Annotated in this window: 109 protein-coding genes, 1 tRNA gene and 3 pseudogenes; 76 read left to right on the plus strand and 37 right to left on the minus strand. The window is 56.5% G+C overall.

Annotated elements, in window-relative coordinates:
• The 14 genes and pseudogenes from tuf to J7380_RS04150 all read left to right on the plus strand — a co-directional run.
• Nucleotides 1-416 (plus strand): annotated as a pseudogene (gene tuf, locus J7380_RS04085) (elongation factor Tu); the annotation flags it as partial.
• A gap of 1,261 nt (nucleotides 417-1,677) precedes the next feature.
• On the plus strand, nucleotides 1,678-1,992 hold the full coding sequence (rpsJ, locus tag J7380_RS04090) for a 30S ribosomal protein S10 (protein WP_008756422.1): 315 nt from the start codon (nucleotides 1,678-1,680) through the stop codon (nucleotides 1,990-1,992).
• A 15-nt stretch (nucleotides 1,993-2,007) separates the two neighbouring features.
• Nucleotides 2,008-2,733, plus strand: coding sequence for a 50S ribosomal protein L3 (gene rplC, locus J7380_RS04095; protein WP_170328778.1), 726 nt, complete (start codon nucleotides 2,008-2,010; stop codon nucleotides 2,731-2,733).
• Nucleotides 2,730-3,347, plus strand: a complete 618-nt coding sequence (gene rplD / locus J7380_RS04100) for a 50S ribosomal protein L4 (RefSeq protein ID WP_170484467.1) — start codon at nucleotides 2,730-2,732, stop codon at nucleotides 3,345-3,347. The genes rplC and rplD overlap by 4 nt, the downstream gene beginning before the upstream one ends.
• Nucleotides 3,344-3,640 (plus strand): 50S ribosomal protein L23, encoded by a 297-nt coding sequence (locus J7380_RS04105; RefSeq protein WP_008757532.1) that lies wholly within the window; start codon nucleotides 3,344-3,346, stop codon nucleotides 3,638-3,640. Before rplD ends, J7380_RS04105 begins: the two co-directional genes overlap by 4 nt.
• A gap of 163 nt (nucleotides 3,641-3,803) precedes the next feature.
• Complete coding sequence (locus J7380_RS04110; RefSeq protein ID WP_209194625.1) at nucleotides 3,804-4,838, plus strand: fatty acid desaturase; 1,035 nt, start codon at nucleotides 3,804-3,806, stop codon at nucleotides 4,836-4,838.
• Nucleotides 4,839-5,146: 308 nt separating this feature from the next.
• Nucleotides 5,147-5,815, plus strand: a complete 669-nt coding sequence (locus tag J7380_RS04115) for a hypothetical protein (RefSeq protein ID WP_209194626.1) — start codon at nucleotides 5,147-5,149, stop codon at nucleotides 5,813-5,815.
• Nucleotides 5,816-6,052: 237 nt separating this feature from the next.
• Complete coding sequence (rplB, locus tag J7380_RS04120; protein WP_008757664.1) at nucleotides 6,053-6,895, plus strand: 50S ribosomal protein L2; 843 nt, start codon at nucleotides 6,053-6,055, stop codon at nucleotides 6,893-6,895.
• A 3-nt stretch (nucleotides 6,896-6,898) separates the two neighbouring features.
• Entirely contained in the window at nucleotides 6,899-7,177 is a 279-nt protein-coding gene (gene rpsS, locus J7380_RS04125; protein ID WP_005980699.1) for a 30S ribosomal protein S19, read from the plus strand.
• A 3-nt stretch (nucleotides 7,178-7,180) separates the two neighbouring features.
• Nucleotides 7,181-7,561 carry a 50S ribosomal protein L22 gene (gene rplV, locus J7380_RS04130; RefSeq protein WP_039538267.1) on the plus strand — a complete coding sequence of 127 codons (381 nt, stop codon included), beginning with the start codon at nucleotides 7,181-7,183 and terminating at the stop codon, nucleotides 7,559-7,561.
• Nucleotides 7,561-8,271 carry a 30S ribosomal protein S3 gene (gene rpsC, locus J7380_RS04135; protein ID WP_008758042.1) on the plus strand — a complete coding sequence of 237 codons (711 nt, stop codon included), beginning with the start codon at nucleotides 7,561-7,563 and terminating at the stop codon, nucleotides 8,269-8,271. Before rplV ends, rpsC begins: the two co-directional genes overlap by 1 nt.
• Nucleotides 8,272-8,283: 12 nt before the next feature.
• Complete coding sequence (gene rplP / locus J7380_RS04140) at nucleotides 8,284-8,697, plus strand: 50S ribosomal protein L16 (protein WP_058283513.1); 414 nt, start codon at nucleotides 8,284-8,286, stop codon at nucleotides 8,695-8,697.
• A gap of 152 nt (nucleotides 8,698-8,849) precedes the next feature.
• Nucleotides 8,850-9,398, plus strand: a complete 549-nt coding sequence (locus J7380_RS04145; protein WP_209194627.1) for an amino acid synthesis family protein — start codon at nucleotides 8,850-8,852, stop codon at nucleotides 9,396-9,398.
• A 40-nt stretch (nucleotides 9,399-9,438) separates the two neighbouring features.
• Nucleotides 9,439-10,059 carry a 2OG-Fe(II) oxygenase family protein gene (locus J7380_RS04150; protein WP_209194628.1) on the plus strand — a complete coding sequence of 207 codons (621 nt, stop codon included), beginning with the start codon at nucleotides 9,439-9,441 and terminating at the stop codon, nucleotides 10,057-10,059.
• A 24-nt stretch (nucleotides 10,060-10,083) separates the two neighbouring features.
• Here J7380_RS04150 and J7380_RS04155 read toward each other — a convergent pair whose 3' ends face one another.
• Both J7380_RS04155 and J7380_RS04160 read right to left on the minus strand, forming a co-directional pair.
• A complete protein-coding gene (locus J7380_RS04155; RefSeq protein WP_209194629.1) occupies nucleotides 10,084-11,007 on the minus strand; it encodes a response regulator in 924 nt (307 codons plus the stop codon).
• A 419-nt stretch (nucleotides 11,008-11,426) separates the two neighbouring features.
• Nucleotides 11,427-12,476, minus strand: a complete 1,050-nt coding sequence (locus J7380_RS04160) for a cytochrome-c peroxidase (RefSeq protein ID WP_209194630.1) — start codon at nucleotides 12,474-12,476, stop codon at nucleotides 11,427-11,429.
• 395 nt (nucleotides 12,477-12,871) lie between these two features.
• On the opposite strand from J7380_RS04160, the gene rpmC reads away from it, so the two are divergent.
• The 32 genes from rpmC (at nucleotide 12,872) to J7380_RS04320 (ending at nucleotide 36,635) form a co-directional block, all read left to right on the plus strand.
• Nucleotides 12,872-13,078, plus strand: coding sequence for a 50S ribosomal protein L29 (gene rpmC / locus J7380_RS04165; protein ID WP_010437082.1), 207 nt, complete (start codon nucleotides 12,872-12,874; stop codon nucleotides 13,076-13,078).
• Nucleotides 13,079-13,082: 4 nt separating this feature from the next.
• Nucleotides 13,083-13,313: a 30S ribosomal protein S17 gene (gene rpsQ / locus J7380_RS04170; RefSeq protein WP_170356682.1), complete on the plus strand. Its 231-nt coding sequence runs from the start codon at nucleotides 13,083-13,085 to the stop codon at nucleotides 13,311-13,313.
• Nucleotides 13,314-13,389: 76 nt separating this feature from the next.
• Nucleotides 13,390-13,758, plus strand: a complete 369-nt coding sequence (gene rplN / locus J7380_RS04175; RefSeq protein WP_008757934.1) for a 50S ribosomal protein L14 — start codon at nucleotides 13,390-13,392, stop codon at nucleotides 13,756-13,758.
• Between the two features lie 2 nt (nucleotides 13,759-13,760).
• Nucleotides 13,761-14,072, plus strand: a complete 312-nt coding sequence (gene rplX / locus J7380_RS04180; protein ID WP_209194631.1) for a 50S ribosomal protein L24 — start codon at nucleotides 13,761-13,763, stop codon at nucleotides 14,070-14,072.
• On the plus strand, nucleotides 14,065-14,625 hold the full coding sequence (gene rplE, locus J7380_RS04185; protein WP_209194632.1) for a 50S ribosomal protein L5: 561 nt from the start codon (nucleotides 14,065-14,067) through the stop codon (nucleotides 14,623-14,625). Before rplX ends, rplE begins: the two co-directional genes overlap by 8 nt.
• Before the next feature lie 19 nt (nucleotides 14,626-14,644).
• A complete protein-coding gene (rpsN, locus tag J7380_RS04190) occupies nucleotides 14,645-14,950 on the plus strand; it encodes a 30S ribosomal protein S14 (protein ID WP_068340744.1) in 306 nt (101 codons plus the stop codon).
• Between the two features lie 13 nt (nucleotides 14,951-14,963).
• On the plus strand, nucleotides 14,964-15,356 hold the full coding sequence (gene rpsH, locus J7380_RS04195; RefSeq protein ID WP_170373360.1) for a 30S ribosomal protein S8: 393 nt from the start codon (nucleotides 14,964-14,966) through the stop codon (nucleotides 15,354-15,356).
• Between the two features lie 11 nt (nucleotides 15,357-15,367).
• Nucleotides 15,368-15,901 carry a 50S ribosomal protein L6 gene (gene rplF, locus J7380_RS04200; RefSeq protein WP_170456135.1) on the plus strand — a complete coding sequence of 178 codons (534 nt, stop codon included), beginning with the start codon at nucleotides 15,368-15,370 and terminating at the stop codon, nucleotides 15,899-15,901.
• A gap of 11 nt (nucleotides 15,902-15,912) precedes the next feature.
• Nucleotides 15,913-16,272 (plus strand): 50S ribosomal protein L18, encoded by a 360-nt coding sequence (gene rplR / locus J7380_RS04205; RefSeq protein WP_209194633.1) that lies wholly within the window; start codon nucleotides 15,913-15,915, stop codon nucleotides 16,270-16,272.
• A 116-nt stretch (nucleotides 16,273-16,388) separates the two neighbouring features.
• Nucleotides 16,389-16,952 (plus strand): 30S ribosomal protein S5, encoded by a 564-nt coding sequence (gene rpsE / locus J7380_RS04210; RefSeq protein WP_209194634.1) that lies wholly within the window; start codon nucleotides 16,389-16,391, stop codon nucleotides 16,950-16,952.
• A 13-nt stretch (nucleotides 16,953-16,965) separates the two neighbouring features.
• A complete protein-coding gene (gene rpmD / locus J7380_RS04215) occupies nucleotides 16,966-17,154 on the plus strand; it encodes a 50S ribosomal protein L30 (RefSeq protein WP_008757946.1) in 189 nt (62 codons plus the stop codon).
• Between the two features lie 178 nt (nucleotides 17,155-17,332).
• A complete protein-coding gene (locus tag J7380_RS04220) occupies nucleotides 17,333-18,214 on the plus strand; it encodes an endonuclease/exonuclease/phosphatase family protein (RefSeq protein ID WP_209194635.1) in 882 nt (293 codons plus the stop codon).
• Between the two features lie 226 nt (nucleotides 18,215-18,440).
• Nucleotides 18,441-18,656, plus strand: coding sequence for a DUF1127 domain-containing protein (locus tag J7380_RS04225; RefSeq protein WP_209194636.1), 216 nt, complete (start codon nucleotides 18,441-18,443; stop codon nucleotides 18,654-18,656).
• A gap of 120 nt (nucleotides 18,657-18,776) precedes the next feature.
• On the plus strand, nucleotides 18,777-19,649 hold the full coding sequence (locus tag J7380_RS04230; protein ID WP_247742410.1) for a hypothetical protein: 873 nt from the start codon (nucleotides 18,777-18,779) through the stop codon (nucleotides 19,647-19,649).
• A gap of 150 nt (nucleotides 19,650-19,799) precedes the next feature.
• Nucleotides 19,800-20,273 (plus strand): 50S ribosomal protein L15, encoded by a 474-nt coding sequence (gene rplO / locus J7380_RS04235; RefSeq protein WP_209194637.1) that lies wholly within the window; start codon nucleotides 19,800-19,802, stop codon nucleotides 20,271-20,273.
• A 109-nt stretch (nucleotides 20,274-20,382) separates the two neighbouring features.
• On the plus strand, nucleotides 20,383-21,747 hold the full coding sequence (secY, locus tag J7380_RS04240) for a preprotein translocase subunit SecY (RefSeq protein ID WP_170356673.1): 1,365 nt from the start codon (nucleotides 20,383-20,385) through the stop codon (nucleotides 21,745-21,747).
• On the plus strand, nucleotides 21,744-22,391 hold the full coding sequence (locus J7380_RS04245; protein ID WP_170755581.1) for an adenylate kinase: 648 nt from the start codon (nucleotides 21,744-21,746) through the stop codon (nucleotides 22,389-22,391). Before secY ends, J7380_RS04245 begins: the two co-directional genes overlap by 4 nt.
• Before the next feature lie 211 nt (nucleotides 22,392-22,602).
• On the plus strand, nucleotides 22,603-22,971 hold the full coding sequence (gene rpsM, locus J7380_RS04250; protein WP_170332212.1) for a 30S ribosomal protein S13: 369 nt from the start codon (nucleotides 22,603-22,605) through the stop codon (nucleotides 22,969-22,971).
• 15 nt (nucleotides 22,972-22,986) lie between these two features.
• Entirely contained in the window at nucleotides 22,987-23,376 is a 390-nt protein-coding gene (gene rpsK, locus J7380_RS04255; RefSeq protein ID WP_209194638.1) for a 30S ribosomal protein S11, read from the plus strand.
• 114 nt (nucleotides 23,377-23,490) lie between these two features.
• Nucleotides 23,491-24,507 (plus strand): DNA-directed RNA polymerase subunit alpha, encoded by a 1,017-nt coding sequence (locus J7380_RS04260; protein ID WP_209194639.1) that lies wholly within the window; start codon nucleotides 23,491-23,493, stop codon nucleotides 24,505-24,507.
• A 118-nt stretch (nucleotides 24,508-24,625) separates the two neighbouring features.
• On the plus strand, nucleotides 24,626-25,048 hold the full coding sequence (rplQ, locus tag J7380_RS04265; RefSeq protein WP_170356670.1) for a 50S ribosomal protein L17: 423 nt from the start codon (nucleotides 24,626-24,628) through the stop codon (nucleotides 25,046-25,048).
• Nucleotides 25,049-25,158: 110 nt separating this feature from the next.
• Complete coding sequence (locus tag J7380_RS04270; protein ID WP_348539069.1) at nucleotides 25,159-25,782, plus strand: YitT family protein; 624 nt, start codon at nucleotides 25,159-25,161, stop codon at nucleotides 25,780-25,782.
• 60 nt (nucleotides 25,783-25,842) lie between these two features.
• Entirely contained in the window at nucleotides 25,843-27,231 is a 1,389-nt protein-coding gene (locus tag J7380_RS04275) for a trypsin-like peptidase domain-containing protein (RefSeq protein ID WP_209194640.1), read from the plus strand.
• Nucleotides 27,228-28,538, plus strand: coding sequence for a replication-associated recombination protein A (locus tag J7380_RS04280; protein ID WP_209194641.1), 1,311 nt, complete (start codon nucleotides 27,228-27,230; stop codon nucleotides 28,536-28,538). Before J7380_RS04275 ends, J7380_RS04280 begins: the two co-directional genes overlap by 4 nt.
• A gap of 74 nt (nucleotides 28,539-28,612) precedes the next feature.
• A complete protein-coding gene (locus tag J7380_RS04285) occupies nucleotides 28,613-29,419 on the plus strand; it encodes a crotonase/enoyl-CoA hydratase family protein (RefSeq protein ID WP_209194642.1) in 807 nt (268 codons plus the stop codon).
• Between the two features lie 104 nt (nucleotides 29,420-29,523).
• Complete coding sequence (locus tag J7380_RS04290) at nucleotides 29,524-30,567, plus strand: RluA family pseudouridine synthase (RefSeq protein WP_209194643.1); 1,044 nt, start codon at nucleotides 29,524-29,526, stop codon at nucleotides 30,565-30,567.
• Complete coding sequence (locus tag J7380_RS04295) at nucleotides 30,564-31,235, plus strand: HAD-IA family hydrolase (RefSeq protein WP_209194644.1); 672 nt, start codon at nucleotides 30,564-30,566, stop codon at nucleotides 31,233-31,235. Before J7380_RS04290 ends, J7380_RS04295 begins: the two co-directional genes overlap by 4 nt.
• Nucleotides 31,236-31,239: 4 nt before the next feature.
• Entirely contained in the window at nucleotides 31,240-31,947 is a 708-nt protein-coding gene (locus tag J7380_RS04300) for an ATP12 family protein (RefSeq protein ID WP_209194645.1), read from the plus strand.
• Nucleotides 31,948-32,154: 207 nt separating this feature from the next.
• Nucleotides 32,155-33,171, plus strand: a complete 1,017-nt coding sequence (locus J7380_RS04305; RefSeq protein WP_170356663.1) for an amino acid ABC transporter substrate-binding protein — start codon at nucleotides 32,155-32,157, stop codon at nucleotides 33,169-33,171.
• A gap of 126 nt (nucleotides 33,172-33,297) precedes the next feature.
• A complete protein-coding gene (locus J7380_RS04310; RefSeq protein WP_209194646.1) occupies nucleotides 33,298-34,530 on the plus strand; it encodes an ABC transporter permease subunit in 1,233 nt (410 codons plus the stop codon).
• Nucleotides 34,531-34,532: 2 nt separating this feature from the next.
• Nucleotides 34,533-35,831, plus strand: coding sequence for an amino acid ABC transporter permease (locus tag J7380_RS04315; RefSeq protein WP_209194647.1), 1,299 nt, complete (start codon nucleotides 34,533-34,535; stop codon nucleotides 35,829-35,831).
• A 12-nt stretch (nucleotides 35,832-35,843) separates the two neighbouring features.
• Nucleotides 35,844-36,635 (plus strand): amino acid ABC transporter ATP-binding protein, encoded by a 792-nt coding sequence (locus J7380_RS04320; protein WP_280635726.1) that lies wholly within the window; start codon nucleotides 35,844-35,846, stop codon nucleotides 36,633-36,635.
• Between the two features lie 46 nt (nucleotides 36,636-36,681).
• Here the strand turns inward: J7380_RS04320 and J7380_RS04325 are convergent, their stop codons facing one another.
• From J7380_RS04325 to rpmH, 12 genes are all read right to left on the minus strand, one after another.
• Nucleotides 36,682-37,179: a histidine phosphatase family protein gene (locus J7380_RS04325; RefSeq protein WP_209194648.1), complete on the minus strand. Its 498-nt coding sequence runs from the start codon at nucleotides 37,177-37,179 to the stop codon at nucleotides 36,682-36,684.
• Nucleotides 37,176-37,862 (minus strand): ferredoxin, encoded by a 687-nt coding sequence (locus tag J7380_RS04330; protein ID WP_209194649.1) that lies wholly within the window; start codon nucleotides 37,860-37,862, stop codon nucleotides 37,176-37,178. Before J7380_RS04330 ends, J7380_RS04325 begins: the two co-directional genes overlap by 4 nt.
• A 20-nt stretch (nucleotides 37,863-37,882) precedes the next feature.
• Nucleotides 37,883-38,746 (minus strand): acetylglutamate kinase, encoded by an 864-nt coding sequence (gene argB, locus J7380_RS04335; RefSeq protein WP_209194650.1) that lies wholly within the window; start codon nucleotides 38,744-38,746, stop codon nucleotides 37,883-37,885.
• Between the two features lie 60 nt (nucleotides 38,747-38,806).
• Entirely contained in the window at nucleotides 38,807-39,460 is a 654-nt protein-coding gene (gene yihA, locus J7380_RS04340) for a ribosome biogenesis GTP-binding protein YihA/YsxC (RefSeq protein ID WP_209194651.1), read from the minus strand.
• On the minus strand, nucleotides 39,457-40,194 hold the full coding sequence (locus tag J7380_RS04345) for an MOSC N-terminal beta barrel domain-containing protein (RefSeq protein ID WP_209194652.1): 738 nt from the start codon (nucleotides 40,192-40,194) through the stop codon (nucleotides 39,457-39,459). Before J7380_RS04345 ends, yihA begins: the two co-directional genes overlap by 4 nt.
• The gene (yidC, locus tag J7380_RS04350; protein WP_170356655.1) at nucleotides 40,191-42,020 is read right to left on the minus strand and encodes a membrane protein insertase YidC; all 1,830 of its coding nucleotides are present in this window, start codon (nucleotides 42,018-42,020) and stop codon (nucleotides 40,191-40,193) included. Before yidC ends, J7380_RS04345 begins: the two co-directional genes overlap by 4 nt.
• A 123-nt stretch (nucleotides 42,021-42,143) precedes the next feature.
• Nucleotides 42,144-43,685: a bifunctional diguanylate cyclase/phosphodiesterase gene (locus J7380_RS04355; protein WP_209194653.1), complete on the minus strand. Its 1,542-nt coding sequence runs from the start codon at nucleotides 43,683-43,685 to the stop codon at nucleotides 42,144-42,146.
• 70 nt (nucleotides 43,686-43,755) lie between these two features.
• Nucleotides 43,756-44,649, minus strand: coding sequence for a tRNA 2-thiocytidine(32) synthetase TtcA (gene ttcA, locus J7380_RS04360; RefSeq protein WP_209194654.1), 894 nt, complete (start codon nucleotides 44,647-44,649; stop codon nucleotides 43,756-43,758).
• 44 nt (nucleotides 44,650-44,693) lie between these two features.
• Nucleotides 44,694-46,310: an acyl-CoA dehydrogenase family protein gene (locus tag J7380_RS04365; protein ID WP_209194655.1), complete on the minus strand. Its 1,617-nt coding sequence runs from the start codon at nucleotides 46,308-46,310 to the stop codon at nucleotides 44,694-44,696.
• A gap of 31 nt (nucleotides 46,311-46,341) precedes the next feature.
• Nucleotides 46,342-46,578, minus strand: coding sequence for a membrane protein insertion efficiency factor YidD (yidD, locus tag J7380_RS04370; protein ID WP_170356651.1), 237 nt, complete (start codon nucleotides 46,576-46,578; stop codon nucleotides 46,342-46,344).
• Nucleotides 46,575-46,997, minus strand: coding sequence for a ribonuclease P protein component (gene rnpA / locus J7380_RS04375; RefSeq protein WP_209194656.1), 423 nt, complete (start codon nucleotides 46,995-46,997; stop codon nucleotides 46,575-46,577). Before rnpA ends, yidD begins: the two co-directional genes overlap by 4 nt.
• 26 nt (nucleotides 46,998-47,023) lie before the next feature.
• Nucleotides 47,024-47,158 carry a 50S ribosomal protein L34 gene (rpmH, locus tag J7380_RS04380; protein WP_005980833.1) on the minus strand — a complete coding sequence of 45 codons (135 nt, stop codon included), beginning with the start codon at nucleotides 47,156-47,158 and terminating at the stop codon, nucleotides 47,024-47,026.
• Nucleotides 47,159-47,454: 296 nt separating this feature from the next.
• On the opposite strand from rpmH, the gene J7380_RS04385 reads away from it, so the two are divergent.
• From J7380_RS04385 to J7380_RS04400, 4 genes are all read left to right on the plus strand, one after another.
• Nucleotides 47,455-48,186, plus strand: a complete 732-nt coding sequence (locus J7380_RS04385; protein WP_170356702.1) for a TVP38/TMEM64 family protein — start codon at nucleotides 47,455-47,457, stop codon at nucleotides 48,184-48,186.
• Nucleotides 48,187-48,190: 4 nt separating this feature from the next.
• Nucleotides 48,191-49,609, plus strand: coding sequence for an FAD-dependent oxidoreductase (locus J7380_RS04390; protein ID WP_209194657.1), 1,419 nt, complete (start codon nucleotides 48,191-48,193; stop codon nucleotides 49,607-49,609).
• An 18-nt stretch (nucleotides 49,610-49,627) separates the two neighbouring features.
• Entirely contained in the window at nucleotides 49,628-51,010 is a 1,383-nt protein-coding gene (locus J7380_RS04395; protein WP_348539070.1) for a HAMP domain-containing sensor histidine kinase, read from the plus strand.
• Between the two features lie 64 nt (nucleotides 51,011-51,074).
• Nucleotides 51,075-51,151 (plus strand) — tRNA-Arg (locus J7380_RS04400).
• Nucleotides 51,152-51,544: 393 nt separating this feature from the next.
• On the opposite strand, the gene J7380_RS04405 is transcribed toward J7380_RS04400, so the two are convergent.
• The 3 genes from J7380_RS04405 to J7380_RS04415 all read right to left on the minus strand — a co-directional run bounded on the left by J7380_RS04405 (nucleotide 51,545) and on the right by J7380_RS04415 (nucleotide 59,235).
• Nucleotides 51,545-52,225, minus strand: a complete 681-nt coding sequence (locus J7380_RS04405) for a hypothetical protein (protein WP_209194658.1) — start codon at nucleotides 52,223-52,225, stop codon at nucleotides 51,545-51,547.
• Complete coding sequence (locus J7380_RS04410; RefSeq protein WP_209194659.1) at nucleotides 52,203-58,463, minus strand: ATP-binding protein; 6,261 nt, start codon at nucleotides 58,461-58,463, stop codon at nucleotides 52,203-52,205. Before J7380_RS04410 ends, J7380_RS04405 begins: the two co-directional genes overlap by 23 nt.
• A 178-nt stretch (nucleotides 58,464-58,641) precedes the next feature.
• On the minus strand, nucleotides 58,642-59,235 hold the full coding sequence (locus J7380_RS04415; RefSeq protein WP_209194660.1) for a helix-turn-helix transcriptional regulator: 594 nt from the start codon (nucleotides 59,233-59,235) through the stop codon (nucleotides 58,642-58,644).
• Nucleotides 59,236-59,528: 293 nt separating this feature from the next.
• Between J7380_RS04415 and J7380_RS04420 the strand changes: the two genes are divergently transcribed.
• The 7 genes from J7380_RS04420 (at nucleotide 59,529) to J7380_RS04450 (ending at nucleotide 67,863) form a co-directional block, all read left to right on the plus strand.
• Entirely contained in the window at nucleotides 59,529-59,768 is a 240-nt protein-coding gene (locus J7380_RS04420; RefSeq protein ID WP_209194661.1) for a helix-turn-helix domain-containing protein, read from the plus strand.
• Between the two features lie 205 nt (nucleotides 59,769-59,973).
• Nucleotides 59,974-60,672, plus strand: coding sequence for a hypothetical protein (locus J7380_RS04425; protein WP_209194662.1), 699 nt, complete (start codon nucleotides 59,974-59,976; stop codon nucleotides 60,670-60,672).
• Nucleotides 60,669-62,864: a DDE-type integrase/transposase/recombinase gene (locus J7380_RS04430; RefSeq protein ID WP_209194663.1), complete on the plus strand. Its 2,196-nt coding sequence runs from the start codon at nucleotides 60,669-60,671 to the stop codon at nucleotides 62,862-62,864. Before J7380_RS04425 ends, J7380_RS04430 begins: the two co-directional genes overlap by 4 nt.
• Complete coding sequence (locus J7380_RS04435) at nucleotides 62,857-63,852, plus strand: TniB family NTP-binding protein (protein WP_209194664.1); 996 nt, start codon at nucleotides 62,857-62,859, stop codon at nucleotides 63,850-63,852. Before J7380_RS04430 ends, J7380_RS04435 begins: the two co-directional genes overlap by 8 nt.
• Nucleotides 63,853-64,259: 407 nt before the next feature.
• Nucleotides 64,260-65,693, plus strand: a complete 1,434-nt coding sequence (locus J7380_RS04440) for a hypothetical protein (RefSeq protein ID WP_247742411.1) — start codon at nucleotides 64,260-64,262, stop codon at nucleotides 65,691-65,693.
• The gene (locus J7380_RS04445) at nucleotides 65,690-67,408 is read left to right on the plus strand and encodes a TniQ family protein (protein ID WP_209194666.1); all 1,719 of its coding nucleotides are present in this window, start codon (nucleotides 65,690-65,692) and stop codon (nucleotides 67,406-67,408) included. The genes J7380_RS04440 and J7380_RS04445 overlap by 4 nt, the downstream gene beginning before the upstream one ends.
• Before the next feature lie 101 nt (nucleotides 67,409-67,509).
• Nucleotides 67,510-67,863, plus strand: a complete 354-nt coding sequence (locus J7380_RS04450; RefSeq protein ID WP_209194667.1) for a hypothetical protein — start codon at nucleotides 67,510-67,512, stop codon at nucleotides 67,861-67,863.
• A 356-nt stretch (nucleotides 67,864-68,219) separates the two neighbouring features.
• Here the strand turns inward: J7380_RS04450 and J7380_RS04455 are convergent, their stop codons facing one another.
• The 6 genes from J7380_RS04455 to J7380_RS04480 all read right to left on the minus strand — a co-directional run bounded on the left by J7380_RS04455 (nucleotide 68,220) and on the right by J7380_RS04480 (nucleotide 75,821).
• Complete coding sequence (locus tag J7380_RS04455) at nucleotides 68,220-69,815, minus strand: tetratricopeptide repeat protein (RefSeq protein WP_209194668.1); 1,596 nt, start codon at nucleotides 69,813-69,815, stop codon at nucleotides 68,220-68,222.
• Between the two features lie 65 nt (nucleotides 69,816-69,880).
• Nucleotides 69,881-70,921, minus strand: coding sequence for a tetratricopeptide repeat protein (locus tag J7380_RS04460; protein WP_209194669.1), 1,041 nt, complete (start codon nucleotides 70,919-70,921; stop codon nucleotides 69,881-69,883).
• 114 nt (nucleotides 70,922-71,035) lie between these two features.
• Nucleotides 71,036-71,998 (minus strand): hypothetical protein, encoded by a 963-nt coding sequence (locus J7380_RS04465; protein WP_209194670.1) that lies wholly within the window; start codon nucleotides 71,996-71,998, stop codon nucleotides 71,036-71,038.
• A 307-nt stretch (nucleotides 71,999-72,305) separates the two neighbouring features.
• Nucleotides 72,306-73,610 carry an O-antigen ligase domain-containing protein gene (locus J7380_RS04470; protein WP_209194671.1) on the minus strand — a complete coding sequence of 435 codons (1,305 nt, stop codon included), beginning with the start codon at nucleotides 73,608-73,610 and terminating at the stop codon, nucleotides 72,306-72,308.
• The gene (locus J7380_RS04475; protein ID WP_247742412.1) at nucleotides 73,610-74,932 is read right to left on the minus strand and encodes a hypothetical protein; all 1,323 of its coding nucleotides are present in this window, start codon (nucleotides 74,930-74,932) and stop codon (nucleotides 73,610-73,612) included. Before J7380_RS04475 ends, J7380_RS04470 begins: the two co-directional genes overlap by 1 nt.
• Nucleotides 74,933-75,206: 274 nt before the next feature.
• Nucleotides 75,207-75,821 (minus strand): response regulator transcription factor, encoded by a 615-nt coding sequence (locus J7380_RS04480; RefSeq protein WP_209194673.1) that lies wholly within the window; start codon nucleotides 75,819-75,821, stop codon nucleotides 75,207-75,209.
• A gap of 252 nt (nucleotides 75,822-76,073) precedes the next feature.
• Between J7380_RS04480 and J7380_RS04485 the strand changes: the two genes are divergently transcribed.
• The 4 genes from J7380_RS04485 to J7380_RS04500 all read left to right on the plus strand — a co-directional run bounded on the left by J7380_RS04485 (nucleotide 76,074) and on the right by J7380_RS04500 (nucleotide 81,540).
• Complete coding sequence (locus tag J7380_RS04485; protein ID WP_247742413.1) at nucleotides 76,074-77,447, plus strand: WecB/TagA/CpsF family glycosyltransferase; 1,374 nt, start codon at nucleotides 76,074-76,076, stop codon at nucleotides 77,445-77,447.
• 20 nt (nucleotides 77,448-77,467) lie between these two features.
• The gene (locus J7380_RS04490) at nucleotides 77,468-78,349 is read left to right on the plus strand and encodes a UTP--glucose-1-phosphate uridylyltransferase (RefSeq protein ID WP_209194674.1); all 882 of its coding nucleotides are present in this window, start codon (nucleotides 77,468-77,470) and stop codon (nucleotides 78,347-78,349) included.
• A gap of 101 nt (nucleotides 78,350-78,450) precedes the next feature.
• On the plus strand, nucleotides 78,451-78,957 hold the full coding sequence (locus J7380_RS04495) for a molybdopterin-dependent oxidoreductase (RefSeq protein WP_209194675.1): 507 nt from the start codon (nucleotides 78,451-78,453) through the stop codon (nucleotides 78,955-78,957).
• Nucleotides 78,958-79,089: 132 nt separating this feature from the next.
• Nucleotides 79,090-81,540, plus strand: a complete 2,451-nt coding sequence (locus J7380_RS04500; RefSeq protein WP_348539084.1) for an ATP-binding protein — start codon at nucleotides 79,090-79,092, stop codon at nucleotides 81,538-81,540.
• A gap of 1 nt (nucleotide 81,541) precedes the next feature.
• Here J7380_RS04500 and J7380_RS04505 read toward each other — a convergent pair whose 3' ends face one another.
• Entirely contained in the window at nucleotides 81,542-82,771 is a 1,230-nt protein-coding gene (locus tag J7380_RS04505; protein WP_209194677.1) for a polysaccharide biosynthesis/export family protein, read from the minus strand.
• A gap of 194 nt (nucleotides 82,772-82,965) precedes the next feature.
• Here J7380_RS04505 and J7380_RS04510 point away from each other — a divergent pair, with 194 nt between their 5' ends.
• From J7380_RS04510 to J7380_RS04525, 4 genes are read left to right on the plus strand one after another with little or no spacing between them, the layout of a single operon-like run.
• Nucleotides 82,966-84,204 carry an oligosaccharide flippase family protein gene (locus J7380_RS04510; RefSeq protein WP_209194678.1) on the plus strand — a complete coding sequence of 413 codons (1,239 nt, stop codon included), beginning with the start codon at nucleotides 82,966-82,968 and terminating at the stop codon, nucleotides 84,202-84,204.
• Complete coding sequence (locus tag J7380_RS04515; RefSeq protein ID WP_209194679.1) at nucleotides 84,201-85,115, plus strand: glycosyltransferase family 2 protein; 915 nt, start codon at nucleotides 84,201-84,203, stop codon at nucleotides 85,113-85,115. The genes J7380_RS04510 and J7380_RS04515 overlap by 4 nt, the downstream gene beginning before the upstream one ends.
• A gap of 20 nt (nucleotides 85,116-85,135) precedes the next feature.
• Nucleotides 85,136-86,122: a glycosyltransferase family A protein gene (locus J7380_RS04520; protein ID WP_209194680.1), complete on the plus strand. Its 987-nt coding sequence runs from the start codon at nucleotides 85,136-85,138 to the stop codon at nucleotides 86,120-86,122.
• Nucleotides 86,123-86,135: 13 nt separating this feature from the next.
• Complete coding sequence (locus tag J7380_RS04525) at nucleotides 86,136-87,047, plus strand: glycosyltransferase family 4 protein (protein WP_209194681.1); 912 nt, start codon at nucleotides 86,136-86,138, stop codon at nucleotides 87,045-87,047.
• 809 nt (nucleotides 87,048-87,856) lie between these two features.
• On the opposite strand, the gene J7380_RS04530 is transcribed toward J7380_RS04525, so the two are convergent.
• The 3 genes from J7380_RS04530 to J7380_RS04540 all read right to left on the minus strand — a co-directional run bounded on the left by J7380_RS04530 (nucleotide 87,857) and on the right by J7380_RS04540 (nucleotide 90,540).
• Nucleotides 87,857-88,657 carry an endonuclease/exonuclease/phosphatase family protein gene (locus J7380_RS04530; protein ID WP_209194682.1) on the minus strand — a complete coding sequence of 267 codons (801 nt, stop codon included), beginning with the start codon at nucleotides 88,655-88,657 and terminating at the stop codon, nucleotides 87,857-87,859.
• Between the two features lie 119 nt (nucleotides 88,658-88,776).
• Nucleotides 88,777-89,274, minus strand: a complete 498-nt coding sequence (locus J7380_RS04535; protein ID WP_209194683.1) for a DinB family protein — start codon at nucleotides 89,272-89,274, stop codon at nucleotides 88,777-88,779.
• Between the two features lie 189 nt (nucleotides 89,275-89,463).
• On the minus strand, nucleotides 89,464-90,540 hold the full coding sequence (locus J7380_RS04540) for an aldo/keto reductase (RefSeq protein ID WP_247742414.1): 1,077 nt from the start codon (nucleotides 90,538-90,540) through the stop codon (nucleotides 89,464-89,466).
• Nucleotides 90,541-90,543: 3 nt separating this feature from the next.
• On the opposite strand from J7380_RS04540, the gene J7380_RS04545 reads away from it, so the two are divergent.
• From J7380_RS04545 to J7380_RS04560, 4 genes are all read left to right on the plus strand, one after another.
• Entirely contained in the window at nucleotides 90,544-91,371 is an 828-nt protein-coding gene (locus J7380_RS04545) for a LysR family transcriptional regulator (RefSeq protein ID WP_209194684.1), read from the plus strand.
• A gap of 487 nt (nucleotides 91,372-91,858) precedes the next feature.
• Entirely contained in the window at nucleotides 91,859-92,572 is a 714-nt protein-coding gene (locus J7380_RS04550; protein WP_209194685.1) for a hypothetical protein, read from the plus strand.
• A gap of 345 nt (nucleotides 92,573-92,917) precedes the next feature.
• Nucleotides 92,918-94,081 (plus strand): TIGR03032 family protein, encoded by a 1,164-nt coding sequence (locus tag J7380_RS04555; protein ID WP_348539071.1) that lies wholly within the window; start codon nucleotides 92,918-92,920, stop codon nucleotides 94,079-94,081.
• A gap of 5 nt (nucleotides 94,082-94,086) precedes the next feature.
• Nucleotides 94,087-97,734 carry an autotransporter outer membrane beta-barrel domain-containing protein gene (locus J7380_RS04560; RefSeq protein WP_209194686.1) on the plus strand — a complete coding sequence of 1,216 codons (3,648 nt, stop codon included), beginning with the start codon at nucleotides 94,087-94,089 and terminating at the stop codon, nucleotides 97,732-97,734.
• A 474-nt stretch (nucleotides 97,735-98,208) separates the two neighbouring features.
• Here J7380_RS04560 and J7380_RS04565 read toward each other — a convergent pair whose 3' ends face one another.
• The gene (locus tag J7380_RS04565; RefSeq protein ID WP_209194687.1) at nucleotides 98,209-99,102 is read right to left on the minus strand and encodes a LysR family transcriptional regulator; all 894 of its coding nucleotides are present in this window, start codon (nucleotides 99,100-99,102) and stop codon (nucleotides 98,209-98,211) included.
• Between the two features lie 94 nt (nucleotides 99,103-99,196).
• Here J7380_RS04565 and J7380_RS04570 point away from each other — a divergent pair, with 94 nt between their 5' ends.
• The 4 genes from J7380_RS04570 (at nucleotide 99,197) to J7380_RS04585 (ending at nucleotide 101,834) form a co-directional block, all read left to right on the plus strand.
• Complete coding sequence (locus tag J7380_RS04570; protein ID WP_209194688.1) at nucleotides 99,197-99,625, plus strand: nuclear transport factor 2 family protein; 429 nt, start codon at nucleotides 99,197-99,199, stop codon at nucleotides 99,623-99,625.
• A 28-nt stretch (nucleotides 99,626-99,653) separates the two neighbouring features.
• Nucleotides 99,654-100,367 (plus strand): NAD(P)-binding domain-containing protein, encoded by a 714-nt coding sequence (locus tag J7380_RS04575; RefSeq protein ID WP_209194689.1) that lies wholly within the window; start codon nucleotides 99,654-99,656, stop codon nucleotides 100,365-100,367.
• Nucleotides 100,368-100,429: 62 nt separating this feature from the next.
• Entirely contained in the window at nucleotides 100,430-101,317 is an 888-nt protein-coding gene (locus J7380_RS04580) for an SDR family oxidoreductase (protein WP_209194690.1), read from the plus strand.
• Nucleotides 101,318-101,381: 64 nt separating this feature from the next.
• Complete coding sequence (locus tag J7380_RS04585; RefSeq protein WP_209194691.1) at nucleotides 101,382-101,834, plus strand: DMT family transporter; 453 nt, start codon at nucleotides 101,382-101,384, stop codon at nucleotides 101,832-101,834.
• 171 nt (nucleotides 101,835-102,005) lie between these two features.
• Here the strand turns inward: J7380_RS04585 and J7380_RS04590 are convergent, their stop codons facing one another.
• From J7380_RS04590 to J7380_RS04600, 3 genes are all read right to left on the minus strand, one after another.
• On the minus strand, nucleotides 102,006-103,304 hold the full coding sequence (locus tag J7380_RS04590; protein WP_209194692.1) for an epoxide hydrolase: 1,299 nt from the start codon (nucleotides 103,302-103,304) through the stop codon (nucleotides 102,006-102,008).
• A 212-nt stretch (nucleotides 103,305-103,516) separates the two neighbouring features.
• The gene (locus tag J7380_RS04595; RefSeq protein ID WP_209194693.1) at nucleotides 103,517-104,386 is read right to left on the minus strand and encodes an SDR family oxidoreductase; all 870 of its coding nucleotides are present in this window, start codon (nucleotides 104,384-104,386) and stop codon (nucleotides 103,517-103,519) included.
• 96 nt (nucleotides 104,387-104,482) lie between these two features.
• On the minus strand, nucleotides 104,483-105,217 hold the full coding sequence (locus J7380_RS04600; RefSeq protein ID WP_348539072.1) for an NAD(P)-binding domain-containing protein: 735 nt from the start codon (nucleotides 105,215-105,217) through the stop codon (nucleotides 104,483-104,485).
• An 8-nt stretch (nucleotides 105,218-105,225) separates the two neighbouring features.
• On the opposite strand from J7380_RS04600, the gene J7380_RS04605 reads away from it, so the two are divergent.
• Nucleotides 105,226-106,137, plus strand: a complete 912-nt coding sequence (locus tag J7380_RS04605) for a LysR family transcriptional regulator (protein WP_209194695.1) — start codon at nucleotides 105,226-105,228, stop codon at nucleotides 106,135-106,137.
• Nucleotides 106,138-106,456: 319 nt separating this feature from the next.
• Nucleotides 106,457-107,089, plus strand: coding sequence for a tyrosine-type recombinase/integrase (locus J7380_RS04610; protein WP_209194696.1), 633 nt, complete (start codon nucleotides 106,457-106,459; stop codon nucleotides 107,087-107,089).
• 653 nt (nucleotides 107,090-107,742) lie between these two features.
• Here J7380_RS04610 and J7380_RS04615 read toward each other — a convergent pair.
• Nucleotides 107,743-108,195, minus strand: coding sequence for a DUF2799 domain-containing protein (locus J7380_RS04615; protein ID WP_209194697.1), 453 nt, complete (start codon nucleotides 108,193-108,195; stop codon nucleotides 107,743-107,745).
• Between the two features lie 96 nt (nucleotides 108,196-108,291).
• Complete coding sequence (locus J7380_RS04620; protein WP_209194698.1) at nucleotides 108,292-109,185, minus strand: lipid A-modifier LpxR family protein; 894 nt, start codon at nucleotides 109,183-109,185, stop codon at nucleotides 108,292-108,294.
• Nucleotides 109,186-109,449: 264 nt separating this feature from the next.
• Between J7380_RS04620 and J7380_RS04625 the strand changes: the two genes are divergently transcribed.
• Nucleotides 109,450-109,917: a hypothetical protein gene (locus J7380_RS04625; RefSeq protein ID WP_209194699.1), complete on the plus strand. Its 468-nt coding sequence runs from the start codon at nucleotides 109,450-109,452 to the stop codon at nucleotides 109,915-109,917.
• Nucleotides 109,918-109,990: 73 nt separating this feature from the next.
• Here J7380_RS04625 and J7380_RS04630 read toward each other — a convergent pair.
• The 4 genes and pseudogenes from J7380_RS04630 to J7380_RS04645 all read right to left on the minus strand — a co-directional run bounded on the left by J7380_RS04630 (nucleotide 109,991) and on the right by J7380_RS04645 (nucleotide 113,224).
• A pseudogene (locus J7380_RS04630) lies at nucleotides 109,991-110,736 on the minus strand (IS5 family transposase).
• Nucleotides 110,737-110,798: 62 nt separating this feature from the next.
• A complete protein-coding gene (locus J7380_RS04635; protein WP_209194700.1) occupies nucleotides 110,799-110,999 on the minus strand; it encodes a hypothetical protein in 201 nt (66 codons plus the stop codon).
• Nucleotides 111,000-111,712: 713 nt separating this feature from the next.
• Nucleotides 111,713-112,039, minus strand: coding sequence for a hypothetical protein (locus J7380_RS04640; protein ID WP_209194701.1), 327 nt, complete (start codon nucleotides 112,037-112,039; stop codon nucleotides 111,713-111,715).
• Nucleotides 112,040-112,064: 25 nt separating this feature from the next.
• Nucleotides 112,065-113,224: pseudogene (locus J7380_RS04645) on the minus strand (IS3 family transposase).
• Between the last annotated feature and the right edge of the window lie 421 nt (nucleotides 113,225-113,645).

Here is a 113,645-nt window from a genome sequence, read left to right on the forward strand (position 1 = left end):
CCGGCGTTGAAATGTTCCGCAAGCTGCTGGACCGCGGTGAAGCGGGCGACAACATCGGCGCGCTGCTGCGTGGTGTTGACCGTGACGGCGTTGAGCGTGGCCAGGTTCTGTGTAAGCCGGGTTCGGTGACCCCGCACACCAAGTTCGAGGCCGAAGCCTACATCCTGACCAAGGAAGAGGGTGGTCGTCACACCCCGTTCTTCGCGAACTACCGTCCTCAGTTCTACTTCCGTACGACTGACGTGACCGGCACCGTGACTCTGGCGGAAGGCACCGAGATGGTCATGCCCGGCGACAACGTGTCGTTCGGCGTTGAGCTGATCGCGCCGATCGCGATGGAGCAGGGCCTGCGTTTCGCGATCCGCGAAGGCGGCCGCACCGTCGGCGCCGGCGTTGTGTCGAAAATCACTGAATAATCACGGTAGGCCGGGCTTCAGCCCGGCACATCGTTGAACGAGAGAAGGCCGTCCCAAAAAGGGGCGGCCTTTATTGTTTGATCGGATAATGTGAAAAGGAGAACTTAACGAGAAGCTTTGTTTGGAAAGCAAAAAATGGGTTTGATAAATGTTCCTTCATATGAGGGTCTCAACGAAGCCGCGCTTCGCGGATACTTCGATATTTGGTCCCGAACGCTGAACATGTACCACGACTTTGCGGCTTGTTATCCCGTTGAACCTCACGAGTTGGATGGGGAACATGACTATTTGATCGAGTGGAGAGAGTACACGCACGAAGCGCAACCAGAAATTAGCTATTTGATATCGATGCTGCTTCAATCCGCCGAGCTACGAATGAAAGCGCTGATATGTAAAGTAAGCCCATACTTGCTTCTCATAAACGGCTCCGTGCCTCTATCGGGCTCAGGCCGCGACCTTGATTTCACCGGATTGAGAACGTTGGATGCGGTCGATCTACCTAAGGCTGTAAACACATTCACGAGTTTCCAATTGCAACCTGAGTACGAAACACTTTTCCAACGCTTGCGGCAGGTTCGGAACAAAGTAATGCATCTTGGAGTTCATTCTACCGATGTTTCGCTGAGTTACCTAGTTTCATCGTCTTGTTGTCAATATAGATCGCTGTGGCCGGAAGGGCGATGGCTTTCAAATCGAGTCAAATATGACGGACGAAGTGCCAATAGATACTTCTACGACTACAGATGGACATCTCCGGTAACTGACGCAATGGATGAGTTGCCATTGACAATGTCATTGGTTTCCAATGAGGATTTCACAGCATGTGTCGGAGCAAAGAAATCTTCGCTAAAAGTTTACTGCCCAAATTGTATGGACGCGTGTGCTAGCAAATTAAGTGATGGAAGGCAAGCTACAGCTACTACAACAAGTGGAAATACGGCAACTTGCTTGATGTGCGACTCAGCATTTGAACTGGTAGCCAATGAAGAAAGCTGTGTCGAATGCGAGACCAGTATCGTTAGTATAGCAAAAGTTGGTAGAAGCCAGAATGTGTGCTGTTCGCAGTGCGGGCACTGTTAAGTTTCTTTAGAACGTAGTCGCTTTATTAAACCCCTTGCTAAACCCCTCCAACCCAACTAATACGCGCGAGTTCTCGATAAGAACGTCAAGGCGGGGTGATTCCCGCCTTTTGGGTTCGATGAGGGTTGGCGATGCGCGTCTGTCCTCCTCTCAACCTCAACGCCTAAAAAAGGCTGTTAATATGCAAAGCCAAAATATCCGTATTCGGCTGAAGGCATTTGACTATCGCGTCCTGGATGCCAGCACGCAAGAGATCGTCAACACTGCCAAGCGGACCGGCGCGAACGTGCGCGGCCCGATCCCGCTGCCGAACAAGATTGAGAAGTTCACGGTTCTCCGTGGTCCTCACGTTGACAAGAAATCCCGCGACCAGTTCGAGATCCGTACGCACAAGCGTCTGCTCGACATCGTTGATCCGACCCCCCAGACCGTTGACGCGCTGATGAAGCTCGACCTCGCTGCTGGTGTGGACGTCGAGATCAAGCTGCAGTCGTAATCGGAGGGTATGAGAATGCGCTCTGGTATTATCGCAAAAAAAGTTGGCATGACCCGCCTGTTCATGGAAGACGGCAAGCAGATCCCTGTGACCGTTCTTCACCTGGACAACCTGCAGGTTGTTGCACAGCGTACCGCTGACAAAGACGGCTACACCGCCGTTCAGCTGGGCGCCGGTGCCGCGAAGGCAAAACGCACCTCGAAAGCCATGCGCGGTCACTATGCCGCTGCCAAGGTTGAGCCCAAGCGTAAGCTGGCCGAGTTCCGTGTGTCCGAAGATGGCCTGATTGATGTGGGCGCCGAGATTTCGGCAGAACACTTCCTGGAAGGTCAGAAGGTTGACGTTTCGGGTACCTCGATCGGTAAAGGCTTTGCCGGTGCGATGAAGCGCCACAACTTCGGTGGTCTGCGCGCCTCGCACGGTGTTTCGATCAGCCACCGTTCGCACGGCTCAACGGGTCAGTGTCAGGATCCGGGCAAGGTTTTCAAAGGCAAGAAGATGGCCGGTCACATGGGTGCTGCCCGTGTTACCACCCAGAACCTGGAAGTCGTCAAAACCGACGCCGACCGGAACCTGGTCTTCATCAAAGGCGCCGTTCCCGGACCGAAATCGGGCTGGGTCACCGTCAAGGACGCCGTGAAGAAGAAAGCACCGGAAGGCCTGCCTTTCCCGGCTGCTGTGAAATCGGCTGCAACCGAAGCACCTGCGGAAGAAGCTCCCGCGGAAGGTGGTGAAGCATGAAACTTGATGTAATCAAACTGGACGGCGGTAAAGCCGGCGACATCGAGCTGAACGCCGATCTGTTCGGTCTCGAGCCGCGCGCGGACATTCTACACCGTGTGGTCCGTTGGCAGCGCAACAACGCGCAGGCCGGCACCCACAAGGTGAAGACCCGCTCGGAAACCAGCTACTCGACCAAGAAGATCTATCGCCAGAAGGGCACCGGTGGCGCACGCCATGGTGACCGTAACGCGCCGATCTTCCGTGGTGGTGGTATCTACAAAGGCCCCGTCGTGCGTTCGCACGGCCACGACCTGCCCAAGAAGTTCCGCAAGCTGGGCCTGCGCCACGCTCTGTCGGCCAAAGCCAAGGCAGGTGAACTGGTTGTGATCGAGAGTGCCGAAGCCGAAGGCAAGACCGCTGCTCTGGCCAAACAGGTTGCAAACCTGGGTTGGAAACGTGCTCTGGTCATCGACGGCGCGACCGTGAACGAAGGGTTCCTGAAAGCGTCCAAAAACATCGAAGGTCTGGATATCCTGCCGACGATGGGCGCAAACGTCTATGACATCCTCAAGCGTGACACTCTGGTGCTCACCAAAGCGGCTGTCGAAGCACTGGAGGCTCGTCTGAAATGAGCGCGAAGGCAGAACACTACGACGTGATCCGCAAGCCGATCATCACCGAAAAGTCGACCATGGCGTCCGAAAACGGCGCGGTTGTCTTTGAAGTGGCGATCGACAGCAACAAGCCGCAGATCAAAGAGGCCGTTGAGGCGCTGTTTGGTGTGAAGGTCAAAGCGGTGAACACCACCGTGACCAAAGGCAAGGTCAAGCGGTTCCGCGGCCAGCTGGGTCGTCGGAAAGACGTCAAAAAAGCATATGTGACCCTTGAAGAGGGTAACACCATCGACGTATCTACCGGTCTCTGATCGGAACGGTCTATGGAAAGAACGGAAGACCCCCGCGAAAGCGGGGGTTTTTTACTATGGCGGTGACACAAATTTGACCTCGGATTAAAAGGCCAATTGCATAAATCGCTTGCGACGCCGGGTCAGAAGGTGATCCGGTGAAGATAGAAAACACGGCAGGCGCATGACACATTCCATCCAACCGAACTCGGGCAATCCGCAAGTGACCGCAGCGCGGGATTGGGTGTCGACACTGGCCAAATACCGAGAGCCGAACCAGTTGCGTAGCGCGTTCGAGCTTGGCGTCAGCATCGTGCCATTTATTGCCTTATGGGCGCTGTCGTGGATGTCACTGTCGGTCAGCTACTGGCTGGCTTTTGCCATTGCAGTTCTCAACGCAGCCTTTCTGCTGCGTCTGTTTGCGATTCAGCATGATTGTGGGCACGGGGCGTTCTTCAGCAACCGGATGCTCAGCGACTGGACCGGTCGGGTGATCGGCGTGCTGACCCTGACGCCTTATGATGTCTGGCGTCGTACGCATTCTACCCATCACAACAGCGCCGGTAATCTGGACAAGCGCGGGATGGGCGATATCCACACTCTGACCGTGGCAGAGTATCTGGCTTTGACGCCTCTGAACCGGTTTTGGTATCGGGTCTACCGCCACCCAGTCACCTTGTTTGGCTTAGGGCCCGGCTATCTGTTTCTGCTGCAGAACCGCCTGCCGCTTGGCCTAACGGGTCTCTTGAAATTCTGGATCAGCGCCATGGCCACCAATCTGGCAATACTTCTGGCTCTGCTGGCCATATACTATTTCGGCGGTGTGATGCCGTTGCTGCTGATCTTCCTGCCATCGACCCTGCTGGCCGCGACGGCGGGTGTCTGGCTGTTTTACGTGCAGCACCAGTTCGAAGAGACGCAATGGGATCCCGATAAGGACTGGCAATTGCACGAGGCCGCCCTGCACGGCAGTTCGCACTATATTCTGCCATCTGTATTGCAGTGGTTCAGCGCCAATATCGGCATTCACCATGTGCACCACCTATACAGTCGCATTCCATTCTACCGCTTGACCGAAGTGCTGCGTGACCATGACGAGCTGGCAAACAGCAACCGGATGACCATCCGTGAGAGCCTTGCCAATGCGCGGTTGCATTTGTGGGACGAAAAGAGCCGCCGCCTGTTATCCTTCGCCGAAGCCCGCGCGCTTTATGGGTGAAGGCAACCTGACCTTGATCCTGACCGTTCAGCAGAGTGATGAGTCGCGCCAGCGACTGCCCGTGGGATGGCGCTGTCACGCCTGATCAGTGCACTTTATGGTGCCAAATACATCCGAGTTCATAGCGAGGCGCAAACGCCCCCAAAGCGCCAGCCCGCCGGGACGGGCAGTCGCTGGCGCGGCGGCCTTCGGCCTTGTTCCGCGCTTGGTTTTGAAATCGTTTACGTTCTAGACCAAGGAAACTCAGGTCTGGAACGTTTTGGGTTGTTGGAGTAGTGGTTTGCTAAATTGTACAGTGGAATTCTTTTATGCAGGCACCAGATATTAGCCCATTTTCTTACGGAATATTGTCCCTAACCAACCCGAACGATTGGCCGAACCAAGATGAATGTGACGAGTTCTCGCGCTTGGTCACTGGCAAGTCAGTCTATGTGTGGCCATTGGTTTTCGCAGCATATGCTTGGCACTTGGAAAGTCGCAAGGGGCTGACCTTCCCGAGTGAGATTAAGAGAATAGATGAGTACATTGGCCGCCACTTCGAAGAGTTTCTCAAAGCTAATCCCGTGGATTTCTCAAATGCTGGCAGCCAATATGTGCGATCGAAACCGGGTTCGTTCCAAGCTTTGAGGAAGAATTTCGGCTCTCCGGTTAAGAAGTTGCAGATTTCGGATGCAGAAAAGCGTTTGTCGTCTGAATTGCGAGATTTGGAAGCAAATGGCCTAATTGTTGATCCGTTTTCGATTAGCGTTGCCGGAGTTTCTATGGCGGTGCTCGGGTCTGTTCCGTATTCGTTTACTCGACGGACTAAGGCAGGTGATGAGAAATACCTGAAGATCAAGGCAATGCTCTGGGAGTTTGAAAGCTCCACCAAAGACGAACAGAGAGAGATGCGCTTTCACTTCTTTATGGAAAAAGCTATCGGACAGCTCAAAAAACACGTGAAGCTCCTCATATCCGAAGAGGATGAGGGGGATTAGATGAGCGGGGCTTGTCTCACCCGGAGGATTAATAATGCTGAGTCAGGATACTTATTTCCCCTATAGACACCCACCCCCAACACTGCTAAACGCTCCCAATCTTGCGGCCTCGGATTCGTTCCGGGGCCTCTGATATTTGTAACCGGGGACCTTCGGGGCCCTATACCCTTGGCACCTACGGGGGCCTATCACATAGCAGGGAAACCCCCTGCACTTGCTAAACGGAAGACAGAAAGCATGGCACTCAAGTCGTACAAGCCGACGACGCCGGGCCAGCGCGGGCTGGTGCTGATCGACCGTTCGGAGCTTTGGAAAGGACGTCCGGTCAAGTCTCTCACTGAGGGTTTGACCAAATCGGGCGGCCGGAACAACACCGGACGGATCACTTCACGCCGCCGCGGCGGTGGCGCAAAGCGTCTCTACCGGATCGTTGACTTCAAACGGAACAAATTTGATGTCGCGGCAACCGTCGAGCGGATCGAATATGACCCGAACCGGACCGCATTCATCGCACTGGTAAAATACGAAGACGGCGAGCAGGCATATATCCTGGCTCCGCAGCGTCTGGCTGTTGGTGACAAGGTTGTGGCATCCGCCAAGGCCGACATCAAGCCGGGCAATGCAATGCCGTTCTCGGGCATGCCCATCGGTACCATCGTCCACAACATCGAGATGAAGCCTGGCAAAGGCGGTCAGATCGCACGTGCGGCCGGTACTTACGCGCAATTCGTTGGTCGCGATGGCGGCTACGCTCAGATCCGTCTGAGCTCGGGCGAGCTGCGCATGGTCCGTCAGGAATGCATGGCCACCGTCGGTGCCGTGTCCAACCCCGACAACAGCAACCAAAACCTCGGTAAAGCCGGTCGTATGCGCCACAAAGGCGTTCGTCCGTCGGTTCGTGGTGTTGCAATGAACCCGATCGATCACCCGCACGGTGGTGGTGAAGGTCGTACCTCGGGTGGCCGTACACCGGTTACGCCTTGGGGTAAGGACACCAAGGGTAAGCGTACCCGCAACAAGAACAAAGCGTCCCAGAAGCTGATCATCCGCTCGCGGCACGCCAAGAAGAAGGGACGTTAATCTATGTCTCGCTCTGTTTGGAAGGGTCCTTTCGTCGATGCTTACGTGCTGAAAAAAGCCGAAGCAGCGCGCGAGTCGGGCCGCAATGAAGTCATCAAAATCTGGTCGCGTCGTTCCACCATTCTGCCCCAGTTCGTGGGTCTGACCTTTGGTGTGTACAACGGCCAGAAACATATCCCCGTAAACGTCTCGGAAGACATGATCGGTCAGAAGTTCGGTGAATACTCGCCGACCCGCACCTATTATGGCCACGCCGCAGACAAAAAAGCGAAGCGGAAGTAAGTCATGGGCAAGGAAAAGAACCCCCGCCGCGTGGCTGAAAACGAAGCAATGGCGAAAACCCGTATGCTTCGCACCAGCCCGCAGAAACTGAACCTGGTTGCGCAAATGATCCGCGGCAAGAAAGTTGAGAAGGCTCTGACCGACCTGACTTTCAGCAACAAGCGTGTCGCGCAGGACGTCAAGAAGTGCCTGCAATCCGCAATCGCGAATGCCGAAAACAACCATAACCTGGACGTTGACGAGCTGATCGTCGCCGAAGCATGGGTTGGCAAGAACCTGGTCATGAAGCGCGGTCGCCCGCGTGCCCGTGGCCGTTTCGGCAAGATCATGAAGCCGTTCTCGGAGATCACCATCAAGGTGCGTCAAGTTGAGGAGCAAGCCTAATGGGTCATAAAGTAAATCCGATCGGCATGCGCCTGCAGGTCAACCGCACCTGGGACAGCCGCTGGTACGCCGACACCAAGGACTACGGTGATCTTCTGCTGGAAGACCTCAAGATCCGTGAGTTCATCAACAAAGAGTGCAAGCAGGCCGGTGTTGCCCGTGTGATCATCGAACGTCCGCACAAAAAGTGCCGCGTCACGATCCACACGGCACGTCCCGGTGTCATCATCGGCAAGAAAGGTGCAGACATCGAAGTTCTGCGCAAAAAGCTTGCGCGTATGACCGACAGCGAACTGCACCTGAACATCGTCGAAGTGCGCAAGCCCGAGCTTGACGCGCAGCTGGTTGCCGAGTCCATCGCTCAGCAGCTGGAACGTCGTGTTTCGTTCCGTCGCGCCATGAAGCGCTCGGTTCAGAACGCCATGCGCATGGGCGCCCTGGGTATCCGGGTGAACGTCGCTGGTCGTCTGGGCGGCGCCGAAATCGCACGGACCGAGTGGTACCGCGAAGGCCGCGTGCCTCTGCACACTCTGCGTGCCGACATCGATTACGCACATGCCGAAGCGATGACCCCCTACGGGATCATCGGGATCAAGGTCTGGATCTTCAAAGGTGAGATCATGGAGCACGATCCGCAGGCACGTGACCGTAAAGCACAGGAACTCCAGGACGGCCCTGCACCTCGTGGTGCTGGTGGCGGTCGTCGCTAAGGAGGGAAAGATATGCTTCAACCAAAGCGTACTAAATTCCGCAAGATGCACAAAGGCCGGATCAAGGGTCTCGCCAAGGGCGGCTCTGATCTGAACTTTGGCACCTACGGCCTGAAAGCTCTTGAGCCTGAGCGTGTAACCGCACGCCAGATCGAAGCTGCACGTCGTGCCATGACGCGTCACATGAAGCGTCAGGGTCGTGTTTGGATCCGCATCTTCCCCGATACTCCGGTCACGGCCAAGCCGATCGAAGTTCGTATGGGTAAAGGTAAAGGTTCGGTCGACCGCTGGGCATGCAAAGTCAAGCCTGGTCGCGTGATGTTCGAGATCGACGGCGTCAATGACGACATCGCCCGCGAGGCCCTGCGCCTGGCTGCGATGAAGCTGCCGATCAAGACCCGCGTCGTGGTTCGCGAAGACTGGTAAGCGATCCGGGGGCAACCCCGTTCGTGACAAGATTGACCCCCGTCGGGAAACCGGCGGGGGTTTTCTGTTGCGCTTGTGAATTAAGGGCCGCAAAAACCGTCGACCACGTCTCACTGCGCCCCTAGGCTGCCCGGTAGGAATGGGAGGGCCCTATGGTTCAACTGCGCAAAAAAATGTTCGTTAAGGAAATCATAACCACCGATCAGTTGGGCCAGCCCTGCGATCCGATCAGCCGAGTTGCTGCGCTGGCGGTGTTCGCGAACCCTCTGGCTGGGCGGTTCTCGGACGACCTTTCCGAGTTGTTCGAGATTGGTGCGCTTCTTGGCCCGGACCTCGCATCCGAAGCGATCTCCCAACTGGACGGTGCGCCGGTATCCTACGGTAAGGCGGCGATCATCGGAATGAACGGCGATCTTGAGCACGGCGGGGCGGTGATCCATCCCAAGCTTGGCGCGCCCATGCGCGCGGCGGCGGGCGGAGGCGAGGCCGTGATCCCTTCGAACGCCAAGCTTGGCGCGCCGGGTTGCGCGATTGATCTGCCACTGGGGCACAAGGACAACCCTTGGTCGTTCGACCATTTCGACACGATGACGTTGAACATCCCGGACGCACCTAAACCGGATGAGATCGTTCTGTGCCTTGCCTATGCCGATGGCGGTCGCCCGATCCCACGCTGTGGCAAAGGGCCCGTCAGAGGCTAATCGACTGGCCTTGCCGAAAACACTGCGGTATGCCCGGCCCATGGCACAGATTGAATCACTCTTCGTAACCCGTCTCTACCGCGCGTCCCTCTCCGAGTTCGATCCCAAGATTGACGCTCAGGAATTGGAAAGCTCATGCCTTGTCATCGCCGAGGATGATGAGGCCGGGCAGGACTGGTGCGAAGAGAACGGCTATCCCGGCTATACCAGTTACGCTTCGCTGACCGATTTGCCCTGGCGGTTTCCGATCTTTGCCGATCTGGTCGCGGCGCTGGACCAACACGTCGCGGCCTTCGCCAAAGATCTGGAGTTCGATCTGGGCGAGGGCGCGCTGAAGCTGGAAGACCTGTGGATCAACATCCTGCCCGAGGGCGGAATGCACTCCAGCCACCTGCACCCGCACAGCGTGATCTCGGGCACGACCTATGTTTCCATGCCCGAAGGCGCGAGTGCGCTGAAGCTGGAAGACCCTCGCTCGGGCCGCATGATGGCCGCACCGACGCGGGTCAAAGGCGGGCGGCGGGATTTGCAGCCGTTCATATACATGAAGCCGCAGGTGGGCGACGTGCTGCTTTGGGAAAGCTGGCTGCGCCACGAAGTGCCAATGAACATGGCCGAAGAAGAACGCATCAGCGTCAGCTTCAACTACAAGTGGGATTAACGTCGAAAGCGTGACATCCCACGCTTATTGAAACAGGGGCTCGTCTGACTGCGCGGCTGTTTTCAGTTCTCCGATCATACGGTCGACGAAGGCGACTTGGGTATGGGGTGACAAAAAGGTTTTGCGGCCAATTCCGATGACGTCAAATTCAACGTGCACGGGGCTACCGTCCCGGAACACCAACCCGGTCTCCAAAATCTGACGGCGGATGTTGTCTGAAACGTTGACGATGGAATCAACGTAATGACCATGAGTGGCGATGCCAAAGATTCCTCGTCCGAAATAGGTGATCATCGGCGCATGGTCGCAAAGTGCGTCTGAGATGCACTCAGCGATATCGGTCACTTCGTCAATAAATTCCTGAGATGTGCATCTTTCGTAGATGGACGCGATATTTGTAACTGTCAGGATTTGCAGCTTGGTCGCCCGGAACTTCAGCCTGCCAAGATGCGTCAGGTAGTTTTCAAAAGAATGTACTTTTAGAACCCCATCTACATCGTCGATTGTTATTGCGTCGCTGAGGGCAACGGCTTTGGCCATGTATTGCGAAGTCGTGTCAAGTCGTTCAACACGCGCCGATGACTGCAATGCGTGCTTGATGCGTAGTTGCAGGTCATCGAAGTCCACCGGCTTGTTTACATAATCTGTCGCCCCTGCGGCAAAGGCATCGTCAACATGTTTCTTGTCGGACATCGCAGTGACCATGATGATCGGCGCATAGCGATAGTCAGGCAAAGATCGAATCCGGCGGCATAGCTCGACCCCGGTCATTTTGGGCATTTGAATGTCCAGAAGGAACAAATCAAACGGACGGTCAGCGTGAGCGATTTTTTCCAAGCCCTGAATCGCGGACGATGCCGTCTCTACAGTGAAACTTCCATTCGAGGCCAGCCCAAGCGAAAGCACCTTCAAGATGTCCATATCGTCGTCGACTAAAAGAACTCTCATTGCAAGCCTCCTGTATGGTTGGCGGTCTTTGGCTGAACTCAAATTTTGTTAGTTCTATGTGGTCACAAATGGATGCGACGCTAAATGCTGTTTTAAAAGTTTGTGCAACTTAAAGTGTTGTCGTTTTAAGATGGTATCGTCAAAATTGCCGGCCTGAAAAGATGTATTTTAGGTATAGCACCTGCCTTTGGGGATTTTCTTATCACTATCGGGTGAAAAGGCCATGCATATCGCCATTGCGACAGACAGGGTGAGTGGGAGAATGAGCTTTCCCTTGCAAGCCATCCGCTAATACCTTGCGCGGCAGCATACTGCGACCTCTTGGTGTTATCATGCATCCGCTATGTCCAAGGTGGCATGCTCAGGGGTCGTCTGGTCTTTAAGGTTAAAAGGCAGGCCGTAAGGCCTGCCTTAGGTGTTTATTCGGCGATGATCTCGCCCGAGGGGCGGGGGGTCGTCGCCGTCTCGGCCGGCAGCACCGGATAAGTTACTTCAGGCAAAGTGCCGGTCAGGCTTTCCAGAAAGGCAACGATCTGGTTGGCTTCGTTGTCGCCCAGTTCCTCACCCAGTTGCGACTCGGCCATGATCTGAACCGCGACTTTCAAGTCCCATACTTTGCCCGAGTGGAAATAGGGCGCAGTCAATGCGACGTTCCGCAAAGGTGCTGAGCGGAACACATATTCGTCGTCCACAGTCTCGGTCACGGCAAAGCGGCCTTTATCGCCGACGGGCAGAACATCCGCGCCGGGTTTTTCGATCAGACCGAAGGGATAGTACCCGCTACCGCCGACATTGACGCCCGAGTGGCAGGCGGCGCAGCCCATGTCCATGAACTGGGACAGACCTGCCAGCTGCTCTTGGGTCATGGCGTTGTCGTCACCGTTCAACCAGGCGTCGAACGGGGCAGGGGTGATAAGGGTGGCTTCGAATGCCTCGATGGCCTTGGCAAAATTGTCAAAGTTTACCGGGTCTTCTTCACCTTCGAATGATTCAGAGAACCACTCCACATATTGCGGCATCGAATTTAGCGTTTGCACCAGATTATCCGGTGTGTTGGCCATTTCGACACCGGCCTGAACCGGGCCTTTCGCCTGCGCGGCCAAGTCTTCGGCGCGCCCATCCCAGAACTGCGCTTCGTTGAAAACCGAGTTCAGAGCCGTGGGGGAGTTGCGCGGGCCACGTTGCCAGCCGTGCCCGATCGAGGTCTCAAGGTTGTCGTCCCCGCCAGTCGCCAGATTGTGGCATGAGTTACATGAGAACACACCCGATGCAGACATGCGCGGATCGAAGAACAAGGCTTTGCCCAACTCGATCTTTTCAACAGTGATCGGGTTATCGTTCACTGCAGGTACGGTCGAGGGCAGGGGGTCGAAAACATCAAGCGCTTCGTTGCGCAAGTCATTCGCCTGAGCACCAGTAGCCAGGACCGCGATCATTGCTGCATGAGTGAGGCTGGATTTCAGTTTCATTGTTAGCTCCAATAACTGTAATCTCCCTGCTGAACTATTTAGTTTACTTTGAGTCGGGCTCTTTGATTTAGATCAATTCTAAACTGGCTGCGTGAAATATTTTTAGAATTCTTCTAATTTGCTCAGATGTTTTCTTAGGAACGGGTAAATACCGGTGTCGTGTTCGCCGGTATTCCGGCAGCCCGGGCGTGTTAGTTGGGTTAAGGACTCGCCGAAGTCCGACAACTGTCGATAGCTCAAACTTCCTCTTGCCACCCATCCCCCAAACCCTTATACGGCGGCATCCTGCGATCTCCCGGCGTTGTCGGGCGATTCGTATGTCTATCATTCATCCACCAGGTCCAAGGTGACCCTGTCAGGGGGCCTTCTGGTGTTTTGAGCAAAGGAAAAAGGCGATGAACGCCCAAGAACTGCGTGACAAGACCCCGGACCAGCTCCGCGAGGAACTGGCCAACCTGAAGAAAGAAAGCTTTAACCTGCGCTTTCAACAGGCAACCGGTCAGCTGGAAAACACTGCCGGCATCAAAGCGGCCCGCCGCAATGCCGCCCGTGTCAAAACCATTCTGAACGAAAAGGCCGCTGCTGCGGCATCCGAGGAGTAATCAGATGCCCAAGCGTATCCTGCAAGGCACCGTGACCAGCGACGCCAACGAACAGACCGTAACCGTTCAGGTAGAGCGCCGCTTTACGCATCCGGTTCTGAAGAAAACCATCCGTAAGTCCAAGAAATACCGGGCTCACGATGAAAAGAACGCCTTCAAGGTCGGCGATACAGTCCGCATCATCGAATGCGCGCCGAAATCGAAGACGAAACGTTGGGAAGTTCTGGAGGCGTAAGCCTCCGGGATTTTCCCATTTGTCGAAACCCTGGGGGATCTAACGAGACCAGCCCCCACAGGTCGGGAGAAACCACATGATCCAGATGCAGACCAATCTGGATGTCGCTGACAACTCCGGCGCACGCCGAGTTCAGTGCATCAAGGTCCTGGGTGGTTCCAAGCGTAAATACGCCTCCGTTGGCGACATCATTGTCGTCTCGGTGAAGGAAGCCATCCCGCGCGGCCGCGTAAAGAAAGGTGACGTCCGCAAGGCCGTCGTCGTACGCACCGCCAAGGAAGTCCGTCGCGAAGACGGCACCGCGATCCGTTTCGATCGCAACGCCGCCGTCATCCTGAACAACAACAACGAGCCCGTAGGCACCCGTATCTTTGGCCCCGTTGTTCGCGAACTGCGCGGCAAGAACTTCATGAAAATCATCTCGCTGGCTCCGGAGGTGCTGTAATCATGGCTGCTAAACTCCGCAAAGGCGACAAGGTCGTCGTGCTGGCCGGCAAGGACAAGGGTAAAGAAGGAACCATTTCCTCGGTTGACCCCAAAGCCGGCAAAGCTGTTGTCGAAGGCATCAACATTGCCATCCGTCACACCCGTCAGTCGCAAACTTCGCAAGGTGGTCGTCTGCCTCAGGCAAACCCGATCGAATTGTCGAACCTGGCGCTGCTGGATGCAAACGGCAAAGCAACCCGCGTTGGTTTCCGCATGGAAGGCGACAAGAAGGTCCGCTTCGCCAAGACCACAGGGGACGTGATCGATGCTTGATTCCGCAACCTACACCCCGCGTCTGAAAACTCAGTACGTTGAAACCATCCGCGCCGCTCTGAAAGAAGAGTTCGGCTACAAGAACGACATGCAGCTGCCCAAGCTGGACAAAATCGTTCTGAACATCGGTTGTGGTGCTGAGGCGGTCAAAGACTCGAAGAAGGCGAAAGCTGCTGTCGAAGATCTGACTGCGATTGCTGGTCAAAAGGCCGTTGCAACCAAGGCGAAGAAGTCGATCGCGGGTTTCCGCGTCCGTGAAGACATGCCGCTGGGCGCGAAAGTGACCCTGCGCGGTGACCGGATGTATGAATTCCTGGATCGTCTGATCACCATCGCGCTGCCGCGCGTTCGTGACTTCCGCGGTGTTAAGCCGTCTTTCGATGGTCAGGGCAACTTTGCCATGGGCATGAAAGAGCACATCGTGTTCCCGGAAATCGACTTCGACAAGGTCGACGAGGTCTGGGGCTTGGATATCGTAATTGCCACCACAGCGAAAACCGACGCTGAAGCAAAGAGCCTGTTGAAAGCTTTCAACATGCCCTTCAACGCTTAAGCGCCGCGAGGATTGAGACATGGCTAAAAAAGCAATGATCGAACGCGAAAAGAAGCGCGAACGCCTGGTGGCCAAATATGCCGCAAAGCGTGCCGAGCTGAAAGAAATCGCGAATGACGAGAGCCGCCCGATGGAAGAGCGTTTCAAAGCGCGTCTGAAACTGGCGAAACTGCCGCGCAACAGCTCGGCTACCCGTCTGCACAACCGTTGTCAGCTGACCGGTCGTCCCCACGCTTACTACCGTAAGCTGAAGGTCAGCCGTATCGCGCTGCGCGAGCTGGGTTCTGCTGGTCAGATCCCCGGCATGGTGAAATCGAGCTGGTAAGGGAGACATAGATATGAATGATCCTATCGGCGATATGCTCACCCGTATCCGCAACGCGCAAATGCGCGGCAAGTCCACCGTTTCCACCCCGGCTTCCAAGCTGCGCGGTTGGGTTCTGGACGTGCTGGCGGACGAAGGCTACATCCGTGGCTATGAAAAGACGACCGGTGCAAACGGTCATCCGGCCATCGAAATCAGCCTGAAGTACTACGAAGGCACCCCTGTCATTCGCGAGCTGAAGCGGGTCTCAAAGCCCGGTCGTCGCGTCTACATGGGCGTCAATGACATCCCGCAGGTCCGTCAGGGTCTGGGCGTGTCGATTGTCAGCACTCCGAAAGGTGTGATGTCGGACGCAAACGCTCGCTCCAACAATGTTGGCGGCGAAGTGCTCTGCACCGTCTTCTAAGGAGGTCTGCAATGTCTCGTATTGGTAAAAAACCGGTCGAGCTGCCCAGCGGCGTTACCGCCTCTGTGTCGGGTCAGACCATCGAAGTGAAAGGTCCGAAAGGCACCCGCAGCTTCACCGCCACCGACGACGTTACGCTGTCGGTTGAAGACAACGTGGTCAAGATCGACCCCCGTGGCATGTCCAAGCGTGCCCGCCAGCAGTGGGGCATGAGCCGCACCATGGTTGCCAACCTGGTGACCGGTGTGACGACTGGCTTCAAAAAAGAGCTGGAGATCCAGGGTGTTGGTTACCGGGCTCAGATGCAGGGCAACACCCTGAAGCTGAACCTGGGTTACAGCCACGACGTTGATTTCACTGCTCCGGAAGGTGTCACCATCACCGCGCCGAAGCAGACCGAGATCGTTGTGGAAGGTATCGACCAGCAGCAGGTGGGCGAAGTCGCGGCCAAAATCCGCGAATGGCGCCGTCCCGAGCCGTACAAAGGCAAGGGCATCCGCTATAAGGGCGAGTTCATCTTCCGCAAGGAAGGCAAGAAGAAGTAAGGACGCAGACAATGGCAAACAGCAAAAGAACCCTGTTTCTGAAGCGCCGCCTGCGCGTTCGGAACAAACTTCGCAAAGTCAACGCGGGCCGCGTACGCCTGTCGGTTCACCGTTCGAACAAGAACATCAGCGTTCAGCTGATCGACGACGTTCGTGGCGTGACCCTGGCCGCAGCCTCGACCCTGGAAAAAGATCTGGGTGTTGTTGGCAAAAACAACGTCGAAGCGGCCACCAAAGTGGGCGCGGCCATCGCCGAGCGTGCCAAAAAGGCAGGCGTCGAAGAGGCCTATTTCGATCGTGGTGGCTTCCTGTTCCACGGCAAGGTGAAGGCAGTTGCCGAAGCCGCGCGTGAAGGTGGTCTGAAGATCTAAGACCTGCGGGCAGCTTGACGGCTGCCCCGATGATCCGGGGGCCCTGACGTTAGTCGGGGCTCACTTGGATTGAAGAAAACGGCGCCGTTTGCGCCACATGAGAAAAGGGATGCCAAATGGCAGAACGTGAAAACCGTCGGGGCCGTGGCCGCGACCGTGAAGAAGCACCGGAATTTGCAGATCGCCTGGTCGCAATCAACCGCGTGTCGAAAACCGTAAAAGGTGGTAAGCGCTTTGGCTTCGCCGCTCTGGTGGTTGTCGGCGATCAGAAAGGCCGCGTGGGCTTTGGCAAGGGTAAAGCGAAAGAAGTACCCGAGGCCATCCGTAAGGCGACTGAACAAGCCAAGCGTCAGATGATCCGCGTGCAACTGCGCGAAGGTCGGACTCTGCACCACGACATCGAAGGCCGTCACGGCGCTGGTAAAGTGGTTATGCGCACCGCACCTGAAGGTACTGGTATCATCGCCGGTGGTCCGATGCGTGCCGTGTTCGAAATGCTGGGCGTGAAGGACGTTGTGTCCAAGTCGCTGGGCTCGCAGAACCCGTACAACATGATCCGCGCCACCATGAACGGCCTGCAAAAAGAGCAGAGCCCGCGTTCGGTTGCCGCACGTCGTGGCAAAAAAGTTGCTGACATCCTGCCCAAGCGGGACGAAGCACCGGCTGAAGCCGAAGCGTAAGGAGTAGCGTACCATGGCAAAAACCATCGTCGTCAAGCAGATCGGTTCCCCGATCCGCCGCCCCGCCGAACAGCGCGCAACCCTGATCGGTCTGGGCCTGAACAAGATGCACAAAACCCGTGAGCTGGAGGACACTCCTTCTGTGCGCGGCATGGTCAACAAGATCCCGCATCTGGTTGAGATCATCGAAGAGCGCGGTTAAGCGCGACTCTTTCAGAAGTTCTTGAAACGCCCTCGACAGTGTCGGGGGCGTTTTCTTTATTTAATGATTGTTTGCTTTACACCCGGACCCTCTGCACAAAAAAACCTGAAAACCTCTGATACTTCAGACCGTTAATTGTCGTTGATGCAACTATTGTGAGTGCCTGAAAGATAGGCATTTGGAGATAAGTATCAAAGTGATGCGCAGTGTATTGATTGGATTGAGCTGTGTGGCTGGCACTCTCGTGATAGTCGGGTTTCTTGGCCAGCTTCACAGAGTTCCCGACACAATTTCGATAGGACGGCCGATTTTCGGCCTTTTCTGTGTTGCCGGTATGTTCGCTGCAAGGTCATTTTGGCTTAAGATGGCCTTCGCGTGCGTTGTAGCCGCAGCGCTCTTTACGACGGTAAGGCTTCTTTTACCTCAACAGCCGGGCGACGACCTAAAGGTTTACGCGAAGAATCTGTGGTTCGCTAATACCGAAATTCCGGCTTTGGTGGACGATATTGAAGCAACGGGTGCGGACGCTGTTATGCTGCAGGAGGTTTCTGATAGAAATATAGAAGTTCTAAGGCTGCTGGAAAAAAGTTACCCGTATCAACACTTTTGCAGGTTTTCGAGTTGGAGCGGGATCGCGTTGGCGTCACGTCATCCGATCCAAGGCGAGCCTATTTGCTCGAACTCGCGTGCTATTGCAGCCGTGCCAGTTGTTATCGAGAATTCAAAGGTTTGGTTAGTGTCTGTTCATATCCCTTGGCCCTGGCCCCATGACAGCCTCAATAACGAAGTAGATGCCGAAAGAGCTCTGGCCGATCTCGACGGCGCTCTCGTCATTGCTGGTGATTTTAACTCCATGCCATGGTCTGGACGTGTTGGAAGGATAGCATCGCTAACGAACACACGGCTTACTGGGCCTGTTCGACCAACTTTGAAACTTCGACATGTACCGCTGCCGCTTGATTTTGTTTTGGCACCGGGAGGTGGGTCTCAGGAAATACGCCCTTTTTTCGGTTCTGACCACGCCGGAGTGTTGGCTAACATCAGGCTTAGGGTGCCGTAGATGTTCCATGGAACATAATTTATTGCGGGACAGAATTGTTAGACGCGGGGCCGACTACCAAAGCGAAAATGGGTAAAAGCTGCACGGCCATTCCGCCAACGCATAACGGATAGACCGAAACATCCGTTGTTAGCGATATCCACTCTCCTTATCTGAGCGCTGTCCCAAACAGGAACGCACACAGTATCCCGAGGAATTCGCCTTGGGCTCAGAAAGGAATCGAACCATGGCTAACACAGCAACCTTTACCCGCGAAGGCTTTGGCCTGAGCGCCCGCATCGCAACACTCGTCGCCCGCGTCAAAGAGGCATATGCCCTGCGCGCCGAGTACAACCGCACCTATACCGAGCTTCAGGGTCTGAGCGACCGTGAATTGAACGACATCGGTGTGCGTCGTTGTGACATCAAGGATATCGCACGCGAACACGCGTATTGTTCCTAACCATAACGCGAAAGCGCGAAGGCTTAGATCAGGAGGCGCCGTTAGGCGCCTCTTTGCGTTTGGGTGATCAGTTTGACACGATGGCGTTGAATTCGGACTTCGTGCGTTGCAGCCCGCGCAATGATCCGCCAAACACGTTGCGAATTAGGGACGAATGAAGGGCTGAACAGGGTGACGGAATTCCAGATTGGCATGCTGTGGGTCGATGGCCCGCTAAGCTTCCTAGAGCAGCTCTGCATCAAGTCTTTCTTGGATGTTGGGCAACCCGTCCGTCTTTACACCTACGGGACAGTTTCAAATGTCCCTGACGGGGTCGAGCAACGTGATGCGCGTGAAGTTCTGCACGATAGCGAATTCGTTACCCACGGTCGAACCGGCAGTCCTGCACCTCATGCTGACAAATTTCGCTATAGAATGCTGGCGCAGGAACCTGACCTGATTTGGGCTGACACGGATGCGTATTGCATCAAACCCTTCGAAACAGAGACCGGGCATTACTACGCGTATCTTGAAGGAACGATGGGAATTGGCGTCCTCAAATTGCCGCCAGACAGCGAGGCGCTGGCGTTGCTGAACGAATTCACGCAGGATCCTTTTCGCATCCCACCCTGGTTACCAAAACGACACAGACAAACGTTGCAGGCCGCACTGGACAGTGGCTCTCCAATAAATGTACCCGAGGTATATTGGGGCGCTTGGGGGCCGGGTGCTGTTTTATGGGCGCTGCACACCTCTGGAGAAATCCGTTACGCACTGCCAGAGCATGTCTTTTACCCGGTCAATTTTACCCGGAGGCGAGCTCTTGCCCGACCAGATGTTGATCTGTCGCCCTATCTCAAGGACGATACGGTTTCGATCCATTTTTACGGCAGGCGGATGAGGTCGATTTTGCGTAACCGTTTCGGAGGAGTGCCTGATCCAAACAGTTTAGTTGGGCAGTTGGTTGAAAAACACGGTATCGACCCGGCGGCAGCGCCCATTTTAGACACGTGAAATACGGGTTAGCCTGACAACAAACTTGCATAGATCGGCACAACGCTGTATCGGGCTGCGGTGGCCTTGTGGCCATGAGAATCAAAACCAAGAAACGCCGCGTTTGGCCCATCACGCTTCGGGGGTCACATCCGGCTAAGGAGAAGCGAAATGAAACTGAATGAATTGCGCGACAATCCCGGCGCCGCACCGAAACGGACCCGCGTTGGCCGTGGTCCGGGTTCCGGCAAAGGTAAAATGGGTGGCCGTGGTATCAAAGGCCAGAAATCCCGCTCGGGTGTGGCCATCAATGGCTACGAAGGCGGCCAGATGCCTTTGTATCAGCGTCTGCCCAAGCGTGGCTTTAACAAGCCGAACCGTAAGGCATTTGCTGTTATCAACCTGGGTCTGATCCAGAAATTCGTTGACGCCGGCAAGCTGGACGCATCGGCTGCGATCACCGAGGATGCGTTGGTCGCATCCGGTCTGGTGCGTCGCAAGCTGGACGGCATCCGCGTACTGGCCAAAGGCGAAATCAGCGCCAAAGTGAACCTGGAAGTAACCGGTGCTTCGAAATCTGCCGTTGCGGCAGTCGAAAAAGCGGGCGGCTCACTGACGGTCACAAAAGCCGCTGCGGCAGAGTAAGCGCTTGTGAGCGGGCAAAGACCCGCTTACATAGACCTCAGAGTTTTCCAAGACGCCGCCCGAGCCGGAAAACGGTTCCGGGCGGTGTTTTCATAAGAGAGACCGATTTATGGTATCAGCAGCAGAACAAATGGCAGCCAACACAAGCTGGTCTGCCCTTGGGAAAGCCACCGATCTGCGCAACCGCATCCTGTTCACGCTTGCATTGCTGATCGTCTACCGTCTGGGCACCTTCATTCCGGTTCCGGGCATCGACGGCCAAGCACTGCGCGAGTTCATGGAGCAAGCGGGGCAGGGCATCGGCGGTATGGTTTCGATGTTTACTGGCGGGGCGCTGGGGCGCATGGGGATTTTTGCCCTTGGCATCATGCCCTACATTTCAGCCTCGATCATCGTGCAGCTGCTGACATCTATGGTTCCCGCGCTCGAACAGCTCAAGAAAGAGGGCGAGCAGGGACGCAAGAAGATCAACCAATATACCCGTTTCGGCACCGTGGCGCTGGCCACCGTTCAGGCTTATGGTCTGGCGGTGTCGCTGGAATCGGGCGATCTGGCGACCGATCCGGGCCTGTTCTTCCGCCTGTCGACCATGATCACGCTGGTTGGTGGTACAATGTTCCTGATGTGGCTGGGTGAGCAGATCACCGCACGCGGCATCGGCAACGGTATCTCTCTGATCATTTTCGTGGGCATCATTGCCGAAGTCCCGGCCGCCTTGGCACAGTTCTTCGCTTCGGGTCGCTCGGGCGCGATCAGCCCTGCTGTGATCATCGGTGTGATCGTGATGGTGATTGCCGTGATTACATTCGTGGTCTTCATGGAACGCGCCTTGCGCAAGATCCATATTCAATACCCGCGCCGTCAGGCCGGTATGAAGATCTATGAGGGCGGCTCAAGCCACCTGCCGGTCAAAGTGAACCCGGCGGGCGTTATCCCGGCGATCTTTGCCAGCTCGCTGCTGCTACTGCCGGTGACGATCTCGACCTTCTCGTCGGGCGCAACCAACGGGCCGGTCATGTCTTGGCTTCTGGCCAACTTTGGTCCCGGACAGCCATTGTACCTGCTGTTCTTCGCCTCGATGATTGTGTTCTTTGCCTATTTCTACACGTTCAACGTATCGTTCAAACCGGACGATGTGGCGGACAATCTGAAAAAGCAGAACGGCTTTGTGCCGGGTATCCGTCCGGGCAAGAAAACCGCCGAGTATCTGGAATACGTGGTCAACCGCGTGCTGGTTCTGGGGTCGGCCTATCTGGCGGCGGTCTGTCTGTTGCCTGAAATTCTTCGGGGCCAGTTTGCCATCCCGTTCTATTTCGGCGGTACCTCGGTTCTGATTATCGTCTCTGTGACCATGGACACGATCCAACAAGTCCAGAGCCACCTGCTGGCGCATCAATACGAAGGGCTGATCGAAAAGTCCCAACTGCGTGGTAAAGGTAAGAAACGCGGCAGGAAGGGACCCGCTCGTCGATGAACATCATTCTTCTCGGCCCCCCGGGGGCAGGTAAAGGAACGCAAGCGCGTCACCTTGTTGAAACCCGCGGCATGGTCCAGCTGAGCACTGGCGACATGCTGCGCGAAGCCAAGGACAGCGGCACCGAAATGGGCAACCGCGTGGCCGAGGTGATGGCCAAGGGTCAGCTTGTGACCGATGAGATCGTGATCGGCCTGATCCGCGAAAAGTTGGAACAAGGCGCTGAAGGCGGTTTCATCTTTGACGGTTTCCCGCGCACTCTGGCCCAAGCCGATGCGCTGGGTGAGCTGCTGGACAGCACCGGCGAGACGTTGGACGCGGTCATCGCGATGGAAGTGAACGACGACGCTTTGGTCGCGCGTATCACGGCTCGGTCAACCTGCGGCGGTTGCGGTGAAGTCTATAACGACATCACCAAACCGATCCCGGCGGATGGCAAATGCTCGAACTGCGGCAAGGAAGGTGACTTCAAGCGTCGCGCGGACGACAATGAGGAAAGCCTCAAGACCCGTCTGATGGAGTATTACAAGAAAACCTCGATGCTGATCGGCTATTACCACGCCAAGGGCAACCTGTCCTGGGTCGATGGTCTGGGCGAGATTGACGAGGTTCAGGGCGCGATTGCAGCCGCATTGGACGCCTGACCTGACCCGCATTTGAATATGGGCTTGACGGCATCGCCAAAAGCCCATATCGACCCCCATCCCCAAGGGGAATCAAGACCGCGTGCGGGATTCGTCCCAACCGCCCCGACCACCTCGAATAATGCTGAACCCTCTGGCGACACTGCCACGGTAAAGCGTTGTGAAAAAAGGTTCTGGAGTTACGGAACCGCAACGAAAAGGAAAGTGACACGTGGCACGTATTGCCGGCGTAAACATCCCGACTGCAAAGCGGGTACCTATCGCCCTCACATATATCACCGGAATCGGCAACACCTCGGCCAAAGCGATCTGCGAAGCCGTGGGCATTGAAGCGACCCGTCGCGTCAACGAATTGTCCGACGCCGAAGTTCTGAAAATTCGCGAATATATCGACGAAAACTTCACCGTCGAAGGCGACCTGCGCCGCGAAGTTCAGATGAACGTCAAGCGCCTGATGGACCTGGGCTGCTATCGCGGTCTTCGTCACCGCCGCAACCTGCCGGTTCGCGGTCAGCGCACCCACACCAATGCTCGTACCCGCAAAGGCCCCGCAAAGGCCATCGCTGGTAAGAAGAAATAAGGGAGGGTCTGACTGATGGCACGTGATAAGACTCGCGTTAAGCGCAAAGAGCGTAAGAACATCGCATCGGGCGTTGCCCATGTGAACTCGACCTTCAACAACACCAAGATCCTGATCTCGGACGTACAAGGCAACGCCATCTCGTGGTCGTCTGCCGGTACCATGGGCTTCAAAGGGTCGCGGAAATCGACGCCCTACGCCGCTCAGATGGCTGCAGAAGACGCAGGCAAAAAGGCGCAGGAACATGGCGTCAAGACGCTGGAAGTCGAAGTTCAGGGCCCCGGTTCGGGTCGTGAATCGGCTCTGCGTGCGTTGGCTGCTGCGGGCTTCAACATCACGTCGATCCGCGACGTGACTCCGATTGCTCACAACGGCTGCCGCCCGCCGAAGCGCCGCCGCGTCTAAGCGATTTTGAATTGAGCTGGGGCTGTGTTTTTGCACGGCCCCAGCACGTCATTTTGAACCTCGGGCGTCTGCACCTTGTTGGTCATGGGGCGCGGACAGGAATGGAGGGATTACATGATCCACAAGAATTGGGCAGAATTGATCAAGCCAACCCAGCTGGATGCCAAGCCGGGAAACGATCCTGCGCGTCAGGCAACGCTGGTTGCTGAGCCGCTGGAGCGTGGCTTTGGTTTGACTCTGGGTAACGCGCTGCGCCGCGTTCTGATGAGCAGCCTGCAGGGCGCGGCCATCACCAGCGTCCAGATCGACAACGTTCTGCACGAGTTTTCGTCGGTCGCAGGTGTCCGCGAAGACGTCACCGACATCATCCTGAACCTCAAAGGCGTGTCGCTGCGCATGGAAGTCGAAGGCCCCAAGCGCTTGTCGATCAATGCCAAAGGCCCCGCCGTTGTCACCGCAGGTGACATCAGTGAAAGCGCCGGTATCGAGGTTCTGAACCGCGATCACGTCATCTGCCACCTGGACGATGGCGCCGACCTGTTCATGGAACTGACCGTCAACACCGGCAAGGGTTACGTCTCGGCTGAGAAGAACAAGCCCGAAGACGCACCCATCGGCCTGATCCCGATCGACGCGATCTATTCGCCGGTCAAGAAGGTTGCCTATGACGTTCAGCCGACCCGTGAAGGTCAGGTTCTGGACTATGACAAGCTGACCCTGAAGATCGAAACCGATGGTTCGATCACCCCCGAGGACGCGCTGGCCTTTGCCGCTCGTATCCTGCAGGATCAACTGTCGATCTTCGTCAACTTCGACGAGCCGGAATCGGCTGGCCGCCAGGACGAGGACGATGGTCTGGAGTTCAACCCGCTGTTGCTGAAGAAAGTGGACGAGCTGGAACTGTCTGTCCGTTCGGCAAACTGCCTGAAGAACGACAACATCGTCTATATCGGCGACCTGATCCAGAAGACCGAAGCCGAGATGCTGCGCACCCCGAACTTCGGCCGCAAATCGCTGAACGAGATCAAAGAAGTGCTGTCCGGCATGGGGCTGCACCTCGGCATGGATGTCGAGGACTGGCCGCCCGACAACATCGAAGATCTGGCGAAGAAATTCGAAGACGCGTTCTAAGCGCGTCTTCCCCAATGCCCGGACTGCCGGGGACTGTATGGGCGATGATGCCCCAAGGAGAGCCGGTGACACGCATCGCCGGCCAGACAAAGCAAAAACGCAAGATAGGAATTGAACAATGCGTCACGCACGTGGTTACCGCCGCCTGAACCGTACTCATGAGCACCGCAAGGCTCTGTTTGCAAACATGGCTGGCTCGCTCATCGAGCATGAGCAAATCAAAACAACTCTGCCCAAGGCAAAAGAACTGCGCCCGATCATCGAAAAACTGGTCACTCTGGGCAAGCGCGGCGACCTGCACGCCCGTCGTCAGGCCGCAGCTCAGCTGAAAGAAGACAAAGACGTCGCCAAGCTGTTCGAAGTTCTGGGCCCCCGCTATGCCGAGCGTCCGGGCGGTTATGTCCGCATCCTGAAAGCTGGCTTCCGTTACGGCGACATGGCCCCGATGGCGATCATCGAATTCGTGGATCGCGACGTCGACGCCAAAGGCGCAGCCGACAAGGCTCGCGTTGCCGCCGAAGAGGCCGCAGACGAAGAATAAGAAAGCTTCGCTTTCTGACTTTGGCCCCTGCGTCCCAGACGCGGGGGTTTTTCTATTTCATCGCGATAAACCTCGCAGGTGTGTTTCCTGCCCTAAAACCGGAGCTTTTCGTGTCCGTTCGCATGTCCGTATTTGATGTTCAGGGCCTTGCCTTTGGTATCGTCATGACAAGCCTTAGCGTCGTTTTTCTGAAAGCGGCTGGTTTGGTGACAGGGCAAACTGCGGGTCTTGCGCTTTTGCTTTCTTATGTTTTGCCGATTGGATTTGGCCCTTTGTTTTTCCTAATCGGTATCCCGTTTCTGATACTTGCTTGGGTAAAACGCGGCCCTGTTTTTGCTATTCGGACGATTGTCGTGGTGATCGGGATTTCGACGCTTTCACAACTGTTGGGAAAAATAGTCATCTTCGAACGGCTTGACCCGCTGATCGCCGCCGTTCTTGGGGGTGCGTGTAGTGGCATGGGATTGATTGCTATCTTCCGCCACAATGCCTCGGCGGGCGGGATGACTATTCTGGGGATCATTCTGGAACATAAGACCGGTCTGAAGGCTGGGTGGTTCCAACTTTCAGTCGATGTCATGGTATTTTTGGCCTCGGCCTTTGTGCTTAGCCCGTCGCAACTGCTGTATTCCTTCCTTGGGGCTGTGATCACCAATATGGCAATCGTATGGAACTTTGACGTGGCCCAAAGCGGCACCGGGCGTCCCGGTTATGGTCGGTCTGCAAATTCATAGCGATCTTGCAAACGGTCGGTGTTGCGGACATATCAATCCGTAAACATCCATGAGGGTCACATGCTCCGCGCGCTTTTGCTTTGTCTGCCTTTTGCCCTGTTGCAAACCCCCGCCCATGCTGAAACCAAGGTGCCGCAATCACAGGCCGAGATCAGCTTAGGCTTTGCGCCGGTGGTCAAAGAGGCCGCGCCTGCGGTGGTCAATATCTATGCCAAGATCGTGCGGCAGGGGCGGGCGAACCCGTTTTTCTCGGACCCGTTCTTTCAGGATTTTTTTGGCGGCGGGTTCAACGAGCCAAGACAACGGGTACAGAACTCGTTGGGGTCGGGGGTGATCCTGTCTGATGATGGCTATGTGGTGTCAAATTACCACGTGGTCGGCACGGCGACGGAAATCCGGATTGTCACCACCGACCGGCGAGAGTTTTCGGCGCAAGTGGTGCTGGGTGACAAGGAAAGCGACATCGCCATTTTGCGGCTGGAGGAGGCCGATGGGCTGCCCTACCTGCCGCTGCGCGATTCCGATCAGGTTGAGGTGGGTGAGCTTGCGCTCGCCATCGGCAACCCGTTTGGTGTGGGGCAGACGGTGTCTTCGGGCATCATCTCGGGTCTGGCGCGGACGGGCACGGCCACCGGCAATGCGCGGGGCTATTTCATTCAGACCGATGCGGCGATCAATCCGGGCAATTCGGGTGGGGCGCTGATTGATGTGAATGGTGATCTGATCGGGATCAATACCTCGATCCTGACGCGGTCGGGCGGGTCAAACGGGATCGGCTTTGCGATCCCCGCCAATCTGGTGGCCGAATTCCTGCGGCAGGCGCAGGCGGGCAATGAGCAATTCGTAAGCCCCTGGGCCGGGGTCTCGGGCCAGCACATGAGCGCGGATATCGCGGAATCTCTGGGTCTGGCGATCCCACTGGGCGTGGTGATTTCCAATCTGCACCCGCTCAGCCCCTTGGCTGAGGGCGGATTGCGTGTAGGCGATGTGGTGACGCATGTGGACGGGGATGAAGTCAATTCCCCCGCCGAGATGAAGTTCCGCATGTCTGTTGCCGGCGTTGGTGGCACCTCGGTTTTGACCCTTTTGCGGGGTGAGGCGCAGGAAGAGGTCGAGGTCGCCTTGATCCCAGCGCCTGATACGCCGTCCGCGGATGAAACCATTCTGGATGACCGGACGGTGATGCCGGGACTGGTGGTTTCGCGTATCAACCCGGCGGTGATTTCAAAGATGGGCCTGCGGCTGACGGAAACCGGAGTGGTTGTGTTGGATGCCGGGCGGTATGGCGGGCGCTCGGGGCTGCGCGTGGGGGATGTTCTTCACAGCATCAACGGCAACGCGATTGCCCATCCCGACGATGTCACCCGCGCGCTGACCGATCCGGGCCGCCGTTTACAGTTCGAGCTGCTGCGTGGTGGGCGCTCGGTTTCGCTGCGGTTCCGGCTATGAGCGATCTGTTCGACACCGGGGCCGATCGGCCTGCGCCACCCGCGCATCGCCCTTTGGCCGACCGGCTGCGCCCGCAGACACTGGCCGAGGTGATCGGGCAGGAACAGGTGTTGGGCCCTGATGCGCCTTTGGGGGTGATGCTGGCCTCGGGCAGCTTGTCCAGTCTGGTGTTCTGGGGGCCGCCGGGCGTGGGCAAGACCACCATCGCGCGGCTTTTGGCGCAAGAAACCGATCTGCATTTCGTTCAGATCAGTGCGATTTTTACCGGTGTTCCCGATCTGCGAAAGGTGTTTGAGGCCGCGAAAATCCGCCATCAGAACGGGCAGGGCACGCTGCTATTCGTGGATGAGATTCATCGTTTCAACAAGGCCCAGCAGGATGGCTTCCTGCCTCATATGGAGGACGGTACGATCCTGCTGGTGGGGGCGACAACCGAGAACCCCTCGTTCGAGTTGAACGCCGCTGTGTTGAGCCGCGCGCAAGTGTTGGTGCTGGAACGCCTTGATCTGACCGATCTGGAGCGCCTGACCCAACGGGCCGAGAAAGAGCTGGGCCAGGCGCTACCTTTGACCGGGCCTGCACGTGACGCGTTGCACGAGATGGCTGATGGCGACGGGCGGGCGTTGTTGAACCTAATCGAACAGATTGCGGCGTGGAAAGTCGATACTCCGCTGGATCGCGAGGTGCTGGCAACCCGCCTGATGCGGCGCGCGACGAAATACGACAAGTCGGGTGATGAGCACTACAACCTGATCTCGGCCCTGCACAAATCGGTGCGTGGCTCAGACCCGGATGCGGCACTGTATTGGTTTGCCCGAATGCTGGAAGGGGGTGAAGACCCTCGCTATATCGCGCGGCGTTTGACCATCATGGCGGTCGAGGATATCAGCCTGGCCGATCCGCAGGCACAGGCTTTGGCGCTTCATGCGTGGGAAGTCTACGAACGGATTGGCAGTCCCGAAGGCGAATTGGCGCTGGCGCAGGCGGTGGTCTATCTGGCCTTGGCGCCCAAATCGAACGGGGCCTATGCGGGCTACAAGGCTGCTCGCGAACTGGCGCGAAAATCGGGTAGTGAACCTCCACCCAAACATATCCTGAACGCACCGACGTCGTTGATGAAGGAACAGGGCTATGGTGCGGGCTATGCCTATGATCACGACGCCGAGGATGGATTCTCGGGCCAGAACTATTTTCCCGATGGCATGGACCGCCCGGACCTGTACCAGCCGGTCGAGCGCGGGTTCGAGCGCGAGTTGAAGAAACGGCTGGAGTATTTCGCCAAGTTACGGACCCAACGCAATCGTTAGTGCCGCTGCGTCAGGGGCGACAGGGCGGTAAAATCGCGCTTGGCTTGGGTCATGAGAGTTCAGGGAGGAAGCTCATGACCGTATCCATAGACAAAACCGATGACGTCTGGACCATCATCCACGATCGCCCCGAAACCCGCAACGCCGTGGACACTGACCATGCCGAGGCTCTAGTCGAGGCGTTTCTGGAGTTTGAACGCAGCCCGGCCAAGGTGGCTGTGTTCTGGGGCAAGGGCGGGAATTTCTGCGCTGGATGGGATCTGAAACTGGCAGCGACGCTCTCTGACCCCGATCTGCGCGAGGCCTATTTCGACCGCCTGTCCTTTCCCATCGGCTCTGCGCCCTCGACGGTCGGGCCATTGGGGCCATCAAGGCTGGAGTTGTCCAAACCCGTGATTGGCGCGGTTGAGGGCGCGGCTGTGGCTGGCGGGATGGAGCTGGCGCTGTGGTGCGATATTCGCGTGATGGCGGAAACCGCATACCTGGGTGTCTATTGCCGCCGCTGGGGGATCACGCTCATGGATGGGGGTTCAGTCCGGTTGCCGCGCCTAGTCGGGCAGGGCAAAGCGTTGGAAATCGCTCTGACCGGTCGCAAGGTTGAGGCGCAGGAGTGCTACAATATCGGATTGGCCGAAAAGATCGTGCCCCATGGTCAGGCCCGCGCCGCAGCCGAGGCCATGGCGCATGAAATCGCCCGCTTTCCGCAAGAGGCGGTGCGAGCCGATCGCCGCTCGATCATCGAAACGCGGGGGATGCCGGTGCGTGAGGCGCTCAAGGTCGAATGGGCCAACGGGTTGGACGCGATCCGCCGCGAAGGTACCGCCGGGGCGGGCAGGTTCCGGGATGGGGCCGGGCGCGGGGGTGACTTTACCAATATCTGACCGGGTTGACTCTGCCGGTAAGTCACGCCACAGACGCGCATGTTTTCAATGGCACTGAATGGCACACAACCCGCGCGGATCCGGCGCGCGAAAGGGATATCGGCATGAGCGGCGTACAGATGATCACCGTGGCAGAGGGCGATGGCGACCAGCGGATCGACCGTTGGCTGCGCCGCTTGTTTCCGCATGTCAGTCAGGGCCGCATCGAAAAGATGTGCCGCAAGGGTGAACTGCGCGTGGATGGCGGGCGGGTGAAGGCCTCGACCCGGCTTGAGGTCGGGCAGGTCGTGCGTGTGCCGCCCCTGCCAGATGCCGATCATAAGCCCGCTGAGGTCAAGCGGCGTATCTCGGATGCGGATGCCAAGATGATCCAGTCTTGTGTGATCTACCGCGACGATCACGTGCTGGCGCTGAATAAACCGCATGGCCTGCCGGTACAGGGCGGCAGCGGCCAGACGCGCCACGTGGACAGCCTGTCCGAGGCGCTGCGCTTTGGCTATGACGAAAACCCCCGCCTTGTGCATCGTCTGGACAAGGATACCTCTGGCGTTCTGCTGCTGGCCCGCACGCGCGAGGCCGCCAAGGGGCTGACGGCGGCCTTCCGGCATCGCGATACGCGCAAAATCTACTGGGCCTTGGTCGCAGGTGTGCCGACCCCCTATCTGGGTGAGATCAAGACCGGTTTGGTCAAGGCCGCAGGTCACGGCAAGCAGGGTGAGGGTGAGAAAATGATCCCCGTTCATCTGAACGAGATCAACGACACCCCCGGCGCGAAACGGGCGCATACGCATTATGCCACGCTCTACCGTGTGGCCGGGCGCGCCGCCTGGGTGGCGATGGAGCCGATCACCGGCCGCACCCACCAGTTGCGGGCGCATATGGCGGCGATTGGGCATCCGATCATCGGGGACGGCAAATACGGTGGCTCGGGTCAGGAAAACCTTGGCGATGGCTGGGGCGCACAGCTAGGCGGGATCATCAGCAAAAAGCTGCACCTGCACGCGCGGCAGGCCTCGTTCGAACACCCGGTGACGCGCAAGACGATTACCGTGAAAGCCCCTTTGCCGGATCACATGAAACACAGCTGGGACACCTTTGGCTGGACCGAGGATCTGGCCGCCGACGACCCGTTCGAGGAACTGCAATGAGCGCACCCCTGCGTTTGGTGCTTTTCGACGTGGATGGCACTCTGGTTGACAGTCAGGGCAGCATCGTTGCCGCGATGACGGCCAGTTTCGAGACGCTGTCCTTGCCGGTGCCGGATCGCTCGGCGATCCTGTCCATTGTTGGCCTGTCGCTGCCCAAGGCGATGGCGCAGCTTGCGCCGCAGCATTCGGATGCGGATCAGGTGCGGCTGGTCGAGGGGTATAAACAGGCGTACCACGCACATCGGCTGGAACAGGGTATGGCGGGATCGCCGCTTTATCCCGGTGCCCGCGAGGTGATTGAGGCGTTGCACGCCATCCCCGAAGTTCTGCTTGGCGTGGCCACCGGGAAGTCTCAGCGCGGATTGGATGCTTTGATCGAAGGGCACGGGCTGCAGGGTTATTTTGTCACGCGGCAGGTGGCGGATCATCACCCCTCGAAACCGCACCCGTCGATGATCGACACCGCGCGGGCCGAGACGGGGGTTGAGGCAATCGATACCGTGATGATCGGCGACACCCGGTTTGACATGGACATGGCCACCGCTGCGGGCGTGCGCAGTGTCGGCGTCACCTGGGGTTATCACGCGCGCCCCGCGCTAGAGGCTGCGACAACCATCATTGAAACCTTTGACCAGTTGCCCAATGCGCTGGAACAAATCTGGACCTGAGACGATGAGCGACTGGAAACCCAAACGATTCTGGACCCAAAGCGCAGTGATTGAGGCTGAAGGCGGCTTTACAGTCGAGCTGGATGGCCGCCGGGTGAAAACGCCAGCCAAGGCGGGTTTGATCGTGCCTACGCAGACCATGGCGCAGGAGATTGCCGCAGAATGGGACGCGCAGGAAAAAGAAGTCGACCCGACCACCATGCCCTTCACCCGCTCTGCCAATGCGGCCATCGACAAGGTGCAGCATCAGCACGCCGAAGTTGCAGACATGTTGGCTGATTACGGCGATTCGGACCTGCTATGTTACCGTGCCACGCACCCGCAAGAGTTGCAGCAGCGGCAGGCCGAGCAATGGGACCCGGCGCTGGATTGGGCGGCAGAGACACTCGCCGCGCGTTTGGTCCCCGTTGCTGGCGTGTTGCACAGACCTCAGGACACGTCGACCCTGCAGAGCTTGAGGCAGCGTGTCCATGATTTCAATGACTTCCAGCTTGCAGCCTTCCACGATCTGGTCAGCCTGTCCGGGTCGTTGATCCTTGGGTTTGCCGTTTCGGCCAATTGGCGCGCGGTGGAAGACATCTGGGAAGTTTCGCGGCTGGACGAGCTTTGGCAAATTGAACAATGGGGCCACGACGACGAAGCGCATGCTGCGTCCGAAGTCAAACGCGCCGCGTTCCTACACGCCAAACGGTTCTTTGATCTCTCGGTTTGAGCCCTGACGCCTGAAATTCCGCCAAAGACGCGGACATCTGCAAGATGATCCATCGTTTTCGCTGATCCGACCCTTGACGTTTGTTTATGAATGCGCCCAAACTCAAGCCCACTAAAGGGGAGACACCTTTGGGGAAACCTTTCCGGTGCCAAAGGTGCCGGACAGAACCGTCTCTGGACAGGGGCGGAAAATCAGGAAGAGGTAAAAATGAAAAAATCCGTAATTTTGGGCGTGGCGACCGTTGCAGGCCTGGCTGCAGGCGCAGCGACAGCGGGGACTGTCGATGATGTCAAAGCGCGCGGTAAGCTGAACTGCGGTGTGACCACCGGTCTGGTTGGCTTCGCTGCACCCGATGCAAATGGTGAATGGAAAGGCTTTGACGTTGCGGTTTGCCGTGCTGTCGCTGCAGCCGTACTGGGCGATGCAAGCGCCGTCGAGTTTGTTCCGACAACTGGTAAGACCCGCTTTACTGCGCTGGCCTCGGGCGAGATCGACATGCTGGCCCGTAACACCACATGGACGTTCAGCCGCGACGTGGACCTGAAGTTCGAATTTGTGGGCGTAAACTACTACGACGGTCAGGGCTTCATGGTTCCCAAGGCGCTGGGCGTCAGCTCGGCCAAGGAACTGGACGGCGCAACCGTCTGCATCCAGACCGGCACCACCACCGAGCTGAACCTGGCGGACTTCTTCCGCTCGAACAACATCAGCTACGAGCCGGTTCCGATTGAAACCAACGCTGAAGCGCAGCAGCAGTATCTGGCTGGCGCATGTGACGTTTACACCACCGACGCATCTGGTCTGGCCGCAACCCGCGCCACATTCGAAGATCCGTCGGCGCACGTCCTGCTGCCCGAAATCATCTCGAAAGAGCCGCTGGGCCCGCTGGTCCGTCACGGCGATCACGAGTGGGGCGACGTTGTCCGCTGGACTCTGAACGCGCTGATCTCGGCTGAAGAGCTGGGCGTGACCTCGGCCAACATCGACGAGATGGCCGCTGGCACCAACAACCCAGAAGTGAACCGTCTGCTGGGTACCGAAGGTACTCTGGGCGAGATGCTGGGTCTGGATGCTGACTGGGCTATGAAGGCGATCAAATCGGGCGGCAACTATGGCGAAGTCTTCGCGCAGAACATCGGCGAAGAAACTCCAATCGGTCTGGCACGCGGTCTGAACGCACAGTGGACCGATGGCGGCCTGCTGTACTCGCCTCCGTTCCGCTAAAATCCATTGAAAAGGGCGCGGGGTTAACCTGCGCCCTTTTTCCAAAACAGAATGCTACGGACTGCTCGGGAGCGGGGAAAACCCTGCCGGGAAGGAAGCGTCCGAAAAGCACGGGGATCCCATAATATGTCGACTATGACTGACCCACCGAAAGCTGACTTTCGGTTGTCTATGCTCATAAACGATACCCGCTATCGCTCACTTACTTTCCAGGTGATTGCGGCAATCGTCATTGCGCTTTGTATTTGGTATCTGGGTAATAACCTGATCCAGAACCTTCGGGCCGCGGGCCTGAATATCTCCTACACATTCCTGGGCGACCCTGCCGGGTATGACATCAACCAGCGACTGATCGAGTATGACAGCCAGTCTTCGCACGGAAGAGCGGCTGTTGTCGGTATTCTGAACACCCTTTTGGTTGCGTTTTTGGCATGTATTACGGCCACAATTTTTGGCGTAATCGCAGGTGTGCTGCGTTTGTCGAACAACTGGCTCGTTTCCAAGCTGATGGCGGTGTATGTTGAGATATTCCGGAATATTCCGGTTCTCATCTGGATCATCATCATTTTCACCATCATGACGGCAGTTTTGCCGGGGCCGCGGGCATTCCGAGGCGACAACCCGACTTCAAGCATGCTGTTCGATTTGTTCGCCTTCACCAACCGTGGCGTCTATATTCCCCGCCCGGAATTTGCGAACGGCTTGTTTGGCGCGACGGTCTTGAATTGGCTGCTGGTTGTCGTGGTTCTGATCGGATCCTGGTTCGGATCTCGTGAAATCGAGAAACGTGCCGCTTTGAAACAAGAGCAAACTGGCGAGCGTCCGAAAACCCTGGTCGTGAAGCTGGCAGTTTGGCTGGTACCGTTTGCTCTGTTGATGGTTTTGATGGGATTGACTTGGGATGTCCCGGCGCTGAAAGGCTTTAACTTCAGCGGAGGAATTAAGGTCGGTGGTCCGCTCATTGCGCTTTGGTTCGCATTGTCGATCTACACCGGTGCCTTCATCGCGGAAAACGTCCGGGCGGGTATCCAAGCGATATCGAAAGGTCAGACAGAGGCTGCCGCCGCACTGGGTCTGCGTCAGGGTCGGATCATGAATCTGGTCATCCTGCCTCAGGCTTTGCGGGTCATTATCCCGCCACTGATTTCGCAGTATCTCAACATCACCAAGAACTCGTCTCTGGCGATTGCGGTGGGTTACGCGGACATCACTGCGACGCTGGGCGGTATCACGCTGAACCAAACGGGCCGTGCGATTGAATGCGTCTTGTTGCTGATGCTGTTCTATCTGACAGCCTCTCTGATGATCTCGATGGTGATGAATATCTACAACGCATCCGTCAAGTTGAAGGAGCGCTGAGCATGGCTGATCAAACAACAAACCCGATCGCCTTTGTGGCTGAAGGAACTATTCCTCCTTCGCCACCGCCGGCAAACCAGACGGGTATTGTCAAATGGCTGCGCGAGAACTTGTTTTCGGGCGTCACGAACACAATCCTAACGGTTCTATCCATCCTGCTAATCTATGTGCTTCTCAAGAACACGTTGCCATGGATTTTGAACGGCGTGTGGAACGCGGAGTCGCTTGCTCAATGCCGCGAGATTCTGGATGGCAGAACTGGCGCTTGTTTCGCTGTTCTGACCGAACGCTGGCATCAGTTGATCTATGGGTTCAAATACCCTGCAGAAGCTTATTGGCGCCCAAATCTGGCCTTTGTGCTTATGTTGGTGGCGCTGGCGCCGGTTCTGTTCTTTGACCTGCCGCGCAAACTTCTGGTGTTCACGGCGCTGTATCCCTTCATCGCCTTCTGGCTGATTTGGGGTGGCAGCATTCTGGTTCCAATCGTGGCGCTGCTTGGTTTTGTTGCCGCGGGTGTCGTTTTCCAGAAACTTGGCCGCAACAGTTTCGCTGCCGGGTTCTTCGGCGCGATCATAGTGGCTCTGATTGTCTGGAATGTCGGAGGGGCTCTGATCCCGGAAGGTGCCAACGAAGGTGCTATGCTCACCGCCGTTCCAAGCCGTGATCTGGGAGGCTTTATGCTGAACATGATGCTGGGCTTGACCTGCGTGTCACTGTCGGTTCCGCTTGGGATCGCTCTGGCGCTGGGTCGTCAGTCGTCGATGCCGCTGATCAAGTGGGTCTGTGTCATCTTCATCGAATTCATCCGCGGCGTGCCTCTGATCACGCTGCTGTTCGTGGCTTCGGTGATGCTGTCGTATTTCTTCCCACCCGAAAGCACGGTCGACCTGTTCCTGCGTGTTGTGATCATGATCACCATGTTCTCGGCCGCCTATATCGCCGAGGTGATCCGGGGCGGTCTGGCAGCGCTTCCACGTGGGCAGTACGAGGCAGCAGACAGCCTTGGGTTGGATTACCCGCAGGCGATGCGTCTGATCATCCTGCCGCAGGCACTGAAGATTTCGATCCCCGGTATCGTGAACGTGGCCGTTGGCCTGTTCAAGGACACCACACTGGTTTCGGTCATTTCGATGTTCGATCTGGTGGGCATGATCCGGGGGCCCATCCTGGCGTCAACCGAATGGAACGGCGTCTATTGGGAGCTTCTGGGCTTTGCCGCGCTTCTGTTCTTCGTCGTCTGCTACGGCATTTCTCAATATTCCCAGTGGCTCGAGCGTCGCCTTGCCACGGACCATCGTTAAGGAGTTCAACACATGTCTGAACTTGCAATTGAACGCGAAATCGACCGCTCGAAGATGCAGGTGAGCGACGAGGTCGCCATCGAAATCAACGGCATGAACAAGTGGTACGGGTCTTTCCACGTGCTGCGCGACATCAATCTGACCGTCAATCAGGGCGAGCGGATCGTGATCGCGGGGCCCTCCGGTTCCGGAAAGTCCACCCTGATCCGCTGCCTGAACGCGCTGGAGGAACACCAGCAGGGCACGATCATCGTGGACGGGACCGAGTTGTCGAATGACCTCAAGAACATCGACAAGATCCGGTCCGAGGTTGGCATGGTGTTCCAGCACTTCAACCTGTTCCCGCACCTGACCATTATGGAAAACTGCACGCTGGCCCCGATCTGGGTGCGCAAGACGCCCAAGAAAGAAGCCGAAGAGCGCGCGATGCATTTCCTGGAAAAAGTGAAAATCCCCGATCAGGCGCTGAAATACCCCGGCCAGTTGTCAGGTGGTCAGCAGCAGCGTGTGGCGATTGCCCGATCGCTTTGCATGATGCCGCGGATCATGTTGTTCGATGAACCCACATCGGCGCTGGACCCCGAGATGATCAAAGAGGTGCTCGACACCATGATCGAACTGGCCGAGGAAGGCATGACCATGCTGTGCGTCACGCACGAGATGGGCTTTGCCCGTCAGGTCGCCAACCGCGTGATCTTTATGGATGCCGGTCAGATCGTGGAACAGAACGAACCCGAAGAGTTCTTCAACAACCCGCAGAGCGAACGGACCAAGCTGTTCCTCAGTCAGATTCTGGGTCACTGATCCGGCGAAAATCCAGGAAAGGGCGGGGCTTCGGCCTCGCCTTTTTCTATTCCAGCAATTCGCGCGGTGTGGTGAAGCCGATAACATCCCCACTCCGCCAGTCGATATCGGCCCAATCCTTGATGCTAAACCGGATCACGGTAGTCGCACATGTCGGATAATCCAAGAAACGTGGGTGATCCGGGGGGCGACGAACGATCCGGCGGGCGAATTCACATATGCCTGAGTTGTGGCCTAGCATCATGACCGTTGGCTGCGTCGCACCCGACAGTTCAATCAGCATGTCTTCGGGTTCGGCCAGATATAGTGCGCGGTGAAAGCAAATCCTGTCGGCTTGCAGCCCCATGCGATCCCAAGTTTCACGCGTCCGGATTGCCGTCGAGCTGAGCACTTCGTCCGGCATCCATCCGTGTTCATTCAACCACCTGCCAATGGCGCGTGCAGATTTCCGGCCGCGTTTGTTCAGGGGGCGGTCATGATCCTTGAGCGTTGGATCGCCCCAACTGGATTTTGCGTGGCGGGTAAGGATCAGAGTCAGGCTCATGATGGGTGGAACGCTTTCATATGATGGGCGGACTGTTCGGGGTCGCGATTGGCGCCGGCGCTGACAGGGCAGGACAGACGTGCAAGGCAGCCTCCGGTCATACAGGTTTGGCCCTCGTCTGTGGAGAGGTGCGCATGGCATGCGCCCACGTCATAGAATTCCTGATCGTTCAACGCGCCCACGGGGCAGGTCGAGGTGCAGGGCGCGGCACAGGTGGCGCACGGCGAGGGTGCTATCGCCTCGGGTATCTCGAACTCCTGCGCGAAATGCAGCGCACCCCGATATGAGATCATCATACCCACGGTGTCATGCACCAGCGCGCCCACTGGGCTGCTGAAGGTGCGCCCGGATTTCAGCGCCCAGTCGATGAAAGGTGCATAAGGTGGGCCGCCGAAAGGGAAATGCGCATCAGCCCCCAAATCAAGGGCCATTTGTCCAATCACGCGGGTTGACCAGCGGTCGACAGGATCGGGGCCGTTCCATTCCGGGGCCGCCCTCAGGACCGGCCAAAAGCCTGGCCCCGCGCCCAACAGAACCAGAGTGCCACCGTCCAGCCCCTTTGCTCCGCTGGTACGGGGATGGGTCGCGCCCATGGTGATTAACCCGGCCTGATGCGCGACACGTCCCACCCAGCCATAGCTGATAGACGCTTTATAGGCTGAGGCGGGGACGTGTTGCGTCATCTCTTCTCCGCTTTAGGGGCTCAGTCGGGGCGGATCAGTGACCCTGCGCCGTGTTCGGTAAACAGTTCCAAAAGCACCGCGTTGGGCGCGCGACCGTCCAGAATGACCACCGCCCGTACGCCGCTGTGTAAAGCATCCAGCGCGGTTTCAGTCTTGGGGATCATACCGCCTGCGATCGTACCTTCCATCGTCATCTCGCGGATCTGACCGGCCTTCAGTTCGGTCACAACTTCACCCGCGGCGTTCTTGACGCCCGAGACATCGGTCAGCAGCAACAGGCGATCCGCTTTCAGTGCCGAGGCAATCGCGCCTGCGGCGGTATCGCCATTGACGTTCAGCGTCTCTCCGGTTCGGCCTGCACCCAGTGGCGCGATCACCGGGATCACATCATGGGAAAACAAGTCGTGCAGGATTTTCGGGTTCATGTCCGCCGGAGAGCCGACAAAGCCAAGAGCCGGATCGGCCTGATCGCAGACCATCAGATTGGCGTCCTTACCAGACAGGCCCACGGCCGTTCCGCCCTGATCGTTGATCGCCTGGACGATGCGCTTGTTCACAAGGCCAGACAGGACCATCTCGACCACTTCGACGGTGGCTTTATCGGTCACGCGTTTGCCGCCTACAAATTCGGACTGGATGTCCAGCTTGCCCAGCATCGCGTTGATCATCGGGCCGCCACCGTGGACGACCACCGGATTGACACCGACCTGACGCATCAGCACGACGTCGCGGGCAAAGCTCTCCATCGCCTCGTCACTGCCCATGGCGTGCCCGCCCAACTTGATGACGACAATGGCATCGTCATAACGCTGCAGATACGGCAAAGCGCTGTTCAAAGTGGCGGCGGTGGCGATCCAGTCCCGGTTCATATCTCTTGTCTTCATGGCTGCTGTCCCTCTGGCATTCCGTGTTAGGGCCTTTGCCCGGTGCTGCCAAGGGGCAAGCTATTCCAGATGGGCGATGATCGAGCGCAGCGTGGGAATCCCGTCGCCCTTTTCGGACGAGGTCAGCACGATTTCAGGGAAGGCGGCAGGGTGTTTCGACAACGCTCCGCGTACCTGATCCAGAACCTTTTCGCGCTCGTTGGATTTGACCTTGTCGGCCTTGGTCATCACGCACTGAAAGGTCACGGCGCTGGTGTCCAGCAGCTTCATGATCTCGGCATCGACCGGTTTCACCCCATGGCGCGAGTCGATCAGAACAAAGGCCCTGCGCAGCGTTTGACGTCCGCTCAGGTATTGTTTCAGCAGCCGTTGCCATTTTTCGACAACCTTGACCGGCGCATTGGCATAGCCATAGCCGGGCAGGTCGACCAGATACAGCTCGGGGCCTTGGGTGAAAAAGTTGATCTCTTGCGTGCGGCCCGGCGTGTTCGAGGCACGCGCCAATCCCTTGGTGCCGGTCAGCGCGTTGATCAGGCTGGACTTGCCCACATTCGAACGCCCGGCAAAACACACCTCAAGCCGGTCTGGCGCGGGCAAGCCGTTCATGGCGACCACGCCTTTGACAAACTCGGACTCGCCGGCAAACAGTTTGCGGCCACGCTCTTGCGCGAACTCATCCGGTGTTTCGGCTAAGGGAAAGGGCAGGGTGGTCATAGCAGTTGAACCTTGTCACCGGTTTTGACCTCGCCACCCCGTATCACCTCGGCGTAGACGCCGAAATCCTGATGATCCCAGGTATTGAGCGCCGCCAAAGTATCGGCATCACGCGCACCTGTATCGGGGTTGGCAGTCGTCGCAAGGCATCGGGTGATACGCTCGCGGACATGCAACACAGCCTGACCGATCTGTACTTCGCGGCCCAGCCATTCGAATTCTTCCCACAGGGGCAGCCCGTCGAACCAGACATTGCCGCGCCAGCGTACCGGGGAAAGGTCTTGCCCCAACTTCTGCTCGACCGCGCGATGCGTGGCCATGTTGCACAGGCTAATCGACGGGAAATCGCTGTCCGTCATCCCTCGTCCAGGCACTCGGACGATGCGGGCCGAGGCCGCACGATCCGCAGGCATCAGCGGCTTGACCCAATCCAGAAAGGCATCTTGTTGCGTGTCGGGCTGAAAGCGCAGCTCGGGTCGTTCGGGATGGGTCAGTGTGACGGTATCACCTTCGGTACGGGCCGAGATTGCCATCAGCGACGGAGCTTTGGCACCGCGGCTGAAATTGGCACAAGGTGCCCATTCGGTTCCATCCGTTTTCGACGCTTCGTGCGCGACGGCCCAAACACGATCCCCGGGCATGGTTTGCCCGGGGCTCAAAGTGACGGTCTGCACGGCCTCGCGGCCATGGCTTTTGATCGGATGTCGCCAGAGGTTGGTTACTTCACCTGTCATTTGTCATCCGTCTTCGGAGTTCGTTTGAAGCTTGACTTGATGTTTCCGAACACGTCCGGCTTGTAGCCCTGGCTGCGCATGATCAGGTATTGCTGGGTAAATGTAATCGTGTTGTTCGCAATCCAGTAGACCACCAGGCCACTGGCAAAGCTGCCAAGCATGAACATAAAGACCCACGGCATCCACGCAAAGATCATCGCCTGTGTCGCGTCAGTTGGTGCCGGGTTCAGCTTTTGCTGCAGCCACATTGAAACACCCAGCAACAGCGGCAGGATACCGATGAAGATCAGCGCCATCAGTGTATCGGGCTGCGGACCGGCCCACGGTAGCCAGCCAAAGAAGTTCAGTATCGAGGTCGGGTCCGGCGCGCTGAGGTCCTGGAATGGTCCAAACCATGGGGCCTGACGCAGTTCGATCGTGACAAAGATCACCTTATACAGCGAGAAGAAGATCGGAATCTGCATCAGGATCGGCAAACAACCTGCGGCGGGGTTCACCTTTTCCTTCTTGTACAGCTCCATCATGCCTTGCTGCATCTTCTGGCGGTCGTCGCCAGCGGCCTCTTTCAGGGCTTCCATCTGCGGCTGCAGTTCCTTCATCTTCGCCATCGAGACGTAGGATTTGAATGCCAGCGGGAAGAGGATCGCCTTGATGATCAGGGTCAGGCCGATAATGGACCAGCCCATGTTGCCGATCAGAACATTGATGTTGTGCAGCAGCCAGAAGATCGGCTTGGTCAGGAAATAGAACCAGCCCCAGTCGATGCTGTCGATAAACTTCTGTACGCCTTCGGCTTGATACTCACGGATGGTTTCCCATTCCTTCGCGCCTGCGAACAGTTGGGTGGTCACTTCTTCTGTCGCGCCGGGGGCGACGGTCAGTGTGGGCAGGACTGTCTCGGTCTGATAAATCTTACGGCGGGCGTCGTATTTCGCAGCGGCCTTGAAGGTCGCACCTTCTTCGGGGATCAGAGTGGTCATCCAGTAGTGATCGGTGAAGCCAACCCAGCCGCCTTCCTTGACCTGAAACACTTCGGCTTGCGCGCGCTCGTTCGGGTCGATGTCAAAGTCGCGGACGTCGCCATAGTCGATCTCGTCCAGCACGCCGTCGGCCATGACCATGACCCCTTCGTGGAGGATGAAGAAATTCTTCAGGTCGGGCAGGTCACCGTCTTCACCGATGCCGTGGCGGGCCAGAATGCCATATGGGGCCATGCCCACCTCGGCCTGCGTGTTGTTTTCCACCGATTGGGTGACGTCGAACATGTAGTTTTCGTCCACCGAGATTGTGCGGCGGAAGGTCAGGCCGTTGCCATTGTCCCATTTCAGCGTGACCGGCGTGTCGACGCCCAACGTCTCACCGCTTTCCAAAGTCCACAACGTGTTCGGGCCCGGGACATCGGTGCCCGCAACACCTGCGCCAGGTGCCCAGCCGTACAGCGCATAATAGGCCGATTCCGACCCGACCGGGGAAAGCAATTCCACGATCGGCGCGCCTTCTTCGATCGAGACTTTGTAGTCCTTCAGGAACAGCTCATCGATGCGGCCACCTGACAGGGAGAGGCTGCCCTCCAGACGAGGTGTGTCGATCACAATGCGAGGTGCTTCGGCATCGGGCAGCGTTTCTTCTGCAGCAGCTGTCGCTTCACCAGTCGTGCCCGCGTTTGTGGCGCTGGGCGTCTGAACCTCGGTCGCGTCGGTGGCGCTGATTTCTGCCTGATCGGGCAGCGCGGTTTGTTCCGGCGGTGGGAACAGCACGAACCAAACAAGGATCACGAGAAAGCTGAGCGCGGTTGCGAGGATGAGATTCTTATTCTGATCGTCCATCTGGGACAGCCACCTTAAGCAGTGAAACACACCCGGTGGGTTCAACAGAGTGCAGCCCCAAAGGTCAAGCGGATTCGCCCGTCAAACCGTCGCGGATTGGGTTTTTCATGCGGAATTTGCCGATCAAGAGCCAGTTTGCCGCCCTATCTTGGGAACTCCATTCACCTTGTTCTGATGCGCTGCGATCCAGTCCAGCGTTTTTTCAAATGGCATGGGTTTTCCGATCCCAAAACCCTGAACGTGATCGCATCCCAACTGGGCCATCAATGCGTGCTCTCCCGGAGTTTCCACACCTTCAGCCAGAGTTTCCAAATTCAGCCGTTCCGCCATTGTGAGAATGGCACTGACCATTTGCTGCTGGCTGGCGTCCTTGTCCGCCTTTGTCACGAAAGACCGATCAATCTTGATGCGCGAGACGTCAAAACGTTTGATCGAAGCGATCGAGGCATGACCTGTACCGAAATCGTCAAGGTCAATGCAGCAGCCCAGCTTTGACATACTTGTCACGTTGCGGGTGATCACGTCATCCGGTCTGCGAGAAAACACTGTCTCAAGCACTTCGACAGCCAATCTGTCCGGGGTCAGATCATTCTGATCCAATTCCCATTTTAGCCGATCAATGAGTGTAGGATCCCGTAACTCGTCCGATGAAAAGTTGATCCCGATCCGCGGCACTATAACCCCGGCGCGATCCCATTTTTGCATCGCTGTGAACGCGTGGTGGCGCATGGCCTGACCAAACCGTTCCATCAACTCGGCCTGCTCAGCGAAGGGCAGGAAGATATTCGGACCCAGCACGCCCTTTTGTGGATGCTCCCACCGGGCCAGCGCCTCGAATCCGGTCACGCGTCCCGTATCGGTCGAGACTTGCGGTTGGAACCATGGACGGATTTCTCCGCTGTCCAGAGCCGCGTCGAACTCTTTGCGTAAATTTGCACGTATGCGCGATCGACGACGCGTTTCGTTGGAATAAGCGCGTATCGTCGAAGGCCCGTTTCTTTGCGCCTCTTCCAGCGCGGATGAGGCTGCGTCGATCCAAATTTCGAACCCGTCGTCGCGTAACGAGGTCAGCAAGCTGAACCCGATCGAGCAGGAAACGTAGATGCCCGAACCGTTCAGAGTCAGCGGCTCTTCAATGGCAGATTGGATACGCCCAGACATTTGGATGCAGGCCTCGAGGTCAAGATGTTTTGACGGCCGCAACCCGATGGCAATCTTGTGCGGATCCAGCTGCGTGGCAATATCCTGCGCACGGATGGCAGATAAAACGCGGACACAGAATTGTTCTGCCATATGGTTGGCCGCCGCATTCCCGTGCAGATCAACAAATTCGTCGAAGTTGTCCAAAGCGACGATCAGGCAGGCGGATTCTTCGCGGATATTGCGCGCCGTTTGATAGAACCCCTCGATTTCCGAGGCGAAACTGCCGATAGATTTAAGTCCGTTGGCTTCGCTTCGGTCTGCGTGTGACTTAGCAGAGTCTGCAGCCGTCAGGATGATCGCTACTAGAACCGGTAGGGACAGGGCCACGATGACCAGGGCGCGTTCCCCGCCGATCCAGAAGGCAGCGAGGCTGATCGCAGGGATGAAAGCCAAGGCCTGAGGGCCGCTGAGTACGGTTGTCAGGACATTCAGAACTCTGCTGACAGAGATATTTTTCCACATCAGATTACGGGCCTTTTTCTTGGGCGTCGCACGCTGTGGTCAACCCTAGAAAAGCAATCTGAGTCAGACGTTAACGCAGATGTGGAATTTCGTCAGCAATTTTGCCTTTTTCGCTGGATTCTAAAGAAAGCCCTGCGAAATCAAACAATTTTGGGTCCAAAAGATGGGACGGTCGCGCGTTTGTCAGAGCGCGGAACATCACTTGTCGCCGACCGGGGCTGTTCTTTTCCCACTGGTCGAGAATCTGTTTCACCTGCTGACGCTGCAACCCGTCCTGACTGCCGCACAGATCGCAGGGAATGATAGGGTAGCTCATTGCGTTGGCGAATTTCGCGCAATCGGCTTCGGCCACATGGGCCAGCGGGCGGAACACGAACAGGTCGCCTTCTTCATTCACCAGTTTCGGCGGCATCGTTGCCAGACGTCCGCCGTGGAACAGGTTCATGAAGAACGTCTCGAGGATGTCGTCGCGGTGGTGTCCCAAAACGACGGCGGAACAGCCTTCCTCACGCGCAATACGATAGAGATTGCCACGGCGCAGACGCGAGCAAAGTGCACAATAGGTTCGGCCCTGTGGAACCTTGTCCATCACGACAGAATAGGTGTCTTGATATTCGATCCGGTGGGGTACGCCCATCCGTTCCAGAAACTCGGGCAGGACAGTGGCGGGAAAACCGGGTTGCCCCTGATCCAGATTGCAGGCCAGCAGATCGACGGGCAGAAGACCGCGCCATTTCAGCTCATACAGCACTGCCAGCAGGGTATAACTGTCCTTGCCGCCTGACAGGCAGACCAACCAGCGTGGAGGCTTGCCATCTTTGTCATGGGCCGACGGGTCCACCATTCCGTATTGCTCAATGGCTTCTCGGGTCTGGCGCACGATGCGCTTGCGCAGCTTCTTGAACTCGGTGGTCGAGGGCGCGCCGGCAAAGAGTGGATGGATATCGTCAGCTTCGTCAAACATGCGCAGCCCCTACAATAGTTGGCGCAACCGGGCAAGGGTGACGCTTAGCCCAGCCGCGCGAGCAAGGCATCTGTGTTCAGCCCCCGTACTGATCCGGGCACCCGCCCGCTGTCACCTGTCAGGCGCGTCACGATGAACCCGTCGGCCACGGCGGATGGGGCGTGGCGCAACAGCAGCGAAGCCGTCAGCAGCAGAGCGGTGCGTTCAGCAAACCAGCGCGCCTCGGGTTCAGAGGGCAGGCCGGGCCATTGGCCGCGATAGGCTTGCAGCGCCGCGTCGTAAGCGCGATCTACGCCGCGTGCGGTATCCAGTTCGGCCTGCAAAACCTCGGCGGCCAAAGGCTCACGCGCCAATGTGCGCAGGATATCAAGGCAGATCACATTGCCCGACCCCTCCCAGATGCCATTCAGGGGTGCCTCGCGGTAGAGAAGGGGAAGGGGCGTATCCTCGACGTACCCCATGCCGCCCAAAACCTCCATCGCTTCGACCACGACCACGGGGCAGCGTTTGTTGTTAAGGAACTTGGCCAGCGCCACGCTGATGCGGGCAAAGGCGCGGTCTTCCGGGGTTTGCCCGTCAAATGCTTGGGCCACGCGCATCCCGAGGGTCAGTGCGCCCTCCCAATCCAGCACCAGATCACTCAGAACGGCCTGCATCAGGGGCTGGTCGATCAGGCGGCGTTGAAAGGCGTTGCGGTGGCTGACCCAGTGATGCGCCGCAGACAGGGCGGCGCGCATCAGCCCGGCGGGGGCCATTGCGGTATCAAGCCGTGTGTGATGCACCATCTCAAGGATCGTGCGAATGCCCGCGCCCTCGTCTCCCAGCTGATAGGCCAGAGCGTCGTGATATTCGATCTCGGCCGAGGCGTTGGCGCGATTGCCCAGCTTGTCCTTCAGGCGCATCAGGTGGATGGCGTTGCGCTCGCCCTCCAGCCAGCGTGGCACAAGGAAACAAGTCAGCCCGCCCGGGGCCTGCGCCAGCGTCAGGAACCCATCCGACATCGGGGCCGAGCAGAACCATTTATGCCCGCGCAACCGCCAATGATCACCGTCCCGCGTGGCGGTGGTGGTATTGGCGCGGATATCCGATCCGCCTTGTTTCTCGGTCATCGCCATGCCCAGCGTGGCGCTGTGTTTCTGCGCTATGGGCTGGATTGTGGGATCGTACGTATGCGCGGTCAGTTTGGGCACCCAGCGCTGGGCAATATTGGCGTCGGCTTTTAACACAGGCACCGCCGCATAGGTCATTGTCAGAGGGCAGCAGTGGCCGGGCTCGATCTGGCTGGCCATATAGACCATTGCGGCATGGGTCGCATGGCCACCGGGCTGACTATCCCACGGCAACGCGGCGTATCCGGCGCTTTGGCTCAGCTGCATCAACTGGTGATAGGCGGGGTGAAACCGCACTTCGTCCAGCCGCCGCCCGCCGGTATCAAACAGGCGCAGGTCCGGGGCATTCCGGTTCGCATCGCGCGCGGCCTCTTGGGTTTGGATTGTTCCCAGAGCGCGACCATAGGCCGTCAGCGGGTCAACGCGCCCCTTGGCGCGGTTCACGCACCCTTGCAGTACCGGGTCCGAAGTCCAGAGGTCGATATCGCCGCGCTCGGGCGGTTGGTTCAGAACGTCATGTGTCGGCAGGGTGTCGCGGGCGCGTGTGGTCATGGGCCGAGTGTCAGGCCGGGGTCGCGCTCGGTCAACCCTCGTCGGTATCGTCGGGCACCGGGTCATAGCCCGTGCCACCCCACGGATGGCATCGGCCAATGCGGCGCGCGGTCAGCCATGCGCCCTTAATGGCGCCGTGCTTTTCCAACGCCTCTAACGCATAGGCCGAGCAGGTGGGCTGGTAGCGGCAATTGTGCCCGACCCAGGGGCTGAAGATCAGGCGATAGGCCTTGACGGGCAGGGCAAAGACACGCGCCAGCAGGGTCATTTCCGGTCACTATGGATTTTGCGCAGCGCATAGCGCAGATCGCCCAGCAGCGCCTCAAAGGCGCGATCCGCCGTGACCTCGGCGCGGCCAATCAGGACGTAATCCCAGCCGTCGTGACCCTGAACCTGCAGAACGGCGCGCGCAGCCTCGCGCAGACGGCGTTTGGCACGGTTGCGGGCGACGGCATTGCCCACCTTCTTAGAACAGGTAAAGCCCACGCGAATCCCCGATCCTTCGTCCGGGGCGCGTTTGCGGGCCTGCACCATCATCGACGACGTCCCCTGACGCCGCGCGCGGGCGGCCTTCAGGAAATCGGATCGCTTTTTGAGGACGATCAAAGGTTCAGGCACACAAACGGACGCCGCCGGAGGCTTGCTGGGTTGGTGTGAACCATCCTCAGGGGCCTCCGGCGGCGTCATGTTCATAACCTGAAAGGTCGAGCGGCTTACGCGCTCAACGACTTGCGGCCGCGTGCGCGACGTGCGTTCAGGATTTTGCGGCCGGCCTTGGTGGCCATGCGCGCGCGGAAACCGTGGCGGCGTTTGCGAACCAGGTTCGAAGGCTGATAGGTGCGTTTCATCGCTCCGTCTCCATTCTATAGCGGTCGGGTGCGGCGCAGATTCGCCTTGCCCTAGTGTTCGAAGCCCGTCCTCTACTGGGTGGCGGGGGGTAAGTCAAACCCCTAGGTGGGGGTTTTGCTGCCTTTTGCAACAATTCTGTAACCGCCACAGTTGAAAAGTTTCAATTTGACGGTTTTGCCGCCTGAAACCCTCACATTCCCTTCCGTAAACATCAAGGCGGCGTGAGGCCCCTGTTGCAGCGCAGCGCGACGTCGCATGTTGAGCGTAGATGAAACGCACAAAACCGGACACAGACATGAGCGATACAACTCAGGCCCCGCGCAGCGGGCTTGCGCGCCATATTCCATTGTTGGTGATTCTTGCCGTAGCCGTGGCGGGGTTCTTCACTTTGGGCGATTACCTGACCTTTGAGACCCTGCGCGACAATCGCGAATCCCTGCTGGCGTGGCGGGATGCGAATTATTGGGCCATGGCCGGGGCATTCGTGGCGATTTATATTGTGATCGTCGCATTCTCATTGCCCGGTGCCGCCGTGGCCTCGATGACAGGCGGGTTCCTGTTCGGCCTGTTTGCGGGCACCGTGTTCAACGTTTTCGCGGCCACCATCGGCGCATCGGCGATCTTTCTGGCGGCGCGCTGGGGGTTAGGAGAGTCTCTGACAGCGAAACTGGAATCCTCGGAAGGAACGGTCAAAAAGCTGAAGGACGGGCTGCGCGAGAACGAAATCTCGGTCCTGTTCCTGTTGCGCCTTGTACCGGTGGTGCCGTTCTTTGTGGCCAATCTGGTGCCTGCGCTGGTGGGAGTGAAGTTCCGCAATTTCCTGTTCACCACCGCGCTGGGCATTATTCCGGGCGGCATCGTCTATACTTGGATCGGCGTTGGCCTGGGTGGTGTGTTTGACCGGGGCGAAACACCGGATGTGTCCTTGTTGTGGGAGCCGTTCGTGATTGGGCCTATCATTGGCTTGTGCGTGCTGGCGGCATTGCCCATCGTGATCAAAGCTGTGCGCGGCAAAAAGGACGCCTGATCTTATGCAAGAATTGAAGACGGATATCCTGGTGATTGGCGCCGGGTCTGGTGGCCTGTCGGTTGCGGCCGGGGCCAGCCAGATGGGCGCAGATGTGATCCTGCTGGAGGGTCACAAGATGGGCGGAGACTGCCTGAACTTTGGCTGCGTGCCCTCGAAGGCGCTGATCGCCAGCGGTAAGGCGGCCTATGGGCAGGCGCATGCTTCGGCTTTGGGTGTGGCGGATGTGGTGCCGCAGGTGGACTATGCCGCTGCCAAGGATCACGTGCATGATGTGATCGCGCAGATCGAACCGATGGACAGTCAGGAGCGGTTCGAAGGCTTCGGCGTCAAGGTGATCCGGGAATATGGTCAGTTCGTCTCACCCACGCAGGTGCAGGCCGGCGATCATCTGATCACCGCGCGCCGGGTGGTGATTGCCACCGGTTCCTCGCCATTAGTGCCCCCGATCCCCGGTCTGGAACAGGTGCCGTATTATACAAACGAGACGATCTTTGACCTGCGCGACAAGCCCGAGCATCTGCTGATCATCGGCGGCGGTCCCATCGGGATGGAGATGGCGCAGGCCCATATCCGTCTGGGCTGCAAAGTCACCGTGATCGAAGGGATGCAGGCGCTGGGCAAGGACGACCCCGAGGCGGCAGAGATCGTGCTGGACTCGTTGCGCACTGAGGGTGTCGAGATTCACGAGCAGGCCATGGTCGCGCAGATTCGCGGCGCGGACGGCAAGGTCGAGGTTGTGACCGAGACCGGCCAGATCTACTCGGGCTCGCACCTGCTGCTGGCCGCGGGGCGCAAAGCCAACACTGACCGGCTGAACCTTGAGGCAGCGGGGATTGAACCCACACGCACCGGTATCAAGGTGGATGACGCCCTGCGCACCACAAACAAAAAGGTCTACGCCATTGGAGACGTGGCGGGCGGCCTGCAATTCACTCATGTAGCGGGCTATCACGCGGGAATCATAATCCGCTCGGCGTTGTTCGGTCTGCCCTCCAAGGCGAAAACCGCGCATATACCATGGGCTACCTATACCGACCCCGAACTGGCGCAGGTTGGTCTGACCGAGGCGCAGGCGCGCGCGCAGCACGGCGACAAGATGGAAATCGCGCGCTTTGATTATCACCACAACGACCGCGCCATATCCGAGCGCAAGACGAAAGGCTTCATTAAGGTCATGGTTGTAAAAGGGCGCCCGGTGGGTGCGACAATCATAGGCCATCAGGCGGGTGAACTGATCAACTTGTGGTCTCTGGCGTTGGCCAATAGCCTCAAGATGGGACAGATCGCCGCGATGGTTTCGCCCTATCCGACGATCGGAGAGCTTAACAAACGCGTTGCGGGTGCCTATTTCTCGCCAAGGCTGTTTGAGAATCAGACAGTTAAACGAGTGGTCAGGTTCGTCCAGCGCTGGATGCCCTGACCGGGAGGAGAGTGCAAAGTGAACTCGCTGTCGGGCCGATTTCTGATCCTGACCACGGTCTTCGTCATGTTGGCCGAGATCCTGATCTTTGTCCCTTCGATTGCGCGGTTTCGCGAGGACTTTCTGCTCAACCGGCTTGAACGCGCCCAAATTGCGTCGCTGGCGCTGCTGGCAGATGACATGCTTGCGGATGATCTTGAGGCCGAATTGTTGGCCAATGCGGGTGTTTACAACGTGGTATTGCGGCGCGACGAGGTGCGGCAACTGATGCTGTCCTCGCCAATCCCCCAACAGATCATCAAGACTTTTGATCTGCGTGACGCGACCCCCTGGGTTTTGATCCGCGACGCCGTGGCGCGCCTGTTCACGCCGGAAAACGAGATCATCCGAGTGATCGGAGAGCCTGTCAAAGGGGCGGGGTTGTTGATCGAGGTGACCACTGACAGCAAGCCGTTACACATGGCGATGACAGATTACGGCCTGCGGATACTTGGCCTGTCCTTTGTAATCTCAATCATTACTGCGTTTTTCTTGTTCCTTGCCGTGCGGGTGGTTCTGGTGCGTCCGATTAAGGGCGTCGTCGGATACATGCAGCGCTACGCAGGTGCGCCCGAAGACGCGCGAGGGATCATTTCCCCCAACTCCAAGGTAACCGAGCTGCGCGAGGCGGAAGAGGCGCTGCAACAGTTGCAGACCGAACTGACCCAGGCTCTGAAGCAACGCGAGCGCCTTGCTCAACTTGGCGGTGCGGTGGCCAAAGTCAGCCACGACCTGCGGAATATCCTGACGTCGGCTCAGTTGTTCACGGACAGGATCGAATCCAGTGATGACCCACTTGTGCGCCGTATGGCTCCTAAACTGGTGAATTCGATTACCCGTGCTGTCTCTCTCTGTGAAGGGACGCTCGCGTTTGGCCGGGCTGAGGAACCTGCGCCGACTTTGACGATGGTCCCCCTGCATACTATCGCCGATGACGTCGTGGCCAGCGAACAGCTGGCTGTCGCGGACGCCTGCGTTGAGATCCGAAACGACTTGCCCGAAGATTTGGTTGCGCGAGCAGACCCAGAACAGATTTTCCGAGTCATAATGAACCTAGTCCGCAATGCCCGTCAGGCACTTGTGGCGTCGGGCAAGCCCGGGAAAATCACGATTTCGGGCTGTGAGTATGAGAACAGCTGGTGCGTCGAGGTCAAAGATACCGGTCCCGGTCTTCCGCCCAAGGCCCGTGAAAACCTGTTTACACCCTTTCAGGGGGGCGTGCGCAAAGGAGGATCGGGGCTTGGTCTGGCGATTTCGCAGGAGCTGGTGCGCGGACACGGTGGAGATCTGCTGTTATCCGAAACCGGACCGATGGGAACGACCTTTGAAATCCGTCTCCCACGGGGCGACGTGACTTTTTGATTTTTTTTTACAGAATCGGCTTGCACGTATCTAATGCCGGGTCTAAACACCGCCTCACCAACGCGGACCGATAGCTCAGCTGGATAGAGTACTTGACTACGAATCAAGGGGTCGGGGGTTCGAATCCTCCTCGGTCCGCCATTGGTATCTTGTTGAACGTCACACGAACCTGACCCAACCGTCACAGTTGGACCAGAAAAGCGGTGAATGTTCGACACTGGAAGGCGCCCCAAAAAACTCTTCTATTAGAAACGAAATTAGATCCTGAGCTGCAGATCAGTTGCTGGAGCTAGAACTTAGTTCCAACTTTGTGCGCATCGGTTTGGCTCAAATGATTATGAAGGCTAATGGTCTAGTGCCGAGAGGCTGAGGAGTTCTCAAGCAATGCGGACAATAACTGGAGGTTTAGCCTGGGCGCTTACAAAACGACCGCAACGCAGGAAACACTAACCTTTCACATCAACCCAGGTCACATGGCGACCGTGGAATTGTGCTTGCCGTCTCGACTTGTGCAACAACCTACCTCAAACCCACCTAACGTCTGTCCAGTTCATTGAGCTGGTGCTGAATGTCGTGTGCGAGCAACTCAGACAGCCGAACCATGCTATCTAGGCGCTCGAGGCGTTCTCGAAGCTTCTTTCTTTGCTCCTCCGCACTTCGCTCGCGGCCGCCTTGCTGATCTTGGAGCTGATGAATCACTCTTACGATTGGGAGTTCGCTTGCCCCAGCATCCGACGCGAGTTCGATCCACTCTTTGAGTTTTCCAGAAGTCTCATCCCCGACGCGGTCGAAGCACATCTGGATTAGGATCCTTGCACTGTGATCGATCCCCCTGGATAGCTTTAGCCAATCTTTAGCAGCCTCAGGTAAATCTGAGCTATCGGCAATTTCCTGAGCTCGCGTCTGATAAAAGTAAGTGCGTTCGTCGGGATCCAGGGCCCTAATCGTCTCAACGACAGGTTCCAGGTCGCGAAACGGTCTGGTCGCAGTTGGAACAGAGAGTATGTGCTCCCAAAGTTCAAAGATAGCGGCCCTACATTCCTGTTGTGCCGCGCTCGTGCCGTCTTCAGGACCTTGCTCAGCTTTGGTAATTAGCTGGGCCAAATGATGGGCCATCCAGCGCCCAAGGGTGTCGCAGCTTTGATCGAGGTCTAACTCTTGGACGATCCTTTTCCCAAGTTCGATTATCTTCTTAGATTGTTCGGAATGTTCCATCGGAGCCCATGGTTAGAATAAGTGTGTATGGTGGAGTGTAAGTTCCGAACGATCTTTCGCGATTTCGATAGGAGTCCCTTCTGAATTCCCGTTCAACTTGAACCTCAAAAACAAGTTCTCGGTCTAGTCGCTCTAAACACGCCAAGAGTGCGTCTCGTTGCATCTCGAGACGAGAGCCTGTCTCCGCGGTCCGGAATTCCCGTTCTTGTTCCTTTCGACCCCATGTCAGCGATCTGAGCTGAACACCATCTGGATCCGAACGATTTTGCCAGACACGACCTTCGCTGTCAGAAGACAGCTCGAATTGATCGCAGAGCCAACTCGCCGGACGAATGCTTGGAAAATGGACGACCCCAGCCCAAGGGTCATACTCGTCAATTCCTTCACTTCTTGAATCCGCTGCGACCCAACCTTGGAGCTGGAACGCCCCCGCATTGATCTCCAGTTCATCACCCGCTGGCGGAATGCGATAATCCATTGGATTAGTGGCGGTCTGCAAGGCTCGAACCAACGACCTTGACCGCTCCGGTGAGACAAGTGCGGAAGATATACGAACGAACTGCTCTCTGTCTCCGGAGACTTCCTTCCAGCTGCCCCAAATCGGAATGAAATCTTGATGCTCGATTTGCCTTACCAAAACGTCCTTTGTTACCGAAGTGGGCCATTCATCCGTTTCCTCGGTGTCTTTCCAATCAGGCCAGGAGGGAGGCTTTGGATCGCGACGATCAGACAACCAGTTGCCGTCAGAACGGGTGATCCAATGTCGTTGGGTCCAGTCTTCAAGGCTATCAAAATAATCCGGGTTCTCTAGGACAGGAACTTCATCGATCAGAGCACCAGCGACCTCCATCATGGCGTGATATGCGCGATAGAAGCTTAAGCTCTCAACTCGCGGATAACTTCCGTGGGAGTGATGGGTTTTCATACCTTCATAATGGCCCCGTTTTCCTCGAGGGTCTTCCACCCAAGCGCCGGTGGCGGCTGATTTCCATTTGTTTCGGATGACACTTAGAACGCGTCGTTCGATTTCTTTTTGCGGAATCCCAAAAACACGTGCCAAGGGACTGAACCAATATTGGGGTAAATCATGGCCGAAGTAGTATCGATCATCTTCATTTAATGGCTCGCTTTGCTCCCATAGTTCAGTGCTAATGTCACGCTTAGAGACTGGAGCAAAGCCGGACAAATTGATATTCTCCAATCTTGCAACCTCGGTCTCATCAAGCGCCCCAGTACCGCTATTGCTCAATAGCAACGCGCACTGAGCGGCGAATCCGCGTATTATTGTGTGGGTCACCGTTGGCGAACAGGAATCCAGGATGAACTTTGTCAATTCCTGGGGAACACTATGGCCAGCATTGAGTGTTCGCCGAAGTGCAAGCAATAACCATTGTTCAGCAGCATGTTTGTAGAACGGTAACGAAAAGTCGTAGAAAACGTTGGGTTGTTCGGCATTCGCCAACCGACCGAGAGCTCCCAAGACCTTTGTTTCACTGAAACTGGCCAATAAGCAAACGACGTGTGCCGCTTGCCATCTGGTTGATACTTCAGGAGCCGCCAAACTGGACCATAAGTACCCAGCCAAGCCAGTTGTCGCATCAGAAGGTGGGAAGAGCTCAGGCTTCCATGCCCCGTCTCCATCACTTTCATTCATTTCTTTCTCAAAGAGAGCCAACCCGTAGCTCAAGGTATCTTGTGCTTCTTTCGGTGAGATCTGACTTGCTATCAGGCCAACAAGAGTTAACAAGCGCTGCGAGCCGAAAAGATCCGGATGCTTCGCACTTTCGTCCACTACAAAACCAAAAACCTCTGATGTCGATATTTCCGTCACTTCGGCAATGAATTCAAAGGGCAAAGGTTGGTAGTATCTGCTCTTTGCTATCTCATAAAAATGGGTGCGGCATACCTCTTCTATGATTTCTCTTAGCGCTCGTCTTACGCTTTGAAGCTTTTTCCAATCCTCAGGCACCGCGTCCAATATACCTTGCACGTCATAGAGACTGATGTCTTTCATCAAGAACAGCGACTTCAGTGCGTCGGCCTCTTTCCCGATACTGGTGCGCTCGAAAAACCGAGCAGAAAAGCTCGATAAATAGAACGGAGGTTCAGAACCCCTAAACCGCTGATAACACCCTCGGACGGTAACCGGATCATCTAACTGCAATCCGGAGAAGATATGGTTCCAATCCTTTTCTTCGCTTCTCTCGCCTGTTCCTGCGAAACCACTGTTGTTGTCGGATTTTGCTTCCCTGCACTTTGCCACGGACAAATGTGCGCTCAACCGTTCGACCGGCCAGCCATTTGACTGCCCAATTTTAACAAAACTGCTGAGGTGTGAAGATGAAGCGCCTGAGACTAATGTATATTTTGCGGTCTCATCAAAGATCCTCCGTCGGAGATACTCACTTTCGCAGGTGGCCAAGGCCGCCTCAAGTAACTCAGGTGTCCGTGAGTGAATATCAAATCCGATCGTGGATAGTTGCCCCAAGTGGCTGATTTCGCCCATATCAACCAGCTTCGACAAAGCGATCGGTAGAATTCGCTCCTGCCACCCAAAACCTCGATCTCTCCAGCGGCTTAGTATTGCGAGCGACGATGCAGGACAGAGCATCGTGATTGCCTCCACGGTACCTTCCCAGTCAAAGTACTTGTCGCGGGCGACGTACTCATAGGCGACTTCGGCTCCGCGAGAGACACGATATGCTAGCTCGGATTGGGGTGAATCTATAGTCGCTGATTGCTCAGACAGCTCTATGATTGCTTTCCAATAGTCTAGGTGCTCTTGTCCTATTCTACCTGCAACCTCGACTGCTTGGTCAAAATAGCAATTCGCTTCACCGGGACTTAGAACAAAGATAGAGCGTGATATTTCGCAGAAACCCTCAACTTTTTGCTCAGCCTCCATACGCTCGTTCTGGAGGATCTCGGCGGCTTCCACCGCAAAGTCTATCGCGTAGCCTTTGAGCGGGTTCGAACTCGAACAGACACGTGCGAGGAGACACAGGTCGGGCGTGAACAACTGACGCTTTAAGCCGTTTTTCCACTCAATGAACTGAGACATGCAGGGAGCTGGATCATCGATCCGAGAAAGGACCTGCACCCAGAGTCTCGATACTTCGCCAGCAATGTGCCGTCGATCGCGATCTCGGTATTCTAGGTTCTTGTTATAGTCTTCGATACAGAGACTTATCTGGTCATTGAGTTGGTCTGTGTTTGCTTCACCAAGCTGGACGCTGGCCCAAAGCATATGCCACCGAAACACTGGTCCAACTTCGTCAAGAAACTCTCGCGCCTCTCTACTATGTACCTGCCGGTCCTTAGCCAGCTCTTCTCGAATTTCTGATTTCGCCAAGTCTTCCAACTTGATGTTGTCGCCAACTAGTTTGGCTCTTAGGCACTGAGCAGAAATTATGGTCGACTTCGGCTCGGATGAAAAATTGCTGAAGTAGGTTTTGGACGGATCAGGAATATACTGCGTGAGCATGGCTGCAATAGCTGCACGGGTGGCGACGCCGTGATGGGCAGCAGCAAGTGCTACATCTCGTACGATCGATAGAAGCGGCTGCCTGTAGTCATGCTGGTTCTCAAATTTTTTCAAACGTTTCGGCGAAGCAGCCACACCGTTGAAGGCGCGTCGCACGGCGTCCTTCGGCGGGAACCGCAGTACCTTCGACTGCGCTCGGGTTATTGCCAGCAGAATACAAAGGTTATTTTTTGCCGCGTTACTGATCTCGTCGAGGAGTTCGTAGTAGCCGAGATCAACTAGCTTCTCAGCAACAATAAGCCCCGCACGATAAGCCACGCTTTTTGGAGTCCAACTCTCAAGCTCCGCCACGAAAGCGGCGGCTCCAGCGACCTTCAATGAAGCGAGTGCTAGTGCGGCGATGTCACTATCCGACATCTCCTCCTTTTCACGTGCCTTTGGGTCGAGACCAGCCCATGCTTTCAGCCATCTCTTCGCAACACGGAGAGTGTTTCTTGCTTCTGAGATTGTGCTTTCATTGTTTGCGAGTAGGGCTGCCTCGTAGGCGCGCTGACCTCCATGCCAAGAAGTGGAGAATCCGTTGTTTGCGGCTGTTTCGCGCACTTGATCGTCCGACAGAAAATGCGCCACTAGATCAACATTGTCTTGAAACAATTGCTGCTGACGATCGTCCCCTGCCGTTTCAATGCCAGCTTTCAATGCCAACTTCGCTGCATCAGCCAAACGCTTGTCTCGCAGCGCCGCCTTGAGTGCAAACTGAAGTCTGCTGAGTGACGCCTGCCGCATTTCTGCTGGAGTGCCTTGAGGAAGCGCGGCCTCTGATAAGACCATCTCCACTAAGTCGTTGTATCTACCAGCTTCAAGCAGGAGTTGCGGTAAAGCTGATGCTACGTAGCTACTGCTCGTCGCAAGTGGCATGACCTTGTCGACAAAATCTGACATTTCCCGGCGGCTCGGTTTATAGGTTTCTCGAAACCAAGTCTCGGAAGGTTCATCTATGAACTGAACGGCATCGGACCGGATCTGTAGAGGGCGACCGATGTCCACGACGAAGCTCTTAATTGCTTCTTCTGGCAGGCCCGAAGCGAGCGATAGAACTTTGATTGGAACAAACGGCCTGAGCGCTGCCAACGCCTCGCAAAACAACTGAATCTGAGCCGATTCTGCGTTGGGTGATTGATCTCTCAATGTTTCAATTGATCGAGCGAACAACTGGCGGATAGTATCTTCGACCGTAGTTGCTGTGGGACCCAATGCCTCCAAGGCTTCACTGAGAGACGAAGTTGTTTCAAGTGCTGTTGCTTGAACCCTTGGATTTCGGGTAGTCAGCCGGTGAAACTCTAGCAAATCATGCCCGGATGCTTTCGGGTAGGTCTTGTGGAGAAACTGTTTTGTCTCCGTCTGTGAGAATGGCGCTAGTTCCAGGTTTTTGTAATTCAGTGGTGGCGCAAGATACTCAGCGACGCGGTGCGATCGACTCAAACACACCAAAACAACGCCCTTGGGTAGGGTCTGCCTTAAAAGATCACGAGGAAAACTTGTCCGTTCGTCACATTCTTGCGCCGCCATTTGAGCATTGTCGGCGGCGTCAATCAAAATGATGATTTTGGCGCGTGGATTATCGACGGAAAGGGCGTCCACTGCTTGAGTCAGACGGCGATTGAAAGCCCTCAAGTAATCCGCCGCATTTGCGAGGTGTGATGGAATAAGTGGGTGACACAAACCTCTTGCGGCCAATTCGTTGGCTATCTGACAGCATGCAACGTCGTGCCGATGTCTGGGGCTGATTGTACTTCGGTATCCACCGTTTCCGAAGCAATCGTATAGCACAACTTCACATTCGTCTTGCAGCCGGTTCGATATCCTACGGGCTATTGCAGTCTTTCCGACTCCGCCACCAGCGTGAAGAATGACTGGATCATGGGGCTCACTCAAAATAACATCAACGAAATCATCTTCCTGCTCTCGAGGAAGCAGTTCATCTACCTCTTCGATAAGGCATGGCGCAGGGAAGAGTCGTTCTTCGTCGGTCTTCAGAGCACGAAGGACATCTTCTTTTCGAATGGACAGATTTCTGGAGCTTTCGGGTAACGCCTTCTTGGTAACTAACAGCAGGAGCTGGTCCGCCCCGTCTTGGTCTGGACCAGGAAGATAACCTGTCAATTCTTGGTGCAGGATGTTCCGCTGTTCCCAGTACCCATCGGTCGTATCAGAAATACTAAAATGCCTAAGGAAGTCGAATACCGCTTCATCGTCCGCCGATAGGTACCTTTTTATCTGTTGCCATTTGCTGGCGTCGCTCGGCGCCAGTTTTCTTGATTTGATCCTCTCCAGCAAAGTGTGAACCCAGTCCGCAACAGGTCGGTTGGTCAGAAACACAAACTCTACTGACTGCTTTTCCGGGTCCGCAATACCTGACAGAAACGCCTGGTACCTCTTGTAGAAGCCCACCAATGTTTTCTTCAGATCGCCTAGTACCCAAGATTTCCCCGTGTTCAAGGAAGAGTGCTTTAGTTGGAGGTAGGTAACTTTCTTGCACTTGGAAAGCTCTTCGCTTCCAAAGTACTCAGCTACATCAATAACTTCCTCTCCGCTCGATCCACTTGACTCACTTGTCTCTGAGGCTGAAACGCCTTCAATTGCGATGGCTACCAAACCTGAAGAAGGCATAAGGAGGCGCAGACTACGTCTTGCCGCCCAAAGGTAGTGGAATTGATCGCCTGCTCTACTTGGGCGAACGGGGTCAAGATGCATCTTAAATATCTCTAAATACTGGCGGTTCAGGTGATATCATCACTATATATTGAGAATTGAAGATAGTTACACCGTTTCATTCGCGCGAATTTCTCGCCTCCGCAATTCAACGTCTGCTATCGTTAAGCCGTAAACACGATATCGTTCGAGCAGCGAATGGCCGGTTTCCGCCCTGCCTTCAGCACTTGACCGACTTAATGCCCCAAGGAATCGTCAATGCGGTAGGAAAGAATAGGCACACAGCTGTCAGCGCCGAAGTAAAAAGCAAGGTGTCGTGGTAGACTTGGTGTGTTTGCCATCCCCCAATCGAACGCTGAAACAATTCAATAGCCAAAACAAACGAAGAAGTAAGTTGGGCGGTAAACACTGCATTTTCAAACCATCGTCTCAAGGGTGTGATCCCGTTTCTACAGTATTCCTGGCTCGACGCTCGGAAACGTCTTATGCGTGTCCAAAGGGATTGTTTTTTCAGATCGTGCTCTGATGTCGGTGATGAATTAGCCGCCTCTTTCAATTCCCGACTCTGAACGATCAAAAGAAAAGGATCTACTTCCGGATCGATGGGATGTATGTCCAAGCCAGACGCTTCTGCAACATCTCGGCGAAACTCTAATGGTGCGGTAGTGATTGCGCGTTCGTAGTTTCGATAGGTTCTTAAAGAGCAACCAAATTTTTCAGCCATCTTCTGTTGGGTCAAGCCTAACTCAGCTCTGGTGTTGAAGATCCTCTGTCCGTCTTTTTTGTGGGCTTTCGAATCGTTTTTGTCCGTCATGTCGGTCCTACATTTCAACGGTGGTGGGCAAATTGCACCCATTTAGCATCGCAGCATCGGGACTTTCAAAAAAAGTTCGACTGTCCGCGCGACCTACTTTTCTGTTGTCCGCGTTTGCTGAAAACTAACGGAGAATTTGGGCTGACCGGAATCTTTTTGCCGCACGATTTTTTCAAAGCATGGGGCCCGCGTATTATTCCAAACTCCTCAAGGACTTGCGAGGTCACTCGGTTTACACGCAAAGTCCGTAAAGGTTCGCACCTAAAAGCGAACGATAATGAGAGGGCAAGCGAGTGACGGAAGACGAGCGAAAGAGGCTGGAAGCCCACGAGCGCCTGAAAATGTCCCTTAGGCTGAACGGAACGAGCCTGGCGGCCGAAGCCCGCAAGCTCAATGTTTCCCGCACGACGCTGTCTCTTGTCGGTCTCCGCAAACTGAAAAATGCACGGATTGAGCAGGCCCTAGCGAATGCCATAGGTGTGCCCGTTTCAGAGCTTTTCGACCAATTGCAGAGTGAGGAGGACGAGAAATGAAGCCCTAGAAAGCTAAGAGCCCTCCAAGAGCTGGGCTCCTGAAAGGCTCGTGCAAAAGATTTCGACCCCTTTGCACTCCCTTCATGACCCAATTCTGGCGACCCGTCAACCGCGCTGATCACTTCAGCGGGCGGGTCACCTTTTGTCTCCACAAATGAAGAGGAGCCGAACGGCGCGGGCAACAACCGCAGCCACGGCAAAAGATATGTCTAAAGATGATGACGACGACGATTTCTATCGTCCCCCTGCACCCACCACGGCCGGGCTTATGTTTCCTGCGCGCTCGAAGTTCACTGTGCGCGGGTTTACCCTGGCTAGGACACCCGCTGAAATGTACTGGCGGCAGTTCATTTCAGCCAGTCAGCTTGAACGGGTAACCTGCCTACTCGCTCTCGCGGATCCAAATCTTTGGAACCTGCACGATCAGCCGCGTCCCGTTAGCTATATTGATGCCTCAGGGCGCCAGCGCACGCATCGCTTTGATTGGCTGGCGGAGTACCGGGATGGATCACGTGTGGCGATGGCCGTCAAACCTGGCGAACGCGTCGAAAAGCTGAATTTCCGAAGCACGCTCGCCGCAATCCGTCGTGATCTGCCAAAGAGGTTTGCTGACAAAGTCTGCCTTATCACAGAGCGCAACCACCACCCGAAAGAAGTGCAAAACGCAGAGCTTTTGAATTTCTTTCGACGGTGTCCGGATGAAGAAGCCGATCTTCTCGTTGCTGAGACCATCGCAGGTCTCACAGACGAGCTTTCCATCGGTGATCTCATCAAGCCACTGGGCCTGGGTGCGCGCGGCTTCCGCGCCGCCTTCAGAGCTATTTACGCGGGGCTTTTGCAAGCCAACACGCGTGAACGCATTTCCACCAACACAATCGTCGGCCCGCGAGAGGAAAAGCCATGAAAGATTTTCAGTTTCAACTCAACCTTAGCCTCGAAGATGCGGTGCTCGGAATGAGTGAGTATCACTTTGTTCAAAAGATCACGAAGTACACAGTTACCGTGCTCGCAAAACAGGCGGGCGCTGTTCCCCTAACGTTCACCCATGAGGAACTCGCCAGGCTACTCGAAGACGGGCATTTCTCCATCGAGTATGGCTACTTCTCGGATCGTCAGGCCGCTCGCCGCGCGCGGGCAGGACGGGCGTTACTCTCGCGCTTATCTCTCAAAACCCAGCTCTTGGCGTTCCAAGGCGAAGCCTGGTGTGACGCGATGCGCGAAGGGGAAGAAGAAGGGTGGTTTAACAGATCATCAAAACGGTGGTTTGAGTTTCTGCCGAAGCTGCATGAGCGCGTGAAGCAGAAACTTCAGGATGGTGTGCTCAAAGCCATAAATGGCGAGCCAGTTCCCCCAGACCTTCTTTCACATGTTCCCGGACGCAGCACCATCATGCAAAAGTACCGGGTTTGGGAAGAGACCCGGGACCCGATGATCTTTGTCAAAAGATCGATTTTCAACGGTCAGAACGGCAAGAGGGTCCATCCCCATGTCGAAGCGATCATTCAGATCGAACTCGCGAACTATCTTCATCCCAATGAGATTTATCCCTCTCAGGTATTGGATGCCGTAAACAGTGAGGTGCGCCGAAAGAACATCGCACTTGGCATCGCTGGTGACGATCTACTTCCGGAGGTCTCACTGAGCACGATCGAGCGCCGTATCAACGAACTGGACCGGTTTGAAGTGTTGGCTGCGCGCAAAGGCGTTGCGCATGCCAAGAACAAGCTAGGTGCCCATGTCGGAGGCATTAAGCTTCAAGCCCCTTTGTTTCGCGTTGAAATGGACGAATGGGAAATCGACCTCATGTCGATCCTGAAGGGCGCTGGGATTGATATCACGCATCCGAGCCTGCGTGATCTTGAACTTGGGCGCTACTGGGTGTGCGTGGCAATGGACACAGCCAGCCGCTCAATTTTGGGTCTCAAGCTATCAAACGCGCCAAGTGCAGAAGATGCGAAAGCAGTTATCTGGATGGCGATGCGGGACAAGACTGCGCTTGCGTCCCAGTTGGGCTGTGAAACGCCCTGGTCGCAACACGGGCATGTCTATCATGTCGTAGTCGACAATGGCCCGGCTTTCGTGAATGCTGAGTTCAAGGCCGTTCTGTCTGATCTGGCGATTGACTATTCGGTTTTGCCCGCCGGTGTTCCCAGATTGAGGGGGATCATTGAGCGCTTATTTCGTTCGATAGCGACATTGTTGATGCCCTACCTGACCGGGCGCACTTTTTCCAATCCACGAGAAAGAGGCGATTATCCATCGGAAAAATACGCGGTGCACACTGCAGAAAGCATCTTGGAGTTGCTGGTCCGGTTCACGGTTGATGTTTACCACAATCGCAAGCACCGCGGCCTGGAATATGCAACGCCCAACATCAAGTGGGATAAGCTCATCTCTGAGTTTGGTTGGTCTCCACCAATGAGTGCGCACAAGCTGCGTCATATCCTTGGGTTGAAATTCAAACGTGAGACTGGCCCGCACGGCGTGCTGATGAACGGCGTGAACTATCATTCCAAACGCCTCGCCAAGCACTTTCAGAAATTCGGTCAGCAGACCGTCGAAGTCAGTATCGATCCTGAAGATATGGGTCATATCTCAGTTTGGCTGGAACGTGGAAATGACAGTGGGTGGTCAACGCTGGCTGCAAAGGTCGACGGGCTCGAAGGGGTATCGTTCGCCTCCTGGGAGCGGTCTATCTTTGAACTGCGCCAAAACAATCGCGCGGCGGCCAGCCTGACGCAGGGCGTGGTGGATCGTGCTATCCGGCGGATCAAGGAGATCGACGCTGAGCAACGCGCGGCGCGACAGCTTGGCCCAATCAAACTTACCAGCGATCAGATCAAACGTGCGCAGCGCGAAACGTTCTGGGGCCTGTCTTTGGGTTCCGATCCGGACATTGCCGCCGACAAAAACACTCCTATTGCGGATCAGGACGTTGGATTCCTCTCGGATGAAATTCCCTACCTTCCCGGTCCGCTGCCTGAGGAAGAACCAATACTGCCAGAGGAGAGCGAAAGCGAGTGGCTCTTCAGTGACGAGTTGGACGACGGCGATCAGAGCAAATCTGACGAAGCCGAGGAGAATGACGATGAATAAGCACGCCAAGAAGTTTTGGACTGACAAGGACATCCGCAAAATGGTGCAGAGTCTGAGGAAGCTTTACATCCCGAGGCCAGAATTTAAAAAACTTGATGCGCGCTTTGGCGCCCTCCTTGAGCAGCGCCGCGCAGACGATGCGGACGGCGTGATGTTCACAGCCAGAAGCATCATGCTCGTTGGTCCGTCGGGGAGCGGGAAAACAACAGCCGTGCAGCAGCTCGTACACAAATACCGGAAATTGATGGCTACAGATCACCAAGAGGAGATCTGTGAATACATAGGGCTTCAGGTGCCCAGCCCTGCCACAATGAAATTTGTTGGTGCGGCTACGCTGCGGGCGCTTGGTTACCCTTATTCTGGTAACAAACAGGGGCCGGCAATCTGGGATCAGGTCAAAGAGCAACTCCGGCTGCGTCGAACGCTCTTTCTTGGCTTCGACGAGGCGCAGGATTTGGCCCGTTTCCAAACTGACAAAGAACGGCAGTCAGTGGTCAACACCCTAAAATCTCTGATGGAAAACTCCGTCTGGCCTGTGGGGTTGCTGCTGTCCGGGATGCCTGACCTCAAGAAGATCGTAAATCAGGACGCGCAGTTGGCGCGCCGCGTTGATCCTATTGAAATCGGTCGGCTGCACGCAGTGCGTGATGTCGATCATGTCATAAAGATCGTTCAAAGATACGCAGATCGGGCTCGGATTGAAGTTACAGCCTCGGTGAAGAACGAAGCTTTTGCCATGAGGCTGATGCATGCGGCGGACTATCAGTTTGGACTGATGGCCGAGATCGTGGTCCTGGCGGTGTCGCATGCACTATTCACCCAGGGGTTCGAAGCCAAGTTGAGCATTCGGCATTTTGCTGAAGTCTACTCCGAACGTAACGGAGCGGAGTCGTGGATGAACGTCTTCATTGCTGACGACTATGGGCGCCTCAACCCCAGAAAGCTTCTGGACGATGGGGAAGACCCTGGCGACGGAGAAGATGCATGAGATCCCCCCTGAACCCTGTACTCCCCCTTATCGAGGGGGAGACACCTTCAGGTTACGTCAGCCGAGCGGCGCGGCTCTATCGGACCACGCCGCGCGATCTCTGTTCGGATCTTGGAATGCGATGGCCATTTCTCTGCTCTGGGCATGAAGACCAATTGGAGCGTCTCGCATGGTTAACTGGGCAGGATAGTTCGGCGTTGAAACTATGGTCAGCGACAAAGCTCGCAGCTGGCCGCTATCGCGTTGGGCGCACGCATTCCTCTACTGGCGTGTTTCGCCGAACGGCTTCCCGGTTTTGTCCTCTCTGCGTGTCGGAGGCGCGGAGACAGTCAGGGGCTCATGGCATTTATGAGCTGCTGGAATGGAAGGTTCTTAGCCTGCATCGCTGTAAAAAGCATGGGGTAGGGTTGCGGACACTGCCGGCAGCGGGCCATTCCCACGAAGCCTATGATTTTGCGACCCAGGCGATCAGGCATTGGGGGATAATTGAGAATGCCGCTGCCGATGCAACGATTCTGCCGCCGACCAGGTTCGAAGGCTATGCGCGCGAGCGCATTCGAAACGGCCCACAAAGAGACTGGCTCCACGGTTTCGATCTGACCAGCCTGCATGGGGCTTGCGTTTCTCTGGGAGCAGCGTTGGAGGGGGTTGGCACTATAGCCGCAAAGAGTCTCGATCGGTCAGTCACGCCTCGACTGGCTGAACTTGGACATTCCTACCTGTCAGACGGGCCAGACGGACTGTTACGCGCGCTTAACCTGCTGCACAAAAACAGCCGCAGCGAACGGCCGTATTTCAGCGCTGATCTGGGACCATTTTATGATTGGCTGCATGGCGCGCAGGACGATCCAACCTTGCACGACATTCTGTCGAAAACGCGTGAGCACATCTTCGAGACCTATCCGGTGCCTTTGGACAAAGAAGTCCTTGGGCAAAAACCACACCGTGAAATCTGGCTCACTATGGAAGAGGCCCGCAAGCGTTCAGGTTTTGGCGCAGTCTTTTTGAAAAAGTTGTTGGGGCATCTCGATGGCATCAACCCAAATGACGCCATGAAACGCACGGATGTGCGCGTATCAGAGCTTGCCAAAGTTCAGGCGTTTTGGGCGAACCTCGTCAACCTGTCGCAAGCCGCAAGTTTGTTGTCCATTCGATCTGAACAAGTCAAAGCGCTCATGCGTTTGGGGGTACTGACGCAGGTTCAAGTAACGTCGGCCTTGCGCTATGCGCGGCGTCAGGAGATCCAATTTCTACTGCAGCGCATTGGGGGCCTGCCTGATGCGCCCGGTGCGGCTGGGTTCTTACCGCTCAGGGAGTTCTGTCGTTCGAAAGGCATTTCTCTGGCCCGGGTTGTTGCGGCATTTTGGTCGGGTGAACTGGAAGGGCAATTGCGCCAGGGCGCAGGCGCGGGGGTGCATGCAATTGAGGTTTCTGAGAGGGCCTTCGCAGTAAAAGATGAACTTCGCCTGGATCGTGATCTGACGCTCACCGAGGCGGCAAAGTTCTTCAAGATCAGTATCATCTCAATCCGCAAACTTCGCGATGCAGGCTATTTGGCCGTAATCAACAAGCTCAACCCGGATACAAACCACATCAAGACCTACATCTCGCGGGACAGTGTTCGTGCATTCCAGACGCGATATGCCACGTTGGGTCAAATTGCGGTTCACCGCAACATTGCTCCGATCCACTTGGCAAGGCAACTCGATCGTGACGAGATTGCGCCCATTTCTTGTGATGGCTGTCTGGTGCGCGTCTATGACAGGGATGACGTATTGCCGGATGGAAACTGGTTTTCCAAATCCGCCACTGGTTACCAGGCGCAGGGAGATGGCAAATGAACAGGCTGGCACTCACTTTGCACCCGGCTGCGCTGGAAACCCCCACATCCTTTCTGTCACGATTGGCCGCGCGCAACGGTTGTCCGGACATGGTGTCCTTTTGTTCCGATCTCGGGTTGGATCTCATCGCAGTATCGCGGGGAGAAGAGGCGGCTCTTGAGCATCTATGTTGCCTCGCCGGTCTGCCAAAAGATACGTTTGCAAAGACTGCTGTGGTTAAAACGACGAATGAGAGATGCCACATCGGCCATGAGACGTTCAAATACGGAACTTTCAGCCGGCCTGAAGTTCGGGTGTGCCCCAAGTGTTTGTTGGAGCAACATCAGGCTTCGCCGTATCACTGGGAAAAAATATATCAGTTCTACTGGCAAATTCCCCAAATAGAACGATGCTACTTGCATAATGAGAGCTTGCTCACGGTTGCGCGCAAGTCGTTGTCCAGACGGCGCTTTGATACAAGTTTGGCAATCAAGGACGCTTGGGATGCCATCCAGCGTGCCGATCATCCGATGATTGCTGATAGCTTTGACGATTATCTCTCTAGGAGACTGATCAGAGGACGCGGCCAATCTTTGTGTGACCAAATGAGTATTCCGCTACTTTCCAGAATTGCGGAAGCCCTGGGTGTTATTCTGATATATGGCAGATCACAACGCCTGGGAGATATGGACTGTCATGCAAAAAGGCAGGCTCTTCTGAAAGGGTTTGAAGTCCTGATGGGCGGCGAAAACGATTTGTTTGGCGCTTTGACAGAATTTTCCAAAAGAACCGAGCGAAAGTGGGGTCGCTATAACTGGCCGCATTTTGGTGCATTACGCAACGTCCTGTGTCGAGACCCGGACCATTGCGAAGGTTTGGGCGAGTTTCGAGAATTGATGCACCGCTATGTCGTAAATAGCTATCCCGTTCCAGCAGGTACACTCGTCTTTGGAAAAGAAGTTGAAAAGCGTCGAGTTCACACTCTCACATCTGCGAGAAAACACCTGAAAGTTCGTCGCGATCTATTTGAGGAGATCCTGCTCGACAGCCGTCTCGGTCACCGCGATGAAAACGGGGCGTTTGTGCTTGATGGCATTTTGACCGTCGAAACTGTCGAAGGATTGAGAGAGGTTAGTTCAAGGTTTCTGTCGAGGAAGGAAGTCGCGGGGTTTCTGGGTATTTCAGAAAACGTTGTCAAAGAGCTACAAAAGCGCAAATTACTACGACCCAGAACCGGGCAGGATCACTGGGAGCGCAAAGGCTATGATGCCGAATACCTGCAAGGGATGCTGGATCGGATATTTAAAGGGACGCGCGTGTTTCGAACCGCTCCGAGAGGTTCCTACACAATATCGAATGTGACACGTCGTACTCAATGCAGAGTTGCTGACATCGTGGAGCTGATATTGTCAGGCAATCTCGTGGTGAAGGGGCGCATTGGCCAAGAGCTTGCGCTGAGAAACTTGCTGGTTTCAAAAGCGGGTGTTTCCAAAGCCTTGTCGAGGCGGCCTCGAAATGGGTTCACCAAAGAAGAACTGGTTCAAAGATGGTCTATGGGCCGGCCGAACTTAAATCGATTGATCGAAACCGGCGTCCTCCGACAGAAGCGAATGAAACACAGTCGAAGCCGAGTGACCGGAATGCTTGTACCTGCCGAGGATGTTGAGGCCTATGAACGGGACCGGCGCAAAGATGGTGATCGGGTGTTTGCTGCATCGGTCGAGATAAACGCATGACGCGAGTTTCACTGTGAGCGACGCCGGACTGAGGGCCGATAAATGCACTCGTAATTGTCTGGACCGAGCACGGGGGATGCTCAAATGGGAGGCATAGAGCAATGGCTGATAATGTAAAAAGCCTTTTTGAGCGGCTCAAACCACTATGGGAGGCCGTGGAAAAGCTGGGTGAGGTAGATCCCGAATTTGATGCGAAGGCCTTTTTCGATGAGATGTGGGCAGAAGAGTATGAAGACTCCATCGCTTCTTGGGAGGCTGGAAACACACAGAAAATCAATGATGCGGAGCTTGCTGAGGACGTTGATACGCAGTTCAAGATGATTTCAGCCGCTTATGCCACGGGAGACGCGGCAAGGATTGATCGGGTCATAATCAAAATTGCAACCATTCGGCGTATGAAGAAGTTGGGGTTCTATGAATTAAGAGACCGGAATGATGACGGTCGAGATGGGTGACGATACAACCAGAGATCGCTTCACATAACACCCGTTCAGCGATGTTCGACTTTTGTTGTGGCGTTACCAATCATCCGGTGGTTGCGGAAAACTACCCTTCGAAGCGCGGTCCGAAGACGACCGCGTTGCGGATTTTGCGGACTATGAAATCGTGGGTTTTGCTGGTGCAGCATCATTTCGTATGCGCATTTCACCTTTCGCTACATCTTAGCCGATGTCATCGAGCTGAGCGTTCAGTAGTGTCGATTTAACCGCAACTCGGTTCGTGCTTCAGCCGCAGACCTTTAAATGTCTCCGGGAGAGCAAGGCCGAGCATGAATGTCCGCATCAAACATGCTCGTCCGCCTATCCGCCCTCTATTTCCTTTTTTTGATCTTCAGGCGCAGCTTTCCATTCGACAAGTCACACGCCGCTTCATCTCCGCCTTCGCAGGCCAGCTGGAAATATTCTTGGGCTTTAGCGGTATCTCTTTCTACACCATGACCATCTTTGTAGACAAACGCGACCTCGGTGCAGCCTTGAGCGTGATCAAGGCTGCAGGATTTCTCGAACAAAGCCAGCGCATTCAGATGATCTTGCGGAACGCCTTCCCCCTTCGCGTAGCTGAAACCAAGATTCTTGCAGGAATGCGGCTCGTTCAGGTCGCAGGCTTTTTGGTAGATTGAGTTGGCACGTTCCCAGTTCTGCTCGGCTCCGTCTCCATAGAAAAGCGCGAAACCTAGGTTGGTGCAAGCAAAGGCATAGTCCTGATCACATCCCGCCTCGTATGCGGCCAAGGCCTTGGGCAAGTCCTGAATCAGGCTGCCGTCAGCGCTCAGGAGAAGACCTTGTGCGAAGCATCCTTTTGCAAAGCCATGCTCGCAAGACTGTTCGTAGTAGCGCTCGGCAGCAACCAGATCGGCCTCGCCTTCCTGCGGGTCTTCGTGCATGTCTCCAAGGCTATAGCACGCTCTGGCGTAAGCGCCGTCGCACGATCGTGTATAAAAGGCGATTGCCTGCGCGTTGTCGATTTCAACGCCTTTTCCATTTCGGTACAAAGACCCAATATTAAAGCAGGCGAGCGGGTTTTCATTTTCGCAAGCGTATTGATAGAATTCGACTGCTCGTGAGATGTCGCTTTCTACGCCTTGGCCATATTCATAGGCAAAGCCAACATCTGAACAACCTTTCATGTAACCATTCTCGCAGGACTTTTGAAAATACTTGAAAGCCAGCTTTTTATCCTGAAATGTGCCTTCTCCGTCTCGTTGCATCTGAGCAAGCTCGTAGCAGCCGGGCCCGTCACCATAGGTGCAAGCATAGGAAAAACGGTTTATTGCGGCCTGGGAAGCAACGGGCACCCCCCAGCCGTAGCGATGTGACTTGCCCGATTCCGTACAGCCCGGAATCCAGCCAAGTTGACAGCTTTGTTCTGCCAAGCGGGCGGATACGGTATAGTCTTTTTCGACGCCGTACCCGTAATCATACATCCTGGCGGCGGCCAGACAGCTATAGCCGTCACCTAAATCGCACCCGGCCAGATAAAGCTGTGCAGCTACCGGCAAATCCTGCGGAATGCCTTCAGCGCGCTGGTGCATTTCACCGGCGCGCCAGCAGGACCAGCCAACACCGTTTTCGCACCCGGTTTGGTAATGCTGCGCGGCGCGCGGCAGATCCTGTTCAGCTCCAATGGCGTGATACAGCACATACCCCGCCGAGGCGCAGGATTCCAGCAACCCTCCTTCGCAAGATTGCAGGTAATAGCGCGTTGATTTCTCGTCGTCTTGTTCGACGACCTCGCCAAAGGCAAACAGCCCGGCCAGCTCGAAACAGGCGTCCAGATCACCCGCGTCGCAACTCTGTTCCAGTGCCGGGATATCGAGGGGTGTCTGGGCCTGTGCGGATGCAACACTTGGGGTGCTGAGCGCAGCGGCCAGCAGAATGGGCCAGACGCGTGGGGAAATCTGTGTCATCGTCGTAAATCTCATGTCTTGTCAGAATCAATACAGCCGTGGCGTGAACCGGGCTGCGCAGATGTTTATTGGTTGTTCAGAAGCGTGCAGGCGTGATCGTGTCCGATCTCGCAGCCCCGTTGCAGGTATTTCGCGACCTCCTGCGGATCGATGCTGCTGACGCCGCGCCCTTCCGACGTCATGACCGCCGCATGCGTACAGGCCGCGGCCGCTCCGGCGGAACAACCCCGGTGGTACAGCTGGAATGCGCTGCCCTGATCGGAGGGCACAACCTGGCCCTGCTCGAAATTCTGGGCGGCCATGAAACAGCCATGACCATTGCTCATGATGTGTTGGCCGCAGCTTTGAACATACATGTAGTGGGCCAGCTCGACGTCGGTGATCCAACCTTTGCCGGAGCTGAGCAGATCACCCAGATTTGCACAGCCATTCAGATTGCCTTTGTCACAGGTGTAGGCATACAGCAGATAGCTGCGTTCCAAATCCTGCGCGACACCCAGGCCGCGTTCCACAAGCGAGCCCAGCTTGACGCAGCCGTCGGCGTATTCGCCATTGCAGGCCACATCATAGCTGGCGGCGGCGGTTTCATAGTCTTGTGCGAGACCCTCGCCTGCTTCGTTCAGCGTACCAAAGTGCAGGCAGCTTGCGGCATCCTGACCGGCGCAGCCGAGACCCAGGTAATGTGCGGCCAAAGTGCTGTCTTGTTCGACCTCATGGCCTCTCATATGCCAAGCGCCGATATGGAGACAGGCCCATGACACCCCTGCGTCGCAGCTTGGGCCGTAGTATTTTGCCGCTTCAACCAAGTTGCGTTCAGTGCCAAGCCCTTCATGATGCATATGACCAACGTTGGCACAGCCCTCGGGATCGTCGGCCTCGCAGGCTCGCAGATACAGCTCCAGCGCCTTGCCGTCGTTCATCGCGACCCGTTCGCCGTTGTAATATTCGTTACCAAGCGCCACACAGCTGGGCATGTCACCCGCCTCGCACTCTTGCTCAAGCACGGAGACATCTTTGACCTCTTGTGCCATAACGGGTTGCGCCGGGATCAGCAGGGTGATTGCAAAAGCAGCGGTGGTCAGCCGCGAGAAAAGCATGCGGTGCATAGACATATGATCTCTTGAATGCGACGCGGCAAAAATAGCGTCGTTTTGAGCGATGGGGTGGGTTGAATAGCGTCGGCGGATTGGGTTTCAGGGCGGGAAGCCGCCCCGAAAGATTTACTTAATGAAGGGTACATCCATATCGACGCGGCCAAATTTCCCCGGATCCGAGGCACGCACACCGTCAAGGTTGGTGCCGCGTACCCGCAGAAATTTCAACTGCTCAAACGCGCTCAGATCCAGACTGTCCAATGTGCTGTCCATAATCACAAGACCGCGCAACTGGTTAAGCTTGCTCCAGTCCTGTTGACCGAGCTGTGAGTTCAAAAATCCCAAATTATCCGGCAGATCGAACATCGTACTGATATCGGTGTCGCGCAAATCAGCACCTGTGATCGCCAGGAACTTCATCCCAGACGTATCTACCGTCGCCAGCGTGTCCAGCGATGTACCCGGAAGCGAAAGTCTGGACAGTTTTGTGGCATTACTCAGGTCCAGTGCGGGAACTTGTGTTCCTTCAAGCTGCAGCTCTGAAAGCTCATCGACCGGCCCCAGAACCAGCGTTTCCACAGGCGAATCCCGCAAGACGATCTCGAACAGAAGGGTCTGGTGGGACAGGTCCAATGTATTCACCTTGGAATTCGGAAAATCCACACGTTCCAATTTCAGATTTTTGGAGAGGTCGATCGTTTCAAAGGTCGCCCCTTCGATCGACAGAATCTGCAGATCTGGCAAGCCCGTCACGTCCAGATGATCCAGTTGATTTGTATCGAAAGCAATCGTTTCCAGCTTTGGGGCCATATTGGCGTTGAGGCTGTTCAGATTGGTCCCGGTCATCACAAAACCGGTCAGGTTCGGGAAGTGGCGGATCTCACTAATACTGGTGATGGGCGTGTCCCAGCAATTGAATCCTTCGATCAGGGCGGGGTCATCGTGCCCTTCTTTCAGCAGGCAGGACAGGAATTGCGGGTCTTCAAACGGAATATCGCGGATAGAACTGTATTCGCTGGCATTGGCGCTGTTGCAAAGGCTGCCTACTGCAAGTCCAAATGCGGCCAGAGCCCTAAAATGAGTTTTCAAGATCGTCCCCTTTTGCGGTATCGTGCGTCGCACGTCCTAAAACTGTGTTGAGTGAATTTTGTGCGACGCGATGCGGGCGGATATACTCAAATCCAACACTTCGGCGTCCCTGTTATTTCTGTTTGTTTTGTCCGTCGAAGCTCGTTGAAACTACGCAATTTCCTATCTGTTCAACCTCTTAGAAGCAAAGCCTGGAAATGTTCAAATTATTGTTATCAATAGATTTATTGCAGTATTACAACTAAGAGACGTTCTTCTTTTGCTCAGGAGCAAAGCATTGGGAAAATTTACCAGTGTTCCTTCATTGCTATCGCATACTTAGAATCCAGCCAGTAGATCGTTTTCTCAAGCGCACCGATTGGAACTCTCTCAGGTGGCATCCAAGCATCAAAAGTGCTGGCCAGAGCAAGTAGGTTTGGATCTCAATATTCTCTCCAAAAGTCAGCAGGAGAACAGTGAGCAACAGCCCGAGCGGTAGCCGCCCGCGTTCCGAATTTATAGCGTCCAAGTTCACGATTGCGAAATGAGCGAGGAAAGGTATTAGAAAAGCTGCAAATCCGGCCAACCCTTTGACAAACAACAATCCGTACCAAGTGTGATGGCTTCCGATCGGCATGTATTCAACAAGATGTGCTCCGGGTCTGACTGTGCCGTGCCCGAAAACCATCGCATCCGATTGCCAGCGTTCATACGCAATGCGCTGCAGAGTTTCGCGTACGCGGGTACTGTCGGCGCGCGCAGATTTGAAACTGATTAGGGCTCGGTGCCCGAACTCGGCAAAGGTAGTGCCCCAAACGGCCATGGCTGTGGTGGCTGCGGACAATAACACCCAGCCCAAGCTGCGGGCGACAAGCGGTAAAAGGCGGGGTGACAGCGAGCAGACCACCAATCCGACCAAGCCCATGCGGGACTTGGACATCAGTATCATCAGAACTCCGGCAGCCAATCCGATGGCTTTCCAGCTGGGATGTTTTTCTTCCAACGCAAACAAGACCATGCAGACACCCAACAGGGCCGCGAAAGGCGACCAGGGCGCAAAGAACTGCCAGCGCGGCGTGCCGCTGGCAGGGTCGATTGTATACAGGTAGACCGAGAAATATTCAGGCCCTGGACCGCCCACTGCTTTCAACGGAGACGTAAACAGCAGATGCGGCAGACCTGCATATGGGGCGACCACTAGCAACGGCAGAAGGCACAGGGTCCAAAGGCCCAGCACGCATTGCCCTCGGACCAAAACCTCGCGGCGGATGGGCAGGACCGCACCGGCAAGGATAAACAACGGGATCAACGCCCAACCCTTGGCCCAACCGATGCTCGATTTGATCGTTTTGGTGGTGCCGAGGTTCCAGTCTGCATGGCCTGCCCAAAGCGAGATCAGCATCACCAGCATGCCAACGCCCCAAACCCAGACCAAGGTGGGGACGGGGCCCGTTGCGCGCATATCCGAGCGGATCGCCGGGCCGAGATAAAGGGATAAACCGGCCATCGCAGCCATCATCCAACCCAGCACCGGACCGACAACATAAAGCGCGCCCAGCCCGTAGAATGGCCATGTGCAGATCAGCGTGTACCAGACAATCTTTTCGGCCGGGCTTTGAGGGGCCACATGCATTAAACTGCGGCCTCTGTCTGGTCTTTCAGCAGTTTTGCGATCAGCGGGTTTCGGATCCAGGCCAGCGCCAAACCCATCAGCAGCATAAGGCTTGCAGCGATCCCTGCGGCAATCGAGACCTTCTTGTTTGGCGAAGATGGGCGTGTCGGCAGCGACGGGTTTTCCAACACTTGGATCAGCGGGTAGGAGGCGTAGACATCGGTCTTTTTTGACTCGGACCGGGCGATGGCCGAGGCAAATACGGCTTCTGCCACTGCGAAATCTCTCTGCCGGTCTTCCAACTCAGCGGCGATGGGTGCGAGGTCTGACAGGCGCAGTGTTTCCAGACGAATTTGTTTGCGCAGTGTCGCGACATGCTCCTCTAAACCGGCACGCAAGGCATCTTCGCGCACCAGCTCACTGAGCAACTGCGCCCGTTGCCCTTCCGGTGCGCGATCCAGTCCACCGAGCTGCTCGGTCGTTAGGCCCGTAACCTGCGACGCGCGTTCCAGAGCGCCCGATCGCGCCCCTTCATAATCGTTTTGGGCCTTCACATGGATCGGGTGGTTCGATCCATAGGTTGCATCAGCTTGAGCCAGCTTTGCAGCCCCCACCGATACGTCCTCAAGCAACGACAGGTACTGCGCATCGGCATAGAGCTTCAGCGTTGCCGCCGCTGCATGAGAAGGCAGATCCAACGCGACCTTAAGAGCGGCGACATGTTCCGATTGGCGCGCCAGCTCGCTTTCCTGCATACGCAATTCTTGCTTTGCACGGTCATTTGCGGCGACCTGTTCTTGGTACTGCGCGACTGATATCAGGCTGCTCTGCACCTGCAGCTGTTTGATCTCGGCCCGCGTGGCCTGAATTGCTCTTGTGTAGTCTTCGATCGCGCCGATACTGCTGGCCTCGCGGGTGGCAAGTTCATCGGCCCGCAGGGCGTCAATCTCAGCGAAAAAGGCGGCCACCAAGGCGTCACCATATTGCTGAGCGTCTGCCGGAGAAGTCGCCTTAAGCTCGATATGGACCAGGCTGGTTTGATCGACCAGTTGCACTCGCGGCTTGCCAAACGCTTCCCGATCAGCTTCGACCGCTTTGGCTGCCGCATCGAGGATACGGTCGGCCGACAACAAACGCTTATAAGTCTCGGTCGGGCTAATCGACCCGTTGGCAAAGGCAGAATTCGCGTAGGAGGATGCCTGACCGATATTTGCCAGATTGACCGACGCCGAAGCGCCAGACCCTGGCAGGATCAACGATGCGTGTGAGGTGTATTTGACAGGAGCAGTTGCCAAATACCCGCTGATCGGGGCCCAGATGCAGCTTGCCCCCAGAAGGAACATCGCGACATACCGGGGCAGTCGACCCGCATCGCTGAGACGCCCGCCCTTTACGATGCGACGCCACCCGAGCGATCTGAAATTGGATCGGGAAATGCGCGCCCAATGCAGAAATTGCGTGTCTCGCGTAGAATCAGAGGAGTGTGAAATTTGTTGCGGCATGGAAAAACCCTTTCTTACAAGGGTGATACACCGCATCTGGTTGCTGATCATGCGCTCGGCGGGCTAGGGGGCAAGGGGATTGGGAGTACCCCCCTATCCCTTCGGATAGAGACGCTTAGAACAACCCAGCCTCGCGCGCGGCCAAGGCGGCTTGCGTTCGATTGCTGACACCAACTTTACGATAGAGCGTCTTCATGTGCAGTTTGATTGTCGGCTCGGACAGCTCCAGATCACGAGCGATTTCCTTGTTGGATTTGCCCTCAGTCAGCCCTTTCAGAACCTGCCGCTCACGCTCGGTCAGTTTTTGAGCCATGGGATGAGAGTCTTCCGGCTGCTCTGCGTTCATGAAGCCCGCAGGAAGATACTGTTCCCCCATCGCCATGAAGCGGATCGCATTGACCAGGGATTTGGCCGGTAGAGTTTTGGGGATGAAACCTGCGGCCCCAAGCTCCAGCGCGCGTTGCGCCAGATCGCGCGAGGTGTCGCCGGTAAACAGGGCCACATGCTGGGCCCCGTCCATAGCGATGCAGGTTTCAAGCCCGCTCAACCCGTTCATGCCAGGCATGTTCAGGTCCAGAAGGACCAGATCAAAGGCCCCGTTGTTCTCAATCAAGGATTTCGCAGCGGGGAAATCCGGCGCGGTCTCAACCTCGATTCCGCCTGCGGCGTCAATGAAGGCGACGAGCGTATCCAAAATAAGCTCGTGGTCGTCAGCAATAAGAATTTTCATCTCAAATCTCCGTCTGCCCCCAACCACACGCAAATGCGTTAATAAACCATTGAAGGCATGGCATGAAGCCTGCCTTACGGACAGGTGAATATCCAATCGGATAGGTCAGCGGGCCGTTTCCGCCACGCTATGTGCTGCAGGGTCGTTTGAATAGACCTATTCTCCGATCTCTCTCCGGATGCTCGCCTATCGGTTGCGGGGTCTCGACGACAGACTGAAGCCACAGATTGTCATCGTTGATCGGAGAGTTCTATGCAGTTCCTGTCAGTCCAAGATATGTACAAAGGCGCGCAACCAACTCTAGGACCATCGCTTAAAAAGACCGAGATTTTGGGTTTGCCAGTTGTTAACGCCCGATCCGAGCAGGTGATCTCAAAACTGCTGGATGGGACCCACCAGACGGTATTTTTCCTGAATGCACATTGCGCAAATATACGGGCCCGTAACCATACCTATCGAGCGGCACTGGCCCGGGCAGATATGATCCTACCTGACGGAATTGGGGTAGAGGTCGCGGCAAAGTTGCAAGGCGTTCAGTTCGCCGAGAATCTGAACGGCACGGATTTTGTGCCCAAGCTGCTGAAACGCGCGGCGCGTCTTGGGCAGTCGGTCTACCTGTTGGGGGGACGCCCCGGAACAGCTCAGGCAGCGGCGGCGCGGTTGCAGCACACGACCCCCAATTTGGTCGTGGCTGGTACGCGCGATGGCTATGAAGGTGCCTCGCGGGTTGATGAGGCGATCGACGATATCAACCAGTCCGGCGCAGACATCTTGTTGGTCGCGATGGGCGTCCCGCTGCAGGAGCTGTGGATCATGCAGAACCGCCACAGACTGAACCCGCGCATTACGCTTGGCGTAGGCGCTTTGTTCGACTTCCTTGCCGGGAATGTGCGCCGGGCACCGCGCATCGTTCGCCGCGCCCGGATGGAATGGGCATGGCGGTTGGCGATGGAGCCCCGCCGGATGGCCCGAAGATATTTACTGGGCAATTTCGAATTCCTCGGGCGTGCCGTACACAATGCGCTTCCAAGGGTCTCAGCATGTCGCCTGCTGGACCTCACTTTGGCGGTGGTCGTGATGTCGGTTTTGGCCCTGCCCATGGCCACAATCGCCGCAGTGGTGCGATTGGACAGTCGCGGCCCCGCCTTTTTTCGGCAGACACGTATTGGTCGAAACGGGGTGCCCTTCACGATGTACAAGTTCCGCTCAATGACGCAGGACGCCGAAGCGCGGCGCGCCGACCTGCTCGTCCAGTCAGATCGTGAGGGCGTGTGCTTCAAAGTCAAAAACGACCCGCGCATCACCCGTGTCGGGAAAGTTCTGCGCCGGTGCTCGCTGGATGAACTGCCGCAAATTTTCAACGTGCTCAAAGGAGATATGTCGTTGGTCGGCCCGCGCCCAGCCTTGCCTGAAGAGGTTGCCACCTATCCAGAACAAGCACTGGAGCGCCTGCAGGTGCGTCCGGGTATCACCGGCCTTTGGCAGGTTTCAGGCCGCGCTGGCATCGGTTTTGACCGCATGATCGAGCTGGATACGGCCTATGTCCGATCCCGCTCGCCCCTTTTGAACGTCATCCTCATCGCAATGACCGTACGCGCCGTTGTGTCGGGTCGCGGTGCTTACTGATCAAACCTAGGAGTATTGAAATGACACGTATTCGCAAAGCTGTTTTCCCGGTCGCGGGACTGGGCACAAGGTTTCTGCCCGCCACGAAATCGGTGACCAAGGAGATGCTGCCACTGATCGATCGCCCTTTGATCCAATACGCTGTGGACGAGGCGCGCGCCGCCGGGATTGATGAATTCATCTTCGTCACCTCAACCGGACAATCCGTGCTCGAGGCGTATTTCGGGCGCAACTCGGGGCTGGAGCGCAAACTGAAGGATGGCGGCAAAACCAACCTGCTGAACCGTTTGCGCCGATCGAATCTTGATGATGAGACATACAACTTTATCCAACAAGACAGCCCACGCGGTCTGGGACATGCAGTGTCTCTGACGCGCGACTTTGTCGGTGATGAGCCCTTTGCGGTGATCCTGCCGGATGATGTGATCCACGCGCAGCGCCCCGTCCTGGCGCAAATGGTCCAGAACTTTCAAGGCAGCCACATGATCGCAACCGAAGCCGTTCCGTCCGACCGGATAAGCGCCTATGGCGTGGTCGATATCGCGCATAGGACAGGGCAGGTACAGCTTCTGAAAGGGTTGGTCGAAAAGCCCGCTGCCGATCAGGCTCCGTCCGAGTTTGGCATTGTCGGGCGGTATCTGCTGCACCCCTCGATCTTTGATCAGTTGGACGGTTTGGCACCCGGCGCGGGTAATGAAATTCAACTCACCGATGCTATTGCGGCGGATATCGAAAGGACCGGATGCCACGGCTTCGCCTTTCACGGAGAGCGCTTTGATTGTGGGTCGGTCGCCGGATATCTTGAGGCAACCACCGTCTTTGCGCTGGAACGTGCCGAGCTTCGTGACGGGTTCAAATCCATGTTGCGTCAGCGCATGAACCTCATGTCTGCCGCCGCATGAGACCGAGGCACCTATCCGTTCGGATAGGTGAGTATCCCCATGCCCATCTGTCGCGACGGACCTCTTTCTGGTTTCTTTAGCTCAAAGAAATGGAGACTAAGATGCGTCTGTTTTTTGCTATCCTCACAGCGGTGTTCACCTTTTGCCTGACGCCTGCGCAAGCCGAAGGTTTGGCAACTCCAACAGGAGAGGTCGTCTTAACCATTTCAGGCCATATCGCGCAGATCGGGCCCGACGGGGCGGCACAGTTCGATATGGAAATGTTGCAGGCGCTGCCGTCGCGCAGCTTTGAAACCTCGACGATCTGGACTGAAGGCAAGACCAGCTTTGTCGGCGTTCCTTTGTCGGTCTTGCTGGAACAGATCGGTGCAGATGGTGCGGTGATCCGAGCGACAGCGATCAACGATTACGCCGTTGAGATTCCGGTAAGCTCAATCTCGGCGCTGGACCCAATTGTCGCTTACGAGATGGATGGGGCGGCGATGTCCAGACGGCAGAAAGGTCCGCTGTGGATCGTCTATCCTTATGACAGCGATACCCAGTACCAGACAGAGGTGATTTATTCTCGCAGTATTTGGCAGCTCGACAGGTTGGAAATCGTTAAATAGCGTTGGGTTACACTACAGCATGAAGTGGGTGATACGGGCCAGACTTTGACAAGAAATTACCAATACCACTCGCGGCGCCGGTGGGCTTTCGGGCTCATCGGCATTGCTGTATTGGGAGCTCTTGCTTTGGTCGTGTTGTTATCCGTCAAGGTCATATCCGACCTGCGCGACCGGCAGTCAGCCCGGACAGATAACGTGCAATGGACGCTGACGCAGGTCGAGGTCGAGTTCTTGTTCTACCTCAACGCGCTTGAGGCGGGTGTTTCGGATGCGGAGCTAAAGCAAGAAAATCTGGACCTTGTACGACGCCGGTTCGATCTTTTGTACAGTCGGATTGATATTCTGAGCACCTCGCGCCTGTTTGAAACCCTGCGCAGTGATCCGAAATTCGCCGAACCCCTGAACGACGTTTCCGCCTATCTGGAGGCGTCCGTTCCGACAATCGACGCCGGAGATTCTGACCTGATTGCGGGGTTGCCGGATCTCTATGAGATGGCCCAAGAGATATCTACGCAGGTGCGTGAGCTTTCGGTTTCGGCAATCTCGTACTTCGCAAGCCAGTCGGATCAGCGGCGTGAGGAAACCGCGCTCAGCCTGTTTCAACTGGCCATGTTGTCCGGTGGGTTGTTTCTGACGTTGACTGCGGTCAGCGCGTACCTCTTGGTGGTCAACCGCAAAGCTGATCGGCGGGGGCAGGCGATTCGGCAGGCAAACCAGCGTATGAATACGATCCTGGCGACCTCATTGGACGCCGTCATCGTAGTGAACGCCGCCGGAGAAGTGCTGGAATTCAACGCGGCTGCACAGGCGATTTTCGGGTATTCCGAGGATGAGACCAAAGGGCAGTCGATCGGTGAATTGATTGTGCCTTCACATCTGCGCGCGGCCCATAACGAAGGCATGGAGCGGATGCAAAGCGGAGGCGACCGCCACGTCGTTGGCAAGGGCCGCGTCCAGCTTGAGGCGATGCGCAAGAATGGTGAGGTCTTTCCCGTCGAACTCGCGTTGCAATCCGCCCAGGCCGGGAACGAGGAGATCGTCATCGGTTTCGTCCGCGATATCTCGCAAAGCGTGGCCGATCAGAAAGAGCTTGTTTCGGCCCGAGACCGCGCGCTTGCTGGGGAAAAGGCCAAGTCGGATTTTCTGACGGTTATGAGCCATGAGATCAGAACGCCGTTGAACGGGCTGCTGGGCAACCTCACCCTTTTCAAGAATACACGCACGACCAAACAGCAGTCTCAGTTTGTCCGAAACATGGAAATCTCGGGCCAGATTCTGCAAAACCATGTGGATGCGGTGCTGGATATCGCTCGGTTCGAGGCCGGCAAGCTGTCGGTCGCGCACGAGCCAACCGACCTGAGTGCGATGCTGCAGGACTTGGTGGATGGCCAAAGCGGCAATGCGGCCTCGCGTGGCAACTCGATCTCGTGGCAATGGGTGGGCGGAGCCCATCCGAACGTCGCGACTGACGCGCAAAGGTTGCGGCAAATTCTGTTGAACCTTGTGGGGAACGCGATCAAGTTTACCGAAAATGGCCGTGTGTCGATCGAGGTCGAAAGATGTGAACCTTCGGGTCAGGGTAAGGCACATGTCTACGAAGTGCGTGTGATCGACACCGGGACCGGTATTGCCGAGGATGAGATCGATGCCATCTTTGATGACTTCTACACCAGCGATCCCTCAATCGGTCGCACGGCCGAGGGGACCGGGCTTGGTCTGGGAATTGCCCGCAGGTTCGCGCAGGCCATGGGCGGTGAGGTTGGGGCGGAAAGCACCTTGGGCGAAGGCAGCGTTTTCTGGCTGCGGATTCCGTTGCGGCCGTCAGCGCGCGACCAACTGCGAGAAGCTGCTCAGATCAATACCGAGATCGCTCTCCCGCTGAGCTTGTTGGTGGTCGAAGACAACGAGATCAACCTCGAGGTCATCTGCAACATGCTGGCGCTGGATGGTCACAGTGTCACGACGGCGGAGAACGGGCAGGTTGGCGTCGATAAGGCCAGCAGTCAGCGGTTCGACGCGATCCTGATGGATATCAGTATGCCGGTTATGGATGGGCCAACCGCTGCGCGCCATATTCGCAACGGTCGGGGGCGGTCGGCAGATGTGCCGATCATCGCAGTGTCGGCCAATGTCCTGCCAGACGCAGTCGAAACCTTTCGCGCCGCTGGCATGACGGCTTTCATCGGTAAACCGATCTCGGTTGACGCCCTGCGAAAGGCGCTTTCGGTGGTTACGCGTACCAGGGGGCAGGTTTCGCAAAGCGCGCCGTCTGATCCTTTGGCAGAGTTGAGAAACAGCGTTGGGCCCGAAGTTTTTGCCCGCTTGTACGCCAAGTTCATTGCCGAAGGTGATGAACTAGTTGGGCAGTTCGAAACCGGTGCATTTGACCAGTCAGAGTTGTCCGAGATCGCTCAGGCCTGTCATAAACTGGCTGGCAGCGCGGCGACCTTCGGGGCGGCGGAGTTTCGAGAGGCGTTAATTGCGGTAGAGACTGCAGCAAAGGAAAACCAAGATATCAAAGACAAACTCGCCGCAGTTTCCGCCGTTTGGGAGCGGGCGAAAGCCTCACCCGCTGGGGATTGAATTAGGGGGCCAGCAGCGCCGCTGCGCCGACGATGCCAACCGCGCGGGCGACCTCGGTCAGGCCAGTCACCTTGCTGTCGTAGCAGGCAATCGCATCCCCCGGCAGAACATAGGGGTCATAGTCATCCCGATCCCCGCGCCGCAGCAGTTTTTCGATGTTGCGTTCAATGACGATCGAGTTCCCGGTCATCGGGTTGCGTGTAAACAGGACCGCACTGCGATTGGCATTGGTCGTCTTGGCCCCGCCGACGCAGTTGGTGTCGACCACGGCCTGCAGATAGCGCGTGCCATAGGGAACCTCTCGCACGTCGCGTCCAATAGCGGATTGCGCGTTGCCCGTGGCTGGTTGCGTAAGGTTGGACATATACAGTGTCACACCGGGCGGGCTGATCGGGCTGGGGCGCATCAGATCGTCCTGAAAACACCCGCGGCTATTGACCACGATCTGATCCCCGGTCAGCAGCATGATGTCGGTCGGGTCCGAGCCTTCGAATACTCCGCGCAGATCCATCCGATAGATCGTGCCCTGTCGGTGCAACTCGACCGCTGACAGATCCGCATCCGGGCGTACTCCTCCGGCGGCGCGAATGGCGGCCGACAGATTGCGCGCCTCGGTCGAGGCCCCCAGCACGCCTTGACGCCCTCGATCGAGCGCATCGCCGGGGATGCCTCCGATCTCGACCGAGTGGGGTTCGAACACTGCGCCTTTCACGCCGACTGTGACTGAGGCGAAATCGCTGATGCGTGCCGTGACGCGTGGGGAGCTGTCGTAGAACTGCGCCGCCACCAGAACGCGGGCGACGTCCCGCTCCACTTGTTCGGTTGTTCTGCCCTGCGCGCGCACCGGCGGCAGGTAGGGCAGCTTCAGGTCGCCATCGCGGGACACAACATAAGTGTCGCTAAGAAGCTCATCCCCGTCGATGGTGATCTGGACCATGTCATTGCGCGAAAGCTTCTCGCCCAACAATGAGCTAAGCGCGGGCTGTGACCATTTGGCAAAGGCGTTTGCGCCCTGATCCCCGGTCTGAGGCATACAGGCGCGCCCATTCATATGTTCCGCTTGCAGCAAGGGTGCATTTGCCCGGCGCCGCGAGGGGGCACGGTACTGCGCCTGATAACTGTCGCCCTTAGCAACGGCTTCGATGTTGCGCGGGGTTTTCATGCTGCTGCAACCCGACAAAGCAATTGCGCTGACGGCCCCTAAAACCAAGACTTTGAAATGTCGTGTCATTTTGTACTCTCCTGAACTGCATCCACAGCTACAGCAGTGTCTTGATCTGCGTCAGACCGGCATCAGGATTGCCGTTTATCCCATTCGGATAGGTCGCTCGCCGGATGGTACGTCCGGCTGTCCGCCCGCGTCCGGGACGGGGATGTCGCGGCCATTTAGAACTGTTGTCAACACTGTTTTGGACATTTGGCGACATGACTCAGCGATTGGCACATTCCGGTTTCTTGCGGCACCTGCTGGCTTATGCGGCATCCGAAGTGGCGGCAAAAGCCTCGCGTCTTTTGGTAGTTGTGGTCGTGGCCCGCAGCCTAAGCACCGAAGCGATCGGTCTGGCCGCTGCTGCCCTCGCGGCTGGGGATATTTTGAAGGCGCTGACCGAGAACGGCGCGGGGCAGAGGATTATCCAAGCCCCGCATGCCGAGCTGCAGCAGCGCTGCAACACCGCGCATCGTATTTTCTGGGTCTGGTGCGGGGCGCTGTTTTTGTTGCAACTGGCTATCGCTGCCTTCCTCTATGTGATGGGGCACCAGACCCTGGCGCTGCTGCTCGCCATACTGGCCGGAGAGTATCTGTTCATGCCCGCCGGTCTGGTGCAGGCCGCGCTTGCGATGCGCGAAGGCAAGCTGCAACAGACCGCCGCCATTGCCGGTGGCCAGGTAATTGGTGCGAATGTCATGGCGGCGCTACTGGCGCTGCTCTGGGCCTCGCCGCTGGCTTTGGTACTGCCCCGTTTGCTGGCGGCGCCGATCTGGCTGGTCCTGATGCGCCGCCTGCGTTCCTGGGCACCTAACGCCAAACAAGGGTTTGCCGCCCTTCGCCCCTTTGTTGGCTTCGGCTGGGCTGTACTGGGGGTTGAGGTTGTCAAAGTTCTGCGTCTGCAGGCTGACAAGCTTGTGGTCGGCGTGATGCTGGGGGCTGAGAGCCTTGGTATCTACTTCATGGCCTTCAACGCCGGGCTTGGCTTGGCGACATCGTTTACGCAGGCCTTTTCAGTCGTTCTTTTCCCACATCTGTGCGCAGCCCCGAACAAAACCAAGGCGCTGCGTCACGGGCTCGGCACGTCCCTCCTGGTGCTGAGCCCGCTGGTTCTACTGCAAGCCGCCCTTGCGCCGGTCTATGTGCCGTTGCTGCTGGGGCCCGAGTGGCAGCAGATTTCACCGGTGGTCTCGGTCTTGTGCCTTGCCGCATTGCCCAGTGTCATCTGGTCCGCCGTTGCAGGTTGGCTGCGGTCCGAAAATCGCGCGATTACCGAGTTGCGGGTCAGCGCGGCCTTGGCCTTCGCACTGATCCTCAACACCGCGATCATGGCGCCGTTCGGGCTGATGCCGGTGGCGACCGGATACTTGCTGACGAGTGCTGCTCTGATGCTGACAGCCTCTTGGTTGCTGCTGCCACGGGATCACCAAACAACAGAAAGGCTCGGCTACCAATGACCCGCTTTACCATCATCGTGCCGTTTCACACCGACGCGGATACAATTGCCGACACGCTGACCAGCATTCGCGCACAAAGCTTCAAGGATTGGGAGGCGATCTGCGTCGGCGACCGTCCCTCAATCGCGTGCTTGTCCATCGTACTGGATCACATCGCGCAAGATTCGCGCATCCAGGTCGCGAGCAGCCCCTTCGATGGCCCAAGTGCCGCGCGTAACTATGGGGCGGAACTGGCCAAGGGTGACATACTGGCGTTCTGCGACGCGGATGACTTGTGGCACAAGGACAAGCTGGCGCAACTAAACGATGCCTTCCAACCTTCCTCTACGGACGCGGTTTTCGGACAGATACGGTTCTTTGCCGATCTGCCCGGAGATTCTCAGACATACTCGGCCGTTCCTGGCGCGCCCCTGACCATTCAGGACCTGTTGGCTGAGAACCCGGTCTGCACCATGTCAAATCTTTCGATCCGTCGTGAGGTCTTCAACGCAGTGGGCGGTTTGGACACTAGAACGGTTCATAACGAAGACCTGGAGCTGTTGATCCGCCTCGCAGGCGAAGAGTTCACGATCAAAGGGGTCAATCATTTTCAGGTCTGGTATCGCACCAGCGCCGGGGGATTGTCTTCGGATTTGGCCGCAATGCGCTTTGGGCGGGCCTATGCGGTCAAAACGGCTGCGTCTTATGGTGTGTTCCCGTCCCGATCGTCCGAGGCCGTCTATTTGCGTTATCTCGCGCGTCGGGCATTGCGGCTGGGGCATCAAGATCAGGCCCTGTTTTACACACGCAACGGTTTGAGTCTGGATGCGCGCAGTTTCCTGCTGCCCCTGCGCCGAGGTCTGCCCACCGCAGCAGGGGCCGCGCTGGCCCCGATCCTGCCGCAAGCACTCAAAAGCGCTTTGTTTTCATGAGAATACCGAAGGAGATCACCATGCCCACAGCATCCATTGTCGTACCTGCCTACAACGCGGCAGCAACTTTGGCCGAAACGCTCGCATCACTGCAGGCGCAAACCTTTGACGATTTCGAAATCATCATCGTCGACGATGGATCGCAGGACTCGACCGCCGAGGTCGCCCGCAAGTACCAAAGCGATCTACGCGTACGACTTGTAGGGCAAGCCAACCGTGGGCTGGCTGGGGCCAGAAATACCGGTATCGCCGTCGCGCGAGGTGCGTTCATCGGCTTTTGCGACGCCGACGATCTGTGGATGCCCGAAAAGCTGGCGGCCCACATCCACCATCTCATGGCCGAACCGGATGTGGGGATTAGTTATTCCGGCAGTGCCTTGATCGACGAGGCGGGGTGCATGATGGGGATCAAGCAAGCACCCCGTCTGAAGGACGTGACCGCAGCCCATGTTCTGAACCGCAACCCAATCGGTAACGGATCGGCGGCTGTCATTCGAAAGACGGTGCTGGAGGCTCTGGCCTACCGCCCGAGTTTTGAGGCCGAGCGGGATTGGGTCTTTGATGAGACCTTCCGGCAGTCCGAAGATATCGAATGCTGGATGCGGCTGATGTTGACGACCGATTGGCAGATCGAAGGTGTTTCGGGGCTGCTGACCCACTACCGGATCAATGCAGGCGGGCTTTCGGCGGCTTTGGATCGCCAGCTAGAGGCGTGGGAGCGGATGGTCGCAAAACTACGTCCGTTTAACCCTGAATTCTTCGCCCAGCACGAACCCTCGGCCCGCGCTTATCAGCTGCGCTATCTGGCGCGGCGGGCCGTCACCAACCACGACCGGGACACAGCTTGGGAGTTGTTTGCGCGAAGCGTCCAGGAAAGCCTCCGCCCGGTGTTGGAGGAACCTATGAAATCGTTCAGCACTTTCGCCGCAGCCCTTGTGCTGAAAACGATTGGGCCCGGCCCGATCTCCCGGCTGGGGCAAATGAAATCCAAACTGCAATCGATTTGAGAGAGGCATCATCATGACACGGAAAAAGATCCTCCATCTTGTAGATGACATGACAGCGGGCGGCGTAATGCGAATGCTCGACCATCTTTTGGCGCAGTCAGACTTGTCCGGTGCGGTTGAACAAAAGGTGCTGAAGGTCAAACGGACCGCGTTTTCGTGGGGAAACCTGAATGCGGATGTCATCGTGTCCCACGTCGTGCCAAGTTGGAGAAGCCTGCCCGCGTTCTCGGCCCTGCGCGCGATGCATCTGGATACGCGACTGGTACATGTCGAGCACAGTTACACCCGGGCATTCACCACTTTGAACGTCCCACATAAACGCCGGTTCTTTGCGATGCTGCGGGTGATCTATTCCTTCTTTGATCAGGTGGTCGCGGTCAGCCACGCGCAGTCGGACTGGATGAAAGAACGCCGTCTGGCCGCTTCGGAAAAGCTAACCGTCATTCCTCCGATCGTTGATCTTGAGGAATTGTCGCAAAAGACGATGCCTCCCAAGTCAAAAACCACAATTGGTGCCATCGGGCGACTGGAGCGGCAGAAGGGGTTCGACATCTTGATCCGGGGCTTTCGGTCAACCCATATCCCCGAGGCCCGCCTGCTGATCTTTGGCGAAGGCAGTCAGCGGTCACACCTAGAGGAGTTGGCAAAGGGTGATCCACGTATTGAATTTCGCGGCCACGCCGAAGACCCGGCAGATGCCTATCAAGCTGTTGATATCGTCGCAATTCCGTCACGGTGGGAGGCCTACGGACTTGTGCTGGACGAAGCCCTTGCCGCAGGGCGCGCGATCATCGCCAGTAAAGTTGATGGGCTGGGTGACCGAGAAGGCGATGCGCGCGTATCATTCTGTGATCAGGACTCGGCCTCTTGGCAAAGTGCCATTGACGAGTGCTTGCGACCTGCCATTGCCGCGACGCGCAGCTGACCCCGTGCTTGTTGTGCGATGTTCACGTTGTGGCTGAGGCATGGCAAGTACGGGCCCTCAACAGACCCTAGCCGCAACGTCAATGAATAGCCGCAACCGCTATTGGGTCAGAAATGCTTGACGTTTGGGCCAGAAATGGATGACGCGAATTGCAGATTTATTGAGGTTTTGGCTGTCGATTGGGTCAAATATCAGTAACGTTCAACATATCTTGTTGAACGTCACACCTGCCTGGCTCAACCGTCATAGTTGGACCAGATAATCGGTGGACGCTCGACATAAGATAGCACCCCAAGTCAATTTTCTTTTATCAACGGGTGAGATCCAGGACCCCAGATCAGTCGCTGTAACTCGCAACTGTTCGATCTTTTGTGTAGTCTGTTATCTGCCAATTGCGGCCCAAAGCGGACGCTGGGTGTGCGGCTCGATGCTGCATTGCAGCTTCCCTAGAGCAGACCTTCAAATCCAACTCAAGGCTTGGACTGGTTGAGGATACGATAATGGGTCCCCATTATCTTTACCGCTCATCTAGCCGAATTCGGCCCGCTGACCGCCGTGTGCTGAATTGACTGAACCCCACCAAAGGAGTTCAGCATGACCCATCTCCATCACACCGCTTTCGAAAGACGGCATCCTTGGCTACCGTCGGCATTTGCGCGACGAGTTGGGCGCTAAAGCAGGCATCGACCTCAACTTTTCGTCGCTGTGGTGCGGCCCGCCGAAGCTGCCGCTCGGTGCGGGCTTAGGTGAGTGGTGGGCAAATTGGCATTTGACTCGCCTTGGCAGCCGCTCCGCTTTATTCAATGTCGCTACACTTTAAGGATCAACGGACAATGATCCGACACTTCGGGATCATAGATCACATCGAAGCTTTTCACGGCATCTTCGCGATTAATCATCATGTAGTCGGCAAAGCGTCCCGGCTTTTTGTACAGAGAGTTGCGCGTGCTTTCGTACCCTCGGCTCGTCACAAGTTCAGTCATGCCGGCACTAGTTAGTATCGACAGCGTTTCGCTGCTGGGTTCGACATTGAAGTCGCCGCAAATGATTGCCAGGTCACCCGCTTTCGCGAGTTGCCGGTAAAGATCAAGCAGCTTTTGCGCCTGATCCGTACGTTCGATTGTATCCATTTTTCCGTTCAGGTCGCGCAAACCATGCATGTGTAAAACGGCAATAGCCCAGTTAGTCTCATAGTCCCAAACGCGCACCCCATGTGCACTGCGCGAACGGGGATGATCGCCATAGCCTATGGGTGAGTAGTCCTTGTGAACAAAGTCTTGGACTTGTCCGATAATTGGAAGTGAGTGATGCACGAAGGTTGCGAGACCCCATTGGGATGGGATCGGCTCATCGTCGTCCCAAAGCACTCCTTGTGCCGCCGGGCAAAAGATCGCGGTGTGCTCCGGCAACACATCGACGACGTCGCGAAAGAGGTTGGCGCGCTGTGGAAGGATGTGATCGCCGTCGCGATAAGTCAGCCAGCCCTTTTCCGATGCGGGGCTATGTACGATCTCTTGCAAGCACAAAATGTCAGGGGATGTTTCACCAAGGTAAGGCAATAATTTTTCATGGAGTGTTCCGCCCCAGCCGTTCAGACACATTAGTTTCATTCGCTAAGATATCTCCATACTGTCAAACGCCTTCGAAACGTTTGCATGATCGTCCAGGCTCGCTACGCAACGGCTGACAGTTTCGCCAAAACGGCCAGAACGCCCCTGAAACCTCAGTCTTAAGGCAAAACCGAAAGATTGGTTGGCTCAGGATGTGCGCCAGCAGCTGTCAACATGGCATGGACCTGACCACGGTGGTGCGTTTGATGGTTGAAAAGCTCCGCTGCACACAGCGCTTTTGGTACCTCCATGCGGCTGGACCCATCGCCTGGGTACCAGACAAGCGTTCCGATGAAATCTGTATCGTCCAACCCGGCCGCCCATGCTGATATGTCTGTATCTCGCTCTGAGCGCAGAGCTTTGAATTCCGTCCAATCAGATGGTTCGATCAGTGAATGAATGATCGTTTCCTCAGGCCTCTCGTTGCCTTTTAAACGCTCCAGTATCAAGGCATCTGCCCAATAGAGATGGTTGAGCGTGGCGGCCGTTGATTGAAAAAACGCGCCACGATCTTGTCGGCGCTGTGCACTGGTCAATCCATTCGCAGCAGTTACCAGGGACGTGTTTTGCCAAGCATTGTAGCGGGCCAAAAGGCGGCAATATTCAGCTGAGATCATGCTCTCAGTCTCCTTAGATCAAATATGGGGATGGCAGGGGGACACCAACAAGTTGGCGTCCTTTATCCAGTGGTGATCAAGTTATGCCAAGGCACATGCTTGATCTGCAGCGAAACGATCGAAGGAAAACATCACGCGCCGCCATCTACTGGACTTTGAGCATCGCATGATCGAGCGTAGACTGTAAAGTCATCTCGGCCGGTCAGGTTCCGTTTCGTCCCGCTCGATCAGTGTTTCAATTTCCTCCATGACCTCAATTGGAAGAGCTCCGAAATGCAACGCTTCTGCGATGCCTTGAATCTGGTCTTCAGTGCGGGCTCCCGGAACCGGAACGTTGACTACCGACTTTCCCCACAGCCAGGAGAGCGCCCCTTGCACAAGCGTGCGACCATCTGTTGTCAGCAAATGGCGGATCGCGTCCAGGGTCTCGAGTAAGGCTGGGTTAGCCGCACCATTCCGGTAGTATTCCATCCAGTCTTCACGGGAGGCACGAACGTCATCTGACGGCAAGACCGTTTGCGCATCGTACTTTCCGCTCAGTACGCCCATCGCCAAGGGTGAGCGGATCAAGGACAGCAAACCTGCGTCTTGGGCTACCTTCTGCATTCTGGGCGCGTCGAAGAAGACATTCATAGCATACTCGACCGCTTTGAAGTTTTGTTTGGTCGACAGCGCTGAAGCACGTTCAGAGTAGTCCGTGCTCCAACCATATGCGCGCAATTTGCCTGCGCTTATCAGCCGGTCCAGTTCATCAAACACCGCCTCCGCCTGAGATATCGGCATCTCGTTGACGTGCAGCAGGAGGAGGTCCAGCCGGTCGCGTTCTAACCGCGTCAAGCACCCCTCTACCGCAGGGGCGACCATGCTGGGCAAGAAGTCTCTAAACGTGATCTGCTTGCTTGCCTCATCGATGCCATGGCCGATTTTTGTGGCAATCAGGGCTTCGGGACGGTTTTTTAGCGCGCGGGCCAGCAGTCGTTCGGAGTGTCCCGCCCCGTATGCCGCGGCAGTGTCGAACAGAGTGATTCCGCCATCCAGCGCCGCGTGTATCGTTCGGATTGAGACGCTGTCATCCGCCCTGGTATAGCCGAGCGATTGATCGCCCGAATACATTGCACCGCCAATTGGCCAGCATCCCATCCCAAGCGGAGCGATTTCAGTGTCAAGAAACTGCATAGCTTGTTCTCCAGTATCATAATCAAAACGATGATCAGGAAATGACCCGATTGCCGCATTTTCATCAACAACACAAAATGTAATCATCATTTCATGGATGAAATTGACTTTGATTGGGACAACCTCAGACTGTTTTTGGCAGTTGCTCGGGCGGGTGGTCTGGGCCCTGCGGCGAAACTAACTGGGAAAAGCGCACCTACGCTTGGTCGGAGGATGATCGAACTTGAGCGTGGCCTTGGGGTCGAGCTGTTTCTGCGGAAGCCACGTGGGTACGAATTGACGGAAGAAGGTTCGGCCTTGTACGCGAAGGTAAAAGGGATCGAGGCCAGTATTTTGCCGATGGCAGAAAGGCCTCAGTCCAAGGCCCGCCCCTTGGTGAAAATCTCTGCAGGCACCTGGGTCACCAGCGTATTGATTGCCGCGATCGATGACATCATCGGCTCAACTCCTGTTCGACTGCGCTTCATCTCATCCGAAGACCTGACGGATATCGGACATCGAGAAGCGGTTATCGGTGTGCGCAACCACCGGCCAGAGAGCGTCGGTTTGGCCGGTCGGAAAATCGGGCGGGTGCAATTTGCTGTGTATGCGACGGACGAATGTGTTTCGACGTGGGCGCACGTCCTGTCCAAAACGCCGTCGGCGGCATGGGTAAAGGAGAACTCCGATTCCGCAAACTCGATTGAAGTGACTGCCCCGCGAAACGCTCTCGATCTTGCAAACGCTGGTCTTGCCCGGGCCGTCCTGCCGACCTTTGTTGGCGAAGCCGAGCCCGCGCTAACGCGTATATCAGACCATATCGATGATTTGGCCCATGACCAATGGCTCGTCTCGCACCACGATGACAGATTTCTTCCCGAGGTCCGTAGCGTCATAGATCGGACTCATGCGCTCCTGAAGATGGTTTGTGCTCGCACCTGAGAATACTATAAACAAACCGTAGCATTGCTCAGCAAATTCTCGCAGATCAAGTGAGGCAAGCGGCCCTAACCTGCCGTTGATCAAGGACCCCCATCGCTGCAGTGCGGCCCACCAAACCGGCCATTCACTGCACGAACAAAACGAACCGTCATACGAATTCACAGATCACGGGACTTTAGCGTCATTCAAACCTCCGTCTTCGCTGGCGCAACATCCGCTCACTAATGCAGCATTGTTTCCATCGCGCTACGGCAAGTGCCACAACAGCGACCGTTCAAACGTGGTTCGACAATCCAAACGGAGATAATTCCATACACGTTTACATTGCCATCGGTCATACCTGTCATCAAAAGGTAGTGAATTCGCCTACGACACTTTGCAATCTGTAAAAAACACTTGATAGACATTGACTCGGACCCTCTCGGGTAACGCTAAAGCGGTTTGAACATACAGTAATAATAAAACGTGCCGGGGCCAGATACTTAACTTGGACTTTGAGAATACCGTACGCAGGCATCGGCTAGAGTTGATCGGCCTTGAACTTATCTCTGCCCTGACCCGCGCTGGGTTTTCGCGCAACAAGTGTATCATTGAAATCTACCTCAAGGTTTTTTCTGATGCGCCCTGGACGATCTCAAGCCTGGCTCATGCGTCACGGATGGATCGGGCGATTATCCGTGATCATATGAATCGCGGTCTGAAAAACGGCGAGTATGAGCGAACTGGAACTGGGATCACCCTGACCAGACACGGCCAGGTCATGTTCATGCGAAGAATGCGGCTGTGGCAGCGCAACATTCGTCCGGATATTCGCAAATTCCTCTATACGTTTTTCAAAGCAACCAGCGGCGATCGTTCCTGGCGTAACTACCTGATGTTCCTTCTATCCTTGGACCGGACTGCGCGCCTTGTGAAGATGGAGTTCTCGTACATTGCCGCTTATGTGGTGATTGAATGGGAGGCCGGCCCCAAAGGGGCGACGATACGGGACACCGCCAACCGCACCGGGTTCTCTTATAGCGTCATACACAAGCAATTTTCAAAGCTGGTCGAAGACAAGATCATCGAACGCCGGGATGGCAGATATGTCATGACGCGTGCCGGTCGGCGGTACAGCTTTTTTCAGTTCATTTGGTCGTGGCGTGCGGTCACCATGAAAGAATGGCGCATTGCATCCAAAATGATGACGTTTCAGCCGTAGGATTCCACGATCCCCCACCCTGATCCGCGAAAATTCCACGATCCCCCAGGTATCCTGCTGATGAAAACCAATCGGCGCTGCTAGTCACAAATCAGGCGCGCCGGTGCAAAGGTCTTCTGTTTCCGTGTTTCCGAGTTTGGATGCTCGGCGAGCCAAACAAACAAAAGCCTGAGCGTCCTTCAGGGGGCGCCGAAAGGCTAAAACGAAACGAGCAGTCATACTTTGAAGTTGAGTGCCTGAGCGCGGCCAATGCCCTTGGCCGCACCCGTTTTTGCAGTCTGCGAAACGGGTTTGAGGCCCGGTAAAACAGCGATGGAGATGGCCGCGAAACAGTAAGTGCGAGCCGTGACCATCAAAGACAAGCAGCAAGACCCACCGGCAGCGGAGGACCCGCTGACCCTGAACCACAATGTCGGCGAAAAAGACACTCAGGAGGTCAAGTTCTCGACGTCTGCGGGGCTGGCGACACGGCTGTCCGGCCTCGGGACCGGGTTGGCGTTCTCATCCTATCAGTCGAACCTGCTGTATCTGGTGGGGGTCAAACCGGACGGAGGGCTCAATATCCATCAAATGGCGATGCCGCGTCCGATGGGGGTGCATCGCCACGGGGCGCATGGCCTGTCGATTGCCGCCGATGACCAGATTTTGCACCTTCAAAACGTGCTGGACCCGCATGAGCGGATGAACCAGATATTCGACGCGGGCTTCATGCCTCGTCGCAGCGAGTTTACCGGGCGTCTGGACCTGCATGATCTGGGCATTGACGCGGATGGGCGACCGGTTTTTGTCAACACCCGGTTCAATTGTCTGGCGACCCCTGACCCCCGCCACAGTTTCCGCGAAATCTGGCGTCCGCCCTTTATCTCGACCCTTGTGGATGAGGATCGTTGCCACCTGAACGGTCTGGCCATGCAGGACGGCCAGCCCCGCTATGTGACGGCGGTCAGCCGGTCCGACACGGTGGATGGCTGGCGCGACCGGCGTGCCGATGGCGGGATCGTCATGGATGTTCAGACCAACCGGATCGTCTGCACCAGCCTGTCGATGCCGCATTCGCCGCGTTGGCACGACGGGCAACTGTGGGTCCTGAACTCGGGCCGGGGGGAGCTGGGCGAGGTCGAGTTTGACGCCAATGGCATGGGCCGCTTTGTTCCCCGCGTCTTTTGCCCCGGCTTTGCGCGCGGGCTGGCGATACGGGGTAAATACGCCGTCGTCGGCCTGTCGAAACCCCGCTATGAGCGGTTCGAAGGGCTGGAACTGGACGCGCGCCTGACCAAGGCCGACAGCGACCCATGGTGCGGCATCCAGATCATCGATCTGGACAGCAAGAGCTGCGTGGACTGGCTGCGCCTGGATGGGGCCGTCGCCGAACTTTACGATCTGGAACTTTTGCCGGGCCAGCTTTGCCCGCTGGCCATCGCCCCGGGCACACCCGAGGCGAGCGGCACAATCACAGTCTCGAAGCCGGACCAACCGGACGAAACATCAAAATCAGAAGGACAGGAATAGAAACCATGACAACAGGTGAAATGAAATACGGCGCAGTGCTGCGCGGCGGTCGGATGACCAAGCATAAGGGGCAGGTCGCCAGCTTTGCGCCGATGATGGGATGGGCGCTGTCTTGCGCCTCGACCTTGGCGCTTGGGGCTGCGGCCAGTTTGGGCGGCAGCGCAGCGCAGGCGGGCAGCTGTACCGAACAACTCGCCAGCACTTTCGTATGCTCGGGCCCAGCTATACAGGCAGGTCCGGCGCAAGACAGGACGCAGACCTTGACCGCCGCAGATATGCTGACCGTCTTTACGAACCCGGGGTTCGGGCTGATTGTCGATTCCAGCGACGGCCTGAACCTTAGCGGAGAAAGCGTCGAATTCACGGACGCAAACGACTCAACGATCTTGACAAGAAATGGCACTGCCATTGGCGCACAAGGTCAGACCGGAGTGTTGATCCGGACCAACGGGACCGTCGGTGGCACGACAAACGGTATATACGCACAAACTCAGACCGGCGACGTGGTGATCTCGTCCACGAATGACACCTATGGCTCAGTTATGGGCATATCGGCCAGAAACGTCGGCGGCAATGCGATTACTGTGATAACAACCGGGTCGGTCACAGGTGGCACGACCGGGATTGATGCGGCTAACAGCGGTTCAGGGGCGCTGACAATAGACGTTGAAGATGTCACCGGAACGACGACATATGGCATCCTCGCCACGAACTACGGCACGGATTTATCCATTACATCTACGGGGAACGTCACCGGCCAGAGGACTGGCATTCGCGCACTCAACAACGGTTCGGGCGCGCTAACCATTGATGCGGCAACAGTCGGTGGCGGGATTAGTGCGCGCACCGGCTCTAACAGCACAGACCTGTCAATCACCGCATCAGGTGCTATCACAAGCATCAATGATGGCATCAACGCTTACAATGGTGGCAGCGGGGATTTGACCGTAAATGTGGGCGATATCACAAGCGACCGTGGCGGTGGAATTTCGGCCAACAGTGGCGGAGAAAGCGGCGCGTTTTCGATCACCTCATCCGGGACCATCAATGCCCTAAATAATGGAATATCTACGGCTAATCGGGGCAGCGGGACCCTGACCATCTACACTGCGGCAGTCTACAGCGCAAATTCTGTTGGCATTAACGCACTAAACTTTGGCAGCGGCACGGATTTGTCTGTCACAGTCACTGACATGGTTCAGAGCCGTCAGAACGCGATCGCTGCAGACAACCGCGGCTCGGGCGCGCTGACCATTCAGGCGGCGACCGTCACCAGTAGAAATTTGACCGGGATTTATGCCGAGAACTCTAGTTATAGCACAGACCTGTCAATTGACGCGTCAGGCCCGGTCACTGGCAATTTCAGGGGCATCGACGCGTTCAGCGAAGGCAGCGGCACGGTGACCCTGAATGTGGCTGATGTCTCGGGCGGGGGCGATCAAGGCATTCGGGCGATTGGTGGAGCTGCCGGGATGTCAATCACTTCTTCGGGCTTGGTTCGCGGCCAAAGTGATGGGATTTACGCCTCAAACCGGTTCGGCGAGGCGCTGACCATCGACGTCGTGGACGTGCAGGGTGCTACGGGTGCAGGCATCAACGCACGCTCTGGTGCCGAGGTGGTTTCCATCACCACCACCGGCAGTGTTGTCGGCGCGACCTACGGGATCAAAACCGAAACCAGCGTGGCGGGAACGCAGCAGATTGCGGTCTCGGGTGAGGTATCCACCACGGGCGGCAATTTGGGTGAGGTGCCGTTTGCCGGCGTTGCCATCCAGATCGACACCTTCGGTCAAATCGGACAAACCGTGATCGATCTGCAAGAAGGTGCACAGATACAATCCGAAAGAACCGATTTCGCCATCCGTGAAGAGGGCGGCGGCGATACCTCGCTGATCCTGCGCGATGGTGCCGCTTTGGCAGGCAGCGTCGAGCTTGGGTCGGGTGACGATAGTGTGACCATCGAAGGCGGCGCGGACATCTCGCTGGTCAGCCGAATTGATGGCGGTTTCCTTGACAAGGATGAGCTGATCTTCTCGGGCTTTACCGGCGCGTTTGAGGCCGAGAAATTCGACAGTTTCGAAAGCCTGACCGCACAGGATGGCGGCAATCTGACGGTCAACAGTGCTGACCTGGACGGGTTCACCTCGATCCGGGTCGATAGTGGTGCTGCGATCACGGCGCAGAATACGGGTTTCTCGTTTGCCAATGATGTCTCAATCGGCGCGAGCGGGCGGTTCCTGGATGCGTCCCTCGAACAGAACACCATTTCGCTGGGGGGCAGTGTACTGAACGACGGGCTGATCTCGCTTGCCGATGGCGGCATCGGGGATAGTTTGACCGTTGGCGGCGACCTGTCGGGTTCGGGCACGATCGGACTGGACGTGAACCTGGCCACCGGTACCCACGACCAAGTACAGGTCAATGGCGACACCGCCGGGGCCACTCAGGGGCTGGACGTTGACGCCGCCGGTAGCACGGTCGACACCGCACAGACTTTCACGCTGGTCACGGTCGCGGGCGACAGCACGGAAAGTGATTTCCAGCTGGTCGACGCCGATTTCGTCACCAATGACGGGGCGCAGGCCATCAGTGACGGCGACCTTGCGTATCGGCTGGTCTATGACGCCACGGCGGGTACTTATGTGTTGACGCCTTTCAGCACTGATCCGGGCACGGGTGATGGTGGTGATGTTACTGAAAACCCCGGCGGTGCGTTCTTTGCCGCGGGCGTGCAGCAGGCCAATGACCAACTGACCTTTGGCTCGACCCTGCAACGTGTCATGGGCGCAACCCAGCGCGGCGCGTCCGACGTCAACACGGTCAGCCGCGCGCTGAACGAACTGACATCCACCACCCGCCCGCTGGTCTGGGTGCAGGGCGAAGGGCGGCGCGACAGCTATACCGTTGACGACCGCGATGTCGAAACCAACAGCGGCGGCCTGCGCTTTGGCGCTGCGCTGCCCCTGACCGAGCTGTCAAACGGCACCCTGATCGGCGGTCTGGAATTCGGCATAAGCAGCCTGTCCACCGATGTGACCACATCGCTGACCGGGGCCGATATCAGCACCGATGCCTATGACGTGACGCTCAGCGCTCTGTGGGTGGCGGACAGTCTTCTCTATGTAGACGGGCAGATGCGCTATGGTGATTTCGACAGCACCACCCGGCCCAATGGCGGGCAATCAGTGGACACAGACAGTGACGGCTATGGGTTGTCGATCGAGGTCGGCAAACCCTTTGCCCTTGCCAACGGGCTGACCTTGGTGCCACAGGCGCAGTTGATGTACAGCGATATCGATGCCGATAATGTGGTCGATCTGGCCGGTGGTGGTCAGACCGGATCGCTGGAGGATGGCGACACGCTGACTGCCCGTCTGGGCCTGCGTGCCGAGCATACGCTGACGGGCAATGCAGTTCTGTTCGGACAGGTGGATTACTACCACGCCTTCGATAATGAGACGGCGGTAGCCTTTGGCCAAAACACCGTGCTGACCGAGCGCGGCAAGAACACCGCCGGGCTGACACTGGGCGGCAACGTCGCCCTGTCCGAGCGCACCACGCTGTTTGGCGAACTGACCGGCGAGACCGGGTTCGGCAGCAATGCCAGCGACTACGCCTTTGGCGGCAATATCGGGTTCGAATTCCGTTTTTGATAAAATAAAACACGTGACCCGCCGGTGAAACGGCGGGTCACAGTCTTGCGGCAATCGTCACGGATCGTGATCCGAAACCACAGACACGCGTTGGGTGTTTTTGAACTACTCAGTATTGCAATCCAAGCTGCCATGCTCTGAAGCTTTGTCCATACGAGCCGCTTGCAGAAGCCGACAGAGTGGACTCCTTCCAATCTTCGGAGGCAAGGCAGGATTTCTTCTTTTTACCCTTTGGCCTCGCCGCTCGCGGCCCAAATGCAACACCCGCCGCCTAAGCGACCGTTGGAACGTCATTCAGCAGCGACACACCGAAGGTCACAGAAGTCACTGGCACGAGAGTCAACAACGTTCCGGCCTTAGATGCACCGAGCAATGCAAGTACTTCTTAGATGGCTATTAAGGCGACCCCTGGACCACCGATGTCTTGAGCCAAAAACATGGAAACGCCGTCAAGCGCCGCTCCCGCACTGCCGATCACTCGACGCTAAACTTCTCCTTGGCAAGATCGACGAAGGCGCGGACTTTTGGTGCGAGGTATCGGGTTGACGGGAATACGGCGTGTACCGGAACGGGGGACGGACGCCATTCGGGCAGCACGATGTCCAAGGTGCGGTTGCGGACTGCTGTGGCAGCCATGAACGACGGAAGAAGGCAAACCCCCATCCCTTCGATCGTCATGCCAAGGGCCGCTTGATTGTTGTCAACTTGGTACTTCGGCTTTGGCGTGATGGTCTGCTTTTCCCGCGCGCGAAAAACCGTCCAGTGCGGCGCGCCGCGCGGCGTAAAGGCGACGCTGTCGTGATGTTCCAAGTCTTCCAGAAGCGTGATCGGGCCGTTTTCCCGCAAGTAGCTGGGGCTGGCGTAGAAGTGGTACCCGACCTCTCCGAGCTTTCGCGCTGACAGCTCTGAATCGGAAAGGCGGCCAACCCGGATGGCGACATCAATGCCTTCGTGGATAATGTCTGAAACACGATTGGAAAACTCAGCTTCGATACGGACACCCGGGTGCTCTCTGAGGTAGCGTGCGATCCACGCGTTAACGACGAGCACGCCGAACTCCGGCCCCGCCGTCAGCTTCAGGGTTCCGGTTGGTTTCCCCTGTGACTGGGCCACACTATTTTTGGTCTCCTCAAGCGCCTGAAGGATGCCAGAGGCTCTCTCGAAGACCTCGCGACCAATCTCCGTGACGCTGAGGCGACGGGTCGATCGTTCCAAAAGCCGCGCGCCAAGCTTTTTTTCAAGACGCGTCACGATCCGGCTCACATGGGCCTTGTCCGTGCCGAGGGCCTCGGCCGCGGCTGTGAATGTCCCGCTCGTCACCACGGCGGTCAGCGTTCGCAGTTCCAAAATTTCTATTGTTGTATCCATAGACAACATTCTGTCTCGCTAAGGCTTATTTTTCAAGGCGCAGTGTCGATGCATCTTTGGTTCATCAACGCAGACATGAACCAAGGAGACAGACATGACCGACACCAAGAACATCGCTGCCGTTAAGGGGTTTCTGGGCGCTCAATACGAAGGAGACTTCGACACGGCATTCGCCAACTACGCGCAGCCAGAGTTTCGCTGGATCGTGGGCACGGCTGAAAACGCAGACTTGCGCGCCTCCATCCCGTGGGCCGGCTACGAGCATGCTGGCAAAGAAGGCTACATCAAGCTGACAACGCTTCTCTTCTCGGAGTTTGAAGCGCTGGAGTTCGATCCCCGGAAATACACCGATGCAGGCGACAGCGTCTTTGTCGAGGGCCGGTTCGTCTTCCGGCACCGCGAGACAGCAAAGATCGCCGTCAGTGACTTCATCGCTCGGTTCGACATGCGCGACGCACGGATCACCGGCGGCCAGTTCTACGAGAACACGGCCGGGGTCGCTGACGCGCGCCGCGCCGCCTAACCCGGAACATTGTACAAGGAGAAAAGAGATGAAAATCGGGATCATTAACGCAGGAAATATCGGCGGACGCCTCGCGCGTGCCTGGGCCAACGCCGGTCACGAGATCATGCTGTCAAAGGATGGCGAGATCCACAAACTCGACCCGGTGCTGTCCGACATCGAAGCGGCAGGTCATAGCGGATCCGTGAGCACAGGCTCTTTGCGCGAGGCCGCGGCCTTTGGGGACGTGGTGCTCTTCTCAGTCTACTGGCCGCGGCTTGACGCGGTGCTTGCAGAGATCGGCGACGCGTTGGACGGCAAAACCGTGATTGAGACGATGAACCCTCTCGGCGTCACGGAAGACTTCGTGCATTACCATGACACCGAGTTCATGGCTGTGAACTCCACGACAGAGCAGCTTCAAGGCAAACTGCCGAATTCGCAGGTGGTAAAAGCATTCAGCACCATGGCAGCCCCCGTTCTAGAAGCTGCTGCCTGGAGTAATCTCGGAGATCGGCAGAGCGTCTTCTATGTCGGCGGCGACGCGGATGCCAAAACGGCGACGCGCACCCTGATCGAAGACGCTGGTTTCCGACCCGTGAACGCGGGGCCAATCTCAGCGGCGCGCCAGCTCGAACAGATCGGCGTTCTGCTCCACCATGTCGCTCACAATGAGTTCGATGGCGATGAGGACCTGATCCGCATCGGCTTCCGCATGGTCGAGGCGGACCCTGGCCCCATCGCCCGCGCGCGGGTGGCGTGACGCAACCGCACCGGGCGGCTACCGTGGCCTCCCCGTGCAAAGCCAGCGGGCACGGCCCACTGATGACAGAACGCAGAGAAAGCGCGGGGTATTGGATCGCAGGCAATGAGCCTGAGATCCTCGCCCGCGCCGCCATCACCTTCCTGAAACAGGACTATCCCGCCCAACGCGGCAGGTCCTTTCACAGCCAAAAGTGGAGAAACAAGATGAACATCAAGAACGCGATTGCCTTCGTCACCGGTGCAAATGGCGGCATTGGCACGTCCCTGGTCGCAGCACTTTTTGAACGCGGAGCCTCCAAGGTCTACGCGGGCGTCCGCGACACGGACAGCATGGCCAACCTGGCCGGTCTGTATGGCGACAAGCTCGTCGTGCTCGCGCTGGACGTCACCGATGACGCACAGGTGTCGGCTGCGGCCAAAGCCGCGCAGGACGTCACCTTGCTTGTCAACAATGCCGGAACGACTTTCGACCAAGGCTTCCTTTCGACAGATGATCTGAAGGCGGCCGAAACCGAGATGGCCGTGAACTATCTTGGACCCATTCGCGTGACGCGCGCTTTCGCCCCTATTCTGAAAGCTAATGGAGGCGGTGCCGTCCTGAATATTCTCTCGTTTTTGTCGCTGGTCACCATGCCAATGGCCGGGTCTTATTCGGCATCAAAAGCGGCAGCACTATCCATGACCCGCGGCATCCGGGCAGAACTTGCCGGTCAAGGAACCTTGGTCGTTGGGGCAATGCCGGCACAGGTAGATACCGCGCTGGCCAAGAATTACCCCGAACCAAAGGCGACAACACAAGAGGTCGCACGAGAGGCGCTCGACGCCGTCGAGCAAGCGGTCGAGGATGTGTATCCCGGCACCTACGCCAAGGAGCTGCTGCCCAGCGTTCTAAGCGATCCCAAATCGATTGAGGTGGCCATGAAATCTGTTCTGCCGCTTGCGGCGTGAATTTGCTCAGCGTTGGCGGCGTTCGGGCGCCGTCAACCAACGGACCTAGCTGTTGGAGAGAATGATGCAGAACTCGATGCTGATCGGCGCCGCACTGGCCACTGGCGCATTGGTGCCGTTTCAACTTGCGTTCAACGCCCAACTTGGGACCGTGACGAAAAGCCCCTTTACCGCGGGACTGTTCATTTTTCTGGTTGGGGCCGCCGTGCTGGGAATTGTCGTGGCCGCACTTCGCCAGCCTCTACCAGAGTTTGGCGACCTCGTCAGAGCGCCCAAAACCATATGGCTCGGAGGGCTCATCGCGACGCTTTACACCTTGGCGATCGTTGTCGTCACACCGCGTCTTGGAATTGGGACAACGGCGCTTCTGGTGATCGCGGGTCAAATCCTGATGGCGATTGTGCTTGACCATTTTGGGGCCTTCGGAAATCCGCAGATAACCCTCAATCCACAGCGTGTGATCGGAGCGGCTCTGGTGATCGGCGGCGTGTTTCTCATCCGCTTTCCGTCACCGTAGCGACTCAAAGCAGAAAAGGCGTGGCGCGCGATGCGCCGGTTGCAACAAACCCAACCTTGGTCTTTGCAGACCGTGAGCCTGGGCGTTGTGAGCCGCCTGCGCAGCAAACAGACCTGTGCACGCGAGCGTTGGCCCGCGTGCACGACTGCCCTGATGGTTGGTGGTGCGGCTTTAGTCCAGCCCGCGCAGGGTGCGGTGGAAGGACAGCAGGTCTTCGACATAGAGCTCTGGTGCCTCGACCATTGGGAAATGCCCGCCACGCTCGGGGGTCGTGTAGTGGATCAGATTGCTGCGGGAGCGTTCCACATACTCTTTGGGCGGCAGCGGGAAGGTCGGGTCGGGCCAGGCCGTGACGCCGGTGGGCGTGTCGACCATTTCACCTTCGGCCAAGACCGTCACGTTCTCGTGCGCCAGCATCAGGTAGGGCCACAGCGACGTTCTAAAGCTGTCGGTGACGATGTAATACATAACCTCGTCAATCAGCCGTGTCGGTTCATAGACCTCATCGATCGAGGCATAGCTTTGATCGGTCCAGTAGAACCACTTGTCCCAGATCCAGGCCGCTTGTCCCACAGGGTTATCGTGCAGCGCTGCGGCAAGCGTCTCACCGCGCGCGATGTGCGTCAGGATGTAGGCCAGATCGGTGAAGGGCGACGCGGCCTCGCGCTCGATAAAGGCCTGTTCTGCGGCTGTGGGGTTGTCGCCTGCAGTCCCGGAAAGCCAGGGCGAGTCCGCATGCCGGGGGTAGAACATATGCACATGGTTGCCCGCGACCGCCTCGGGAAAGTCGATGCCCATATAGGCGGCGGTAATGGCCCCTTGGTCCCCACCATGGGTCACGTAGCTATCATACCCCAAAACCTCAGTCATCAGGGTGTGATAGCGTGCGCCGGTGGCCCGCAGACCCTCTGGCGCGTCGGGTGCTTCGGACCAGCCGACGCCTGGGATCGAGGCGACAACCACGTCATACCCATCCTCAGCATCACCGCCGAAGCGTTGAGGGTGCGCCAATTGCTCGATGACATCGACGAACGAATAGGGCGAATAGGGCCACCCATGCAGGATCAGGATGGGTGTCGGGTTGGACGCGCTGCCCGGTTCGTGGATGAAGTGCAGGTCTTTGCCGTCAATCTCGGCGCGGAAGTTCTGGAACGTGTTCAGCCGATCCTCGGCGTCGCGCCAGTCGTAGTCATTGGCCCAGATCTGGCCCATCTGCGCCATCCAGGACTGCGACATGCCCTGATCCCAGGGCGCCATTGTGGCGTCGGCAGAGAGCTCCGGCAGGAACTGGTGATCGCGGACCTTGGCCATTATGCGATCAAGACGATCCTGAGGGACCTCGATCGTGAAGGGCTCGGCTGTGCCGCCCGCGATACGCGGTGCGTCCGCTGCAAGACTTGAGAAAGTAAGGGCGATGCTGGCTGCGACAGCAACGGCTGTGGCGGTCAGGAAGGTGCGTTTGGTGTGCATGGCTTTGCCTTTCGATTGCTGATGAAAAGAAGATAAAACAGCGGACGGGGTCAAAAAATTGGGTCCTAGGACCGCCAGAATGCACTTTCTGTCATCAATAGAAGGCTGACGGCCATCTATGCAGGACTAGGAGGCCCACCGAATTGAAAAAAAGAACCGCCGCAGGCATAACTCTGCGGCGGTTCTGGTTATGGGGTGCGGATGCGCGGCGATCATACCATAAACGCGCCTTTGTGGTCGGTGGCAAAATCTCGGAAAGATCGCGGTGCGCGCGCCAGGAGGCGTTCGGCATCCTCGGTCACTTGTGCGTATTGACCCGTCGCAAACAGCGCCTGGATTTCCGCCAAGCTGTGTGCGGACCATTCTGGCATGCCCTGATCGCGCATCGCCTGTTCGGCGGCCTCTGGCGTGATGGGCACATACTCTACGGGTGCGCCGCGAACATCCGCGATGATGCGAGCCACGTCGTGAAAGGTGATGCTCTCCGGCCCCGTCAGATCATAGGTTTTGCCGATATGCCCGTCCGTGGTCAGAATCGTAGACGTGATCTCAGCAATGTCGCGGACATCAATTGTGCTTTGTGCGGCATCGCCAAGCGGCAGGTAGAATTTGCCGGTCGACGCAATCCCACCGGCCTGCCAAAGCATGTTCTGGTGGAACGAATTTGGCCGCAGGATCGTATAGGGCAACCCGCTGGCACGCAGGTCCGCGTCACTGGCCGCGTGCTGACGGATCACTTCGGACGGGGACGCCTCCGATGCACCCATGCCTGAAAACTTCACGACATGGGAAACGTCTGCAGCCTGCGCGGCATCATAGAAGTTGTGAAAGAGCTCAACCGTGTTCGGCTGCACCGCTGTCACGACATAGGCTTTGTCTACGCCGTCGAACGCAGCGCTCAGGCTGTCGGGCCCACCCAGATCGCCTTGCACCAATTCGATGCCGTCTAGCAGTGTTGCGCGCGCGCTTTCGATGTTGCGCACAAGGGCGCGTACGGCGACGCCCTTAGCGACAAGCGTATCGATAAGCGCGCGACCATTTGTGCCGGTTGCACCGGCTATGAGAATCTTTGAGGTGGACATTTTTGTGTCTCCTTTAGATCGCTGGCGACGCGTTGCGGGTGTGAGCGCACTGCTAGCGCAGACTGCCGCGTCGCCAATGAATGAGGGGGGCCTAAGCTACGCAGCGCTTTTCAGCCGAAATGCGGCGACGCGTTGCTTGACCTCTTCCGGTGTCAGAACGACGTTCCAAACCGGGCTGCTGGGGTCGAGCGCGGCTGAGTCTGCAAGCCCGCCGATATCCACAGGCACCAGACCCGCCTCACCAATCAACTGCGCCATTGTCGTGTTGTCCGCATCTGCGTCGACGGCGAAGGGCATGGCGACCTGGGGATCGGCGATATTTGATTTGGTCTCAACATAGCCCGACCACAAAGAGGTGAAGGCTTTGCCGATGCGGGCACCCGGCAGCTTTGCCGCCATGACCAGTCCGGCAATGTCGCTGTCAGGTATCAGCGCCTCAAGCTTGCCGTTTGCGTCATATCCAAGCGGGTTTGTGGCGTCGATCACCAGCTTGCCACCAACATGAGGCGCAATGGCCTCGACGGCGTTGTCAACAGTGGGGTAGTACACGGCGAGCAGCACAACGTCGCCAAAGGCTGCGGCTTCTTCGGGCGTGCCGATGAACGCCCCATCGCCCAAGTCCGCAACAAAGTCGCGGTGTTTGTCCGGATTGCGCGCGCTCAGAAAGACGGCGTGGCCCGCCTGGTGCCAGAGTTTTGCGTAAAGGCGGCCAATGTCGCCAGCTCCAATGATACCGATATTCATGTCGTGTCTCCTTTCATTGCTGATGTGATTGATGATAGAGACGACGTCAGACAGGATAAATCGGGCCCGAACGGACACAGTATGCACTTTTTGTCATGAATGATCTTCCTCCCATGTCCTCGATCACCGCCTTCGTGCAGGTGGCAGAACACGGCGCATTCAATGAGGCCGCGCGGGCGTTGGACCTGTCGCCCTCCGCCGCGTCCAAAGCCGTTACGCGGCTTGAGGATCATCTGGGTGTAAAGTTGCTGAACCGAACCACACGCAGCGTCAGCCTGACACCCGAAGGCGAGCGTTACCTGGACGGTGCCAAAAAGGCGCTGGCGGATTTGTCCCTTGTGGGTGCCGAGGTGGCAGACACCAATGCAAGTCCAAAAGGGCGGTTAAAGGTCTCGGCGGCCTCGCCCATGGCGCGTCTGTGGCTGGCGGATGTGATCGCCAAGTTCACGGCAAGATGGCCCGAGGTGCAGATTGACATCACCCTTTCGGACCATCTGACGGACCTTGCGGCAGATGGCATCGATCTGGCCATTCGTTCGGGAGGTTTGGCGGAAAGCGAACACCTGATTGCGCGTAAGCTTTATGATGAGGACATGCTTGTGTGCGCCACGCCCGCCTATTGGAACAAGGCTGGCCGTCCCGATCACCCGAGCGATCTGGCACGGCACCGCGGACTAAGGTTTCGCGCGCCGCAAACCGGTCGCCTTTTCCCTTGGATGATGAACTTTGACGGGGAACTTCAGAAGATCGAGCTGCCCGCCGACTTCGTTGCGGATGAGGGTGAAATGATCCTGAACCTGGCCTTGCAGGATGCAGGTGTCGCGCAGTTTCCCGGGTACATGGTCCGCAAACATCTGGCGACCGGCGCGTTGGAAGAAGTCCTTGCACAGCACCGCCCGCCCGCGACGCCGATTTCCGCCATGTATCTCGACCGCCGCCTTTTGTCTCCGCGCATCCGCACCTTTGTCGATTTCCTCAAGGCGCATGCCCCAAACACCGAGAACTAAATCTCAAACGGGCGAGTTCTTAGGTCACCTTGGCTTCAGATCGGCTCTTTTTGGTTATGAAGTATAGATGAGAGGCCGGGCCTAGGGGACGCGGTGACAGAACATCGTAAGCAGACCTTCGTCACTCCGCAGCAATCGGGTGGTTTGGGCTCTTTGCGGCCACTGGGCCAGATGCAACAACTCATATTGGAGCAAGGTTAAGTCCCGCGAGAATCTGCGCGTTGCTGTCATTGGAGCAGCATGAGGTATCCTATGATATTCTATCGTTTCAACGTCGGGTTGTCGTTGTGGGCGGGCATGGCGGATCGGAGGATCAACCATGGAAACCCCAAACTTACCTGCCATTCGCGTACTTCGCCCAGCCTGGAACAAAGGGCGTATTGTAGGTCAAAAGCGCCCGCTGAAACCTAAACATGTCTGGGCGATCCGAGTGCGCCTCGAACTTGCCGAAAACCATCGCAATCTTGCGCTCTTCAACATGGCAATCGACAGTAAGCTCCGCGGCTACGATCTGATAAAGATGAAGGTCGCCGATGTCATGTCATCGGGTCAGATCAAGGAACGGGCTTCGGCCCTACAAAGCAAGACGCAGAAACCCGTGCGCTTTGAGATATCCGAAGGCACACGTGCCTCTGTTGAGAAGTGGATGGAAGATGAGCTGATGGTCGGTTCAGAGTACCTCTGGCCAGGTCGGTTTCATGAGCGCTTGCACATCTCGAGCCGGCAATATGCGCGGATCGTCCGGGACTGGGTTACATCGATCGGTCTCGAGGCGAGCGCCTATGGCACCCATTCAATGAGGAGAACCAAGGTCACTCAGATCTACAAGAAGACCGGAAACCTACGCGCTGTTCAGCTTCTGCTTGGCCATACTAAGATGGACAGTACAGTCCGGTATCTCGGCGTCGAACTCGAGGATGCCTTAGCAATCGCCGAAGCGATAGATATCTAAGGCCAACGGGTTGCTCTCGCGAGCGGCCCAATCCCGCCGTTCGTCTACCGGCCGGTATGCTGCAGCGCGACCCGTCAGAGCCGACTTTCGCTGCGACAGCGAGATTTAGCGAGTGGCGGACTGGTACTTTGCGGACAGACCCGCCGTCCGATTTTCGCAATTCGCTTATGCAGCATGATCTTGCATCTGCCACACGCTAAACAGTGCAGCGCAGCGCAATTCGTCATTCCGGACATTATTAGGTGCCATATTAAGCCGAACAGAATCGGCGCTTTCGCTGTCACTTGTCGAGATGGGTCAGATGCGGGACGGTTCCGACTTTGAGGCTGACCGCTCGACGGCACGTTGTTAGCTGTTGCGATTGACGATGCTGATCGTTCATAGTTCAAACGAAGCGATTGTTTGAATAACCAACAAGACTTATTGGTGGCTTTCGGCATGAGCGTCGGAAGTAGAAAACAGTACGGCAAAAATTTCTTATTATGTGAATGTTTATAGGAACCTGTTGAGAAGTTTGCCCAAAAAGAACGCCCAGCCAATGTGGCTGGGCTAGTCCGAGGAAAATCTTCATTTGACTTGAGCATTCCGAAAATTGGTAAAGATTTGGTTAGCGCCACGCCTTTACACTAAGAATGGTCTGGCTCATCATTCGCTCACTCTTCAAGGAGGTTTGCAAAACCATCCTGAACAGCCTTACGGATGACCGCAGAATCCTCACATGCGCTGATGACGACTGCACCGCTACGAGCGAGCTTATAGATATTCTCGGGATCACAATAAGACCGTACGCTTTGACGGTAAGCTTTGAAATACGCCTCCCTGTCAGGCGTTTTTGAGCGTCGCGCACATAGCTGTTCGTAAACACTGAAATAGCTCGACTCTATTCCCATGCTTCCGTCGGCCATTCCGACCTGAAACCAGTCTATCTTCCCAATGCAAGCTTCAGGCGAGAGCCACTTTGAGAAAAAGCCATTGGGCGTACCGTTCGCTGACGCCGGGCCACCGGCATAGAGAGCCAACACAATACAACCAAAAAATAGCTTGGACTTCGTCCAATACTTACTTGAAGAATTAAACTGCTCACTGCTCGTCACAAGTTTGGTCATTGCTCTCATCCCTTTGCTAAAGAATTTGGCGCACATAAAGTGCGGTATTTGTAGGAGAATATGAAACGGCGCTTAAGAAATGCCTAAGGTGGAGACTCAGAAAGGAAATTCGAGAGACAAAACTCCTATTGTTTGACTTTCGACCTGTGAATCGAATTCTTTACTAAGATAGGTGAGCCCAAAAAATGTTGAGGCTTTTCGTATAGCCACTTGCACTCCTGCCCGCGCTCTAATTCGCGAATTGGTCATTTCGACATCTGACCAATCCGGAAAGAAATCGCTGTGTGTGATGTACGTGTAGTCGACCCCCAAAAGAAAAGACATGTCGTCCATCCTGGACGCTCGCGCAGGAGAAGATGGCTGTAGGAAGCCGGAAACGGGGTCACGAACATAGCGTTCGGCGTTGGCATAGCCTTCAATAAGCAAGTCGACCCCAATTCTCCCGAAAGTCTCATATCCGGCCTGAACCCCTACAAACGGCCTTACTGAAAAGCTGTCAAATATCTTGTAAGGTCTCGCGAGTTCAACCGCGACCATACCTGTGACGCTATCGCCCACATGTTCGTGAGGCATATCGTCAGGTAAGTAACCGGCAATTCCTGTTATTTCATGAAAACTCTGCTGGAAATCGGCGATGTTCGTTTGGTCGCCTGTCAGGAGAATTTCAAGCCCTGCATTGTATTGCAGTTCGCCATAGTTTTCGTTGGCGAATATCCCAAACCCCAACATCCCCACATAGGGTCGGTCGCTATTCGTTGGCTGACCTCTTGCGCCCCATGGCGAAATTATTTCGGCTCTAGCTCGAAAATCGTGCGCGATTCCTCCTGTGTTTTCTCCTTCAAAACCAAAAAATAGAGTGTAACTCGCAGAACGCCAGCGATCTCTACCGTCGCCCATGAAATCGTTTGTAAAGAAGCTGGACTTAATCGTGTCCGCATTTGCCGTAGAAACGGTTAGAAAAACACCCAATGCAGAAATCAGGGCTTTCATGAAATTCACCTCGCTACGCTTGAGAAACTGGCAGTACTTTCCGAATCTCTAGTGCAGGAGCCTTAACGTCGGCCTAACGTTGTTAGCTTCACGGATGTGCCGCAAAGAACCTGTCGACTTCAATGACATGAAAAAGTTTTATAAAATCTCGCACGTTAATTCAGATTTATGATTTTGGAATAAAATTGGAGTCTCAATTGGAAGAAGGATCAAGAGTTGTTTTGCACCACGACTACGCCATTTGCGATACAGGATGTGACTGAGATGCTTGCCAGACCTTTGGCGCAAGTCGAGACTGCTTGGAGTATTCTACAGCCCTATTTCGGAACTCAATTGACTTTTGGTTTCGGTAGGCTTGTACCAGCGCCTAATTTTTTCGACGTTGTTGCCATGGGAGTCGTTATAGACCTGATAAAAAAGCCCTGCGACGTGAACGAGGTGGTTCAAATCTCGATTTGCACAGCCGAAGAGGTTGCGGTTTTCGTAGACGGTGAGGGGCTTCCGGGGATTTTTGATGAGGCGTTTAAACGTGAAATCACAAATCACCTGATTGCTTCTCTTTACACTCCGGCAACAGCCGGCCAATTCCAGCTGCTTCTTGGAAGGAAAGATGATGTTGTCGCAACCGCGTTAGATGTCCTAGAGAATGTAAGCAAAATCCTTGGCGGCGGTCGCGCTAACCAACCTGCCACACGCAATGCAACTCAGAGACTTGCAGATAAAATTGCCTGAAGTCAGTATTCCCTAAGCCAAACGTGCACAATCTGGCTTTGGACCGCAAGTCTACTGAGACTAGGTTCAGGATTCATAGCCAATAGAAGACGAGAGCTGCGAGGGCGATTACTGAGAGGAAGACCTTCGGGACCTGTCGTAACGGGTTGCCACACGACGCCAATCCTTGAGCCTGCCAAACATGATCTCGATCCGGTTGCGGCGCTTATCGTACTTCACCGTTGTCTTGCGCTGCATCCGACCGGGGATACATGCGCGTATCCCTTTGTCTTGTAACGTTTCTCGGAACCAATCGGCATCGTATCCGCGATCTCCAAGTAGCCAATCGACATTCGGTATGCCGCTGAACCGAGCCCGAGCACCGATATAGTCGCTGACCTGTCCTGCGGTTATAAACAGGTTCAGCGGGCGTCCCTGACTGTCGCAGATGGGCGTGCAGTTTGGTGTTCATGCCGCCCTTGGTTCGACCAATCAGGCGTCCACGCCCCCCTTTTTGTCGCCCATGCTGGTCGCTGTCCGGTGAGCCCTCAGATAGGTCGCGTCGATCATCACAGTCTTCTGTTCGCCGTGCTCGGCGGCCAGGCCAGCCATCATTCGCGCGAAGATGCCCTTGTCGCTCCACCGTTTCCATCGATTGTACAGCATCTTGTGCGGTCCAGAGACAGCAGGGGCATCCCGCCACCGCAAACTATTTCGATTGATGAAGATAATCCCGCTCAACACACGCCTGTCATCGACGCGCGGCTTGCCGTGGGGCTTCGGGAAGAAGGGCTCCAGACGCGCCATTTGCGCATCCGTTGGCCAGAAGAGATCAGACATGTTCGCCGCTCGTTTTTGAACCGTGAATCACGCCGCAAAACGGAAATTAATGGGTCCTGACCCTAGATGAGTACCCTTGGCTGTTCCGTGTTTTCTTGAATTAAGTTCCTCACGATGGCCTTCTCTGCTTCAGTTACCGTTGCTTCCTCTAAGAAAACTTCGAAAGCTGTTTGTAAGCCACACAAAGTGTTCTTTGAACCCTCTGCTTTTGCGTAGTCAACCATTTCACTAATTGCTTCGACAAACCAATGTCCGGTGCTCATGAAATCCCTCTCCAAATCACTTTTTTGTCACTGTCGAGGGATTTGGGTTAATGCCGGGTTAATCCTGTTTTGTTTTCTTGGTTTCTGGAGCTCAAATCATATAATTTGCTTTCAGTGTGGTCCAAAATATACGTGCTGATAACTTGACGCATAGCCTGTGCAGTCAGGAAACAACCCTCATCTTCCAGCCTTAGCTCCGTGTCGTTGGCATACTCCAAAAATTCTCTGTCCATACCGTTATTCCCTTGCACACCATTTCACCCAAGTTCGAGCAACTTCCTTAACAAACGGTAAATTGTTTAAATTATGGAGATGAACCTATGCTACACCGAGTTTTGAGGCACAACATGTGCGGAAATCTTAGGGATAGCCTCGTCGAACGTGAGCTCTGTTTCCAGTTTGGATTCAATGATGCGTGGGAAACAAAAGGAGTTTTTGGGAACACACCGAGCTTGTAAGCCCACCTGAGACACTTTGGCTAACGAAGAAATGCTTTTCTGTCGCCGGATCGACACCTCTCTTAACGTAGTCGCTGTTCGTCTTCCCTCGTCTTCAGCAACTCAACTAATTCTCCATTGGCTTTGCTTCTCCGCAGCCACTAGATCAGTCGCAGCAGTTTCAGCGACGGCGGGCTTAAGGTTAGCGAGGACGGCCCATTCCGGACCTTGACTGAGTCGCTTGCTGCTGCGGTGCAGCTCTCACGCAGCAAACGTTCAATTTATTCGGTCCATAAAACGGTCTCCGCATAAAACGGTCTCCGCATAAAACTGGGACCAAGCAAACCAAAAGGCCTGATGGCTCAAACGTACTTCGCCGTTTGATCCGATGGCCCTTACGCCCCCTGCAAATAGTTCCAATCTCACATCTTCAAACGCGACGTCTTGCCCTGCAACCAATGCAGCCATGGCTGTTGCACGGGGAAAGGCGACTGGAGTTCCGTTGGCCGTGATTGTGCCGATGATGTCTTCGTGCACAGGCAGCCGAGGATCGACGTCCCCTATCGGGAATATTGGGCCATTCGCGTCGCGTGTTTCGCGCATGACCTGCCCCCCGCTGGTCCCTCGCTCATGACGAGAGTCTGCGGGTTTGATTTTGGTAGTCGTCGGTTTCGGGTTTGGCAAGCGCGGCAGGCGCGGAGCCCTCAAATAGCTCAAGCGCCTGCCGCGCTTGCTTTGGCGTTCTGTTCCCCAGCGAAGAGTGCGGCCTGACGTTGTTGTAATCGTAGCGCCACAGCGCCAGCTTGCGGCGGGCATCGTCCAGGGTGTCGAACAACTCTTCATTGAGAAGCTCGTCCCGCAGGCTGCCGTTGAATGACTCGATAAAGGCATTCTGCTGCGGTTTTCCTGGGTCGATGTAATGCCAATCCACGCCGTTCCTATCGGCCCATCTCAGGATTGCCCGGCTGGTGAATTCCGTGCCGTTATCACTGACAATGCAAGCAGGTTTTCCGTAGATCCGGACGAGCGCGTCCAACTCCCGGGCAACGCGCTCACCTGAAATGCTGGTGTCTGCCGCCAGGCACAGGTTTTCCCGGCAGCAGTCGTCATTCACGGCCAGGATGCGAAACTTCCGCGACGCGCCGAAGCTGTCTGCCAGGAAATCCAGGGACCAGCGCTGGTTGGGCTGTGTGGCTTCGGGCATCGGCGTTCTCGAGCCTCGGGCGCGTTTGCGGCCCCGCCGCCGTTTCACTGCAAGGCCCTCCTCCCGGTAGAGGCGGTATAGCTTTTTGTGGTTCATGATCATGCCTTTTCGCTCAAGCAGCACGCCGATCCGCCGGTAGCCGAACCGGTGGCGTTTGCCAGCGATCTCCTTCATCTCCTAGCGGATCTCAGGATGGTCGGGCGGGCGTTCGCGCCGGACCGTCTTGGGGTCGACACCGACAAGCCGGCAGGCCCTGCGCTGCGAGATGTCATGATCCCGCATTGCATTGAGCGCTGCCTCTCGCCGCTCTTTCGGTGTCGTCAGCTTTTTCCCAGCAGGTCTTTCAAAACCACGTTGTCGAGCATCGTGTCTGCCAGCAGCCGCTTCAGCTTGGCATTCTCATCTTCCAGCGCCTTCAGCCGCGCAGCCTCCGATACCTCCATGCCGCCATACTTGGACTTCAGCTTGCAAAAGGTCGCCGGGCTCAGGCCGTGCCGACGGCACACCTCCGCTGTCGGCATCCCGGCTTCTTGCTCTTTGATCATCCCGATGATTTGCGCCTCGGTGAAACGGCTCTTACGCATTCGTCTGCTCCTACATAGGTTGGGCAGACTCTACTTCATGGTGAGGGATTTTGCGGGGGGCAGGTCAGGGCGCGAATAGTCCCGAGCTTAATCTAAGGGCCTATCTCGATGAGATGTGGAGCGAAGACGAAACAACTACTGTTTCTTTGGGGACTGGAAAGGGTCTCGCCCGACGAGACGAAAAAATTGCGGAAGATCTTGAGGCCCAATTCAAGATGATTGCGGTCGCCTATGCCACTGGAGAATTGGATGAGATCGACCGCGTAGTTAACTATCTAGCGTTCATACGTCGCATGAAAAAGCAGGGTGTTTACGAAATTGGACAATGGAGCGATGAGGACCCAGATGGGTGACGATGTAACTAGAAGGTGGTTCACGTAACACCCGTTCCGCAATGTCCAATGGCTTTTGTCTGAGATCT

This window comes from Ruegeria sp. R8_1 (assembly GCF_017743815.1).
Taxonomy (GTDB): domain Bacteria; phylum Pseudomonadota; class Alphaproteobacteria; order Rhodobacterales; family Rhodobacteraceae; genus Ruegeria; species Ruegeria lacuscaerulensis_A.

What these genes read in the sequence shown, in the direction of transcription:
- J7380_RS04285 (WP_209194642.1), top strand. Translation starts at nt 28,613, where the DNA reads ATGACCGTATCCATAGACAAAACCGATGACGTCTGGACCATCATCCAC.
- J7380_RS04625 (WP_209194699.1), top strand. Translation starts at nt 109,450, where the DNA reads ATGCTTGCCAGACCTTTGGCGCAAGTCGAGACTGCTTGGAGTATTCTA.
- J7380_RS04155 (WP_209194629.1), bottom strand. Translation starts at nt 11,007, where the DNA reads ATGAGAGTTCTTTTAGTCGACGACGATATGGACATCTTGAAGGTGCTT.
- J7380_RS04565 (WP_209194687.1), bottom strand. Translation starts at nt 99,102, where the DNA reads ATGGATACAACAATAGAAATTTTGGAACTGCGAACGCTGACCGCCGTG.
- rplX (WP_209194631.1), top strand. Translation starts at nt 13,761, where the DNA reads ATGGCTGCTAAACTCCGCAAAGGCGACAAGGTCGTCGTGCTGGCCGGC.
- J7380_RS04540 (WP_247742414.1), bottom strand. Translation starts at nt 90,540, where the DNA reads ATGATGATTACATTTTGTGTTGTTGATGAAAATGCGGCAATCGGGTCA.
- J7380_RS04545 (WP_209194684.1), top strand. Translation starts at nt 90,544, where the DNA reads ATGGATGAAATTGACTTTGATTGGGACAACCTCAGACTGTTTTTGGCA.
- rpsQ (WP_170356682.1), top strand. Translation starts at nt 13,083, where the DNA reads ATGCCCAAGCGTATCCTGCAAGGCACCGTGACCAGCGACGCCAACGAA.
- J7380_RS04620 (WP_209194698.1), bottom strand. Translation starts at nt 109,185, where the DNA reads ATGAAAGCCCTGATTTCTGCATTGGGTGTTTTTCTAACCGTTTCTACG.
- argB (WP_209194650.1), bottom strand. Translation starts at nt 38,746, where the DNA reads ATGAAGACAAGAGATATGAACCGGGACTGGATCGCCACCGCCGCCACT.
- J7380_RS04580 (WP_209194690.1), top strand. Translation starts at nt 100,430, where the DNA reads ATGACAGAACGCAGAGAAAGCGCGGGGTATTGGATCGCAGGCAATGAG.
- J7380_RS04110 (WP_209194625.1), top strand. Translation starts at nt 3,804, where the DNA reads ATGACACATTCCATCCAACCGAACTCGGGCAATCCGCAAGTGACCGCA.
- J7380_RS04115 (WP_209194626.1), top strand. Translation starts at nt 5,147, where the DNA reads ATGCAGGCACCAGATATTAGCCCATTTTCTTACGGAATATTGTCCCTA.
- rpmH (WP_005980833.1), bottom strand. Translation starts at nt 47,158, where the DNA reads ATGAAACGCACCTATCAGCCTTCGAACCTGGTTCGCAAACGCCGCCAC.
- J7380_RS04150 (WP_209194628.1), top strand. Translation starts at nt 9,439, where the DNA reads ATGGCACAGATTGAATCACTCTTCGTAACCCGTCTCTACCGCGCGTCC.
- J7380_RS04585 (WP_209194691.1), top strand. Translation starts at nt 101,382, where the DNA reads ATGCAGAACTCGATGCTGATCGGCGCCGCACTGGCCACTGGCGCATTG.
- J7380_RS04365 (WP_209194655.1), bottom strand. Translation starts at nt 46,310, where the DNA reads ATGACCACACGCGCCCGCGACACCCTGCCGACACATGACGTTCTGAAC.
- rpmC (WP_010437082.1), top strand. Translation starts at nt 12,872, where the DNA reads ATGAACGCCCAAGAACTGCGTGACAAGACCCCGGACCAGCTCCGCGAG.
- J7380_RS04325 (WP_209194648.1), bottom strand. Translation starts at nt 37,179, where the DNA reads ATGAGCCTGACTCTGATCCTTACCCGCCACGCAAAATCCAGTTGGGGC.
- rplC (WP_170328778.1), top strand. Translation starts at nt 2,008, where the DNA reads ATGCGCTCTGGTATTATCGCAAAAAAAGTTGGCATGACCCGCCTGTTC.
- rnpA (WP_209194656.1), bottom strand. Translation starts at nt 46,997, where the DNA reads ATGACGCCGCCGGAGGCCCCTGAGGATGGTTCACACCAACCCAGCAAG.
- rplD (WP_170484467.1), top strand. Translation starts at nt 2,730, where the DNA reads ATGAAACTTGATGTAATCAAACTGGACGGCGGTAAAGCCGGCGACATC.
- rplR (WP_209194633.1), top strand. Translation starts at nt 15,913, where the DNA reads ATGGCAAACAGCAAAAGAACCCTGTTTCTGAAGCGCCGCCTGCGCGTT.
- rplN (WP_008757934.1), top strand. Translation starts at nt 13,390, where the DNA reads ATGATCCAGATGCAGACCAATCTGGATGTCGCTGACAACTCCGGCGCA.
- J7380_RS04295 (WP_209194644.1), top strand. Translation starts at nt 30,564, where the DNA reads ATGAGCGCACCCCTGCGTTTGGTGCTTTTCGACGTGGATGGCACTCTG.
- J7380_RS04605 (WP_209194695.1), top strand. Translation starts at nt 105,226, where the DNA reads ATGAATGATCTTCCTCCCATGTCCTCGATCACCGCCTTCGTGCAGGTG.
- J7380_RS04310 (WP_209194646.1), top strand. Translation starts at nt 33,298, where the DNA reads ATGTCGACTATGACTGACCCACCGAAAGCTGACTTTCGGTTGTCTATG.
- ttcA (WP_209194654.1), bottom strand. Translation starts at nt 44,649, where the DNA reads ATGTTTGACGAAGCTGACGATATCCATCCACTCTTTGCCGGCGCGCCC.
- J7380_RS04475 (WP_247742412.1), bottom strand. Translation starts at nt 74,932, where the DNA reads ATGTTCCTTCTGGGGGCAAGCTGCATCTGGGCCCCGATCAGCGGGTAT.
- J7380_RS04480 (WP_209194673.1), bottom strand. Translation starts at nt 75,821, where the DNA reads ATGAAAATTCTTATTGCTGACGACCACGAGCTTATTTTGGATACGCTC.
- J7380_RS04405 (WP_209194658.1), bottom strand. Translation starts at nt 52,225, where the DNA reads ATGGAACATTCCGAACAATCTAAGAAGATAATCGAACTTGGGAAAAGG.
- J7380_RS04455 (WP_209194668.1), bottom strand. Translation starts at nt 69,815, where the DNA reads ATGACACAGATTTCCCCACGCGTCTGGCCCATTCTGCTGGCCGCTGCG.
- rpsE (WP_209194634.1), top strand. Translation starts at nt 16,389, where the DNA reads ATGGCAGAACGTGAAAACCGTCGGGGCCGTGGCCGCGACCGTGAAGAA.
- rpsJ (WP_008756422.1), top strand. Translation starts at nt 1,678, where the DNA reads ATGCAAAGCCAAAATATCCGTATTCGGCTGAAGGCATTTGACTATCGC.
- J7380_RS04520 (WP_209194680.1), top strand. Translation starts at nt 85,136, where the DNA reads ATGCCCACAGCATCCATTGTCGTACCTGCCTACAACGCGGCAGCAACT.
- J7380_RS04495 (WP_209194675.1), top strand. Translation starts at nt 78,451, where the DNA reads ATGCGTCTGTTTTTTGCTATCCTCACAGCGGTGTTCACCTTTTGCCTG.
- rpsH (WP_170373360.1), top strand. Translation starts at nt 14,964, where the DNA reads ATGAATGATCCTATCGGCGATATGCTCACCCGTATCCGCAACGCGCAA.
- rplP (WP_058283513.1), top strand. Translation starts at nt 8,284, where the DNA reads ATGCTTCAACCAAAGCGTACTAAATTCCGCAAGATGCACAAAGGCCGG.
- J7380_RS04435 (WP_209194664.1), top strand. Translation starts at nt 62,857, where the DNA reads ATGAATAAGCACGCCAAGAAGTTTTGGACTGACAAGGACATCCGCAAA.
- yidD (WP_170356651.1), bottom strand. Translation starts at nt 46,578, where the DNA reads ATGACCCTGCTGGCGCGTGTCTTTGCCCTGCCCGTCAAGGCCTATCGC.
- rplF (WP_170456135.1), top strand. Translation starts at nt 15,368, where the DNA reads ATGTCTCGTATTGGTAAAAAACCGGTCGAGCTGCCCAGCGGCGTTACC.
- rpsS (WP_005980699.1), top strand. Translation starts at nt 6,899, where the DNA reads ATGTCTCGCTCTGTTTGGAAGGGTCCTTTCGTCGATGCTTACGTGCTG.
- J7380_RS04355 (WP_209194653.1), bottom strand. Translation starts at nt 43,685, where the DNA reads ATGTGGAAAAATATCTCTGTCAGCAGAGTTCTGAATGTCCTGACAACC.
- J7380_RS04225 (WP_209194636.1), top strand. Translation starts at nt 18,441, where the DNA reads ATGGCTAACACAGCAACCTTTACCCGCGAAGGCTTTGGCCTGAGCGCC.
- J7380_RS04415 (WP_209194660.1), bottom strand. Translation starts at nt 59,235, where the DNA reads ATGACGGACAAAAACGATTCGAAAGCCCACAAAAAAGACGGACAGAGG.
- J7380_RS04515 (WP_209194679.1), top strand. Translation starts at nt 84,201, where the DNA reads ATGACCCGCTTTACCATCATCGTGCCGTTTCACACCGACGCGGATACA.
- J7380_RS04535 (WP_209194683.1), bottom strand. Translation starts at nt 89,274, where the DNA reads ATGATCTCAGCTGAATATTGCCGCCTTTTGGCCCGCTACAATGCTTGG.
- J7380_RS04505 (WP_209194677.1), bottom strand. Translation starts at nt 82,771, where the DNA reads ATGACACGACATTTCAAAGTCTTGGTTTTAGGGGCCGTCAGCGCAATT.
- J7380_RS04305 (WP_170356663.1), top strand. Translation starts at nt 32,155, where the DNA reads ATGAAAAAATCCGTAATTTTGGGCGTGGCGACCGTTGCAGGCCTGGCT.
- J7380_RS04345 (WP_209194652.1), bottom strand. Translation starts at nt 40,194, where the DNA reads ATGACAGGTGAAGTAACCAACCTCTGGCGACATCCGATCAAAAGCCAT.
- rplO (WP_209194637.1), top strand. Translation starts at nt 19,800, where the DNA reads ATGAAACTGAATGAATTGCGCGACAATCCCGGCGCCGCACCGAAACGG.
- J7380_RS04260 (WP_209194639.1), top strand. Translation starts at nt 23,491, where the DNA reads ATGATCCACAAGAATTGGGCAGAATTGATCAAGCCAACCCAGCTGGAT.
- J7380_RS04105 (WP_008757532.1), top strand. Translation starts at nt 3,344, where the DNA reads ATGAGCGCGAAGGCAGAACACTACGACGTGATCCGCAAGCCGATCATC.
- J7380_RS04385 (WP_170356702.1), top strand. Translation starts at nt 47,455, where the DNA reads ATGAGCGATACAACTCAGGCCCCGCGCAGCGGGCTTGCGCGCCATATT.
- J7380_RS04595 (WP_209194693.1), bottom strand. Translation starts at nt 104,386, where the DNA reads ATGTCCACCTCAAAGATTCTCATAGCCGGTGCAACCGGCACAAATGGT.
- J7380_RS04315 (WP_209194647.1), top strand. Translation starts at nt 34,533, where the DNA reads ATGGCTGATCAAACAACAAACCCGATCGCCTTTGTGGCTGAAGGAACT.
- J7380_RS04470 (WP_209194671.1), bottom strand. Translation starts at nt 73,610, where the DNA reads ATGCATGTGGCCCCTCAAAGCCCGGCCGAAAAGATTGTCTGGTACACG.
- J7380_RS04530 (WP_209194682.1), bottom strand. Translation starts at nt 88,657, where the DNA reads ATGAAACTAATGTGTCTGAACGGCTGGGGCGGAACACTCCATGAAAAA.
- J7380_RS04160 (WP_209194630.1), bottom strand. Translation starts at nt 12,476, where the DNA reads ATGAAACTGAAATCCAGCCTCACTCATGCAGCAATGATCGCGGTCCTG.
- J7380_RS04145 (WP_209194627.1), top strand. Translation starts at nt 8,850, where the DNA reads ATGGTTCAACTGCGCAAAAAAATGTTCGTTAAGGAAATCATAACCACC.
- J7380_RS04570 (WP_209194688.1), top strand. Translation starts at nt 99,197, where the DNA reads ATGACCGACACCAAGAACATCGCTGCCGTTAAGGGGTTTCTGGGCGCT.
- J7380_RS04490 (WP_209194674.1), top strand. Translation starts at nt 77,468, where the DNA reads ATGACACGTATTCGCAAAGCTGTTTTCCCGGTCGCGGGACTGGGCACA.
- rplE (WP_209194632.1), top strand. Translation starts at nt 14,065, where the DNA reads ATGCTTGATTCCGCAACCTACACCCCGCGTCTGAAAACTCAGTACGTT.
- J7380_RS04640 (WP_209194701.1), bottom strand. Translation starts at nt 112,039, where the DNA reads ATGCGCGAAACACGCGACGCGAATGGCCCAATATTCCCGATAGGGGAC.
- J7380_RS04290 (WP_209194643.1), top strand. Translation starts at nt 29,524, where the DNA reads ATGAGCGGCGTACAGATGATCACCGTGGCAGAGGGCGATGGCGACCAG.
- J7380_RS04610 (WP_209194696.1), top strand. Translation starts at nt 106,457, where the DNA reads ATGGAAACCCCAAACTTACCTGCCATTCGCGTACTTCGCCCAGCCTGG.
- rpsN (WP_068340744.1), top strand. Translation starts at nt 14,645, where the DNA reads ATGGCTAAAAAAGCAATGATCGAACGCGAAAAGAAGCGCGAACGCCTG.
- rpmD (WP_008757946.1), top strand. Translation starts at nt 16,966, where the DNA reads ATGGCAAAAACCATCGTCGTCAAGCAGATCGGTTCCCCGATCCGCCGC.
- J7380_RS04615 (WP_209194697.1), bottom strand. Translation starts at nt 108,195, where the DNA reads ATGACCAAACTTGTGACGAGCAGTGAGCAGTTTAATTCTTCAAGTAAG.
- secY (WP_170356673.1), top strand. Translation starts at nt 20,383, where the DNA reads ATGGTATCAGCAGCAGAACAAATGGCAGCCAACACAAGCTGGTCTGCC.
- rpsK (WP_209194638.1), top strand. Translation starts at nt 22,987, where the DNA reads ATGGCACGTGATAAGACTCGCGTTAAGCGCAAAGAGCGTAAGAACATC.
- rplB (WP_008757664.1), top strand. Translation starts at nt 6,053, where the DNA reads ATGGCACTCAAGTCGTACAAGCCGACGACGCCGGGCCAGCGCGGGCTG.
- J7380_RS04425 (WP_209194662.1), top strand. Translation starts at nt 59,974, where the DNA reads ATGTCTAAAGATGATGACGACGACGATTTCTATCGTCCCCCTGCACCC.
- J7380_RS04560 (WP_209194686.1), top strand. Translation starts at nt 94,087, where the DNA reads ATGACAACAGGTGAAATGAAATACGGCGCAGTGCTGCGCGGCGGTCGG.
- rplV (WP_039538267.1), top strand. Translation starts at nt 7,181, where the DNA reads ATGGGCAAGGAAAAGAACCCCCGCCGCGTGGCTGAAAACGAAGCAATG.
- J7380_RS04320 (WP_280635726.1), top strand. Translation starts at nt 35,844, where the DNA reads ATGTCTGAACTTGCAATTGAACGCGAAATCGACCGCTCGAAGATGCAG.
- J7380_RS04230 (WP_247742410.1), top strand. Translation starts at nt 18,777, where the DNA reads ATGATCCGCCAAACACGTTGCGAATTAGGGACGAATGAAGGGCTGAAC.
- J7380_RS04330 (WP_209194649.1), bottom strand. Translation starts at nt 37,862, where the DNA reads ATGACGCAACACGTCCCCGCCTCAGCCTATAAAGCGTCTATCAGCTAT.
- J7380_RS04410 (WP_209194659.1), bottom strand. Translation starts at nt 58,463, where the DNA reads ATGCATCTTGACCCCGTTCGCCCAAGTAGAGCAGGCGATCAATTCCAC.
- J7380_RS04575 (WP_209194689.1), top strand. Translation starts at nt 99,654, where the DNA reads ATGAAAATCGGGATCATTAACGCAGGAAATATCGGCGGACGCCTCGCG.
- rpsC (WP_008758042.1), top strand. Translation starts at nt 7,561, where the DNA reads ATGGGTCATAAAGTAAATCCGATCGGCATGCGCCTGCAGGTCAACCGC.
- J7380_RS04300 (WP_209194645.1), top strand. Translation starts at nt 31,240, where the DNA reads ATGAGCGACTGGAAACCCAAACGATTCTGGACCCAAAGCGCAGTGATT.
- J7380_RS04445 (WP_209194666.1), top strand. Translation starts at nt 65,690, where the DNA reads ATGAACAGGCTGGCACTCACTTTGCACCCGGCTGCGCTGGAAACCCCC.
- J7380_RS04390 (WP_209194657.1), top strand. Translation starts at nt 48,191, where the DNA reads ATGCAAGAATTGAAGACGGATATCCTGGTGATTGGCGCCGGGTCTGGT.
- yihA (WP_209194651.1), bottom strand. Translation starts at nt 39,460, where the DNA reads ATGACCACCCTGCCCTTTCCCTTAGCCGAAACACCGGATGAGTTCGCG.
- yidC (WP_170356655.1), bottom strand. Translation starts at nt 42,020, where the DNA reads ATGGACGATCAGAATAAGAATCTCATCCTCGCAACCGCGCTCAGCTTT.
- J7380_RS04450 (WP_209194667.1), top strand. Translation starts at nt 67,510, where the DNA reads ATGGCTGATAATGTAAAAAGCCTTTTTGAGCGGCTCAAACCACTATGG.
- J7380_RS04280 (WP_209194641.1), top strand. Translation starts at nt 27,228, where the DNA reads ATGAGCGATCTGTTCGACACCGGGGCCGATCGGCCTGCGCCACCCGCG.
- J7380_RS04430 (WP_209194663.1), top strand. Translation starts at nt 60,669, where the DNA reads ATGAAAGATTTTCAGTTTCAACTCAACCTTAGCCTCGAAGATGCGGTG.
- J7380_RS04275 (WP_209194640.1), top strand. Translation starts at nt 25,843, where the DNA reads ATGCTCCGCGCGCTTTTGCTTTGTCTGCCTTTTGCCCTGTTGCAAACC.
- J7380_RS04460 (WP_209194669.1), bottom strand. Translation starts at nt 70,921, where the DNA reads ATGCACCGCATGCTTTTCTCGCGGCTGACCACCGCTGCTTTTGCAATC.
- J7380_RS04485 (WP_247742413.1), top strand. Translation starts at nt 76,074, where the DNA reads ATGCAGTTCCTGTCAGTCCAAGATATGTACAAAGGCGCGCAACCAACT.
- J7380_RS04590 (WP_209194692.1), bottom strand. Translation starts at nt 103,304, where the DNA reads ATGCACACCAAACGCACCTTCCTGACCGCCACAGCCGTTGCTGTCGCA.
- J7380_RS04525 (WP_209194681.1), top strand. Translation starts at nt 86,136, where the DNA reads ATGACACGGAAAAAGATCCTCCATCTTGTAGATGACATGACAGCGGGC.
- rplQ (WP_170356670.1), top strand. Translation starts at nt 24,626, where the DNA reads ATGCGTCACGCACGTGGTTACCGCCGCCTGAACCGTACTCATGAGCAC.
- J7380_RS04510 (WP_209194678.1), top strand. Translation starts at nt 82,966, where the DNA reads ATGACTCAGCGATTGGCACATTCCGGTTTCTTGCGGCACCTGCTGGCT.
- J7380_RS04635 (WP_209194700.1), bottom strand. Translation starts at nt 110,999, where the DNA reads ATGAGCACCGGACATTGGTTTGTCGAAGCAATTAGTGAAATGGTTGAC.
- J7380_RS04245 (WP_170755581.1), top strand. Translation starts at nt 21,744, where the DNA reads ATGAACATCATTCTTCTCGGCCCCCCGGGGGCAGGTAAAGGAACGCAA.